The 113512-nt window shown below is 71.3% G+C and carries 111 protein-coding genes and 1 tRNA gene (2 of these 112 running past the window's edge); 44 read left to right on the plus strand and 68 right to left on the minus strand.

Annotated elements, in window-relative coordinates; genetic code table 11:
* The 4 genes in view from B7K22_RS01125 to B7K22_RS01140 are tightly spaced (each overlapping or abutting the next) and all read left to right on the plus strand, a layout consistent with a single transcriptional unit that may run on beyond the window.
* Nucleotides 1-50: the final stretch of a metal ABC transporter ATP-binding protein gene (locus B7K22_RS01125; protein WP_234983252.1), read on the plus strand. Its footprint begins 763 nt before the window's first position; 50 of the gene's 813 nt are visible here — the last part of the coding sequence; the start codon falls outside the window, past its left edge; its stop codon occupies nt 48-50.
* Nucleotides 47-949 carry a metal ABC transporter permease gene (locus B7K22_RS01130; RefSeq protein WP_084037967.1) on the plus strand — a complete coding sequence of 301 codons (903 nt, stop codon included), beginning with the start codon at nt 47-49 and terminating at the stop codon, nt 947-949. The genes B7K22_RS01125 and B7K22_RS01130 overlap by 4 nt, the downstream gene beginning before the upstream one ends.
* Nucleotides 946-1365 carry a Fur family transcriptional regulator gene (locus B7K22_RS01135; RefSeq protein WP_084037968.1) on the plus strand — a complete coding sequence of 140 codons (420 nt, stop codon included), beginning with the start codon at nt 946-948 and terminating at the stop codon, nt 1363-1365. Before B7K22_RS01130 ends, B7K22_RS01135 begins: the two co-directional genes overlap by 4 nt.
* Nucleotides 1365-1901 carry a DedA family protein gene (locus tag B7K22_RS01140; RefSeq protein ID WP_084037969.1) on the plus strand — a complete coding sequence of 179 codons (537 nt, stop codon included), beginning with the start codon at nt 1365-1367 and terminating at the stop codon, nt 1899-1901. The genes B7K22_RS01135 and B7K22_RS01140 overlap by 1 nt, the downstream gene beginning before the upstream one ends.
* On the opposite strand, the gene B7K22_RS01145 is transcribed toward B7K22_RS01140, so the two are convergent.
* The 4 genes from B7K22_RS01145 to B7K22_RS01160 form a co-directional block, all read right to left on the minus strand.
* Nucleotides 1898-2656 (minus strand): isoprenyl transferase, encoded by a 759-nt coding sequence (locus B7K22_RS01145; RefSeq protein ID WP_371327637.1) that lies wholly within the window; start codon nt 2654-2656, stop codon nt 1898-1900. The two genes, B7K22_RS01140 and B7K22_RS01145, sit on opposite strands and share 4 nt — an antisense overlap.
* A gap of 61 nt (nt 2657-2717) precedes the next feature.
* Entirely contained in the window at nt 2718-3449 is a 732-nt protein-coding gene (gene recO / locus B7K22_RS01150) for a DNA repair protein RecO (RefSeq protein WP_084037971.1), read from the minus strand.
* 239 nt (nt 3450-3688) lie between these two features.
* A complete protein-coding gene (locus B7K22_RS01155; protein WP_084037972.1) occupies nt 3689-4144 on the minus strand; it encodes a GNAT family acetyltransferase in 456 nt (151 codons plus the stop codon).
* On the minus strand, nt 4141-4584 hold the full coding sequence (locus B7K22_RS01160; RefSeq protein ID WP_084037973.1) for a MarR family winged helix-turn-helix transcriptional regulator: 444 nt from the start codon (nt 4582-4584) through the stop codon (nt 4141-4143). The genes B7K22_RS01155 and B7K22_RS01160 overlap by 4 nt, the downstream gene beginning before the upstream one ends.
* Here B7K22_RS01160 and B7K22_RS01165 point away from each other — a divergent pair.
* Nucleotides 4568-5317: an NADPH-dependent F420 reductase gene (locus tag B7K22_RS01165; protein WP_255372160.1), complete on the plus strand. Its 750-nt coding sequence runs from the start codon at nt 4568-4570 to the stop codon at nt 5315-5317. The genes B7K22_RS01160 and B7K22_RS01165 overlap by 17 nt on opposite strands.
* A gap of 49 nt (nt 5318-5366) precedes the next feature.
* On the opposite strand, the gene leuA is transcribed toward B7K22_RS01165, so the two are convergent.
* The 9 genes from leuA to hrcA all read right to left on the minus strand — a co-directional run bounded on the left by leuA (nt 5367) and on the right by hrcA (nt 14406).
* Nucleotides 5367-7109 (minus strand): 2-isopropylmalate synthase, encoded by a 1743-nt coding sequence (gene leuA, locus B7K22_RS01170; RefSeq protein ID WP_084037975.1) that lies wholly within the window; start codon nt 7107-7109, stop codon nt 5367-5369.
* Nucleotides 7110-7409: 300 nt separating this feature from the next.
* Nucleotides 7410-8312 (minus strand): GTPase Era, encoded by a 903-nt coding sequence (era, locus tag B7K22_RS01175; protein WP_084039613.1) that lies wholly within the window; start codon nt 8310-8312, stop codon nt 7410-7412.
* Nucleotides 8305-9561, minus strand: a complete 1257-nt coding sequence (locus B7K22_RS01180) for a hemolysin family protein (protein WP_084037976.1) — start codon at nt 9559-9561, stop codon at nt 8305-8307. Before B7K22_RS01180 ends, era begins: the two co-directional genes overlap by 8 nt.
* 7 nt (nt 9562-9568) lie before the next feature.
* A complete protein-coding gene (ybeY, locus tag B7K22_RS01185; RefSeq protein ID WP_084037977.1) occupies nt 9569-10021 on the minus strand; it encodes an rRNA maturation RNase YbeY in 453 nt (150 codons plus the stop codon).
* A complete protein-coding gene (locus B7K22_RS01190; RefSeq protein WP_200807338.1) occupies nt 10018-11121 on the minus strand; it encodes a PhoH family protein in 1104 nt (367 codons plus the stop codon). The genes ybeY and B7K22_RS01190 overlap by 4 nt, the downstream gene beginning before the upstream one ends.
* Entirely contained in the window at nt 11118-11456 is a 339-nt protein-coding gene (locus B7K22_RS01195; protein ID WP_084037978.1) for an HIT domain-containing protein, read from the minus strand. Before B7K22_RS01195 ends, B7K22_RS01190 begins: the two co-directional genes overlap by 4 nt.
* Before the next feature lie 4 nt (nt 11457-11460).
* A complete protein-coding gene (locus B7K22_RS01200; protein WP_084037979.1) occupies nt 11461-12252 on the minus strand; it encodes a 16S rRNA (uracil(1498)-N(3))-methyltransferase in 792 nt (263 codons plus the stop codon).
* A 4-nt stretch (nt 12253-12256) separates the two neighbouring features.
* Nucleotides 12257-13393: a molecular chaperone DnaJ gene (gene dnaJ / locus B7K22_RS01205; protein WP_084037980.1), complete on the minus strand. Its 1137-nt coding sequence runs from the start codon at nt 13391-13393 to the stop codon at nt 12257-12259.
* A complete protein-coding gene (hrcA, locus tag B7K22_RS01210; RefSeq protein ID WP_084037981.1) occupies nt 13390-14406 on the minus strand; it encodes a heat-inducible transcriptional repressor HrcA in 1017 nt (338 codons plus the stop codon). Before hrcA ends, dnaJ begins: the two co-directional genes overlap by 4 nt.
* 89 nt (nt 14407-14495) lie before the next feature.
* On the opposite strand from hrcA, the gene B7K22_RS01215 reads away from it, so the two are divergent.
* The 3 genes from B7K22_RS01215 to B7K22_RS01225 all read left to right on the plus strand — a co-directional run bounded on the left by B7K22_RS01215 (nt 14496) and on the right by B7K22_RS01225 (nt 15842).
* Nucleotides 14496-14876, plus strand: a complete 381-nt coding sequence (locus B7K22_RS01215; protein ID WP_159448710.1) for a DUF4870 domain-containing protein — start codon at nt 14496-14498, stop codon at nt 14874-14876.
* Nucleotides 14869-15273 (plus strand): DUF4870 domain-containing protein, encoded by a 405-nt coding sequence (locus tag B7K22_RS01220; protein WP_084037982.1) that lies wholly within the window; start codon nt 14869-14871, stop codon nt 15271-15273. Before B7K22_RS01215 ends, B7K22_RS01220 begins: the two co-directional genes overlap by 8 nt.
* 92 nt (nt 15274-15365) lie before the next feature.
* Entirely contained in the window at nt 15366-15842 is a 477-nt protein-coding gene (locus tag B7K22_RS01225; RefSeq protein ID WP_084037983.1) for a DUF4870 domain-containing protein, read from the plus strand.
* A gap of 58 nt (nt 15843-15900) precedes the next feature.
* On the opposite strand, the gene hemW is transcribed toward B7K22_RS01225, so the two are convergent.
* The gene (gene hemW / locus B7K22_RS01230; RefSeq protein ID WP_084039616.1) at nt 15901-17067 is read right to left on the minus strand and encodes a radical SAM family heme chaperone HemW; all 1167 of its coding nucleotides are present in this window, start codon (nt 17065-17067) and stop codon (nt 15901-15903) included.
* Between the two features lie 32 nt (nt 17068-17099).
* Nucleotides 17100-18953: a translation elongation factor 4 gene (gene lepA / locus B7K22_RS01235; RefSeq protein ID WP_084037984.1), complete on the minus strand. Its 1854-nt coding sequence runs from the start codon at nt 18951-18953 to the stop codon at nt 17100-17102.
* 148 nt (nt 18954-19101) lie between these two features.
* Here lepA and B7K22_RS01240 point away from each other — a divergent pair, with 148 nt between their 5' ends.
* From B7K22_RS01240 to rpsT, 3 genes are all read left to right on the plus strand, one after another.
* The gene (locus B7K22_RS01240; protein WP_159448711.1) at nt 19102-20805 is read left to right on the plus strand and encodes a bifunctional diguanylate cyclase/phosphodiesterase; all 1704 of its coding nucleotides are present in this window, start codon (nt 19102-19104) and stop codon (nt 20803-20805) included.
* Between the two features lie 57 nt (nt 20806-20862).
* Nucleotides 20863-21381 (plus strand): type II toxin-antitoxin system PemK/MazF family toxin, encoded by a 519-nt coding sequence (locus B7K22_RS01245; protein ID WP_234983254.1) that lies wholly within the window; start codon nt 20863-20865, stop codon nt 21379-21381.
* Nucleotides 21382-21453: 72 nt separating this feature from the next.
* Nucleotides 21454-21714 (plus strand): 30S ribosomal protein S20, encoded by a 261-nt coding sequence (gene rpsT, locus B7K22_RS01250; protein ID WP_084037986.1) that lies wholly within the window; start codon nt 21454-21456, stop codon nt 21712-21714.
* Nucleotides 21715-21854: 140 nt separating this feature from the next.
* On the opposite strand, the gene holA is transcribed toward rpsT, so the two are convergent.
* The 5 genes from holA to leuS form a co-directional block, all read right to left on the minus strand.
* A complete protein-coding gene (holA, locus tag B7K22_RS01255) occupies nt 21855-22838 on the minus strand; it encodes a DNA polymerase III subunit delta (protein ID WP_084037987.1) in 984 nt (327 codons plus the stop codon).
* Nucleotides 22839-22842: 4 nt separating this feature from the next.
* A complete protein-coding gene (locus tag B7K22_RS01260) occupies nt 22843-25194 on the minus strand; it encodes a ComEC/Rec2 family competence protein (RefSeq protein ID WP_084037988.1) in 2352 nt (783 codons plus the stop codon).
* Nucleotides 25191-25970, minus strand: coding sequence for a ComEA family DNA-binding protein (locus tag B7K22_RS01265; RefSeq protein ID WP_159448712.1), 780 nt, complete (start codon nt 25968-25970; stop codon nt 25191-25193). Before B7K22_RS01265 ends, B7K22_RS01260 begins: the two co-directional genes overlap by 4 nt.
* Before the next feature lie 103 nt (nt 25971-26073).
* Nucleotides 26074-26937, minus strand: a complete 864-nt coding sequence (locus tag B7K22_RS01270) for a DegV family protein (RefSeq protein WP_084037990.1) — start codon at nt 26935-26937, stop codon at nt 26074-26076.
* Between the two features lie 38 nt (nt 26938-26975).
* On the minus strand, nt 26976-29480 hold the full coding sequence (gene leuS / locus B7K22_RS01275) for a leucine--tRNA ligase (protein ID WP_234983255.1): 2505 nt from the start codon (nt 29478-29480) through the stop codon (nt 26976-26978).
* Nucleotides 29481-29769: 289 nt separating this feature from the next.
* Here leuS and B7K22_RS01280 point away from each other — a divergent pair, with 289 nt between their 5' ends.
* Nucleotides 29770-31272, plus strand: a complete 1503-nt coding sequence (locus tag B7K22_RS01280; protein ID WP_144276187.1) for a M15 family metallopeptidase — start codon at nt 29770-29772, stop codon at nt 31270-31272.
* A 162-nt stretch (nt 31273-31434) separates the two neighbouring features.
* Entirely contained in the window at nt 31435-33192 is a 1758-nt protein-coding gene (locus tag B7K22_RS01285; RefSeq protein WP_084037993.1) for an S-layer homology domain-containing protein, read from the plus strand.
* A gap of 25 nt (nt 33193-33217) precedes the next feature.
* Here B7K22_RS01285 and B7K22_RS01290 read toward each other — a convergent pair whose 3' ends face one another.
* From B7K22_RS01290 to B7K22_RS01305, 4 genes are read right to left on the minus strand one after another with little or no spacing between them, the layout of a single operon-like run.
* Nucleotides 33218-36610, minus strand: coding sequence for a glycosyltransferase (locus B7K22_RS01290; protein ID WP_144276188.1), 3393 nt, complete (start codon nt 36608-36610; stop codon nt 33218-33220).
* Nucleotides 36611-36646: 36 nt separating this feature from the next.
* Nucleotides 36647-37483, minus strand: a complete 837-nt coding sequence (locus B7K22_RS01295) for a transglutaminase family protein (protein WP_084037995.1) — start codon at nt 37481-37483, stop codon at nt 36647-36649.
* On the minus strand, nt 37480-38403 hold the full coding sequence (locus B7K22_RS01300; RefSeq protein WP_084037996.1) for an alpha-E domain-containing protein: 924 nt from the start codon (nt 38401-38403) through the stop codon (nt 37480-37482). Before B7K22_RS01300 ends, B7K22_RS01295 begins: the two co-directional genes overlap by 4 nt.
* A complete protein-coding gene (locus B7K22_RS01305) occupies nt 38397-40022 on the minus strand; it encodes a circularly permuted type 2 ATP-grasp protein (RefSeq protein ID WP_084037997.1) in 1626 nt (541 codons plus the stop codon). The genes B7K22_RS01300 and B7K22_RS01305 overlap by 7 nt, the downstream gene beginning before the upstream one ends.
* Before the next feature lie 110 nt (nt 40023-40132).
* On the opposite strand from B7K22_RS01305, the gene B7K22_RS01310 reads away from it, so the two are divergent.
* The 8 genes from B7K22_RS01310 (at nt 40133) to B7K22_RS01345 (ending at nt 45714) form a co-directional block, all read left to right on the plus strand.
* The gene (locus B7K22_RS01310; RefSeq protein WP_084037998.1) at nt 40133-40639 is read left to right on the plus strand and encodes a PH domain-containing protein; all 507 of its coding nucleotides are present in this window, start codon (nt 40133-40135) and stop codon (nt 40637-40639) included.
* A 109-nt stretch (nt 40640-40748) separates the two neighbouring features.
* Complete coding sequence (locus tag B7K22_RS01315; RefSeq protein WP_371327638.1) at nt 40749-41246, plus strand: molybdenum cofactor biosynthesis protein B; 498 nt, start codon at nt 40749-40751, stop codon at nt 41244-41246.
* Entirely contained in the window at nt 41243-41671 is a 429-nt protein-coding gene (locus B7K22_RS01320; protein ID WP_084037999.1) for a molybdenum cofactor biosynthesis protein MoaE, read from the plus strand. The genes B7K22_RS01315 and B7K22_RS01320 overlap by 4 nt, the downstream gene beginning before the upstream one ends.
* Nucleotides 41668-42678: a GTP 3',8-cyclase MoaA gene (gene moaA, locus B7K22_RS01325; RefSeq protein WP_084039618.1), complete on the plus strand. Its 1011-nt coding sequence runs from the start codon at nt 41668-41670 to the stop codon at nt 42676-42678. The genes B7K22_RS01320 and moaA overlap by 4 nt, the downstream gene beginning before the upstream one ends.
* 39 nt (nt 42679-42717) lie before the next feature.
* A complete protein-coding gene (locus B7K22_RS01330; protein WP_084038000.1) occupies nt 42718-43155 on the plus strand; it encodes a molybdopterin-binding protein in 438 nt (145 codons plus the stop codon).
* A complete protein-coding gene (modA, locus tag B7K22_RS01335) occupies nt 43152-43898 on the plus strand; it encodes a molybdate ABC transporter substrate-binding protein (protein ID WP_084038001.1) in 747 nt (248 codons plus the stop codon). Before B7K22_RS01330 ends, modA begins: the two co-directional genes overlap by 4 nt.
* A gap of 20 nt (nt 43899-43918) precedes the next feature.
* Nucleotides 43919-44692, plus strand: coding sequence for an ABC transporter permease (locus tag B7K22_RS01340; RefSeq protein ID WP_234983256.1), 774 nt, complete (start codon nt 43919-43921; stop codon nt 44690-44692).
* 35 nt (nt 44693-44727) lie between these two features.
* On the plus strand, nt 44728-45714 hold the full coding sequence (locus tag B7K22_RS01345) for a sulfate/molybdate ABC transporter ATP-binding protein (RefSeq protein WP_234983257.1): 987 nt from the start codon (nt 44728-44730) through the stop codon (nt 45712-45714).
* Between the two features lie 24 nt (nt 45715-45738).
* Here B7K22_RS01345 and B7K22_RS01350 read toward each other — a convergent pair whose 3' ends face one another.
* From B7K22_RS01350 to B7K22_RS01435, 19 genes are all read right to left on the minus strand, one after another.
* Complete coding sequence (locus tag B7K22_RS01350; protein ID WP_084038004.1) at nt 45739-45972, minus strand: MoaD/ThiS family protein; 234 nt, start codon at nt 45970-45972, stop codon at nt 45739-45741.
* Entirely contained in the window at nt 45972-46223 is a 252-nt protein-coding gene (locus tag B7K22_RS12170) for a DUF6457 domain-containing protein (protein ID WP_200807339.1), read from the minus strand. The genes B7K22_RS01350 and B7K22_RS12170 overlap by 1 nt, the downstream gene beginning before the upstream one ends.
* A gap of 72 nt (nt 46224-46295) precedes the next feature.
* Nucleotides 46296-46859, minus strand: coding sequence for a molybdenum cofactor guanylyltransferase (locus B7K22_RS12175; protein WP_200807340.1), 564 nt, complete (start codon nt 46857-46859; stop codon nt 46296-46298).
* Nucleotides 46856-47332: a cyclic pyranopterin monophosphate synthase MoaC gene (gene moaC / locus B7K22_RS01360; RefSeq protein WP_084039621.1), complete on the minus strand. Its 477-nt coding sequence runs from the start codon at nt 47330-47332 to the stop codon at nt 46856-46858. The genes B7K22_RS12175 and moaC overlap by 4 nt, the downstream gene beginning before the upstream one ends.
* On the minus strand, nt 47329-48519 hold the full coding sequence (gene glp / locus B7K22_RS01365; protein ID WP_084038005.1) for a gephyrin-like molybdotransferase Glp: 1191 nt from the start codon (nt 48517-48519) through the stop codon (nt 47329-47331). The genes moaC and glp overlap by 4 nt, the downstream gene beginning before the upstream one ends.
* On the minus strand, nt 48512-49273 hold the full coding sequence (locus B7K22_RS01370; RefSeq protein ID WP_159448713.1) for a HesA/MoeB/ThiF family protein: 762 nt from the start codon (nt 49271-49273) through the stop codon (nt 48512-48514). The genes glp and B7K22_RS01370 overlap by 8 nt, the downstream gene beginning before the upstream one ends.
* Nucleotides 49263-49952 (minus strand): sirohydrochlorin chelatase, encoded by a 690-nt coding sequence (locus tag B7K22_RS01375; protein WP_084038007.1) that lies wholly within the window; start codon nt 49950-49952, stop codon nt 49263-49265. The genes B7K22_RS01370 and B7K22_RS01375 overlap by 11 nt, the downstream gene beginning before the upstream one ends.
* Complete coding sequence (locus tag B7K22_RS01380; RefSeq protein WP_255372161.1) at nt 49949-51064, minus strand: uroporphyrinogen-III synthase; 1116 nt, start codon at nt 51062-51064, stop codon at nt 49949-49951. Before B7K22_RS01380 ends, B7K22_RS01375 begins: the two co-directional genes overlap by 4 nt.
* Before the next feature lie 10 nt (nt 51065-51074).
* The gene (gene cobA / locus B7K22_RS01385; RefSeq protein ID WP_084038008.1) at nt 51075-52295 is read right to left on the minus strand and encodes a uroporphyrinogen-III C-methyltransferase; all 1221 of its coding nucleotides are present in this window, start codon (nt 52293-52295) and stop codon (nt 51075-51077) included.
* A 152-nt stretch (nt 52296-52447) separates the two neighbouring features.
* Entirely contained in the window at nt 52448-52837 is a 390-nt protein-coding gene (gene nirD, locus B7K22_RS01390; RefSeq protein WP_084038009.1) for a nitrite reductase small subunit NirD, read from the minus strand.
* On the minus strand, nt 52834-55407 hold the full coding sequence (gene nirB, locus B7K22_RS01395) for a nitrite reductase large subunit NirB (protein ID WP_084038010.1): 2574 nt from the start codon (nt 55405-55407) through the stop codon (nt 52834-52836). The genes nirD and nirB overlap by 4 nt, the downstream gene beginning before the upstream one ends.
* Before the next feature lie 11 nt (nt 55408-55418).
* Nucleotides 55419-56927, minus strand: coding sequence for an FAD-dependent oxidoreductase (locus B7K22_RS01400; protein ID WP_084038011.1), 1509 nt, complete (start codon nt 56925-56927; stop codon nt 55419-55421).
* Nucleotides 56924-59065, minus strand: coding sequence for a molybdopterin oxidoreductase family protein (locus B7K22_RS01405; RefSeq protein WP_084038012.1), 2142 nt, complete (start codon nt 59063-59065; stop codon nt 56924-56926). Before B7K22_RS01405 ends, B7K22_RS01400 begins: the two co-directional genes overlap by 4 nt.
* Before the next feature lie 101 nt (nt 59066-59166).
* Nucleotides 59167-60567, minus strand: coding sequence for an MFS transporter (locus B7K22_RS01410; RefSeq protein WP_084038013.1), 1401 nt, complete (start codon nt 60565-60567; stop codon nt 59167-59169).
* 494 nt (nt 60568-61061) lie between these two features.
* Entirely contained in the window at nt 61062-62372 is a 1311-nt protein-coding gene (locus B7K22_RS01415) for a glutamate-1-semialdehyde 2,1-aminomutase (RefSeq protein ID WP_084038014.1), read from the minus strand.
* Nucleotides 62373-62429: 57 nt separating this feature from the next.
* Complete coding sequence (hemB, locus tag B7K22_RS01420; RefSeq protein WP_084038015.1) at nt 62430-63413, minus strand: porphobilinogen synthase; 984 nt, start codon at nt 63411-63413, stop codon at nt 62430-62432.
* The gene (locus B7K22_RS01425) at nt 63410-64582 is read right to left on the minus strand and encodes a uroporphyrinogen-III synthase (RefSeq protein WP_084038016.1); all 1173 of its coding nucleotides are present in this window, start codon (nt 64580-64582) and stop codon (nt 63410-63412) included. Before B7K22_RS01425 ends, hemB begins: the two co-directional genes overlap by 4 nt.
* 1 nt (nt 64583) lies before the next feature.
* On the minus strand, nt 64584-65501 hold the full coding sequence (gene hemC, locus B7K22_RS01430) for a hydroxymethylbilane synthase (protein WP_084039624.1): 918 nt from the start codon (nt 65499-65501) through the stop codon (nt 64584-64586).
* A 31-nt stretch (nt 65502-65532) separates the two neighbouring features.
* On the minus strand, nt 65533-66177 hold the full coding sequence (locus B7K22_RS01435) for a copper resistance protein CopC (RefSeq protein ID WP_084038017.1): 645 nt from the start codon (nt 66175-66177) through the stop codon (nt 65533-65535).
* 168 nt (nt 66178-66345) lie between these two features.
* Between B7K22_RS01435 and B7K22_RS01440 the strand changes: the two genes are divergently transcribed.
* The 3 genes from B7K22_RS01440 to B7K22_RS01450 are packed head-to-tail and all read left to right on the plus strand — an operon-like array spanning nt 66346 to nt 69455.
* A complete protein-coding gene (locus tag B7K22_RS01440) occupies nt 66346-67515 on the plus strand; it encodes a glycosyltransferase family 1 protein (RefSeq protein WP_084038018.1) in 1170 nt (389 codons plus the stop codon).
* Complete coding sequence (locus B7K22_RS01445) at nt 67512-68669, plus strand: glycosyltransferase (protein ID WP_084038019.1); 1158 nt, start codon at nt 67512-67514, stop codon at nt 68667-68669. The genes B7K22_RS01440 and B7K22_RS01445 overlap by 4 nt, the downstream gene beginning before the upstream one ends.
* Nucleotides 68670-68675: 6 nt before the next feature.
* Nucleotides 68676-69455 (plus strand): GDSL-type esterase/lipase family protein, encoded by a 780-nt coding sequence (locus tag B7K22_RS01450; protein ID WP_084038020.1) that lies wholly within the window; start codon nt 68676-68678, stop codon nt 69453-69455.
* Nucleotides 69456-69476: 21 nt separating this feature from the next.
* Here the strand turns inward: B7K22_RS01450 and B7K22_RS01455 are convergent, their stop codons facing one another.
* Nucleotides 69477-70061 (minus strand): DoxX family membrane protein, encoded by a 585-nt coding sequence (locus B7K22_RS01455; RefSeq protein ID WP_200807341.1) that lies wholly within the window; start codon nt 70059-70061, stop codon nt 69477-69479.
* A 148-nt stretch (nt 70062-70209) separates the two neighbouring features.
* On the opposite strand from B7K22_RS01455, the gene B7K22_RS01460 reads away from it, so the two are divergent.
* Nucleotides 70210-72168 carry a M3 family metallopeptidase gene (locus B7K22_RS01460; protein WP_084038021.1) on the plus strand — a complete coding sequence of 653 codons (1959 nt, stop codon included), beginning with the start codon at nt 70210-70212 and terminating at the stop codon, nt 72166-72168.
* Between the two features lie 7 nt (nt 72169-72175).
* Here B7K22_RS01460 and B7K22_RS01465 read toward each other — a convergent pair whose 3' ends face one another.
* Nucleotides 72176-72790 (minus strand): TetR/AcrR family transcriptional regulator, encoded by a 615-nt coding sequence (locus tag B7K22_RS01465; RefSeq protein WP_084038022.1) that lies wholly within the window; start codon nt 72788-72790, stop codon nt 72176-72178.
* Between the two features lie 84 nt (nt 72791-72874).
* Here B7K22_RS01465 and B7K22_RS01470 point away from each other — a divergent pair, with 84 nt between their 5' ends.
* From B7K22_RS01470 to B7K22_RS01505, 8 genes are all read left to right on the plus strand, one after another.
* A complete protein-coding gene (locus B7K22_RS01470; protein WP_084038023.1) occupies nt 72875-75118 on the plus strand; it encodes a glycoside hydrolase family 3 N-terminal domain-containing protein in 2244 nt (747 codons plus the stop codon).
* A gap of 3 nt (nt 75119-75121) precedes the next feature.
* Nucleotides 75122-76378 carry an MFS transporter gene (locus tag B7K22_RS01475; RefSeq protein WP_234983258.1) on the plus strand — a complete coding sequence of 419 codons (1257 nt, stop codon included), beginning with the start codon at nt 75122-75124 and terminating at the stop codon, nt 76376-76378.
* A 38-nt stretch (nt 76379-76416) separates the two neighbouring features.
* Entirely contained in the window at nt 76417-77208 is a 792-nt protein-coding gene (locus tag B7K22_RS01480) for a fructosamine kinase family protein (protein ID WP_234983259.1), read from the plus strand.
* Nucleotides 77209-77329: 121 nt separating this feature from the next.
* Nucleotides 77330-78514, plus strand: coding sequence for a CE1758 family FMN-dependent luciferase-like monooxygenase (locus B7K22_RS01485; RefSeq protein WP_084038024.1), 1185 nt, complete (start codon nt 77330-77332; stop codon nt 78512-78514).
* An 8-nt stretch (nt 78515-78522) separates the two neighbouring features.
* Nucleotides 78523-78987, plus strand: coding sequence for a MarR family winged helix-turn-helix transcriptional regulator (locus B7K22_RS01490; RefSeq protein ID WP_084039632.1), 465 nt, complete (start codon nt 78523-78525; stop codon nt 78985-78987).
* Nucleotides 78984-79691, plus strand: coding sequence for a CE1759 family FMN reductase (locus tag B7K22_RS01495; protein ID WP_084038025.1), 708 nt, complete (start codon nt 78984-78986; stop codon nt 79689-79691). The genes B7K22_RS01490 and B7K22_RS01495 overlap by 4 nt, the downstream gene beginning before the upstream one ends.
* A gap of 64 nt (nt 79692-79755) precedes the next feature.
* The gene (locus B7K22_RS01500) at nt 79756-80043 is read left to right on the plus strand and encodes a GNAT family N-acetyltransferase (RefSeq protein ID WP_084038026.1); all 288 of its coding nucleotides are present in this window, start codon (nt 79756-79758) and stop codon (nt 80041-80043) included.
* Nucleotides 80040-81032 carry a pirin family protein gene (locus B7K22_RS01505; RefSeq protein ID WP_371327639.1) on the plus strand — a complete coding sequence of 331 codons (993 nt, stop codon included), beginning with the start codon at nt 80040-80042 and terminating at the stop codon, nt 81030-81032. Before B7K22_RS01500 ends, B7K22_RS01505 begins: the two co-directional genes overlap by 4 nt.
* Here the strand turns inward: B7K22_RS01505 and B7K22_RS01510 are convergent.
* The 3 genes from B7K22_RS01510 to B7K22_RS01520 all read right to left on the minus strand — a co-directional run bounded on the left by B7K22_RS01510 (nt 81029) and on the right by B7K22_RS01520 (nt 83602).
* Nucleotides 81029-81736, minus strand: a complete 708-nt coding sequence (locus tag B7K22_RS01510; protein WP_200807342.1) for an NADPH-dependent F420 reductase — start codon at nt 81734-81736, stop codon at nt 81029-81031. The two genes, B7K22_RS01505 and B7K22_RS01510, sit on opposite strands and share 4 nt — an antisense overlap.
* Before the next feature lie 70 nt (nt 81737-81806).
* A complete protein-coding gene (locus B7K22_RS01515; RefSeq protein WP_084038027.1) occupies nt 81807-82592 on the minus strand; it encodes an ABC transporter permease in 786 nt (261 codons plus the stop codon).
* A complete protein-coding gene (locus tag B7K22_RS01520; protein ID WP_200807343.1) occupies nt 82589-83602 on the minus strand; it encodes an ABC transporter ATP-binding protein in 1014 nt (337 codons plus the stop codon). Before B7K22_RS01520 ends, B7K22_RS01515 begins: the two co-directional genes overlap by 4 nt.
* Nucleotides 83603-83664: 62 nt before the next feature.
* On the opposite strand from B7K22_RS01520, the gene B7K22_RS01525 reads away from it, so the two are divergent.
* The 3 genes from B7K22_RS01525 (at nt 83665) to B7K22_RS01535 (ending at nt 87181) form a co-directional block, all read left to right on the plus strand.
* Entirely contained in the window at nt 83665-84666 is a 1002-nt protein-coding gene (locus B7K22_RS01525) for a YafY family protein (RefSeq protein WP_084038028.1), read from the plus strand.
* A 10-nt stretch (nt 84667-84676) separates the two neighbouring features.
* On the plus strand, nt 84677-85498 hold the full coding sequence (locus B7K22_RS01530) for an HAD-IIB family hydrolase (protein WP_084038029.1): 822 nt from the start codon (nt 84677-84679) through the stop codon (nt 85496-85498).
* A gap of 162 nt (nt 85499-85660) precedes the next feature.
* Entirely contained in the window at nt 85661-87181 is a 1521-nt protein-coding gene (locus B7K22_RS01535) for an MDR family MFS transporter (RefSeq protein WP_084038030.1), read from the plus strand.
* Between the two features lie 92 nt (nt 87182-87273).
* Here B7K22_RS01535 and B7K22_RS01540 read toward each other — a convergent pair whose 3' ends face one another.
* Genes B7K22_RS01540 through B7K22_RS01550 form a run of 3 tightly spaced genes read right to left on the minus strand, consistent with a single transcriptional unit; the run spans nt 87274 to nt 89342 of the window.
* Nucleotides 87274-87753 (minus strand): NUDIX domain-containing protein, encoded by a 480-nt coding sequence (locus tag B7K22_RS01540; protein ID WP_084038031.1) that lies wholly within the window; start codon nt 87751-87753, stop codon nt 87274-87276.
* Entirely contained in the window at nt 87740-88549 is an 810-nt protein-coding gene (locus B7K22_RS01545) for an SGNH/GDSL hydrolase family protein (protein ID WP_084038032.1), read from the minus strand. Before B7K22_RS01545 ends, B7K22_RS01540 begins: the two co-directional genes overlap by 14 nt.
* A 37-nt stretch (nt 88550-88586) precedes the next feature.
* Nucleotides 88587-89342 carry an SDR family oxidoreductase gene (locus B7K22_RS01550; protein ID WP_200807344.1) on the minus strand — a complete coding sequence of 252 codons (756 nt, stop codon included), beginning with the start codon at nt 89340-89342 and terminating at the stop codon, nt 88587-88589.
* Between the two features lie 43 nt (nt 89343-89385).
* Here B7K22_RS01550 and B7K22_RS01555 point away from each other — a divergent pair, with 43 nt between their 5' ends.
* From B7K22_RS01555 to B7K22_RS01565, 3 genes are all read left to right on the plus strand, one after another.
* Nucleotides 89386-89865: a glutathione peroxidase gene (locus tag B7K22_RS01555; RefSeq protein ID WP_084038033.1), complete on the plus strand. Its 480-nt coding sequence runs from the start codon at nt 89386-89388 to the stop codon at nt 89863-89865.
* 86 nt (nt 89866-89951) lie between these two features.
* Complete coding sequence (locus B7K22_RS01560; protein ID WP_084038034.1) at nt 89952-90998, plus strand: Atu2307/SP_0267 family LLM class monooxygenase; 1047 nt, start codon at nt 89952-89954, stop codon at nt 90996-90998.
* Nucleotides 90995-91663, plus strand: a complete 669-nt coding sequence (locus B7K22_RS01565) for an NADPH-dependent F420 reductase (RefSeq protein ID WP_084038035.1) — start codon at nt 90995-90997, stop codon at nt 91661-91663. Before B7K22_RS01560 ends, B7K22_RS01565 begins: the two co-directional genes overlap by 4 nt.
* A 17-nt stretch (nt 91664-91680) precedes the next feature.
* Here the strand turns inward: B7K22_RS01565 and B7K22_RS01570 are convergent, their stop codons facing one another.
* The 17 genes from B7K22_RS01570 to B7K22_RS01645 all read right to left on the minus strand — a co-directional run bounded on the left by B7K22_RS01570 (nt 91681) and on the right by B7K22_RS01645 (nt 107236).
* Entirely contained in the window at nt 91681-91893 is a 213-nt protein-coding gene (locus B7K22_RS01570; RefSeq protein WP_084038036.1) for a hypothetical protein, read from the minus strand.
* 85 nt (nt 91894-91978) lie between these two features.
* Nucleotides 91979-92051, minus strand: a tRNA-Ala gene (locus B7K22_RS01575).
* Between the two features lie 66 nt (nt 92052-92117).
* Complete coding sequence (locus B7K22_RS01580; protein WP_084038037.1) at nt 92118-92717, minus strand: histidine phosphatase family protein; 600 nt, start codon at nt 92715-92717, stop codon at nt 92118-92120.
* Complete coding sequence (locus tag B7K22_RS01585) at nt 92714-93331, minus strand: histidine phosphatase family protein (RefSeq protein ID WP_084038038.1); 618 nt, start codon at nt 93329-93331, stop codon at nt 92714-92716. The genes B7K22_RS01580 and B7K22_RS01585 overlap by 4 nt, the downstream gene beginning before the upstream one ends.
* Before the next feature lie 9 nt (nt 93332-93340).
* Nucleotides 93341-93694, minus strand: a complete 354-nt coding sequence (rsfS, locus tag B7K22_RS01590; protein ID WP_084038039.1) for a ribosome silencing factor — start codon at nt 93692-93694, stop codon at nt 93341-93343.
* Nucleotides 93694-95625, minus strand: a complete 1932-nt coding sequence (locus tag B7K22_RS01595) for a hypothetical protein (RefSeq protein WP_084038040.1) — start codon at nt 95623-95625, stop codon at nt 93694-93696. The genes rsfS and B7K22_RS01595 overlap by 1 nt, the downstream gene beginning before the upstream one ends.
* On the minus strand, nt 95618-96214 hold the full coding sequence (nadD, locus tag B7K22_RS01600; protein ID WP_084038041.1) for a nicotinate-nucleotide adenylyltransferase: 597 nt from the start codon (nt 96212-96214) through the stop codon (nt 95618-95620). The genes B7K22_RS01595 and nadD overlap by 8 nt, the downstream gene beginning before the upstream one ends.
* Before the next feature lies 1 nt (nt 96215).
* Nucleotides 96216-96362, minus strand: coding sequence for a hypothetical protein (locus B7K22_RS12180; RefSeq protein ID WP_200807345.1), 147 nt, complete (start codon nt 96360-96362; stop codon nt 96216-96218).
* Between the two features lie 54 nt (nt 96363-96416).
* Complete coding sequence (locus B7K22_RS01605; RefSeq protein WP_084038042.1) at nt 96417-97697, minus strand: glutamate-5-semialdehyde dehydrogenase; 1281 nt, start codon at nt 97695-97697, stop codon at nt 96417-96419.
* A gap of 64 nt (nt 97698-97761) precedes the next feature.
* Nucleotides 97762-99054, minus strand: coding sequence for a sugar ABC transporter permease (locus tag B7K22_RS01610; protein ID WP_084038043.1), 1293 nt, complete (start codon nt 99052-99054; stop codon nt 97762-97764).
* Nucleotides 99051-99800, minus strand: a complete 750-nt coding sequence (locus B7K22_RS01615; RefSeq protein ID WP_084038044.1) for an ATP-binding cassette domain-containing protein — start codon at nt 99798-99800, stop codon at nt 99051-99053. Before B7K22_RS01615 ends, B7K22_RS01610 begins: the two co-directional genes overlap by 4 nt.
* A 96-nt stretch (nt 99801-99896) precedes the next feature.
* Nucleotides 99897-100994 carry a sugar ABC transporter substrate-binding protein gene (locus B7K22_RS01620; RefSeq protein ID WP_084038045.1) on the minus strand — a complete coding sequence of 366 codons (1098 nt, stop codon included), beginning with the start codon at nt 100992-100994 and terminating at the stop codon, nt 99897-99899.
* 187 nt (nt 100995-101181) lie between these two features.
* A complete protein-coding gene (gene proB / locus B7K22_RS01625) occupies nt 101182-102297 on the minus strand; it encodes a glutamate 5-kinase (protein WP_234983260.1) in 1116 nt (371 codons plus the stop codon).
* Between the two features lie 46 nt (nt 102298-102343).
* Nucleotides 102344-103867: a GTPase ObgE gene (gene obgE, locus B7K22_RS01630; protein ID WP_084039641.1), complete on the minus strand. Its 1524-nt coding sequence runs from the start codon at nt 103865-103867 to the stop codon at nt 102344-102346.
* Between the two features lie 92 nt (nt 103868-103959).
* Nucleotides 103960-104214, minus strand: coding sequence for a 50S ribosomal protein L27 (rpmA, locus tag B7K22_RS01635; protein WP_084038047.1), 255 nt, complete (start codon nt 104212-104214; stop codon nt 103960-103962).
* 13 nt (nt 104215-104227) lie between these two features.
* Nucleotides 104228-104536, minus strand: coding sequence for a 50S ribosomal protein L21 (gene rplU / locus B7K22_RS01640; RefSeq protein ID WP_084038048.1), 309 nt, complete (start codon nt 104534-104536; stop codon nt 104228-104230).
* 135 nt (nt 104537-104671) lie between these two features.
* The gene (locus B7K22_RS01645; RefSeq protein ID WP_234983261.1) at nt 104672-107236 is read right to left on the minus strand and encodes an Rne/Rng family ribonuclease; all 2565 of its coding nucleotides are present in this window, start codon (nt 107234-107236) and stop codon (nt 104672-104674) included.
* Nucleotides 107237-107654: 418 nt separating this feature from the next.
* On the opposite strand from B7K22_RS01645, the gene B7K22_RS01650 reads away from it, so the two are divergent.
* The 5 genes in view from B7K22_RS01650 to B7K22_RS01670 are tightly spaced (at most 11 nt apart) and all read left to right on the plus strand, a layout consistent with a single transcriptional unit that may run on beyond the window.
* Nucleotides 107655-109130, plus strand: a complete 1476-nt coding sequence (locus B7K22_RS01650; protein WP_084038050.1) for a cytochrome ubiquinol oxidase subunit I — start codon at nt 107655-107657, stop codon at nt 109128-109130.
* A gap of 11 nt (nt 109131-109141) precedes the next feature.
* Nucleotides 109142-110197, plus strand: coding sequence for a cytochrome d ubiquinol oxidase subunit II (gene cydB / locus B7K22_RS01655; protein WP_084038051.1), 1056 nt, complete (start codon nt 109142-109144; stop codon nt 110195-110197).
* Nucleotides 110198-110200: 3 nt separating this feature from the next.
* Nucleotides 110201-111787: an ABC transporter ATP-binding protein/permease gene (locus tag B7K22_RS01660; protein ID WP_084038052.1), complete on the plus strand. Its 1587-nt coding sequence runs from the start codon at nt 110201-110203 to the stop codon at nt 111785-111787.
* Nucleotides 111784-113481: a thiol reductant ABC exporter subunit CydC gene (gene cydC, locus B7K22_RS01665; RefSeq protein ID WP_084038053.1), complete on the plus strand. Its 1698-nt coding sequence runs from the start codon at nt 111784-111786 to the stop codon at nt 113479-113481. The genes B7K22_RS01660 and cydC overlap by 4 nt, the downstream gene beginning before the upstream one ends.
* Nucleotides 113474-113512: the 5' portion of a GAF domain-containing protein gene (locus tag B7K22_RS01670; protein ID WP_084038054.1), read on the plus strand. It continues 1572 nt past the right edge of the window; the window shows 39 of its 1611 coding nt (coding positions 1-39); it begins with the start codon at nt 113474-113476; its stop codon lies beyond the right edge, outside the window. The genes cydC and B7K22_RS01670 overlap by 8 nt, the downstream gene beginning before the upstream one ends.

Below are 113512 nucleotides of genomic sequence, written 5' to 3' on the forward strand. Positions count from 1 at the left end.
ACGCCGCCGAGCCCGATGGATCCACCTTCGCCTGGGAGGTGCGGCCATGATGGACCTCATCACGGACCCGATCGTCCAACGCATGATGATCGTCGCGGTGCTCGTCGGACTCTCCGCGCCCGTGGTCGGGACCTACCTGGTCCAGCGCCGCATGGCGCTGCTCGGCGACGGCATCGGGCACGTCGCCCTCGCCGGCGTCGCCGCCGGCTGGCTGGCCGGATCGTGGGCCGGCCTGGCCGAGCAGGATGCGCTGGCGATCCCCGGCGCGGTGATCTTCGCCGTGGCGGGCGCGGTCGTGATCGAGCGACTGCGCTCACGCGGCATCGCCGCCGCGGACGTGATCATGGCGATCCTCTTCTACGGTGGCATCGCGACCGGAGTGCTGCTGATCTCGGCCGCCGGTGGCTCCAACGCCAACCTCATGGGCTATCTCTTCGGGTCGATCTCGACCGTGAGCTGGGCGGACGTGTGGGTCACCGTCGGCCTCTCGCTCGCGATCCTCGTCATCGGCATCGGCCTGCGGTCGGCGCTGTTCGCGGTGACGCACGACCAGGAGTTCGCGCAGTCGACCGGGCTTCCGGTCGCGGCGCTGAACCTCGTGGTCGCGGTGCTCGCGGCCGTCACCATCACCGCGTCAATGCGGGTGGTCGGCGTGCTGCTCGTGAGCGGGCTGATGATCCTTCCGGTCGCGATCAGCCAGCTCGTGACCCGCTCCTTCACGCGGACCATGACCGCCGCGATGGTGATCGGCGTCGCCATGTGCGTCACCGGCGTGGGCATCACGCTGTTCCACGATCTTCAGCCAGGCGCGCTCATCGTCGTGCTCGGAGTGGTCCTGTACACCGTGGTAGCGTCCAGTGCCGGGCTGGTGAGGCACCGCAGGCGCCAGCGCGACCACGCCGCGATCTCCCACGAGGCTCGGCCGCACACGGAAGGAGCCGCCGCATGACCGATGCGAAGGCATCCCCCGCCCCGCGCATGACCAAGCAGCGCGCGGCCATCCTCGATGTGCTCGACGGCACCGACGAGTTCCGGTCCGCCCAGGCCTGGCACGACCTGCTGCGTCACGACGGCTCCTCCGTGGGACTCGCGACCGTGTACCGCTCGCTCCAGGCCCTAGCCGAGACCGGCGAGGTCGATGCGATCGTGACATCGTCCGGCGAGACGCTCTACCGCCGCTGCGGCGCGGTCAACGAGCATCACCATCACCTCCGCTGTCGCGTGTGCGGCACCGCGGACGACATCGAGGTGCCCGAGTTCGAGGAATGGGCGGCGCGCATCGCCTCCGAGCGCGGCTTCGCCCGCATGGATCACACCGTCGAGATCACGGGAGTGTGCGCGGACTGCACCGCGAAGGGCCACTGATGCCCGGCGTTCCGGCCTTCATCTTCGACGGCCCATGGTGGGGGCTGTTCGCGTTCCTCTTCTGCGTGGTCCTGCTGCGGACGCAGGCGACGTACTGGCTGGCGCGCTGGGCGCGCACGGGAGCCGATGCGGTGGCCGACCGTGCGGAGGACCGCGACAGCCGTCGGGCCGGCTTCGCGCGCCGGCTCTCGGGGCCCGGCATGGAGCGTGCGCGCGCGTTCATCGAGCGTCGCGGCTTCCTTGCGATACCGCTGTCCTTCTTCACGGTCGGCTTCCAGACGATGGTCAATGCGGCTGCAGGCTACGCGCGCATGCGCTTCGACCTGTACACGCTCGCGATGATCCCCGGCTGCCTCGCCTGGGCCACCATCTACACGGCGATCGCGCTGTCCCTCTGGGAGGTGTGGCTGCGGTCACCGTGGCTGCTGGCCGCGGCCGTGCTCGTGCTCGCAGCGGCTGTCGTGGGCCTCAACCTCTGGCGCCGCAGGGCAGTCCCGGCAGCTCCGGCCGACCCCACCTCGCCCTACGCGTCCTAGGCGGCGCCGAATCGGCGGTTGCGCCGCGCGAACTCCTCGATCGCGGCCCACAGGTGGGTGCGGTCGACATCGGGCCACAGCACATCCGAGAAGACGTACTCCGCGTATGCGGCCTGCCACGGGAGGAAGTTCGAGCTGCGCTGCTCCCCACTCGAACGCCAGAACAGGTCCACGTCGGGCATGTCGGGCTCGTCGAGGTGCGCTGCGAGCGTCCTCTCTGACACGCGCGAAGGATCCAACTCCCCCGCCGCCACCTTCATGGCGATGGCTCGCGCCGCATCGGCGATCTCCGCCCGACCGCCGTAGTTGACGCACATGGTCAGGGTGAGCACGTCGTTGCTCGCGGTCATCTCCTCGGCGCGCTCGAGCTCGTCGATGACCGACTTCCACAGCTTGGGCCGGCGGCCGGCCCACCGGACCCTGACGCCCCACTCGCCCATCTGATCGCGACGGCGGCGGATCACGTCGCGGTTGAAGCCCATGAGGAACCGCACCTCGTCGGGGCTGCGCTTCCAGTTCTCGGTGCTGAACGCGTACGCGCTGACGTGCCGCACGCCGATCTCGACCGCGCCCGCCACCACGTCGAGCAGAGCCGCCTCTCCCCTGGAATGGCCCTCCGTGCGAGGAAGCCCCCGCTGCTTGGCCCACCGCCCGTTGCCGTCCATCACGACGGCCACATGCGCCGGCACCGCGTCGCGCGGGAGGTCGGGGGGCGTCGCACCGCCAGCGTGCGGGAAGGGTCGGGCATGACTCACGCTGGTCACCCTATCCCCGCGCGGCGCGGCGCCTCGCCCGACCGGTGCCTCACGAGGCGCGTCACCCTCGGTCGACGTGCGTGAGCGACCTGACCTTGCGCTCGAGGTGGAACTGCGCATACGCGGCGATGAGTCCTGCGGCGTCGCGGCGGTGCCGGGCCTCCGACGCGTCGGCCGCCTGCCAGTCCCCCGACAGCAGGGCCTCGAGCAGCGAGAAGGTCTCCGGAGCTGGCGCGGCCGAGCCGGGGGGACGGCACGCCTCGCACACGGCCCCTCCGCTGGCGACCACGAACGCCCGGTGCGGCCCCTCGCGCCCGCAGCTCGCGCACGCGTCGAAGCTCGGCTCGTACCCGGCGAGCGCGAGCGAGCGCAGCAGGAAGCTGTCGAGGACCATGCCAGGGTCGTGCTCGCGCCGGCTCAGCGCCCCGAGCCCGCCGTGGAGCAGCCGGAACTGGTCCCACGCGGGCTCCCTCTCGTGGTCGACGAGCTTGTCCGCGGTCTCCACCATGGCGGTCGCGGCGGTGTAGAGCGCGTAGTCCTCCGCTATCCGGCGCGCGTAGGGCTCCTTGGTCTCCACCTGGCTCACGATGTCGAGGTTGCGCCCCTCATAGAGCTGCACGTCGACGAGCATGAAGGGCTCGACGCGCGAGCCGATGCGGCTCGCGGTCCTGCGCACGCCCTTCGCGACAGCCCGCACCTTGCCGTGGCGCTTGGTGAGCATCGTGACGATGCGGTCAGCCTCACCCAACTTGTGGGTGCGCAGCACGATCGCGTCGTCTCGGTACAGGGGCACGCCCCATTGTCCCCCGCCGGCGCACCTGCATGGGGAGGCACGCAAACGTTCATCTCGACCCCCCACAAATGGGGATACCGCGCGCCGGTCGCCCGGATTACCTTCAGAGGTGCGACGGCGTCACCGTCGCGCCGCTCGGCACGCGGGGGATGCCGAGCAGGCGCGACAGTGGCGCCACGAGCATGTCTGGGGCACGACGCACCTTCGCGATCCTGCGCGCACCCTGGCTCACCCCCGGTTCACGTGTCAGACAGCACCCGGCCGAGCGAGATCGTGCGGTCCTCGACCCATCCGAGCGACGCGTACAGCGCGACCACCGCGGCGTTCGACTCCCTCACCTGCAGGTTCACCTTGCGGCACCCCAATCCGTGGAGCTCGACCACCGCATGCTCGACCAGCGCACGCCCGATCCCCTCACGCCGGCGATCGGGCGCCACCGCGAGGTGATAGAGCCACCCCCGCACCCCGTCGTACCCTGCGAGCACCGCGCCCACGACCTCGCCAGAGCCAGCGGGCGCATCGGCCCCGGCGACCGCCACCCAGAACAGCTCCGGATCGCGCGCGAGCTTGCGCTCGATCATGGCGCGAGGCTCATTGCGCGGCGGATCGTCCGGGAAGCACGTGCGCCACAACGCGGCTACGGCCCCCGCGTCGTCGGGCTTGAAGCAGCGCACGAGGACCGTCGAGCCGCTCATGCGTCCGCCGCCTTGAGGTGAGCGTTGATGGCCGCGAGCGCCCGAGCGATGGCCGCCACGTCCGAGTCCATGGCCGGACCGATGAAGTGCTCTCGCACCAGCGCGAGGTGACCCTCCCTGACGTCGTCGAGCGCCTCGATACCTGCACGCGTGAGCCTCACCACGCGACGGCGCTCGTCATCCGGATCCACCGCACGCGTGCATCGTCCGGAATCGACGAGTCGGTCCACCTGGTACGTGAGGCCCGACTTGGACACGACCATGGTGCGGGCGATCTCCGTCATGGTCAGCCCGTGCGGCTCGCCCTGCAACGCGAGCAGCACTCCGTATTGGGCGTGCGTGAGGTCGCCGTCGAGATGCAATTGCTGCTCGATCAATGGCATGAGCCGCGCGTGCACCTCAAGAAAGGCACGCCACGCACCCATGGCGTCCCGGGTCATCGGCGCGACGTTCCACTTCACTGCCCACCTCCGGAATAAGTTCGAATACGAACTAGTTTACCGGTTCGCTTTAGTTCAAACTCGAATCAATCAGGAGGTCTCCATGTCCACCCTTGGCATCATCGGCGCTGGCAACGTCGGCGCGGGGCTCGCGACCGCGGCGTCGCGAGCGGGTCACAACGTGCTCATCACCAACACGGCCCCTCAGAGCGAAAGACTCGCGGCGGTGGCCGCGGCAGCCGGCGCCACCGCCGCGTCGGCGCGAGTCGCCCTCGGCGCGGACCTCGTGGTGCTCGCACTGCCCTATCGCGCGGCCGTCGACTTCGCCACCGCGCATGCTCCCGACCTCGCTGACCACATCGTCATCGACGCGACCAACCCCCTGACGGAGGACTTCTCGTCCCTCGAGACCTTCACAGGATCACCCGCCGCGGTCGAGATCGCCTCGGCTGCTCCGCAGGCTCGCGTGGTCAAGGCGTTCAACACGGTGTTCGCCTCGACGTACACCCACGAGCAGCTCGCCGCGGCAGGCGTGTACGTGCCCGTCGCGAGCGACGACTTGGCAGCGGCAGACGCGGTCATCGACTTCGCGCGCTCCCTGGGCTTCGACGCCGTGCACGTGGGAGACCTGTCCACCGCAGGGTTCCTCGAGGCCACAGTCATGACACTGATCCACCTCGGCTTCTTCCAGGGTCACGGCGCCGACCTCGGCCTGAGACTGGTGCGCGGCTGACGGGCGCGTCAGGGCGCGGGCCACGGCTTGACAGGCCCGCGCCCTCGCGTCACCGGCCCGCGCGATTGACCGCCGAGATGATCGCCTTGAGCGTCGCCGTGGTGATCGAGGGGTCGATGCCGACGCCCCAGTAGATCTCGTCGGCGATCGCGCACTCGACGTAAGCGGCCGCCTGGGCGTCGCCGCCTCCCGTCATCGCATGCTCGTGATAGTCGAGCACCTCGACCTTGACGCCGCGCGTGCCGAGTGCGGCCACGAAGGCGTCCACCGGCCCGTTGCCCGAGCCTTCGACGGTGATCGCCTGGTCGCCATCACGGATGTCGGCGGAGAGCGTGTCAGGGCCGTCGTCCGAGCTGGTGGCGCGGGTGCCGTGCAGAGCGAACCTGCCCCACACTCGGTCGGGGTCGTCGGCCGGCAGGTACTCGTCGTGGAAGATCTGCCAGATGTCCTCCGCGGTCTGCTCGGCTCCTGTCGAGTCGGCAGCGGCCTGGACTACGCGCGAGAACTCGATCTGGAGACGGCGCGGCAGGTCGAGATTGCGCTCCGTCTTGAGCAGGTACGCGACGCCGCCCTTGCCCGACTGGCTGTTGACGCGGATCACCGCCTCGTAGGAGCGTCCCACGTCCTTGGGGTCGATCGGCAGGTACGGCACGCCCCACACGAGATCGTCGATGCTCACGCCGTCGCGCTCCGCGCGCGCCCGCATGTGGTCGAAGCCCTTGTTGATCGCATCCTGATGGGAGCCGGAGAAGGCCGTGAAGACGAGGTCGCCGCCCCACGGGTGTCGTGGGTGCACGTCGAGCTGGTTGCAGTACTCGACCGTGCGCCGAATCCCGTCGATGTCGGAGAAGTCGATCTGCGGGTCAATGCCCTGGCTGAACAGGTTCATGCCCAGCGTCACGAGGTCCACGTTGCCGGTGCGCTCGCCGTTGCCGAACAGGCATCCCTCGATGCGGTCGGCGCCGGCCATGTACCCCAGCTCCGCTGCCGCGACGGCGGTGCCGCGATCGTTGTGCGGGTGCAGGCTCAGCACCACGGACTCGCGGTAGTCCAGGTTGCGACTCATCCATTCGATGGAGTCCGCGTAGACGTTGGGCGTGGCCATCTCCACGGTCGCCGGCAGGTTGATGATGACCTTGCGCTCGGGGGTCGGCTTCCACACGTCGAGCACGGCGTTGCACACCTCGACGGCGTACTCGAGCTCGGTCCCCGTGTACGACTCGGGGCTGTACTCGTAGAACACCTGGGTGTCGGGGATGGTCTCCTCGAACTTCTGGCACAGCATCGCGCCGTGCGTGGCGATGTCCTTGATCTCGTCCTTGTCCGCGCGGAACACGACCTCGCGCTGCAGCACCGACGTCGAGTTGTACAGGTGCACGATCGCGTTCTTCGCGCCTCTGATGGACTCGTAGGTGCGCTCGATGAGGTGCTCGCGGGCCTGCGTCAGCACCTGGATGATGACGTCGTCGGGGATGCGATCCTCATCGATGAGGGTGCGCACGAAGTCGAAGTCCGTCTGGCTCGCGCTCGGGAAGCCCACCTCGATCTCCTTGTAGCCCATCCGGACCAGGAGGTCGAACATGCGCAGCTTGCGCTCGACGTTCATGGGCTCGATGAGGGCCTGGTTGCCGTCGCGCAGGTCGACCGCGCACCAGCGCGGGGCCCTATCGATGCGCTTGCCAGGCCAGGTGCGGTCCGGCAGGTCCACGTGGATCTGCTCGTGGAACGGGCGGTACTTGTGGATGGGCATCGGCGACGCGGTCTGGTCGCCGGAGGTGTAGTAGTCGCTCATGTCTGAAGGTCCTTCGTCGGGGTCGGGGCTGATGTCAGCCGGCGCGACAGCCTCCGCGACGAGGAGCCGGCCTGGTACTAGGCCTCGTCGCGGCGACGAAGGAGCAGCGAGCGTGCACGCATGCGTTCACCATAGCGGACGCCCGATGCGCGGGTCACCTCGCGCACCGGGGCGCGCCTTCGGAGCATGCGCGATGGCGACTCTCGAGGACGCGCCCGTGACCCGTGTCCGATGGCACTCGGCGAGGGCTCATCGTGAGATGTCGCCCGCGAACCCGTCCGGAACGGTCCGGCCGGCTCGCTAGAAACCCAACCGCCCCAGCTGCTTGGGATCGCGCTGCCAGTCCTTCGCGACCTTCACGTGGAGGTCGAGGTAGACGCGGCGGCCCAGGAGTCGCTCGATCCCTTCGCGCGCCGTCGCTCCCACGTCCTTGAGTCGCGACCCGGCCTTGCCGATGATGATCCCCTTCTGCGACTCGCGCTCGACGAACAGCTGCGCGCGGATCTCCAGCACGTCGCGTGAGGCCATCTCGTCCTCCGGCTCGACCATCTCCTCGATCACGACGGCGATGGAGTGCGGGAGCTCGTCGCGCACGCCCTCGAGCGCGGCCTCCCGGATGAGCTCCGCAACGCGCACGTCCTCGGGCTCGTCGGTGACCGCTCCCTCCGGGTACAGCGGCGGTCCCGCGGGAAGGTGCTTGACCAGCACGTCGACGAGCGTATCGATCTGGATGTCCTTGACCGAGCTCACGGGCACGATGTCCGCCCACTCGCCAAGCTGAGACACCGCGAGGAGGTGCTCGGCGACCTTGTCGCGCGCCACCTTGTCCACCTTGGTGACGATCGCGACCACGGGCGCGCGCGCCTCCGCAAGCTCCCGCGCGATCCACTGGTCGCCGGGACCTACCTTCTGGTCGGCCGGCAGGCAGAAGCCGATGACGTCGACCTCGGAGAACGTCTCGCGCACGAGGTCGTTGAGGCGCTCGCCCAACAGCGTGCGCGGGCGGTGCAGGCCCGGCGTGTCGACGATCACGAGCTGCGCATCGGCCCTGTTCAGCACCCCGCGGATGGCTCGGCGCGTGGTCTGCGGCCGCGAGGACATGATGGCGACCTTCTCTCCCACGAGAGCGTTCATCAGCGTGGACTTGCCCACGTTGGGTCGCCCGACGAAGCACGCGAAGCCGCTGCGGTGGGTCTCAGTCATCGTCATGCTCCTCATTCTCGCGCGCCACGATCACGGCGGTGAGCCGGCGTCGGCGCCCCTCGACTCGGTCGGCGGTCAGGTCGAGACCGTGAGCCGTCGCGCTCGCTCCCGGGATGGGCACCTTGCCCAGCGCCTTCGCCAGCAGTCCGGCGGCGGTCTCCACGTCCTCGTCGTCGATCTCGATGCCGAACAGCTCGCCCAGCTCGTCGAGCGGGTACCGGGCCGGCACGCGGTAGCGACCGCCGCCCAGCTCCTCGACATCTGGCGCCGAGCGATCGTGCTCGTCGACCACCTCGCCCACGATCTCCTCGAGCGCGTCCTCGATGGTCACGAGGCCGGCGACGCCGCCGTACTCGTCGACCACGATAGCCATGTGGAACACCTCGTCCTGCATGCGGCGCAGCAGGTCGTCGACCGGGACCGACTCGGGAACGAACTCGGGCTCGCGCATGAAGTGGTCGACGGGATGCTCGAGCGCGGCGCCGTCGTCCCACGTCTGCTTCACGACATCCTTGAGATAGACCACGCCAACGGTGTCGTCGACGCCGTCGCCGATGACGGGCACGCGCGAGAATCCCGATCGCATGAACAGCACCATCGCCTTGCGGGCCGGCGTCCCCGACGCGATCGTGATCATGTCCGTGCGCGGCACCATGACCTCGCGCGTGAGGGTGTCGCCGAGGCTCACGACCGAGCGCAGCAGCAGCGCGTCCTCCTCCTCGAGAGCGTCCTGCGCCTGCTCGACCAGGTCCTCGGGCTCCGCGAGGGGCGGCATCTGCAGCGCAGGCACCACGGCGCGGATGGGGGTCGTGAGGCGAATGAGCAGCCACGCGACAGGCGAGACGAGGCCGAGCGTGTTGAGCGGGTGCGCTCGCGCGAGCTGGCGGGGAAACGCGCGGACCAGCAGGAGCGAGACCGCGACGGCGACGGCCGCGGCGAGCAGCACGACCGCGAGCAACGGCCACTCGAGCGCCATCGCGAGGTCCGCGACGATGAACGTCAGGCTCACGACGCCCACGGCCTCGAGCGTCGCATAGGCGACCGATGCCGCGTCGTCGGTCTGCGAGGGGATCGCAGCGATGCGGGCGGCGGCGGTGGGCCTGCCGTCGGGCCTGCGACGAGCAGCGACCTCGCGCTCCTCCGCGTGCGGAAGCTGCTCGAGGGCCGCGACCACGGCGTGAAGCACCGCCGCTCCGAGCACGCTGAACGCGCCGATCAGCGCGAGGGCGAGCTGCGTCGAAGCCGTCACGTGCCCTCTAGGCGCGGTCGGCGAGGAAGGTCAGCAGCAGGCGTCGCTGCAGTGCGAACATCTCCTTCTCCTCCTCGGGCTCGGCGTGGTCATAGCCCAGCAGGTGGAGAATCCCATGCGTGGTGAGGAGCAGCATCTCCTCCTCGGCCGTGTGGCCGGCGGTCTCGGCCTGGCGGGCAGCGACGGACGGGCACACGACGATGTCGCCGAGCAGGCCTGCGGGCGTGGGCTCATCGGCGGTGCCGGGCCGCAGCTCGTCCATGGGGAAGCTCAGCACGTCCGTCGGGCCGGGCTCGTCCATCCACTGAATGTGCAGCTGCTCCATCGCTGCCTCGTCGACGAAGAGGATCGCGAGCTCCGCGCCGTCGGCGACGTGCATCTCCTTCAGCACGTAGGCGGCGAGCTCGGCGAACTCGACCTCGTCGACCTGCGCGTCGGTCTCGTTGTTGACGTCGATCACTCGGCGCTCTCCTCACGTGACCGCCTGTCGCGGCGCTCGCGACCGTGGCTGTCGTGCTGGTCACGACGATCGAAGCGGCGCTGCTGACCCGCGGGTGCCTCGCGCGTCGCGTCCGCACGCTCGTAAGCGGTGATGATGTCGCTCACCAGGCGGTGTCGCACGACGTCCTGGGCGCTCAGGCGGCAGAACGCGATGTCATCGACCCCGTCGAGGATGGACGAGGCAGCCCGCAGCCCCGAAGGCGTGACGCCCGGCAGGTCGACCTGGGTGACGTCACCGGTGACCACCATGGTCGAGCCGAAGCCCAGCCGGGTGAGGAACATCTTCATCTGCTCGCGCGTGGTGTTCTGCGCCTCGTCGAGGATCACGAACGCGTCGTTGAGGGTGCGGCCTCGCATGTACGCCAGCGGAGCGACCTCGATGGTGCCGGCCTCCATGAGGCGCGGGATCGACTCGGGGTCGACCATGTCGTGCAGCGCGTCGTAGAGGGGGCGCAGGTAGGGATCGATCTTCTCGTTGAGGCTGCCGGGGAGGAACCCCAGGCGCTCGCCTGCCTCGACGGCCGGGCGCGTGAGGACGATGCGGTTGACCTTCTTGGCCTGCAGCGCCGCCACCGCCTGCGCCATCGCAAGATAGGTCTTGCCGGTTCCGGCCGGGCCGATGCCGAAGGTCACGGTGTGACGCTCGATCGCCGCGACGTAGTCAGCCTGGCCCTGGGTCTTGGGTCGGATGGTGCGGCCACGGCTCGACAGGATGGAGCGGGACAGCACCTGAACCGGGCGTGACGCCGCACCATTCTCCCCCGCCTCGGCGGCCGCGGCGGCCACGCCCCGAGCGGCCCCCAGCATGCGCACCGACTCGCGCGCCACGTCGGGCGTGAGGGGCACGCCCGCGGCCATGACCGAGCGCAGCTCCTCGATCGCCGTCGCGGCGGCCGCGACGTCTGCCTCGTCTCCGCTGAGGGAGATGCGGTTGCCGCGCACATGCACGTCGACCGCCGGGAAGGCGCGCTCGATCTCCTTCATCACGGTGTCGCCGGAGCCCATCAGCTCCGGCATGCGGGCGGCATCCTCGATGACGACCACGCGGTTCGCGCTCATACGATGCTCTCCTCCAGCTCTCCCCCGAGCACGTGTCCGTGCGCGTGGAACACCGTCTGCCCGACGCTCGCGCCGGTGTTGAAGACCCACTTGTACTCGCCGCCGCACTGGTCGTCCGCGATCTGCTGCGCCGCGACGGCCATCGCCGCGAGCTCGTGCGGCGCCGATGCGGCGACGGCCGCGACGTTGGCGGCGTGCGTGCGCGGCACGACGAGCACGTGGGTGGGCGCCTTGGGCGAGATGTCGCGGAACGCGACCACGTGGTCGTTCTCCAGCACCATGTCGGCCGGGATCTCCCCGGCCACGATCTTGCAGAACAGGCAGTCGTCACTCATACGGCTAGCGTAGGCCCCCGGCGGATGGCGTGTCCGTACCGTCCTGGCGTGACCAGGTGCCGCGCGTCGCGGCCAACGCCGCCATCGCGGCCGGGCCCGCGCTCGACGCCCGCAGCACATGCTGACCGAGCACCACCGGCTCCGCTCCGGCCCGAGCGAGCTGAGCGAGCTCGTCGTCGGAGATGCCGCCCTCGGGCCCGACGACGACCCACACCCGCTGGCGCGGATCCTCCCACCGCAACGAGGTGAGGGGCCGCGTCTCGGACTCGTGGAGCACGAGCACCCTGTGTCCCGCTGCGACGGCATCGCTCACCATGCCGGCGAGCTGGGGCGTCGTCACGAGCTCACCCACCTCGGCGAGCCGCGCCCGGCGCGACTGCTTGGTCGCGGCGATGACGAGCGACACCCACTTGTCCCTTGCCTTCGCGGCCTTCGGTCCTCGCCACTGGACGATCGACCGCGCCGCCTGCCACGGGACGATGCGCGTGGCGCCCAGCTCGACGGCCGCCTCGACGGCCTGCTCGTCGCGCCCGCCCTTCGCGAGCGCCTGCACGAGCACCACCTCGGGCTCGCTGTCGCGACTCACGGCGTCGACGCGCACCCGCATGCGGCCGTCGCGTGCCTCGACGATCTCGCCGGTGGCTCGCGCGCCTGCGCCGTCGATCAGGTCCACCAGGTCGCCCACACCGCGGCGCTGGACGGTCACGGCGTGGCGACCCTCGTCGCCCGCGACGTCGACGACGTCGCCGACCCGCGCATCGGCCGCCTCGGGGCTGAGGAAGACGGGAGCGCTCACGTGACTAGCGCGCCTTGAACGCGTCGCGCAGGCGGGAGAAGACCCCCCCGCCGATGGGCGCGAGGCTCGCGGCCGGCATCTCCTCGCCGCGCAGTTCCGCGAGCCTGCGCAGCAGCTCCTCCTGCTCCGAGTCGAGCTCGGTCGGGGTGTGCACGTCGAGGTGGACCAGCAGGTCGCCGCGGCCTGAGCGCTGCAGCCTCCCCACGCCCAGACCCTTCAGCTTCACGGTGGTGCCGGCGTGAGTGCCGGGGCGGATGTCGACGCTCTGCTCCCCGTCAAAGGTCTCCACGGCCATCACCGCACCAAGAGCGGCAGCGGTCATCGGCACCTCGAGCGTGCAGTGCAGGTCATCGCCGCGGCGCTCGAAGGTCGGGTGCGCCTTCTCGCGGATCTCGACATACAGGTCGCCCTTGGGTCCGCCGCCGGTGCCTGCGTCGCCGGCGTTCGCCAGGCGGATGCGGGTACCAGTCTCGACCCCTGCGGGGATGTCCACGGTGATCGTGTGGCGCGAGTGCGTGCGGCCCTGGCCCGAGCAGTCGGGGCACGGGCTCGCGATGATGGTGCCGTAGCCGCCGCACCCCGGGCACGGGGACTGGGTCATGACGGGGCCGAGCAGCGAGCGAGCGGTGCGCTGGATGACTCCGCTGCCGTTGCACTGGCGGCACTGCTGCGGCGAGGTTCCCGGCGCACAGCACGTGCCGGAGCAGGTCGAGCACACGTCCGCGAGGTCGACCTGCACCTCGCGGCTCACGCCGAACACGGCCTCCTCGAGGCTCACGGCGGTCTGCACGAGAGTGTCACCGCCGCGCTGCGTGCGCGACGCAGGTCCACGCTGGGCAGCGCCGCCGAACGGCGACGCGCCGCCCCCGAAGAACTGCTCGAAGATGTCCTCGAAGCCGAAGCCCTGGGCCCCCTGCTGCGCTCCCGAGCGGCTGCGGGGGTCGTGCCCGCGGTCATACTGCGAGCGCTTCTCGGCGTTTCCCAGCACCTCGTAGGCGGCCGCGACCTCCTTGAAGCGATCGGCGGACTCCGGGCCGGCGACATCGGGGTGCAACTCGCGGGCGAGCCTGCGGTAGGCCTTCTTGATGTCCGCCTCGGAGGCATTGCGGTCGACGCCAAGGGCGGCGTAGTAGTCCTTCACTCGTTCTCCACGACTCTCGACAGGTAGCGGGCGACGGCACGCACGGCGGCCATCGTCCCTGGATAGTCCATGCGGGTGGGGCCCAAGGTTCCGAGCAGGGACGCGGCGTCCCCACTCGGGCCGTAGCCCGCCGCGATCACGGACGTGCGCGCGAGCGCATCGGTGCGGGTCTCCGCGCCGATGCGCACGGCGATGTCCTGGCCCTCGGCGGCCATCTCATGCAACAGCCGGAGCAGCACCACTTGTTCCTCCAGGGCATCGAGCACCGAGCCGATCGCGTCGGACTCGAAGTCCGCGCCCGCGCGAGCGAGGTTGGCCGCCCCGGCGAAGACGACGCGCTCGACGGTGCCGCCGCGAGCGGCGGCGACCACCGCGTCGGCTATCGAGGTCGCCCACGAGACCTGGCCGGGGCGCGACGCCCAGCTCGTGAGCGAGGTGAGCAGTGCCGCGGGTGTGTGCCCCACCGAGGCCTCGTTGAGCTCGCGCGCCACTCGCTCGAACTCCTCGTCGCCCACGGCCTCGCCGAGCGCGACGGTCGACTGCTCGACGCGCGCATCCGCCGACACCACGACCACGAGGGCGCGGTCGGCGCCGATGCGCACGAGCTCCACCCGCCGCACCGCGGACTCACGCAGGCTCGGGTACTGCACCACGGCGACCTGCCGCGTCAGCTGGCTGAGGAGCCTGACCGAGCGCTCGACCACGTCGTTGAGGTCGACGGCGTCCGACAGGAAGGTCTGGATGGCGCGCTTGTGAGGGTCGTGCAGCGCGGTCGCGGCGAGGTTGTCGACGAACGAGCGGTAGCCGGCGTCCGTGGGGATGCGGCCCGCGCTCGTGTGCGGCTGGGCGATGAGCCCTTCCTCCTCGAGAGCCGCCATGTCGTTGCGGATGGTCGCCGAGGACACGCCGAGCGACGACGCGTCCGCGAGTGCCTTCGATCCGACCGGCTCCGAGGTCGCGACGTAGCCCTCGACGATCGCGCGCAGGACGGCGCGGCGACGGTCTTCGCTCACTGCCTCTCCTCTCGCTGCCGCTCGTCCACTGGTCGACCTGGCACTCGTGTGGCCCGAGTGCTAATTCTAACGCGAGCGGTGGGGGTACCGTGGGCGACCAGGAGGTGGCGGAGGTGACGTTCGCATCGCACGACGACACGGACTCGCGGGCGGCGGGCATCGCCCACCTGGGAGCCGTCGTCGGCCCCGTGATCCCGTGGGTGGTGTGGCTCGCGCGGCGCGGCGACGACCCGAGGGCGGCTCGAGAGGCGGCCAAGGCGACCAACTTCGGGGTCCTCGTCCTGGCCCTGATGGCGGTGGCGACCGTGGTGCGAATGTTCGTGCCACTGGTGGGCTTTGTCGGTACATTGGCACAGTTGGCAGTCCTCGTCGTCGCGGTTGTCCTGTGCTACCAGGCCTTCCGTACGGTGCGACGGGGCCTTCCAGCGTCCTATCCCTACGACATCAAAGTGGTGAGAGACCATGACTGACGACAGCACGATGCCCCCGCCACCCCCGCCCGAGCAGCCCAGCCAGCCGCAGGGCCAGCAGCCGTCGGGCTCGAACGACAACACGATGGCGACGGTCGCGCACGCGACGGTGGTGACGGGCTTCCTCATCCCGCTGATCGTGTGGCTCATCGGCAAGGACCAGAACCCGTTCGTGGACGCGGAGGGCAAGAAGGCGCTGAACTTCTCGATCCTGATCACGATCGCGTACGTGGTGTCCGCGGTGCTCGGCGTGATCCCGTTCATCGGCTGGCTCCTCGGCACGCTGATCTGGCTCGCGGCCGTGGCGGTGGGACTGATCTTCGGCATCCAGGGCGCCGTTGCCGCGAACAAGGGTCAGCCCTACAAGTACCCCTTCACGATCGACCTGGTGAAGTGACCCCCTGAGCCACTTCCCTGACGCACATCAGGGCCCGTCATCGGCCTGCTGGCCGATGACGGGCCCCCGTCGTCTCTGCGACTCTGGGGACCATGAGCGAGAACCAGTCCGTGCCCCAGCCTGACCAGCCAGCGCCGGCGCAGCCCCGCGCCGGACAGCCGTCGCCGACACCAGCGAGCGCAGCGCAGTACGTTCCGCAGCCCATGCTCGAGTCGGAGGCCCGCACGTGGTCCATGCTGATCCACATCATCGCGGCAGCCGCCATGGTGCTGAGCCTCGGCTTCCTCGGCTTCGTCGTCCCCCTCATCCTGTGGCTCATCTACCGCGAGCGCAGCGCCCTGGTCGACTTCCACGGCAAGCAGAACCTCAACCTTCAGCTCACGGTGCTCGTGTCGGGTGTCGCAGCGTTCGTCATCGGCGCCCTGTTCTTCGGCGTCGGGCTGATCGTGACGGTGCCCCTGTGGGGCCTGTACTGCGTGTACGCCCTGATCATCTCGATCGTCGCCGGTGTCAGGGCGCATCGCGGTGAGTACTACCGCGTGCCTGCGATCATCCCGTTCGTGAAGTAGCGGACACCGGCCCGTCGCCGCGCGCCGCGACGAGGGCCGCGCGTCAGTCCAGCCGTCGTCAGGTCAGCGCGCGGATGGCCGCGTCCGCGAGCAGGCGACCCCGCAGGGTGAGCACCAGACGTCCAGCGAGCGCCGCGCGACCGTCCAGCACGCCGTCGGCGACGAGCGCTGCGATCGCATCTGGGCGCCGCGCGGGCAGGTCCGCCACAGCCATGCCCTCGGCCAGCCGCAGCCGCAGCATCACGGCCTCAAGGGCGAGATCGTCGTCGGTGAGCGGCTCGACCTCTGCGGCAGGGCTGTCGCCCGCCGCGAGTCGTGCGGCGTAGGCGCGGGGCAGCTTCACGTTCCACCACCGCATCGCATCGACGGCCTCGCCGCTGTCGCCGATGCGCGGGCCCAGGTAGCTGTGTGCGCCGGGCCCGATGCCCCACCAGTCCTGGCTGGTCCAGTAGGCGACGTTGTGCCGGCAGGCCTGGTCGGGCGACCGCGCCCAGTTGGAGACCTCGTACCACGCGTAGCCCGCGTGCCGGAGCCGCGCGTCGGCAGCCTCGTACATGTCGGCCTGGGTGTCGAGGTCCACGGGCTCGATCTCGCCCGCGCGCAGCTGACGGCCCATGCGGGTCGCCGGCTCGATCACCAGCGCGTAGGCACTCACGTGGTCCGGCTCGAGCGCGATGGCCGCGTCGAGGCTCGCCTGCCAGTCGGCGAGCGACTCTCCCGGCGTGCCGTAGATGAGGTCGAGGCTCACGGCGAGCCCCGCCTCCCGCGCCCACGCCACGGCCTTGGCGACGTTCTCGGGCCGGTGCGTGCGCTCGAGGGTAGCCAGCACGTGCGGGACGGCCGACTGCATCCCGAAGCTGACCCTGGTGAATCCGGCCGATGCGAGGGTCGCCAGTGACGCGGGCGTCACCGAGTCGGGGTTGGCCTCGGTGGTCACCTCGGCATCGGCGGCGAGCCCCCAGGACTCGCGTATGCCGCCGAGCATCGCCGCGAGGGCGCCAGCGTCGAGCATGGTGGGGGTGCCGCCGCCGAAGAACACCGTGCTCGCAGGGCGAGAATCGTCACCCATCGCCTCGCGAGCCAGCGCCATCTCGGCCAGCGCCGCGCCCACATAGTCGCCACGCGAGGAGAACTCGCCCTCGCCTGGCGCGTACGTGTTGAAGTCGCAGTAGCCGCACCTGACCGCGCAGAAGGGGACGTGGACGTAGACGCCGAAGTCGCGCATCGGCGCCGTGACCGCCTGTGCGGGGGGCACCGCTACTTCTTCTTGCCCTTGTCCGAGCCGTCGTCGGACGTGGACAGGGCGGCGATGAAGGCCTCTGGCGGAACCTCGACCGAGCCGATGTTCTTCATGCGCTTCTTGCCGGCCTTCTGCTTCTCGAGCAGCTTGCGCTTGCGCGAGATGTCACCGCCGTAGCACTTGGCGAGCACGTCCTTGCGGATCGCGCGGATGGTCTCGCGCGCGATGACGCGGGCGCCGATGGCCGCCTGGATGGGCACCTCGAACTGCTGGCGATCGATGAGGTCCTTGAGCTTCGTCACCATCGACAGGCCGTACTGGTAGGCCGCGTCCTTGTGGACCACGGCGCTGAAGGCGTCGACCGGCTCTCCCTGGAGCAGGATGTCGACCTTGACGAGGTCGGCGACCTGCTCGCCGGCGGGCTCGTAGTCGAGCGAGCCGTAGCCGCGCGTGCGGGACTTGAGCTGATCGAAGAAGTCGAACACGACCTCGGCGAGGGGGAGCGTGTAGTGCATCTCGACGCGCGACTCGGACAGGTAGTTCATGGTGCCCATCTGGCCACGGCGCTCCTGGCACAGCTCCATGACCGTGCCGATGAACTCGCTCGGGACCAGGATCGACGCCTTCACCACCGGCTCGCGCACCTGGGCGATCTTGCCGCCGGGGAACTCCGACGGGTTGGTGACGGTGACGACCTTGCCGTCCTCCATCTCGACCTCGTAGACCACGTTGGGCGCAGTCGAGATCAGCTCGATGCCGAACTCGCGCTCGAGGCGGTCGCGGACGATCTCGAGGTGCAGCAGCCCCAGGTAGCCGCAGCGGAAGCCGAATCCCAGCGCGACCGAGCTCTCCGGCTCGTAGACCAGGGAGGCGTCGTTGAGCTGGAGCTTGTCGAGCGCGTCGCGCAGCACCGGGAAGTCCGAGCCGTCGAGCGGGAACAGGCCGGAGTAGACCATGGGCTTGGGGTCGCGGTAGCCCCCCAGCGAGGTCTCCGCGCGGCGCGCCGCCGTGGTGACGGTGTCGCCCACCTTGGACAGTCGCACGTCTTTCACGCCCGTGATGAGGTAGCCGACCTCGCCCACGCCCAGGCCCTTGGTGGGCTTGGGCTCGGGGCTGATGACGCCGATCTCGAGCAGGTCGTGCGTCGCGAGCGTCGACATCATGGCGATCTTCTCGCGGGGCTTGAGGGATCCGTCGACCACGCGCACGTAGGTCACGACGCCACGATAGGTGTCATAGACGGAGTCGAAGATCATCGCGCGGGTGGGCGCGGTCGCGTCGCCCACTGGGGCCGGGATGTCGCGCACCACGCGATCGAGCAGCGCCTCGACGCCCTCGCCCGTCTTGCCGGACACGCGCATCACGTCCTCCGGCTCGCAGCCGATCAGCTGGGCGAGCTCGGCAGCGTATCGGTCGGGGTCGGCCGACGGCAGGTCGATCTTGTTGAGCACCGGGATGATGACCAGGTCGTTCTCCATGGCCAGGTACAGGTTCGCGAGGGTCTGCGCCTCGATCCCCTGCGCGGCGTCCACGAGCAGGATCGCGCCTTCGCAGGCGGCCAGTGAGCGCGACACCTCGTAGGTGAAGTCCACGTGACCAGGAGTGTCGATCATGTTGAGCGCGTGCGGGGTGCCACCCACCTCCCACGGCATGCGCACCGCCTGCGACTTGATGGTGATGCCGCGCTCGCGCTCGATGTCCATGCGGTCCAGGTACTGCGCCTTCTGCAGGCGCGCCTCGAGCACGCCCGTGATGCCGAGCATGCGGTCGGCGAGCGTGGACTTGCCGTGATCGATATGCGCGATGATGCAGAAGTTGCGGATCAGCTCCGGCGCCGTCGCGGCAGGCTCGATGCGGGGGTCGGAAGACACAGGCGGAGTTCCCTAGCGGTCAGGTGACAAGGCAGACTCCATCATCCCACGTCCCCATCCACCCTCATGCGACAGCCGAACATGCCGATAGACCCTGGTGACGGCGGAGATGGCCCGCCGCGAGGACGGTCCCCCAGGAGGCGGGCACGTGAGGCACGACGACGAGCTTTTCCGACAGACGTTCAGCAGCTCACCCATCGGCATGGCGCTCGTGGACGAGCGCGGGCTCATCGACGAGGCGAACGCCTCCTTCGCCGCGATCCTCGGCTACGTGCCGGAGGAGATGGCCGGTGTCTCCATGGGCGCGCTCACCCACCCTGACGACGCCGACCGCGACGCCGACCTGCGTGAGGGCCTCGCCGCGGGTGAGCTTCCCTACTTCCAGCTTCAGGCGCGGCTGGTCCACAGGTCGGGTGACATCGTGTGGACCCGCTCGACGGTCACGCGCATCGGTGACGCCACTGCGCCGCTGCGCTGCCTCGTCCAGGTCGAGGACGTCTCCGAGGTGCGCAAGGCCAAGGATCTCCTCGAGCGCCGCGCCCAGTTCGATCACCTGACGGGCATGCCCAACCGGTCGCTCCTGCTCGAGCGCACTCAGCACGCGCTCACCCGCCACGCGCACGCCGACTCCACGGTCGCGTGCCTGTTCCTCGACCTCGACCACTTCAAGCTCGTCAACGACTCCCTGGGCCACCACGCGGGCGACCGCATGCTTGTAGCCCTCGCGCGGCGCATGCGCGACGCGGTGCGTCCCGTCGACACCGTGTCGCGACTCGGTGGCGATGAGTTCGTCATCGTGCTCGAGAACATCGCCGGCCAGAGCGCCGCGGAGGGCCTGCTCGCGGTGGTGATGGCGGCCATCCAGGCTCCGCTGACGATCGACGGCCATCAGATGGTGCCCACCGTGAGCGCCGGCCTCGCGATGGCAGAGCCCGACATGACGGCGGAGACCCTGGTGCGCAACGCCGACCTCGCCATGTCGAGCGCCAAGCGCGCCGGACGCAACCGGGTGGCGCTGTTCCACTCGGGCATGCGCGACAGCGCGATCGTCCGCCTGTCGATCGAGACCGAGCTGCGCACGGCCATCCATGAAGGCGAGCTGGTGGTCCATTACCAGCCGGTCGTGGACATGCGCACCCGCCAGACCGTCGCGTTCGAGGCGCTCGTCCGGTGGCAGCATCCCCATCGGGGGCTGCTGCTGCCCCAGGACTTCATCGAGATCTGCGAGGACGCGAACCTCGTGGTGCCGCTCGGTGCGTACGTGATCCACGAGGCCTGCCGCTTCATCGCGGCGCACCCGGAGTTCGACGGCAAGGTGCTGGTCAACGTGTCGACCCGGCAGATCGGCGGCGCCGACCTGACCCGAGTGGTGCGCACGGCGCTCGAGGACACCGGCGTCGACCCTTCGCGACTCGGACTCGAGATCACCGAGTCGGGCATGCTGCTCGCGACGCAGGCGGCCAACAGCGACCTCGCCGCGCTCGCATCGATGGGCGTCGACCTGATCCTCGACGACTTCGGCACCGGTTACTCGGCGCTGTCCTCCATCCTCCAGAACCCCGTCGCGGGGCTCAAGCTCGCGCGGGAGTTCACCCTGAGGCTGGGCGACCGCGCGACCGGCGACCGGATCAGCACGGCGATCGCGAGCCTGTCCGACGGCCTCGGGATGTACGGGATCATCGAGGGCGTCGAGACGGAGGCGCAGTTCCGCCGAGCTCGTGAGCACGGCTGGGCCCTCGGGCAGGGCTTCCTGTTCGGACATCCCGTGCCGGCGCAGGACGTGTCCTTCGACGGCCCTGGCATCGCTCACCTGGGCTCGCTGCTGCACCGCGATCCGGCCGCCGCGTCCTGAGCTCGGCTGCGCCGTGCGACCGGCGTCATGGCGGGGTGCTCGCGCTAAGGTCAGCGCGTGGAGCCGTTGATCCTCGCCGTAGCCGCAGCCATCGCCGTCGGCCTGGCGGCGGCGCGTGCGACGCGGCGCGCCAAGCGGCGCCGCCCGCGGCCGAGGGCGGCCTCACATTCCTACCCCGGTGACTTCTCGGGCCGCGTCGATGTTCGCTACTCGCCGCGCCCCGACGGCAGTCCCGACCCGGGCGAGATCGTGTGGACCTGGGTCCCGTTCGAAGAGGACCACTCGCGCGGGAAGGATCGCCCCGTGCTGCTCATCGGCACGGACGGGCCCTGGCTGCTCGGCCTGCAGCTCACCAGCAAGGATCACGATCTGGACGCCGCTCGCGAGGCCCGCTGGGGGCGCCACTGGCAGGACATCGGCACCGGAGCGTGGGACAGCAGGCGTCGTCCCTCGGAGGTGCGGCTCGATAGGATCGTGCGCGTCGACCCCTCGGCGATCCGTCGCGAGGGAGCGGTGCTGCCACGCGCTCGCTTCGATTCGGTAGCACATTCGCTCACACGGCTCCATCACTGGTAGGATGGGAAGCCGTGTGTGAGCGCGCGCTCGCGCCGCACTGACCGAACTTTCACCACTGAAGAAGGATTCCACGTGGCCAACATCAAGTCCAAGATCAAGCGCATCGGCACCAACGAGAAGGCTCGCCAGCGCAACGTCGCCGTCAAGTCGGAGCTCAAGACCAACGTCCGCAAGGTGCGCGAGGCCGTCGCCGCGGGCGACAAGTCGGCCGCCGAGGCGGCTCTCAAGACCGCGACCGTCAAGCTCGACAAGGCCGTCTCCAAGGGTGTCATCCACGAGAACCAGGCCGCGAACCGCAAGTCCGCGCTCGCCAAGCAGGTCGCCGCTCTCTGAGCCGCTTCCCCCAGCACTAGCCCCGACATCGCCCCGGCGCCCACCGCGCCGAGCGAGGCTCGGGGCTTCTGCATATGCGGACGCGCCAGCGCCGGCCTCGGGGATGTCTCGGTGCCGCGAGCGCGGCTCCGAGCAGCGCGTCAGCCGCCAGCCAGCTGCGCCACGGTCCGCACCGCGCGTTCGAGGGCGAACGCAGGCGCGCGCCCGGCGCCCTTGATCTCCGCATCGGCCTGAGCCACGACCTCGATGGCCTCGCCCAGCGTCTCGGCGTTCCAGCGGCGCAGCTCCCTGCGCGCTCGGTCGACCTGCCACGGCGGGAGGTTGAGATCGCGAGTCGGGTCCAGGCCTCGGCCGCGCGAGGCGCCCACCTTGGCGAGCACGCGCAGCTTGGCGGCGAGCGCGGCGTTGAGGGGAACGGGATCCACCCCTGCGGCCAGCGCGTGCCTCACGAGCGTCACCGCTTCGCGCGCATCGCCTGCGATGGCGGCGTCCGCGACGGAGAACGCCGTCGCATTCACGCGGGTGCCGTAGTAGCGCGCGACCGCCTCCTCCGTGATGGTCCCGTCGACGTCGCCGATGAGCTGTTGGCACGCTGCAGCGAGCTCCGGCAGGTCCTGGCCGACGGCGTCGACGAGCCTGCGCACCACACCCGCCTGAACGGGCCGCTTGGCGCGCTCGAACTCGGCCGCCACGAAGTCCGCGAACTCGGTCTCGCGCTTGACCGCGGGACACGTGTACTCGGGCACGGACGCCTTGCGAAGCGTGTCCAGGAGGCGCTTGCCGCGGACTCCCCCACCGTGTCGAATCACGACCACCACATCGGACTCCGGCGCGGCGGCGTACGCCAGCGCGTCCGTGAGGAACGCGTCGTTCATGGCCTCGCCGCCCTCGACCACGACCAGCCCGGGCTCGTCGAAGAGCGATGGGCTGGCAGCGGCGAGGAGCGCGCCGGAGGTGTAGGCGCCTGCGTCCAGCGTGGTGACCGCGATGCCCGACCCCATCGCATGGTGGATGCGCTCGACGGCGCGCGCCGCGAGCAGCGTCTCCGGTCCGCTGACCAGCACCAGTGGTGCGGGGCTGGCGCGATGCCAGGTGGGTTCGGGGGCACGAGAGCGCGGCGGCATGGCACTAGCGTCCCACGCCCGACGGACACGGCGTCCACGTGAGGGTGTCGCCCTCGCGTGCGAGAGCGACCGGAGAGCACGTGTCCGTCCTCAGCATGCGCGCCCCCGCGCCGTAGAGCGCGAGGGCATGCTGCGTGGGATGGCCGTGCCGGTTGCCCTCCCCCACGGTGACGAGCGCGAGCTCGGCATCGATGAGAGCGGCGAGCCCCGGATCCTGATCCGCCGACCCGTGGTGGGCGACCTTCACCGCGTCGACGGTGACCCCTGACGGCAGCGCGGAGGCCAGCGCGGCCTGCCCAGGCGACTCGAGGTCGCCGAGCGCGAGCACCGTGGCCTGGTCGGCCTGCGCGAGCACGACGATGCTCGCGTCGTTGGCGCCCGCGTCGGACTCTGCATGGAGCGTCGAGAGGACGGCGAGCGTCACGGTGCCGACAGTGAGGTGGGCGCCGGGCGCGGGGACCGAGGCCGTCACCGCTTCGCTCTGGAGCATCCGCGTCGCGGCGCTGTGCACGCTGCCCGCTCCCACCCATGCCTGGTCGACGCGCGCGGCGCCGAGCACGCCCGCGACTCCGCCGTCGTGGTCAGCGTGCGAGTGCGTCACGATCAGCAGCGGGACCCGGTAGATGCCGTGCTGCTCGAGGCATGCCCGTGCGGCGCCGGGCCTCGGTCCCGTGTCGATCACGACGGCCTGCTTCGGACCCGCCCGCAGCAGCAGCATGTCGCCCTGGCCAACGTCGCACGCGACGATGTCCCAGTTCTTGAGCGGCACGCCGTTGCCGCGCATCCAGGGCCAGCTGAGCGCGCCGAGGCCGCCCGCGAGGAGAGCGACGGCGAGGATGCCGGCTGCCAGTCGAACGCGGCGGGCTGCTCCAGTCCCCTCGACGCCGGTCGCCACCGCCGCAGCGAGGACCGCGCCAGCCGCGAGCGCGGCGCCTCCCAAGCCGGGCGGCCAGGCCAGCCGCGAGCCCGGCGCCTCAGCTGCCGCCGTCGCCAGCGCATCGATCGCACCGAGGGGCACCGCGGCGACATGGGCGAGCCCCGCGGCCACCTCGACGCTCGCGGGCGCGACCGCGAGCGCGGCGATGCCCATCACCATGACCGGCAGCACGGCCGCCCCGGCAAGGACGTTCGTCGGCACGGCGTATGGCGTGATCGCGGGGTCGATGATGACGAGCACGGGCAGCACCGCCGCGTACGCGGCCACGGGCACCGACGTGACCCGAGCGAGCCGCGGAGGGAGACAGCGTGCGAGGCGCCGCGCGATCACCGGCGCCCACAGCACGATCGAGGCGACCGCGGCGACCGACATGGCGAAGCCGAACGACGCGGCGAGCGACGGATCGAGCACGACCAGGCATGCCACCGACGCCGCGAGAGCCGCCGCGCCTCGCGCGGGTCTCCCCCAGGCCAGGCCGAGGGCGACGGCGACCGCCATCGCCAGCGCGCGCACCACCGACGGATCGCCGCCCACGATCGCGGCGAGCCACACGGCCACGCCGAGCACCACGCATGCCCGCGTTCTGCGGCCCGCCGCGAGTGAGCCGAGCGCCCACGTGACGACGCCGAGGACCGCAGCGAAGTGCGCTCCCGACACCGCCGTCAGATGCGCGAGGCCGGCCGTCCGCATCGCCGCCACCTGGGACGGCGGCATCGCGCTGGTGTCGCCGATGACCATCCCGCGCAGCAGTCCCCTGTCGCTGACGTCGAGGCCAGCCGTGGCGTCCGCGAACGCGCGCCTCCATCGCGTCAGGGCGTCGGGGGGCTCGCGCGCGACCGTCTCCGGACGCCACATGACGGGTTCGTGCCCCTCCTTCGCATCGACGACGCCGCGGACGACGACGCGCTCGCCACGCCCCGCCGGCTCGGCCAGCACCACGGTGAGCTCCCCGCCGGCTCCCGCGGCGCACGGCTCGCGGGAACAGGTGGCGCGCCACCCGGTGACGATGGTGGGCACCATCCAACCGCCGTCGCCTCCCTGCGGTCGCGGATCGCCGGCGACGCGGACCGTCGCCTCGACCTCTCGAGCAGAGGCCATCGCCGATGCGCTCGCCGCCTCCGCAAGCGCGTCAGCGGAGGCGACGGCGCAGGAGGCGGCGGCCGACACGGCGACGACGACGGCCTGGTTCAGCACGCCGCCCCAGCGGCGGCGCACGCCCGCCGCGCGGGGGCTTGCGCGGCGCGATCGCCCACCGCGCATGCGCTCCCTCGCGAGGACGATCGCGGCCAGGACTCCGACCAGGAGCGGCGCTCCGACGACGACCGTGGCCGCAACACTGTGTCCCGTGGCGACCGCGGCGGCGCAGCCCCACGCCGCCGCGGCAGCCAGGAACAGCCGGGCGTCGTGGGTGGTGCTCACAGCTCCGCGACGCCCTCCCAGCCCGCAACGAGCGCAGGTCCCACGCCGCTGACACGCTGGACGTCGTCGAGGGACGCGAACGGACCGTTCGCGTCCCGGTCGGCCGCGATCCGCTGGGCGAGCACCGGCCCGACGCCGGGCAGCGCCTCGAGCTCCGATGGGCCCGCGCTGTTGAGCCGCACGAGTCCGTCGGCCTCGCTCGCCTCTCCCATCGCCAGCACCCGTACGTGCTCCCCGTCGACGGCCTCTCTCGCGAGGTTCACGGCGCCCAGGTCGGCATCGGCCGTGAGTCCGCCCGCGGCCTCGACGGCATCGGCGACGCGTGAGCCCGCCGCGACCTCCACCAGCCCTGGAGCGGCCACCGCCCCGCTCACCTGGAGCACGAGCACGGCGTCGGGCGCCTCTGCCCCTCCGCCGACGACCGAGGCGAGGCCCTCGACCGGCGACGCCGACGACGCGGCGGTCGCGAGAACACTCGCCTCGATCTGGCTCTCGGTACCCTGAGGCACCTCGGCCCAGACGCGCTGCGTGAGCCACCAGCCGACGATGCCGGCGACCAGGATCGCGAGGCACGCGGCGGCGGTGGCGCGACCTCCCAGGCGCCAGCGCACGCCCTGGGCCTCATCGGGGATCTCCCTGCCATAGGCGGCCTCGTAGGCTCGGGTGGCGGCGCGCGCGGCGCTCTCACGCCAGTGAGCGAGGCCTTCGTCGCGCTCACCGTCCGACGTGGCGCCGGGGTGCGAGGAGGCCGCGTCGCGGTGCGGCGATGTGTCCATGCCCGTCACCGTAGGGCCCCGCCTCCCGTCGCGAGGAGGCATGCCTCGGCGTCTGTGGAGAGCATCCCGCGGGAGAAGGCTGGGGACTCCCTCGTGACCTCGCCTAGGCGACGTCCTCCGGGAGATCGACGACCACGGCCGCGAGCGTGCCAGGACCCGTGTGGGACGCGAGCACCGCGCTGACGGGAGTCCGCACCAGCATCGCCAGGTGCGGGAATCGGGACTCGAGCGCGCGTGCGGCCTCGTCCCCGAACTCACCCTCGCCCAGGACCATCACGGCGGCGGCCGGCCTCGCCATGCGCCCGACCGCGGACTCGGCGCGCGCGAGCACGGCGGCGCGAGCCCGTTGAGTCGATCGGACCCGCTCCACCATGGCGACCTCTCCGTCCTGCAGCGCGAGGACGGGACGCACGCCCAGCACCTTGCCGACCGCGGCGATCGCGGGCGAGACCCGGCCGCCGCGGCGCATGTACTCCAGGGTGTCGACGGTGAAGATGCACGCCGAGGTGCGCGCGACCGCCCGAGCCGCGTCCGCCACCTCGGCGGCGCCGGCACCGCGTCGGGCGGCGGCAGCGGCGGCAAGTGCCGCGAACCCGGTGGCCATCGCCAAGGTCGCGCTGTCCACGATCGTCACGTCGATGCCCGCCCGGTGGGCGGCGGCCTGTGCGCCCCCGACAGTGCCGGACATCTTCGCGGAGATCAGAACGGCGACCACGTGGGAGGCGCCGTCGCGCGCGGCCTGGGCGAAGGCCTCGTCGAACTGACCGATCGACGGCTGCGAGGTCGACACGTCTCCGCCCGACGACAGGACCTCCAGCACCTCGTCCGAGGAGATCTGCTCACCCTCGAGCCGCGTCTCACCGTCGATGATCACGTGCAGCGGCACCACGCGCACACCCCACTTCGCTGCCAGGGCTGGCGGAAGCGAGGCCGCCGAGTCGGTGACGACGGCGACTGGACCGGTCATGGCTCCGACACTACTCACGCGCTGGGGTGCGCGGCGGCTCAGGCGGTGACGATGTTGACGAGCTTGGGCGCTCGCACGATCACCATCCGGACCTCTGCCCCGTCGATCGCGCGCACCGCCCCGGGGGCGGAGAGCGCAAGCTCCCGAAGCTCATCCTCGGCGATCCCTGGCGGGACCTCGAGACGATCGCGAACCTTGCCCTTCACCTGCACCACGCACGTGACGGTCTCCTCGACCAGGAGAGAGTCGTCGACGGTGGGCCACGGCGCGCGCGCGACGTTCTGGTGCCCGAGCATCGCCCACATGTCCTCGGCGGCGTACGGCGCGAACATGCTGAGCAGTATCGCCACGGCCTCTGCGGCCTCGCGGACGGCGGGGTCCTGAGCGCCGGCTCCGGAGTCGATGGTCTTGCGCGTGGCGTTGACGAGCTCCATGACTCGGGCGACCACGACGTTGAAGCGGAAGCCCTCGACCAGTCCGGCGCAGTCGTGGACCGTGTGGTGCGTCACGGACCGCAGCGCCGCGTCTCCCGTGCTCGGGTCCGTCCCCGGAGCCGAGTCCACGTCGCGCGCCAGCCGCCACGCACGCGCCAGGAACTTCGCGCTGCCAGCAGGCGAGACATCCGCCCAGTCGATGTCGTCCTCAGGCGGTCCGGCGAAGGACATGGTCAGGCGCACCGCGTCGACGCCGAACTCGTCGAGCTGCTCCGACAGACGCACGAGGTTGCCCCGCGACTTCGACATCGCGGAGCCGTCCATCTGCACCATGCCCTGATTGAGCAGGGCGCTGAAGGGCTCCTCGAAGTCGATCATCCCCATGTCATGCAGCGCCTTGGTGAAGAAGCGCGCGTAGAGCAGGTGCAGGATCGCGTGGGTCACTCCACCCACGTACTGGTCGACGGGCGCCCAGCGCTTGGCGTCCTGCGGGTCGAACGGCCCGTCCGTCTTGCCTGGTGACAGGTAGCGCAGGAAGTACCAGGACGAGTCCACGAAGGTGTCCATGGTGTCGGTGTCTCGCGTGGCAGGGCCACCGCAGCTCGGGCAGGTGGTGTTGACCCACGCGGTCGCGGCGCCGAGCGGCGACGTCCCCTTGGGCTTGAGATCGAGCCCCTCGGCCGGCGGCAGCTCGACCGGCAGCTGGTCGTCCGGCACCCGCACTTCGCCGCAGGCGTCGCAGTGCACGATCGGGATGGGCGTGCCCCAGTAGCGCTGGCGCGAGATGAGCCAGTCGCGGAGGCGGTAGTTGGTCGCCGCCTCGCCCACGCCGTCAGCGGCCAGGCGCTCGACGACAGCAGCGATCGCATCGGACTTCGACAGCCCGTCCAGATAGCCGGAGTTGACGAGCCTGCCGTCGCCTGCGGTCGCGACCCCGGACTCGGCAGGGTCAGGTAGCGAGGTGCCGTCCTCGCCAGGGACGTCGAGGACCACGCGTACCGGAAGCCCCATCGCGCGAGCGAAGTCGAGGTCGCGCTGGTCGTGGGCCGGCACGGCCATGACGGCGCCGTGGCCGTAGTCGGCGAGCACATAGTCAGAGGCCCAGATGGGGATCCGCTCGCCGTTGACGGGGTTGATCGCGTAGCGCTCGAGGAACACGCCGGTCTTGGGCCGCTCGGTGCTGAGACGGTCGATCTCCGAAGCCGCCTTGACCTGCTCGACATACGTCGAGAACTCGGACGCGACCCGCGCATCGGCGCCTTCGACCAGCTCGGCCGCCAGGTCGGAGTCGGCCGCGACCACCATGAACGTCGCTCCGAACAGGGTGTCGGGGCGCGTGGTGTACACATGCACGGGCTCGTCCCGGCCCTCGATCGCGAACTGGACGTCCGCGCCCGTCGAGCGCCCGATCCAGTTGCGCTGCATCGCGATCACCTTCGACGGCCAAGTCTCCTGGAGCGTGTCCAGGTCATCGAGCAGCCGGTCGGCGTAGTCGGTCACCTTGAAGTACCACTGGTTCAGCTTCTTCTTGGTCACGGGCGTGTCGCAGCGCTCGCACAGCCCCGCCACCACCTGCTCGTTCGCAAGCACCGTCTGGTCCTTGGGGCACCAGTTCACATTGCTGTGCTTGCGGTACGCGAGCCCGCGTTCGTGGAGCCGCGTGAAGAGCCACTGATTCCAGCGGTAGTAGTCGGGCCGGTGCGTGGCGAGCACCCGGTCCCAGTCGAACGAGCATGCGTAGCGCTCCATCGACGCGCGCTGCTGAGCGATGTTGTCCTCGGTCCAGCCCCGTGGATCGAGGCCGCGCTGGATCGCGGCGTTCTCCGCGGGGAGTCCGAACGAGTCCCACCCGATCGGGTGCAGCACGTTGAAGCCGCGCAGTCCCCAGTACCGGGCGATGACGTCGCCCAACGCATAGGCCTCGGCGTGGCCCATGTGCAGGTCGCCGGAGGGGTACGGGAACATGTCGAGCACGTACTTGGTCGGACGGCCATCCGTGCCGTCGCCGCTGCGGAACGGCTGGGAGGCTCGCCACTCGGGCAGCCAGCGCTCCTCGATCGCTCGGAAGTCGTAGCGGGTCGCGTCGGTCTCGGGGCTCGCGGAAGTCACCAGAGGATTCTATCGGCGCACGCACGCGCGTGAATCCGGCGGCCCGGCCGGCCAGAGGGCTGCCACGCCACCCGCTCTGGGCGCATCAGCGGCGGCCCCTCACAGCGACAACCTGCACCTCTCGTGTGATGCTGGACGGGTGGCACCACGCGAGTGCCCGATCGCACCCGCGTGCAGGCGGCGGCGCGATGCGTCGCCGGGATGGGAACGGCCGATGCGGTTGTCGAGATCGACGATGGGAGCGCGTGAGCGCGGTCCGGCGCGCCCCGCGGCATCGAGGCTGATCGCGGTGCTCAGCCTCGCCGCCGTCGCGGTCGTCGGGGCGGGCACCACCTCACACTCCCAGGTCGAGGAGCCGCCGGCGCCCGAGTCTGCGGCATCGGCGCCAGCGACCACGCCGACGCCCGATCGCGAGCCGGCGGCCGCCGCATCGCCCAGCCCGACCCCGGCGCCTGCGACCTCGCCGCCCCCGCCGACGACGACGCCACCCGTCGCCACGCCATCACCGGACGCGCCATCGGACCCCACGCCGGCCGGCCCGCGAGCCACCCCCTCTCCCTCCACCACGACGGAACCGCCTGACACGCCCCCGCCCGGAGGCGCCGCAAGCCCCGCGCCCCAGCCGCAGCCGCAGCCGCAGCCGCAGCCATCCACGGGCGCCGCCCGCGGAGGCGACAGCGCATCGGCCCCCCGCGGCGTCCCTCGACCGCCGCGCACCACCTTCGAGGACGTCTCGACGGACCCCACCGACCCCGCGTTCTCCGCGCATGCGCGAGCCATCGAGTGGCTCGCGGCACACGGCGCCGGACTCGGATGGGGGCTCGCCGAGGAGTCGGTCACGTTCGACCCGGACCGGGAAGCGACGCGGGCCGACCTCGCCGCCTTCCTCTACCGTGCCGCCGGCCTGCCGCTGCACCACCGCACCGAGGAGACGTCGTTCGACGATGTGGAGCCGCGCGACGAGCGCTTCGCAGAGATCACCTGGCTCACGCTGCGCGGGGTAGCCCTCGGCGACGACGACGGCGCTTTCGGCCCGGACGTGGTCGTCTCGACGGGCGAGGCCGCCAACGCGGTCCATCACCTTGCCGACGGGCCCGTCGTCGTGCTCGCGCGAGGACTGAGCTTCGATCCCGTCACCGCCCGCTCCGAGTTCGCAGACGCGGCCGAGTGGCTCACCTCCGTCGGCGTGGACGTGCCCATGCCCGATGCCGCCGGGGACGCCGAGCTGCGCAAGCCGATCAGTCGCGGCGCGCTCGCCTCCCTCCTGATGGCGGCGCACGAGTCAGGCGTCACGCTCGCGCGCGGACCGTCGCTCGTGGATGCGCTCGGCAAACGCAGTGCTGCGTTCTCACCGGACGGACTCCTCAACGGGCGTCTCCCCGCATCGACGCTGTGCGACGTGGCGTGGGAGCCCGGCACGTCACTCGCGTGCCACGCCGCCGCCGACCTCGCCCTTCTCAACGAGGCGTTCGCGGCGCGGTTCGGCGTCGACGTGCCGATCACCGATGGGTATCGCGATCTCGCCGGGCAGTGGCTCGCGAAGGCGCGCCACGGGCACTTGGCAGCGACGCCAGGCACGTCGATGCACGGGTGGGGCGCGGCCATCGACCTCGACGGGAGCCGCATCCCCGGAGGCTTCGCCGGACAGGCCTACTCGTGGCTCGTCGCGAATGCACCCAGCTTCGGATGGGCGCTCCCCCGGTGGGCGTCCCCGGTGGGGTCCAAGCCGGAACCCTGGCATCTCGAGCACCTGATCGAGGCTCCTGCGGCGACGACCACGTCAGCCGAGTGACCGGCGCGACGGACCGCACGCTCGCGCCCGCCCGGCCACCGCCGGCGCAACCCGCCGCCGTGAGATGTGTCACAGGCCATGTTCTCCGATCACGTCCGTCGGCGATCGTGTCGATGAACATCGGGCGGGATCGATCAGCGCCCGCATCCCAGGAGGAAGCGCATGGCAGGACCGGAGAGCACGCTGCTCCCGAGGCACCCAGGCAAGGGTCTGGCGTGGCGAGCCGCAGCCGTTGGCGCCTTCGTCGCGACCATGACGCTGACGGCGGCTCCCGCCCTGGCCGACGAGGCCGATGGCTCACCGGCTCCGACCGCGAGCGCGCCGCCGAGCGCCTCCCCGAACCCGACCGCTGACGAGCGCGAGGATGCGGCGCCCACAGCGGCGCCCGCGCCGTCGGCCTCGCCCACGCCGTCCACCCAGCCCAGCACCGCGCCCTCCGAGCGGCCGGCCCCGGTCCCCTCGCCAACGCCCGAGGTGGAACCCGGCGGCGATCCCGACGCCGCGGCTCCCCCGCGGCCCTCCCCCTCGCCCTCCGCCCAGCCCAGCCAGACCGCATCCGCGCCGCCCACCGCCGAGCGCGCGCCGTCCGCCCCTGCCGACCCTGAGGGCCCTGCACCGACGGCGGCCCTGGCGACGGGGGCATCGGCTCGTGCGATCGTCACGCCCTCGTTCGAAGACGTCTCCGCGAACCCTGACAGCCCCGAGCACTCGGAGTTCGCCGCCGAGATCGCGTGGTTGGCCACCCAGGGCATCACCAACGGATGGACCACAGCGAGCGGGGCGCGCGAGTACCGCCCGGGCCAGGCCGTCACGCGTGACGCGATGGCGGCATTCCTGTTCCGCTTCGTCGGCTCCTTCGCCTTCACCGGACCACGCGTGTCGCCCTTCACCGATGTGACCGCGCGCAGCAGCGAGTTCTACGACGAGATCGCGTGGCTCGAGGATCACGGCATCGCCACCGGATGGCGTGTCGACGGCGGGCGCGAGTACCGCCCCCTGGCGCCCATCACCCGCGAGGCGATGGCGGCGTTCCTGCATCGGTGGGCCGGCTCGCCCGCCGTCAAGACGCCCGCCACCTCTCCCTTCGCCGACGTCAGCACCGGGTCCGCGTTCTACGAGGCGATCGTGTGGCTGGAGTCCACGGGGATCGCCCTCGGCTGGGACGCGAACGACGGGCACGAGTTCCGACCCCGCGCACCCATCACTCGCGACGCGATGGCCGCATTCCTGTTCCGCATGAGCGACGCGCAGATCGGCTTTGGCGCCGGCCCGTCGAGCGGTGCGCTCGTGCGCCACGCGACGCTGTACGTCTACGGCGCGGACACCCTCAACATCCGCACCGGCCCGTCCACCTCGTTCCCGGTGTCGCGCCAGCTGTCCCGTGGCGCCGCCGTCATCCCGACCGGCGTGGTCTCACCCACCGGCTGGATCGAGCTCAGCTTCAGCGGCACCAGGCTGTGGGCCTCCGGCTACTACCTGTCCGGCCGCAACGGGACGGCCGTGACCTCGGTCAGGCGCCTGTACGACAACGGTCGCATTCCGCTCGCAGACCTGTGCCCGCTGTCCTGGGACCGGGCCGAGCGCCTGCTGTGCCAGGCCGCCGACGATCTCGAGCGCCTCAACCGAGCCTTCCGTGCCCGCTACGGGATCAACATTCCGGTCAACGACTCCTACCGCGACTACGCGGGGCAGGTGCGAGCGAAGGAGCTGTACGGCAACCTCGCCGCCACGCCAGGGACGTCCAACCATGGGTGGGCGGCGGCGATCGACATCGCGGGTGCCTCCCTCCCCGGCGGCTACCAAGGAGCGGCCTACCTGTGGCTGCGCGACAGCCTCACGGGTTACAACTGGGTCCTGCCGACGTGGGCGCGCCCCTCGGGCAGCAAGCCGGAGGCATGGCACTTCGAGTACACGGGCTGACTCGGGCGTCTCCGGCGCCCGGCGCTCAGTCCTCCAGAGCCTCCGGCAGAGTCCCGAGCTGTCGCAGCCACGCGGAGCGTGCCTCGACCTCCTCGGGGATGTCGAGGATGGAGTCCTGCGGACGGTCGAGGAACTCCGCGAGCGCGGGCAGGCGGAACAGCTGCGCCTTCTGCTGGAAGTAGGAGGACACCCCCATGAGGTATGCCGGCTTGCGGAGGAACGCGCCCAGCAGCGCCGTGTGATACGACGAGGACAGCACCATGTCCACGTCGAGCAACGGCTCCAGGGCGGGTGGCAGGCCGTCGCCGGAGCGATACTCCAGAGAGGCCTTCGCGATGTCGACCACTCCGAAGCTCGAGAAGGGCATGTCCTCCGCCAGCGCGCACACGGTGTCGAGCGCGTCGCGCACCTGCGTGCGCCCGTCGGCGTAGGCGTGCAGCACCAGCAGCTCGGCGCCGGGGTGCGCCTCGTGCACGGTGGCGAGCACGCCGCGCCAGTGATCGAGCGCCCCGTCGCCGCCCGCGTAGTCAGACGTGTTCATGTGGATCGCCACGCGCATGGGTCCCGGGGCTCGAGGGCGGTCGACGGCGGCTCGCGCCCAGTCCTGCAGGACCTCGGTGAGGTCGTCGAACGTGAAGGTGACGGGAAGGTCCGGCAGCGCGTCGCGAGCAAGGTCGAACGAGGCGTGGTCGCGCAGGCCGAGGCACACGATGCGGTGGTGCCTGGCGATCCGCTCGAAGCCCGGCATTGCGGCGCGGTCGACCTGCAGGCCGGAGAACAGGACCGGCGCCTGGGCCCACGTCGCGACCGCGTCGATGACCGGGAAGTGCAGGTGGCCCCACAGTCCGTTGAGGTACCCGCCGCCGACCACATGCACCAGACTGCCATCGGAGGGCGGGTCCACCTCGACCAGTCCCGCGCCCCGTGCGAGGACGGCGTCCTCAGAGAAGAACACGATGCGGTCCGCCGGGTACCACTGCGCCAGCCGCTCGGCCCTCCCCCCCGGGTGCGCGGCGTGCAGTGGCATCAGGAGCGTGGTCGTCCGCCCCTCGCGGCCATCCCAGTACGCGAGCACGTTCTTGTTCTGCAGGACGTCCCCGAAGTTCGAGAAGCCTGCGGAGCCCGTGTACACCAGCACGTCGGCGCCCTGCTCCTCGAGGGCGCGCGCCGTGTCGGGGGTGGCCCAGAACCGCAGCGGGGGGAGACGGTCCCCGCCGCGGCGCGGGAGGTAGCCGGTGAGACGGGCGAGCCTGCGATCGAGTGCGTCGCGCGAGTGCTCGGCGTCCACCAGGGCACGCGCCCGCCCGGCGCGCTCGCGCGCCTGGACGTCGTCGGCGCCGAGCTCGCGGATCGCCTCGACGTAGGCGGCGACGCCGCCCTCGGGGTCGACGGGGTATCCGGTATCGGAGCTCAGGACGGTGCCGATGTCGCCCACGGTGGGTGCGACCACCGGCAGCCCGGCGGCGAGCGCCTCGAGCAGCACGCTCGGCACGCCCTCCCAGTCCGACGTCATGAGAAGGGCGTCGTACTGCTCGATCCGGGCCTGCGCGAGGCCGCCCACGTACGCCGCGCCTCGCCGACCGCCGGCGCTGAGCACTCGGTCCAGGTGCACGCGCCACTCATCGCCGCGATCGATGAGCGGCTCGCCGATCACCGTGACCTCGACGTCCTGACCGTCGTTGACGAGTGCCTCGCACACGTCGGCGAGCCGATCGAGCCGCTTCTGCCGGTCGAACCTGCCCACCCACAGCAGGCGCAGCGGCCCGGGGCTCGGCCGCTCGGGCCGCGTGATGAGATCCCCTGGAGCGACCAGCGACACGGCGAACAGCTCGCGTGGCACGCCCTGCTCCTCGACCACGCGGTCGACGAAGGCGTGGTTGTCCGTGAGGATGCGGGCGAACCGACCGAGCGTGTCCCGCGAACGGTTGTGGAGGAACGACCACGTCGCACCGTCGGCGAGCACGTCGACCACGAAGGTGGATGCGAAGAGGGTGCTGTGCGCGCCCACGGCCGCGCCGAACCGCTCGACCATGTCCCACCCGGCCACGGAGTTCACGATGTGGATGGTCTGCGGGCGCAGCTGCACGCACGCCTTGGCGAGCACCGCCGCCGCGAACTCCGGCCACAGGGCGAAGGCGCCGAGGTCGACGACGGTGACGCCGTCGGGCACGTCGGCGAGACGGTTCGACGTCACCGGCTCGGTGGTGACGAGGCCGATGGCCGCGTCTGGGCGCAGGCGGCGCACCGCCCGAACGTGCTCCAGCAGCACGGTGTCCGCGCCTCCGGTCATCACCCATGGGGCGATGAACAGCATGTCGAGGTCCTGCGGCAGCGTCGCGATGAGCGTCCAGAACGCCCGGCGGTCGGGCACGTTGATCGAGTCCCAGGCATCACCCCAGACCTGGTAGCGCGCGAGGTTGTCGGGAACGGGCGCATGCAGCAAGGTCTGAAGCCGTTGGGCCTCCCACCAGTCGTCCACCATCTCCGGGGTGTCGTCACGGAACGGCCAGGGAATGTCGGGCGCCGGGGGCGCCTCGTCGCCACGGCCGCGTGCGAGCAGCTCGCCAGCGGCCGCTCGTCCCGCCCTCACCACGCGACCAGCGGCGCGACGCGCGGCAGAGGAGCGCGGCGCCGGGTCCTCCGGGGCATCAGGAGCTGAGAGGAATGCGAGCTCGTCACGCGCCACGTCCTGATCGCTTGCCACCGCGTTCCGAGGGAGCAGCGACCCCCGGTGAGCCGCCGCGAGCGAGCCGTGACCCTTGGCGTGGTAGTAGAGCGTGGTCTCCGCGACGACCAGGTGCGGGATGCCCGCCCCCACGGTGTCACAGTTCCACGCCCAGTCCTCCGGCCCGAAGCCCGACCCGGGGCGCAGCTCGCGGTAGGGGTGAGCCTCGAACACGGCTCGGTGAGCCATGCAGAAGGCGTCCCACGGGTTGAACCAGCCCAGCACGCCTGGACGGAAGCCAGCGGCGTCGCTGGGCTCGTACGGGCACACGTCGAGACGGTCTCCGAACGTCACGAGGCGCTGAGGATGCACGATGCTCGGCTCGGCGGCGCCCTGGAGCGCATGGGCAGCCTGCAGCAGCCAGTTGGCGGACGGCAGGTTATCCGCGTCCAGGACGCAGACCAGCGGAGCCGTCGTGGCCGCGATGCCCGCGTTGCGCGCGAGGCCGAGGTCACCGTGGTCGACGTCGAGGACCGTCACCTCGACGGCGGAGCCCACCGTCCCGAATCCCACGAGCCGATCGACCTCGTCGACGGTCTCCCGATCGGCGCGGTCCCGCACCACCATGACGTGCGTCGACACTCCCGCGCTCGCCGCGTGCGCGATGGCGCGTTCGAGCCCCCGCATCGTGGGGACCATGAGGCGGCCCTCACGATGGGTGGTGACGACGACGGCGAGATCTGGGCTGGGCACGCGAGCAGGCTACCCCGAGTGGCGGGTTCGGGACCCTCAGGACACCTGAGTGACGGACACGGTGACGTCGAGGTGCTCGGTCGCGCCGGCGACCACGCCGGACAGCGGTGGGATGTCGGAGTACTCGCGCGCACGACCCACGATGACGTGGTGGTCTCCCACCTCCCGGTCATTGGTGGGGTCGAAGCCCGTCCACTCCCCCGTCCACCACTCGACCCATGCGTGCGACTCTCCCTGGACGGTCTCGCCCATGGCCGCGTCGCGCTTGGGGTGGAGATAGCCCGACACGTATCTCGCGGGGATGCCGATGCGGCGCAGGGTTCCCGCAGCAAGCTGGGCGAAGTCCTGGCATACGCCGGAGCGCGCGTCCCAGGCCTCGCGAGCGATGGTGTGCACGGTGGTGGCTCCTGGCACGTACCTCATCTGGTCATGGAGGTGCTCGCACAGCGCGCGTGCCGTGGCGTCGGGCGACAGCTTCGCGGCGGCCTCACGGGCGTACTCCTCCAGTTCCGCCGGGGGCTCTGTCATGGCCGAGTTGTCGAGGTACTCGCACAGCAGGTCCTGGAACTTGGGGCCACCCAGCGTGTCCCAGGACGCGCGCTCCGCGCGGGCCGGCTGCGGAAGGATCTCCACCAGGGAGGAGCCGGTGACGGTGAGCGAGCGATGCGGCTGCAGCACCTCGAAGGCCATCACGTCGCACTCCCAGTAATCCCGGTACGTGGTCGACCACGTCATAGGGCTCACGTCGACGCGTGAGTCGAGCACCCGCTGTCGCGGCAGCCATGCCGGCAGCAGCCGCGCCTCGTTGTAGGACGACACCACCTCCGTGTCGTACCGAAAATGCGACCGGTGCTCGATCCTCAGCGTGGTCATAGCGCCTCCTGGTTCCACGTGATGGTCGCGGACGGCAAGAAGTAGCGGTCACGAATCATGTCGGACGCGGTCGCGCAGGCCCGCTGCACCTCGTGCATCTGCGTGACGAGGTCGTCGAGGATGTCCCTCACGGGGCTGTACTCGAGGTTGGTCCGCGCTCGCCCGAGCGCGAGACGGGCGCGGCCCGCGAGCGCGCGGTTGGACTCGGAGCCCTCGATCTGGCTGAGGATCGACTCGGCGCGGTCGAGGTTGTAGGCGATGGAGCGCGGGAAGAGCCTGTCGATGAGCAGGAACTCTGCGGCGCGCTCCTCGGTGACCAGCGCCCTGACCGTGCGCAGGTACGCCTCGTGCGCTGAGCACGTGCGCAGCAGCGTGGTCCAGTTGGGTCCCGTCGTTCCCTCGAGGCTGCGGGTCATCAGCAGGCGAGCGATCATGTCCGCTCGCTCGAGCGATCGCCCCAGCTCCATGAAGTGCCACGCGTCGTCCCGCGACGTGGTCGCGCTCGACAGTCCCCACACCACGGCCGCGCGCTCACGAACCCACACGAAGTACTCGTGGGGCCGCGACGCGCGGCTCCACCGGCGCAGGTCCATGCGAGTGGTGTTGAGCGACTCCCACACCTCGGTCGAGATCACCTCGCGCGCGCGCCTGGCGTTCTCGCGCGCCGCCGCCAGGGTGCCGGCGATCGACGTCGCCGAGTCCTCCTCGAACGCGAGCTGGCGCAGCACGTCGCCGCGCGACACCGGGCCGTCGAGCGGACAGCTCATGACGGACAGCAGGGAGGCGTTCGCGCTCGGCTCGTCGACCCACGGGTCCTCGAGCAGCACGTTGAGGTGAACGTCGAGCAGCCGCGCGGTGTTGTCCGCGCGCTCGACGTAGCGGCCGATCCAGAACAGCGACTCGGCGATGCGGCTCAGCATGACGCCTCCTCGCCAGCCAGGTCTTGCTGCTGTTGCTGCTGTTGCTGCTGTTGCTGCTGTTGCTGCTGCTGGCCCGCCACGTAGTCCTCAGGGTGGGCGGTCTGCGGCACGGAGGCCAGCCCGCCGAACTCGACACGCGCCTCGGGCGGCGGCTGGCTCGACGCGCGGTGGCGCACGCCGCCCAGCACCCAGGTGTCCTTGGAGCCGCCGCCCTGCGAGGAGTTGACGATCAGCTGGCCTCGCTGGAGCGCGACGCGCGTCAGTCCGCCGGGCAGCACCCATACGTCGTCGCCGTCGTTGATGGCGAACGGCCGCAGGTCCACGTGGCGCGGCTCGAGGCCCTCGTCCGTGAGCGTGGGGACCGTCGACAGCTGGATGACCGGCTGCGCGATCCAGCCGCGCGGATCGGACGTGATCTGCGCCTTGACCTGGTCGAGCTCCTCGCGGGAGGCCTTCGGTCCGATGGTGACGCCCTTGCCGCCAGCGCCGTCGACGGGCTTCACCACGAGCTCGTCGAGCCGGTCGAGCACCTCCTCCCGCGCATCGGCCTCCTCCAGTCGCCAGGTGTCGACGTTCGGCAGGATCGGCTCCTCGTTCAGGTAGTACCTGATGAGGTCCGGCATATACGTGTACATGAGCTTGTCGTCCGCGACGCCGTTGCCCACGGCGTTGGCGATCGTCACGTTGCCCAGCCGCGCGGCGTTGATCAACCCGGGCGCTCCGAGCGAGCTGTCGGGCCGGAAGACCACGGGGTCGAGGTAGTCGTCGTCGACGCGTCGGTAGATGACGTCCACGCGTCGGCGTCCGGCGGTGGTGCGCATGTAGACGCGGCCGTTGACGGTCTCGAGGTCGCGGCCCTCGACGAGCTCGACGCCCATGGTGCGCGCGAGCAGGGAGTGCTCGTAGTAGGCGGAGTTGTAGACGCCGGGCGTGAGCACCACGATCGTGGGGTCGTCGACCCCCTCGGGCGCGCACCTGGCCAGCGAGGCGCGCAGGCGGCGCGAGTACTCGAGCACGGGACGGATCCCCATCGCGCCGAACATCTCGGGGAACATCTGCGACATCGCGCGCCGGTTCGACAGGACGTAGCTCACTCCAGAGGGCACGCGGACGTTGTCCTCGAGCACCCGCCAGATGCCGTGCTGGTCGCGCACGAGGTCGATGCCGGACACGTGCACGCGCACGCCGTTCGCAGGCTCCACGCCTGCGACGGAGCGGTAGAAGTACTGCGACGTGGCGATGAGCCGGCGCGGCACCACGCCGTCCTGGACGCAGTGCTGGGAGCCGTACACGTCCGCCAGGAAGGCCTCGAGCGCCTGCACGCGCTGCGAGACCCCGGGCGAGATGATGTCCCATTCGTCCGAGCCGATCACGCGCGGCACGATGTCGAGCGGGAACGGCCTCTCCTCACCCGCATGGTCGAAGGTCACGCCCTGGGCGAGGTACGTGTTCGCGAGCGCCTCGGCCCGCGAGTACAGGTCGTCTCCCGACATCCTGTCGATCTCCGCGTACACCCGCGCGTACGGGTCGCGCACGCTGCCCTCGACGTCCATCGCCTCGTCCCACGCGGCGACAGGCGTGTACCCGGTCCAAGGAGTCGGATCATCCGTCGATGCCATGGCCCCACGTTAACGGGGGTTCTTTGCGGATGCGTTTCGTTCGCGTGTCGCCACCGCCATCTCCTGCTCGAGCCGGGCGCGATGCGCGGTCGTGGCGCTAGAGTCTGGCCATGGGATACCCCGAGGACCTGCTGTCCCCGCATGAGAGGCTGCTGCTGCACCGTCGCCAGCACTGGAAGGTGCTGATCGGCGCTGGTGCATGGCTCGCCGTGATCGCGGTCGCGTCCGTCCTCGGCCTGATGTGGGCCTCGAGCCTGAGCGGGCTCGGGGCAACGGTCGCGACCGCCGCCATCGCCGTGGCCGCGCTCGCGCTGCTGGGATGGCTGGTCGTCGCCCCGTTGATCCGGTGGGCGACCACGCACTTCGTCATCACCTCGCGCCGGCTCCTGTTCCGGACAGGCGTCTTCACCCGCACCGGCATCGACATCCCCGTGGCCCGGATCGCCTCGGTGCAGTTCCGTCACGGTGTGATCGACCGCATGTTCCGCACCGGGACGCTGATCATCGAGTCAGCCTCCGACGACCCGCTCGAGTTCGACAACATTCCCGAGGTCGAGAAGGTCCACCAGATGCTCTACCACGAGCTCTACGACGAGCTCAGCGACGACGGTCGCTGACCCTCACGCCGTCGAACGCCGGCGCGAGCGCGCCGCGCAACACCGCTGAAACGTGTTCCTTCCTACACTGGCCTTTCACCACCGCGGCGTGCGCCCGGAAGGAGGGACCGTGGGACTGCTCGGAGATGTCACGTGTGCCGTGATCACGGTGTCCGACCGCCGGGCAGCAGGCGCGGCGAAGGACACCGCGGGTCCGGCGATCTCGCAGGCGCTCGAGCGGGAGGGCGCGGTGGTCGTGACCTCGATCGTGCCGGACGGGATCCGCTCGGTGCGCGAGGCTCTCGACGCAGCGCTGGCGAGCGGCGCCACGCTCGCGATCACGACGGGGGGCACGGGCGTGAGCCCGCGCGACGTCACTCCCGAGGCCACCGCGCCGTTCATCGCGGTCGACCTCCCTGGCGTCGCGGAGCTGCTCCGTCGGGAGGGCGCCGCGACCACGCCCATGGCCGCCCTGAGCCGCGGCCGCGCCGGCATCACCGCGTCCCCGCACCGCGCGATCATCGTCAACCTGCCCGGGTCCGAGCGCGCTGCACGAGCAGGCGTCGCATCGCTGCTGACGCTCCTCCCCCACGCTCTCGATCAGCTCGAAGGGGGCGACCACCCATGACCGTCGCCTTCGCCCGGATAGCCGATGCGCCCATCGGCCTGGACACGCACGTCGCCGCGGTCTCGGGGTCGGGCGATGGCGCGGTGGTCACCTTCTTCGGTCAGGTGAGGGACCACGACCCCTCGGTCGAGGGCGAGGTCACGCACCTCGACTACTCGGCCCACCCCGACGCCACCGCCGCCCTCGCACGCATCGCGACCGAGGTGACCGCCGCATCGGCCGCGGAGGTGACGGTCGCCGTCACGCATCGCGTGGGCCTGCTGGCCGTGGGCGACGCCGCCATCGTCGTCGCCGTCGCGAGCGCGCACCGCGGCGAGGCGTTCGCGGTGTGCCGGGACCTGGTCGAGCGTGTCAAGGCCGAGGTGCCGATCTGGAAGCGCGAGATCCTGGGCGATGGCACGCACACATGGGTGGGCATCTCATGACCGCCGTGCGCCATCCCGGCCTCGCGGACCGGTTCGGTCGCGTCCACCGCGACCTGCGCATCTCGCTCACGGACCGCTGCTCGCTGCGCTGCACCTACTGCATGCCGGCCGAGGGCGTGCCGTGGCTCCAACGCGACACCATGCTGTCGACGGACGAGATCGTGCGCATCGCGCGCGTCGCGGTCGCGATGGGCATCGACGAGATCAGGCTCACTGGCGGCGAGCCGCTGCTGCGCGCGGACGTCGTGGACGTGGTCGCCAGGCTCGCGCAGCTCGAGGGCCCCGGCGGAAGGCCGGAGCTGTCGCTCACCACGAATGCCCTGCGGCTGCCGGCGCTCGCCGACCAGCTGCATGACGCCGGACTGGCCCGCGTCAACATCTCCCTCGACACGCTGCGCCGCGACCGCTTCCACGAGCTCACCCGCCGCGACAAGCTCACCGAGACGCTCGCGGGGATCGCCGCCGCCGAGGCTTCCGGCATGACCCCGATCAAGATCAACGCCGTCGCGATGCGGGGCGTCAACGATGACGAGATCGTGGACCTCACCCAGTTCTGCGTGGACCACGGCTACCAGATGCGCTTCATCGAGCAGATGCCCCTCGATGCCGGGCACACCTGGGACCGCAAGGAGATGGTCACCGGCGCGGAGATCCTCGCGGCGCTGCGCGAGCGGTGGACCCTGGTCGAGCGCGGCGATCGCGGCGCGGCCCCCGCACAGGTATGGGACATCGCGGGCACCGCGGCCTCCGTGGGCGTCATCGCGTCGGTCACCGCGCCGTTCTGCGGCACGTGCGACCGCGTGCGCCTCACGGCCGACGGCCAGCTGCGCGCGTGCCTGTTCGCCCGCGAGGAGTCCGACCTGCGAGGGCTCATGCGCGACGCCGCGAGCGACGAGCAGCTCGCCGACGCGGTGGCCGCCTGCCTGCGCCTCAAGCGGCCGGGTCATGACATCGACGACCCGAGCTTCCTGCAGCCCGACCGTCCCATGAGCGCCATCGGAGGCTGACCGTACTTTCGCCGCAGGTGCGGCGCTAGAGTGAGCGTCATGCCGCATCTGCGCATCTCTGAGGCAGCCGCCCTCGCCGGCGTGTCCGATGACACCCTCCGCCGCTGGATCGAGGCCGAGGGGATCGCCACTGCCAGGGACGCCGCGGGCCGCGCGCTCGTCGCCGGTCAGGACGTCGCGCGGCTCGCGCGCGAGCGGTCGCGCCTCGCGCACGACGCGAGCGGCGTGGCCCGGTCAGCGCGCAATCAGTTCGTCGGCATCGTCACGGCGGTGACGTCCGACGCCGTGATGAGCCAGGTCGAGCTGCAGTGCGGCCCGAACCGCGTGGTCTCCCTCATGAGCACCGAGGCCGCGCGCGAGCTCGGCCTGGAGCCCGGCACGGTGGCCACCGCCATCGTGAAGGCGACCACCGTGATCGTCGAACGCACGGAACCCACGGAACGCACGGAACCCACGAAACGCACGGAGCGCACGTGAGCCGCCCATCGGCGCTTCTCGGTGTGACGACGGCGCTGCTGCTCCTGCCAGGGTGCTCGAGCGCGACGGCGGACGGCGATCGCCAGCTCACGGTCTACGCAGCGGCATCCCTCACCCACGTGTTCGGGGAGCTCGAGCAGACCTACGAGGCCGCCCATCCCGGCGTCGACGTCGTGATGGTCCATGGCGGATCGTCCGAGCTGGCCGCCACCATCCTCGAAGGTGCGCCAGCAGACGTCTTCGCGTCCGCGAACGAGGCGCAGATGGACGCGGTGCGCACGGAGATCGCGACGAGCCCGCAGGTGTTCGCGACCAACACCCTGACCATGATCGTCGAGCCCGGCAACCCCCTGGGCCTCAGCGGTCTGGACGACCTCGCGCGCGAGGACGTCGCCTCGGTGGTGTGCGCGCCGCAGGTGCCGTGCGGCGCCGCGACGCTCGACCTCGCGTCCCTGATCGGCGTCGAGCTCGCCCCTTCCTCACAGGAGAACTCGGTGACCGACGTGGTCGGCAAGGTGGCGTCCGGCCAGGCCGACGCTGGGGTGGTCTACGTGACCGAGGCGCAGCCGTCCAGCGGTGTGCAGGAGGTCCCCCTCGCCGGCGCCGCAGAGGTCGTGAGCGCCTACCCGATCGCCGCGATGGCAGGCGGCCACTCCCCCGACCTCGGCCCGTCGTTCGTGGAACTCGTGCTGAGCGCTGACGGGCGCGCGGTGCTCGAGCGCGCGGGGTTCGGAGCGCCATGACCGGGACGATGCCGCGATGGATGGGCCCGCTCGCAATGATCGCGGCGGCGGTGGTGGTGCTGCCCATCGCCGCGACCGTCGCGCGGCTGGACTGGTCTCGCGCGCCGGAGCTGCTGACGACGCCCGCGGCCATCGGCGCGCTGACCTTGAGCCTCGCGACAGCCGCGATGTCGACGGGCCTGTGCCTGCTGCTCGGGCTCCCGCTCGGCTACGCTCTCGCGACCTGGCGTTCGCGCCTCAAGCCCGCCGTCCGCGCGCTGATCCTCGCCCCCCTCGTGCTCCCCCCTGTCGTCGGCGGCCTCGCCCTGCTCTACGCGTTCGGCCGGCGCGGACTCGTGGGCGAGGCGCTCGAGGATGCAGGCATCTCGCTCGCGTTCACCACGGCCGCCGTGGTTCTCGCGCAGACCTTCGTGGCGATGCCGTTCATGGTGCTCGCCACGGAGTCCGCCCTCGGCGCCCGTGCGGGGCACCACGAGGCCCTCGCGGGGACATTGGGCGGTTCTCGTACGCGCACCCTCTGGCAGATCACCGTTCCCGCGCTGCGCCCGGCGCTCATCACGGGCACGGTGCTTGCGTTCGCCCGCGCCCTCGGGGAGTTCGGCGCGACGCTGACCTTCGCCGGCTCGATGCCGGGGGTCACGCGCACCCTGCCGCTCGAGATCTACCTCCAGCGCGAGACGGACGCGGACGCCGCCGTGGCGCTGGCGGTGCTCCTGGTCGCCGTCGCCGTCACCGTGGTCGCACTCGCGTACCGACCGCTCGCCGCGCGCCCGACGGACGGAGCCGGACGGTGAGCCTCGAGGCGCGGGTCACGATGGGGTCGCGCGGGGTGGACGCACGCCTCGGGGTGGAGGACGGCTCGACGCTCGCGGTCCTGGGTCCGAATGGATCGGGAAAGTCGACCGTGCTGGCCGCCATCGCCGGGACCGTGCGGCCGGCGGGCGGCAGCGTGCGGCTCGGCGCCGAGGTGCTGCATGACCTCGATGCGCGCCGCGCGACGTGGACGCACCCGCGCCGGCGGAGGGTGGCCCTGGTCACGCAGGGCGACGACCTCTTCCCTGCACTCACCGTGCTCGACAACGTGGCCTTCGGTCTTCGCTCGCGCGGCTGGGGAAAGGCCGATGCGCGGGCCCAGTCACGTTCATGGCTGGCGCGTGCGGGGCTCGCCGATGTCGCTGACAGGCCCGCGCGGGAGCTCTCGGGCGGTCAGGCGAGGCGGGTCGCCATCGTCCGGGCCCTCGCCTCGAGGCCGAGGGTGCTGCTGCTCGACGAGCCATTCGCCGGCGTGGATGTCGAGGCCGCGGCCGAGCTGCGCGCGCTCATCGCACGGGAGACACGCGACGTCACCACGGTGCTCACCACGCATGACCCCCTCGACGCGCGCCTGCTCGCCGACCGCGTGAGCGTGCTCGACGCCGGGACGGTCGCGGAGTCCGGCAGCGTCGACGCCGTGCTCTCCACGCCGCGCACCCCGTTTGCCGCCGCCATGGCCGGGCGCGTGCTGGTGCGCGGGGCTGCCGATGGCGACGCCGTCGTGACACACGAGGGGGCACGCATTCCGGCGGACGCCTCGGCGCTCGCGCACGGCGCGCCAGCGGCCGTCGCGGTCACGCCGATCGGCGTGACGCTCGGGGCGTCACCAGGGGATCCTCGCTCCGTCACAGACGTGGTGGTCGGCATCGAGGGCCGCGGCGATGCGGTCCGCGTTCGCGGCGCGGTCCTGGCCGCCGACGTCGACGTCGCGGCGCTCGACGTGACCGTGGGCGACACCGTGGTGTTCATCGTGCCGGAAGGGCTGACCGCGTACTCGGCCTGAGCGCCGAGTGCGAGGCCGGGACGGTCAGCCGCCCGCGAAGGGCGGCAGGACGTCCACGACGTCATCGCCGATCGGGTGGTCGTCGCTCACTCGCCGACCGCCGACCACCACGGCGCACTGCCGCAGCACCCGCTCGAGCTCGGGCCCGTGGAGCGCCCCGAGCAGCGCGCGCAGGTCACCGACGGTGCCCGCCTCCACGGTGGTCTGCTCCGTGCCGGCCGCCTCCGCGGCGGCCGCGAACAGGCGCACGGTCGCCATCAGCCGGGCATCTCCTCGACCCACCGCCGCGCGAGCTCGCGCACCGAGTCGCTCACGTCCTCGAGGCTGGAGCCCTGCGCGACCGCGTAGCCCACCAGGAAGGTCGTGATCGGAGCCGCGGGCCTCACGAGCGAGTGGGCGGCATCGCGCGCGATGTCGAGCAGCGCCTCGACGTCGACCTCTGCCGTGTCGATGCCCAGCTCCCCCGCGAGCGCCTCGACCCAGGCCTCCAGCTGCGTGGTGTCACTCATCTCGCCTCCCGTTCCAGCTTCCGTCCATCGTCGTCGCTCGGCGCGTGACGTGCATCCCGAGGCCCGGCGCCCTCAGTCCCACGTGTCGCGCAGCGCACGAACATCATCCCAGGTGTCGGCGTCGAGGGTGACGCCGGGCGCGGTGCTGACCCGCGCGATCCGCAGCCGCCTGAGCAGCACCCGCATCGAGGCGCCATCGGGCGAGCTCAGGCGCGCGATCGCGGACTCGAGCGCCGAGCGGCGATACACCGCGAGCAGGGGCTGGTCGCGGCCGTTCTCGTCGACGGCGACCGCCGCCTCCGCGGTCTCCACGGCTCCGAGCAGGTCGGGGATCGCCGCCGCGCCCCGAGGAGTGTCGACGGCGAGCACCAGCACCAGGTTGACGCCGCCGGCGAGGGCGGTGAGGCCAGCGGCGATGCCGGCGACGGGTCCGCCCCCCGGCGGCTCCTCCCTGGTCGAGATCACTCCGAAACGCTCGACTGGCGGCCCAACCACGGCGACGGCGCGCGCATCCGAGGCCGCTGCCAGAGCGTGCGACAGGAGCGTGCGCCCGCCCACGTCGATCCCGCCCTTGTCGACGCCGCCCAGGCGCTCCGCGCGGCCGCCGCTGAGGATGATCGCGTCGTAGGCGCTCATGGCGCTGGCCGTGTCCAGGTGCCGGACTTGCCGCCCTCCTTCGACAGCAGCCGCACGTGACGAATCTCGGTGGACTTGTCCAGCCCCTTCACCATGTCGACCACGTTGAGAGCGGCGATGGACGCCGCGGTGAGGGCCTCCATCTCGACACCCGTGCGGTCAGCCGTCGAGACCCTCACGGTGATCCGCACGCCATCGTCCTCGACGACGGCGTCGACGGCGACGCCATGCACGCCGATGACGTGCGCGAGCGGCAACAGGTCGGGCGTGCGCTTGGCTGCGGCGATGCCGGCCACTCGCGCGACCGCCAGCACATCGCCCTTGGGCACGGAGCCGTCGCGCAGCGCGGCGACCACGGGCGGGGCGCATGCCACGAGGGCCTCGGCCGCGGCGGCGCGCACCGTCGGCTCCTTCCGCGTGACGTCCACCATCCGCGCATGGCCAGCCTCGTTCAGATGCGTGAACTCGCTCATGGGCTCCACCTCACGATCCTCACGGTATCGCCAGCCACCACCTCGGAGACAGCGGCCGGGATGTCGGCGAGAGCGTCGGCCACGGCGAGGCTCGCGACCAGGTGCGAGCCCGAGCCGCCGGCCGTGGCGGGCGCGACCTCGCCGCCGCTCACGAATCGCACGGGCATGAACTGACGACGTCCAGGCGGCGTGCGCCAGCCCTCGGCGACCACCGACGCCTGTGCCGGCGAGCCGCGGTCGACACCCCGCAACCGGCGAATCATGGGCGCCACGATGGTCGCGAAGCTCACGAGCACGCTCACCGGGTTGCCGGGCAGGCACGCGATGGGCGTGCCGTCCACGGAGCCGAGCCCCTGGGGCTTTCCCGGCTGCATCGCCACGGTCACGAAGTCCACGCCCCTGTCAGCCAGCGCCGCCTTCACGACGTCGTACGCACCCACCGAGACGCCGCCCGTCGTGACGATCAGATCGACGTGGACGTCGTCGAGCCGCGCGAGCAGCGCGGAAGGCTCGTCGCGCACCCGCTCGAGCACGACCGCATCGGCTCCGGCCTCGGCCACCAGGCCGGCGAGCAGGGTGGCGTTCGAGTCGTGGATCTGCCCTGGTCCCAGCGCCTCGCCGGGCGCGACCAGCTCATCCCCCGTCGCGAGCACGGCGACGCGCGGACGAGGCGCGACGGACACCTCGGCCACGCCCGCGGCGGCGAGGGCCGCGAGCCGCACCGCCGTAAGGCGGGCTCCGGCGGGAACCACCAGGTCGCCCTCGCGGCAGTCCTCACCCGCGAGCCGGACGTGGCGGCCGGCCTCGACCGGGCTCCTGACCGCCACCGCGTCCACGCCGCCATCGGTCGCCTCGACCTGCACCACCGCATCGGCGCCAGCGGGCAGCGGTGCGCCGGTCATGATGCGCCATGCCGTCCCCGGCGGCACGCGGCCGTGCGCCGCCCCCGCCGCGGTCTCCCCCGCGACCGGGAGCGTCACCGGCGCGCCCTCGGACGCGCCCGCGACGTCCGCCGCGCGCAGGGCGTAGCCGTCCATCGCCGAGTTGTCGAAGGGAGGGCTCGCGGTGCGGGCGAGGCAGTCATCGGCCACGAGCGCTCCCAGGGCAGCGCTGATCGGCACCGTGACGGGAGCGAGCGGCGACACCAGGGTCAGGGCATGCGCCGCATGGTCGTCCAGCTCACGCACGGGCGGCCCTCGCCGATGCTGGCGCGAGCGCGATCTCCCTCCAGCGACCGGACCGCGCGTCCACGACGGCGAGCGTCCCCGCGAGAGCGCTGCCGGTGCCCGAGGCGATCTTGAGCGCCTCGGTCGCCATCGCGGCGCCTACCTGCCCGCAGAGTGTCCCCAGCACCGCGCCGCCCTCGCACGTGTCGAGCTCGGGTCCCGGCTCGGCAGGAAACAGGTCCCGCATCCGCGCCTCGCCGGCGAACACCGTCACCTGGCCGTGCCAGCCGCTCACCGCACCCCAGGCGACAGGGATCCCCAAGTGCTCGGCCGCATCGGCGATGACGTGCCTCGCGACGAAGGTGTCGGTGCCGTCGATGATGACGTCGTGCCCCGCGAGCAGCTGCGTGGCGTTGGCGGCGTCGACCCGCGCCAGCACGGGACGGACGTCGACTCCGGGGGCGATGAGCCGGAGCGCGCGCACGGCGGCGTGGACCTTGGGCCGGCCCACGGCGTCGGGCCCGAAGAGGATCTGACGGTGGAGATTCGTGACGGAGACGTGGTCGGAGTCGATCAGCGTCAGGCGACCGACGCCTGCGGCGGCGAGGTACTGCGCTGCAGGACATCCCAGACCACCCACGCCGACGAGCGCGACGGAGGCCTCCGCGAGCGCCTGCTGACCGCGCGCGCCGAAGCCCGTGAGGGCACGCTGTCGCACGAACGGGTCGAGCCCCCGGGCGTGGGGCTCTCGCGAGCGTTCTGGGTCAGAGGGCAAGGGCGTCATGGAAGCGGTCCGAGACGATCTCGAGAAGGGTGGGGTGGGGCGCCAGCGGAGCGGTCACGAAGTCAGCCCCGGCCTCATGCAGGCGCTTCTGGAACAGCCCGGGGGCGAGAAGGTAGGAGGCGACGGCCACCACCCCATCCTCGCCGTTCGCGCGGGCCTCTGCCACCGCGTCCGCGACGGACGGCTTGGGTCCGGCAGCGAAGCCGACGCGGACGGGGCCGCCCCACTGCGACCGCAGGAAGTCGGCCGCCTTGTCGGTGTCCGCCTGCGAGCGGGGATCCGACGACCCGGCGGCGGCCAGGATCAGCGTCGCGTCGCTCGGGACTCCCGCCTCAGTCACGCGCTCGAGGACGATGTCGATCAGGCGCGGATCCGGACCGAGCGCAGGTGCCGAAGGAATGTCCACGCGGTCCTTGACCGCGCGCGCGATGTCGACGTGCACGTGGTAGCCGCCCGCGAGAAGCAGGGGCACCACGACGGCCGCCGGCCCGCCGTCCCCCACCGGCACGCCGTCGACGATCTCGTCGATCGTGGGCTCCTGCACGTCGACGTACGCCTCGCGCACCTCGATGTCCATGACCTCGCGCACCTGCTGGAGCAGCGCGCGGATGGTCGCCTGACCCTCGGGGCTCCTGGTGCCGTGCGCGCAGCCGACGAGGATCGCGCTCATGACACGCTCACCGCGAGCGCGTAGCCGCGCTTGACGACCGTCCGCACGAGCGTGCGGGATCCCGAGTTCTCGCGCAGCCTGTTGATGGCCGCCTCGACCGCGTGCGGTCCCGCCTGCGCACCGGGGAGCAGCTCGCTCAGCTGCTCCCTGGTCAGGACATTGCCGCCGGCCTTGGCGAGAGCGCGGAGGATCTCCAGCCCCGTAGGGGTCAGCGGAAGGACCCTGCCGTCGAGCACGGCGGCCGATGCGCGCATCACCAGCGGCCCGTCCGTGGTCTGGATGCCGGTGTGGTTCTCGCTGTAGTGCTTCACGAGCTCGCGCACCAGGGCGCCGAGCCGCCACCTGTCCGGCCACGATGTGCGCAGGTCCGCCGTGAGCAGCGGTCCGGCCGTGACGGGACCCACCGACGCCAGCATGAGCTCTCCCGAGGCGGCGCGGCGCCGCACCGCATCGAGCAGCCCGGCCTCGCTCACTCCGTCGATCCACGCCTCGGCGCCGGGAGCCGACGTGAACAGCACGGCGTCGACCTCGCCGCACGCCGTCCTGTCGATCCACTCGCGATGCGGCGCGGGGTCGATCGGGGGACCCCATCCGTAGATCACCAGGCTCTGGACGAACGCACCGGCGTCCATGAACGCCTCGTCGAGGCCATCGGAGCCGTTGCCGTGGTGCTGGACCGCGATCCGCAGGCCCTCGACGCCTTCCGCGAGCAGGTAGTCGCGCAGCTCCGCGGCTGTCTCCGACTCGGCCACCCAGTCCGCCTCCAAGCCGTTCTGCTGGATCGCTCCGCGCGCCTTGGGACCGCGCGCGATGAGCCGCGCTCCGCGCATCGCCGCGAGCAGTTCGTCCGCGAGGCCTGCGGCATCCGCTGCCTCGACCCAGCCGCGGAACCCGATCCCGGTGGTGGCCACCACGATGTCGGGCGGGTGCGCGATCAGCGCGCGCGTGTCCGCGATCAGCTGCTCGTCATCCAGGTGCGGCACCGTCGACAGTGCGGGAGCGAAGCGCACCTCGGCCCCGCGCCGCTCGAGCGCTGACGCGAGCTCGCGCTTGCGGCGGTCGGCTGTGATCACCATCACGCAGCCCGCCAGCGGCTCCCCCACATGGCTCACGTTCGTCCTCCTACGGCTCCGGGGTCGCCGCCAGGTCTCCAGCCAGCAGACCGGGCCGCGCCACCTCACCGATGACGATAATGGCTGGAGGTTTCACTCCTGTTTCGCCGCAGATACGAACGATGTCCGAGAGCGCACCCGTCGTGATGCGCTCGCGTGAGGTGGTGCCGTTCTCGACGATCGCCACCGGCGTGTCGGGGTCGCATCCGCCGGCCACTGCCGCCTCCACGATCTCCGGCAGGGCCGCCACGCCCATGAGCACCACGACAGTCGCGCCCGCAGCCATAGCGGCGACGGATGCGGCGTCCGCACCCGCGTGGCCGGTCGTCACCAGCAGGGATGTCGCGACGCCGCGCTGCGTGACGGGGATGCCCGCGCTGGCGGGCACGGCGAGCGCCGATGTGATGCCAGGCACGACCTCGACGTCGATCCCAGCCGCCACGCACGCGTGGACCTCCTCCCCACCGCGGCCGAAGACGTACGGGTCCCCTCCCTTGAGCCGCACCACCGTCTTGCCCTCACGCGCGCGCTCGACGAGGAGTCGGTTGATCTCGTGCTGCGGCACCGGGTGGTGGTCAGGCGACTTGCCGACGTTCACCACCTCGACGTCGTAGGGCACCGTGACCAGCAGCTCGGTCGCACCCAGACGATCCGTGACCACGACGTCGGCCTCCGACAGCGCCTGGCGCCCGCGCACGGTGATGAGACCGGGATCGCCAGGCCCGGACCCCACCAGGATGACCCGACCCGATCCTGGGCGCCGACGTCGCATGTCCACCTCGCCGGCATCGAGATGCCTGGCGATCGCATCGCGCACGGTGCGGATCCTGCCGGGATCGGGGCTGTCGAGCGACAGCACGCCGATCGCCAGGTCGCCGTGCTTGGACATCGCGGCCTGGCGCGCGGAGCCCTTCGACGCGTCGGACGCGTCGATGCACCACACCTGACGCTCGTGCGCCCACCGTGCGATGGCGTCGTTGAGCTCGCTGTCGTCCGTCGCCGCCAGCACGAACCACGCCCCGTCCAAGTCCTGGGGCGTGATGCCGCGCCGGAGGACAGTCACGTCACCGTGGAGCGCGTGTCGCTCGAGATCCTCGTGGATCTCCGGCGCCACGACGGTCACGACGGCTCCCTCGCTGACGAACCGCCGCACGCGCCGCGACGCGACGGCACCGCCTCCCGCGACCACGACGGCCCTGCCGCGCAGGTCGAGTCCGAACAGCGCCGTCACGAGTCACCAGTCACTCTCACGCCCATGCCGCCATTGTCGAGGGTGACGCGGCTGACGACCAACTCGCGACCGCATCGGCCCTGCCCCTCTCTCACCGCGAGATGGATCCATCTCGCTGATCAGAGCTCGTACATCGACGACAGGGATCCATCTCACGCTGGGGGCGGAGGGGTGATGTGGACCACGCCGTCCTCGACGTCGACCGCGAACACCTCGAGCGTTGTCGACAGCCCGGGCTTGGGCTCCTTGTCCATGGTGACCAGGCACTCGCCTGTCAGCAGCGAGAACACCTGCTTGTAGATGGGCGACGCGATGGTGGGAACGTCGCCCTTCGAGCCGGTGATGCCGCGCGACAGCACGTACGCGCCCGAGAATGGGCACAGGTTCTGCACGGCGTGCACGGTTCCGTCGGCGAGCCGGAAGATCGCCACCTGCGTGTCGCCGACGAGCGCCGCCACCCCGAGGTCGGGCGTGAGGCGGTCGTAGGCGCACACGGCCACGCGGGTCGTGTGGTCGTGGGGAGCCGATGCGGTGGTCGTCACGAGCGGACCTCCAGGGTCGAGGGAGCGATGAGGACGGCGCCGGACTCCCGCTCGGAGGGCGTCGCCGGGCGGCGCTGGCCGCGCTGCTCGACGTAGGCGAGCGACGGGTCGGGCTGGTCGGGAGCATTGACGAAGCTCGTGAACTGGGCGAGCCGCTCGGGGTCGTTCAGGACGGCCTTCCACTCGTCCTCGTACGAGTCGATGTGGCGGGCCATGTGCGCGTCGAGGTCGGCGCAGATGCCCAGCGAGTCCTCCATGATGACCTGACGGATCGCCTCGAGCCCACCCTCGTGCTCCTCCTGCCACGGAGCGGTGCGCTCCAGGCGATCGGCGGTGCGGATGTAGTACATGAGGTAGCGGTCGATCACCTGGAAGACCGTCTCGTCGTCCACGTCCTCGACCAGGAGCTGCGCATGCTTGGGCGTGAAGCCACCGTTGCCGCCCACGTAGACGTTCCAGCCGTTGTCGGTCGCGATCACGCCTACGTCCTTGCCGCGCGCCTCGGCGCACTCGCGCGCGCAGCCCGAGACGCCCAGCTTCAGCTTGTGAGGGCTGCGCAGTCCGCGGTACCTGAGCTCGAGCGCGATGGCCATGCCGACCGAGTCCTGGACGCCGTAGCGGCACCACGTCGAGCCCACGCAGGACTTCACGGTGCGCAGGCTCTTGCCGTAGGCGTGACCTGACTCCATGCCGGCGTCGACAAGGCGCTTCCAGATGCTCGGCAGCTGCTCGAGGCGAGCGCCGAACATGTCGATGCGCTGGCCGCCGGTGATCTTCGTGTAGAGCCCGAAGTCCTGGGCGATCTTCCCGATGAGGATCAGGTGCTCGGGCAGGATCTCGCCGCCGGGCACGCGGGGCACCACCGAGTAGGTGCCGTCCTTCTGCATGTTAGCCATCACGCGGTCGTTGGTGTCCTGGAGGGCGGCGCGGTCCTGCGCGAGGACGTGCTCGTTGTAGAGGCTCGCGAGGATCGATCCGATCGCCGGCTTGCATAGGTCGCAGCCACGGCCGGCGCCGAACCGCTCGATGATCTCGGAGAAGGTGCGCAGCTCGGACACCTGGATCGCACTGAACAGCTGGGCACGGCTCATGTCGAAGTGCTCGCACAGCGCGTTCGACACCTCGATGCCCGACTTCTCGAGCTCGGCGCCCATGATCTTCTTGACGAGCGGCAGGCACGAGCCGCAACTGGTGCCAGCCTTCGTGCATGCCTTGACGCCCGCGAGGTCGGTGCAGCCCTCGTCGTTCACGGCGCAGCGGATCGCGCCGGCGGAGACGTTGTTGCACGAGCACACGGCGGCCTCGTCTGGCAGCTCGACGCTCGGGCGCTCGCCGGAGCCCTCAGGCAGCAGCCACGCCGCGGGGTCCGCGCCCAGGTCCGAGCCGACCATGGGCCGCAGCGAGGCGTAGGCGCTCGCGTCGCCCACGAGGATGCCGCCCAGCAGGGTCCGCGCGTCATCGGTGAGGACCAGCTTCTTGTAGACGCCGGCCACCGGGTCCGCGTAGACCAGCTCGAGCGCGCCTGGCGTCTGCGCGAAGGCATCCCCGAAGCTCGCGACGTCGACGCCCAGCAGCTTGAGCTTCGCTGAGGTGTCCGCGCCGGGGAACGTCGATGTACCGCCCAGCAGCCGGTCGACGGCGATCTCCGCCATCGTGTTGCCCGGGGCGATGAGGCCGATGCAGGCGCCCTGGATGCACGCGACCTCGCCGATCGCGGAGATGTCGGGGTCGTCCGTCAAGCAGGTGTCGTCGACCACGATGCCGCCGCGCTCGCCAATCGTGAGCCCAGCCTCGCGGCCCAGCTCGTCGCGTGGTCGCACGCCCGTCGCGAAGACGACCACGTCGACCAGCTGCTCGCCGCCGTCGGCGAAGGTCAGGCGGCCGGCGCGACCGTTCCTGTCGGGCTTGATCGCCTGCGTCGCGGTGTTGCATCGCACGGTGACGCCCAGGTTCTCGATGAGTCGGCTCAGGGCGTGGCCGCCGCCCTCATCGACCTGCAGGTTCATCAGCCGGTCGGCGAACTGGATCACGGTGCTGGTGGCACCGAGCTCCTGGAGCGCACCCGCGGCCTCGAGGCCCAGCAGGCCGCCGCCGATGACGGCACCGCGCACGACGCGGCCGAGCGCCTTGGAGCGCTCCTCGACGAAGATGCGCAGCGCGGCGACGTCGTCGATGGTGCGGTAGACGAACACGCCCGGCAGGTCGGCGCCGTCCATGGGCGGGGCCCAGGCGTACGAGCCGGTCGCCATCACGAGGTGGTCGTACGGGTAGGTCTTGCCGCGCTTGTCGGTGACCGTGCGCGCTTCGCGGTCGATGGTCGCGACGCGGGCGTCGCGCTCGAGGCGGACGAGCGGGTCCTGCCACAGGTCGGGCGTGCCGAGCGCGAGGTCGTCGGGGTCCTTGCCGGTGAAGTAGCTCGTGAGCGCCACGCGGTCATACGGCGCGCGCGGCTCCTCCGCCAGCACGGTGACGTGGTAACGCCCCTCGGTGTCGCGGTCGCGCATCGCCTCGGTGAACCGATGCGCGACCATGCCGCCACCGACCACCACGATCCTCTGCGTCTCGGTCATGGCCTCTCCCTTCACTTCCCCGCCAGCGCGGGAACCTTGCTGTCCTCGGCCGCCTCGGGCACGCCGCAGGTACGGATGATGTCGCCCACGAGCGAGCGGCAGTCGCCGCACCCGGTGCTCGCGCGCGTTGCCTTCGCGACCTCGTCGACGCTGGTGCAGCCGTCGTCGATGGCCGCGATGATGCGGCCCTTGGGCACGGAGTTGCACTGGCACACGGTGTGGTCGTCGGTCATGTCCTCGGCGGAGACCGGTGCGGGGCGTCCGGCCCCCGCGAGCGGGCGAATGATGAGGTGGGCCGGGTCGCTCGGGACGGGCACCATGCGGGTGTACATGGCCGACAGCTCGCTCGCGCACTGCTTGTCGCCCACGACGGTGGCTCCCACGAGCAGCCCGTGGCTCACGACCACCTCGACGAACCTGCCGATCGCGGGGTCCGACATGCGCACGGCGCGCAGCTCCCGCTCGCCGTGATCGAACTTGCCGGACAGCCCCATGGTGACCACCTCGAGTCCGAGTGCCTTGACCCTGACCACGTTGGTGGGGTCGAGCTCGTCGTCAGCACCGTCCTCGGCGACCTCCGCTGCCGAGCCGACGGGCGCATCGGCGTTGCTCCAACGAGACACCAGGCGAGATGCCTGATCCCAGCCCTGCGCGACCAGACCGGAGCCGCCCTCGGGGGGCTGCGCGCAGTCGCCGATGGCGAACACACGGGGATCCGCGGGCGACGCGAGGTCCGCGCCAACGAGGATGCCGCGCTCGCAGGGCAGGCCCGCCCGGCGCGCGAGCGCCGCCTCGGGGATGGTGCCCGCGCACATCACCAGCATGTCGGTGAGCACCTCGCTGCCGTCGGTGAGGGTCACGGCCGACAGCACGCCGCGGCGGTCGAGCACGCGAGCGACCGATGTCTCGGTGATGACCTTGACGCCCAGGCGCTCGAGCGAGCCCGCCGCGATCTGGGACGCCGCAGATCCCAGCTGGCGCTCCATGAGCCGGTCCGCGTGGTGCACGAGGGTAACCGAGAGCCCGCGCGCAGCGAGTCCGGTTGCGACCTCGAGCCCCAGCACGCCTGCCCCCAGCACGACGGCACGGCGCGCCTTGGGCAGCGCGGCGACGATTCCCTGAGCGTCGTCGAGGTCCTTGAGAACGCTGGCGCCGGGCAGCAGGCCGCGATCGGTCGCGACTCCCTGGATGCTCGGGATGCGCGCCTGCGAGCCGGTCGCGAACACCAGCCGGTCGTACGGGTGCACCTCGCCCGCACCGTCCGTCACGGTCCGCGCGGCCCGGTCCACGTCGATCGCCGGCACTCCGGTGAGCACGCGCACGCGGTCGGACGTGGCTGTCGCCATCGCGAGCGACTCGGGCGCGGTCTTGCCTGCGACCACGCTCGACAGCAGGACCCGGTTGTACGGCAGGTGGCCCTCCTTGCCGAGAACCGTGACGTGGACCTCGGGGTCGCGCGCGACGAGGTCGTCGACGAACCTCGATCCGACCATGCCGTTTCCGATGACGACCACATTCACGAGACGCTCACCCCCAGGGAGACGGTGGGATCGAAGACTGCTGCGGGCGCGATGGCGACCGCGGTGACCTTGAACTCGGGCATGCCGCTGATGGGGTCGGTGACGTCGTTGGTCAGCCGGTTGGCGCTGCCAGCGCCCGCCCAGTGGAACGGCATGAAGACGGTGTCCGGGCGGATCGCCTCGGTGATCCTCACCGTGGCGACGGCCTCGCCGCGGGAGGTCGACAGGATCGCCTCCTCGCCCTCGTCCAGGCCGATGCGCTCGGCCAGGAGCGGGTGCATCTCCACGAACGGCTCAGGCTGCGCGGCGTCGAGCTCGGCGACCCTGCGGGTCTGTGCGCCCGACTGGTAGTGCTGCAGCACTCGGCCGGTGACGAGGTAGATCGGGGCACCCGCGCGGACGTCGTCCGCGGGCGCGTGGTGGTCCACCGGGATCATGCGTGCGCGGCCGTCAGGGGTGTTGAAGCGCTCGAGGAACACGCGCGGGGTGCCAGGGTGCGGAACCCCGTCGGTCGCGGGGCACGGCCACTGGATCTCCTCGCCGGCGTCCAGCCGCTCGTAGGTGATCCCCGAGTAGTCGGCTGCACCCCCGGCCGATGCGCGAGCCATCTCGTCGAACACCGTCGCCGGGTCGTCGGAGAAGCCGCGGTCGACGCCGAGCAGTCGCGCGAGCTCGCCGAGGATCCACAGCTCGGACCGGGCCTCGCCGGGCGGTTCGGCCGCCTTGCGGCGGCGGATGATGCGGGCCTCGAGGTTGGTCATCGTGCCCTCCTCCTCCGCCCACTGAGTGATCGGGAGGATCACGTCGGCGAGCATCGCCGTCTCGGAGGGCACCAGGTCGCTCACCACGAGCAGGTCGAGCCGCCGCAGCGACTCGACGACCGCCTCCGCGTTGGGCGCCGAGACCACCACGTTGGAGCCGTGGACGAACAGCGCCCGCGGGCCGCCCTCACGGCCGAGCGAGTCGAGCAGCTTCACGGCCGGAACGCCGGGCCCAGGGAGCGAGTCGGGCTCGACGCCCCAGACGCCGGCGACATGCGCCCGGGCGGCGGGGTCGGTGATCATCCGGTAGCCGGGCAGCTGGTCTGACTTCTGGCCGTGCTCGCGGCCGCCCTGGCCGTTGCCCTGGCCGGTGACGGGACCGAACCCAGAGCCCTCGCGGCCGACCAGACCCAGGCACAGCGCCAGGTTGATGGCCGCCGTGACGCACGCGGTGCCCTGGCTCATCTGCTCCATGCCTCGCCCCGTGAGGACGTAGGCGCCGCGGCCCCCATGGCGAGGAGAGGCCGCCGCGAGCAGCCGCGCCGTCCGGCGCAGCTCGTCGGCGGCGATGCCGCACACCGACTCGGCACGCTCGGGCCACCACGCGGCAACGGAGCGGCGGACGTCGTCGAGGCCGGTGGTGCGCTCCTCGAGGTAGTCGAGGTCGGCCAGGCCCTCGGCCAGCACGATGTGGGTGAGCGCGAGCAGCACCACCATGTCCGTGCCGGGCACCGGCGCGAGGTGCACGCCCTGGTCGCCGCCGGCCAGCTTCGCGGTGACGGTCTCGCGCGGGTCGACCACCACCAGACCGCCGCGCTCGCGCGCTCCGGCGAGATGCTGCACGAAGGGCGGCATGGTCACGCCCATGTTCGAGCCCAGGACCAGCACCGCATCGGCGCCGCCGAGGTCAGCCAGGGGGAAGCCGAGCCCGCGATCCATGCCGAACGCCCGGTTCGAGGCGGCCGCGGCCGAGGACATGCAGAACCGGCCGTTGTAGTCGATGAACGGGGTGCGCAGCACCACGCGCGCGAACTTGCCGAGCGCGTAGGCCTTCTCGTTGGTGAGCCCGCCGCCGCCGAACACCGCGATCGACTCCCGGCCCGACTCCGCCTGCAGCTCGCGGACGCGGCCAGCGACGAGGCCCAGGGCCTCGTCCCAGGTGGCCTCGCGGAAGCCGCCATCAGCGGTGCGGATCATCGGGCTCGTCACGCGGTCCTCGGCGCGCAGCACCTCCGCCGAGGTCCAGCCCTTCTGGCACAGCCCTCCCCTGTTGGTGGGGAAGTCGCGCCCCGAGACCTCAAGCGGCAGGCGCTCGCCAGGGGTGGGGGTCAGCGTCTGCGCGCACTGCAGGGCGCAGTACGGGCAGTGCGTGGCCACCGCGGCGGGCTGCCCGGCCGTCCCGGAAGGGTTCGAGGGCGCAGCCGCGCCGCCCGGGTGCTGAGTCCCGGGCGACGCGGCGCCGTGCTGTGCGGGCACGATCAGACGTTCGCCATCCGGGCGCCCTTGCGCAGGTAGAACACCCACGTCAGGACGGCCATGAGGAGGAACACGCCGATGTAGATCTGGAGGGCGGGGACGATCGAGCCGTCGAAGGTCTCGCGCGACCACAGGTAGACGAACGGGATCGCGAAGCCGCCGAAGGCCCCGATCGAGGAGATGATGCCCACCGCGCCGGCCGCCTGGCGCTTGAAGTCCAGGAACGCCTCCTCCGTGCCGTCGCCCTTGGCCTCGCGCAGCCGGTTGAAGATCGACGGGATCATCCGATAGGTGGACCCATTGCCGATCCCGGTGAGCGCGAAGAGGGCGATGAAGCTCACGAAGAACAGGCCCAGGTTCTCGCCCTGCACGCCCGTCACCGCCGCCCAGCCCGCGCCGGCCATCGCCACGAACGCGATCAGCGTGATGATCGAGCCCCCGAACCTGTCCGCGAGCCTGCCGCCATACGGCCGCGACAGCGACCCCACCAGCGCACCGAGGAAGCCCCACGTCAGCGCGATGTCGGCGCGGTCGAAGACCACCGTCAGCAGTGTCGGGAAGGCCGCCGAGTAACCGATGAAGGAGCCGAAGGTTCCGATGTACAGGAACGCCATCATCCAGGTATGGCCGTGCTTGAGGGACCGCGCGGTGGGCTTGGGATCCGCCTTGGCCTCACGCAGGTTGTCCATGAACAGGAACGCGAGGATGGCCGCAGCGAGCGCGAGCGGCACGTACACCAGACCGGCCATCGCGAGGCCGACGCCGCCGATGCCGACGACGATGGGCACGAGCTTCTGGGCCACCGCCACGCCGATGTTCCCGCCTGCCGCGTTGAGGCCGAGCGCCCAGCCCTTGGCCTTGTCTGGGTAGAAGAACGAGATGTTCGACATCGAGGAGGCGAAGTTGCCGCCGCCGAAGCCGGCGGTCGCGGCGATGAGCACGAGCACGGCGAAAGGCGTCTCGGGCCGGCCGACCACCCACGCGAGGCCCAGGGTGGGCACGAGGAGCAGGAGCGCGGAGATGACGGTCCAGTTGCGGCCTCCGAAGATCGGAACCGCGAACGTGTAGGGGATGCGAAGGAAGGCGCCCACGCCGGACGCGACGGCCAGCAGGGTCAGGCCCTGGCTCGCGGTGAGCGCCCAGCCGTTCGCGCCCGCGGCGACCAGAGCGCCGGACTCGTCGAAGGTGCCGTACATGCGGACCACGACGATGGACCACAGCAGCCATACGGAGAAGCCGATGTGCTCGGCGACGATGGAGAAGACGAGGTTGCGGAAGGCGATCTTCTTGCCGGTGGACTCCCAGAACAAGTCGTTCTCCGGGGTCCAGCGCTCGATCCACCGGCCCTTGCCGATGACGCCGGGCTCGACGTCGGTGACGCCGGTCTTGTCCTGCACGGTCATGAGACCCCTCCCCAGGGTTCATTGGATGGATGAAGTCCGGGCCGCCATCGGCCTGGGAGCCCCGCACAGCTCTCCATCGGACAGCACCCACGCTAAGGAGGGGATGTTTCGCCCGCCCGCGCTCCATGTGAAGCGTGCGCGAACTCTTCCTCACGCCTCGCCGAGACGTCGGGTGAGAAGTCCTGCGCCGGCGCAGGTGCGCGTGTGAGAAAGAACGGCATCGTGCGGGGCAGGGCGCGCAAGGCGGGCAGGTCTCACGGAGTGTCGCGAGCCGGTGTGATGTTTTTCGCGCCTCAGCGGGCACGAACCGCGATCGTGCGCCCCGTCGAGGCGCCGAGCTCGCAGACGAACTGACGCCCCTCGTGCGAGCGCCCGCGTGCGCACGACGGCCGACCGCAGTTCGCCTGTGACGTCCGCGCGCACCTCGATGTCGTGCATGCGAGCCGATGCGCGCGCTGGGCCGCGCGGCTGCGGCACGCGGCGGCGGGCGAGGATCAGGCGAGCGCGGCCTCCGCGCTCGCCCATGCTCCCACCGCGTCGAGCACGCGCGCGAGATCCTCCTCGCCGTGCGCCTGCGACACGAACCACGCCTCGTAGGCGCTGGGGGGCAGGTACACGCCGGCGCCGTGCAGCGCGTGGAACAGGCGACCGTAGGCCGCCATGTCCTGCTGTGCGACCGCGTCGAAGGTGACGGGCGCATCGGCCAGGCCGAGGAAGACCGAGAACAGGGTGCCGGCACGACCCACGGCGTGCGCGATGCCTGCCTCGGTGAGGATGGCCGACACTCCCCCGGCAAGCGCGTCGGCGCTGTCGCGCACGCGCGCGTAGACGTCCTCGGTGAGCAGCCGCATCGTCGCGAGCCCCGCGGCGGTGGCGACGGGGTTCCCCGACAGCGTGCCCGCCTGGTAGACCGGGCCCAACGGCGCGAGCTGCTCCATGATCTCGACGCGGCCGCCCAGCGCCGCGACGGGCATGCCGCCGCCGATGACCTTGCCGAACGTCACGAGGTCGGGCTGCCACGGCTCGACGCCGGCGGCCAGGTCCTCGTCGCGCTCGATGCCCCAGTACCCGGACGGGCCGGCACGGAAGCCGGTGAGCACCTCGTCGAGGATCATCACCGCGCCCTCGGCGGTGCACAGGTGCGAGATGAGGCGGTTGAAGCCCCGCGGCGGGGCGACCACGCCCATGTTGCACGGCGCCGCCTCGGTGATGACCGCGGCGATCGATGGGCCGTGCTCGGCGAAGGCGTCGGTGAGCGCCTCCTCGTCGCCGTAGGGCAGCACGATGGTGTCGACGGCGGTGCCCTTGGTGACCCCAGCGCTGTCGGGCACCCCCGCGGTCGCGAGCCCCGAGCCCGCCGCGACCAGCAGCGAGTCCGAGTGCCCGTGGTAGCAGCCGGCGAACTTCACGATCACGTCCCGCCCGGTCGCGCCGCGCGCGAGGCGGATGGCCGTCATGGTGGCCTCGGTCCCCGTGGAGACCAGGCGGACGCGCTCGGCCGGCGCGTAGCGGGCGCGGATCTCCTCGGCGAGCTCGACCTCCCGCGTGGTGGTGGCGCCGAACGACAGCCCGTCCGCGGCCGCCTCCTGCACCGCCTGCACGATCGTCGGGTGCGCGTGACCCAGGATGGCCGGCCCCCACGATCCGACGAGATCGACGTACTCCCTGCCGTCGGTGTCGGTCACCCGCGACCCCCGTGCGCTCGCGAGCGGGACGGGGTCGCCGCCCACCCCGTTCCACGCGCGGACGGGCGAGTTGACCCCACCAGGCAGGATGGCCGATGCGCGGTCGGTGAAGGTGGTCACGTGCGCCTCCTCGAGGTGGCTCAGGGGCGCGGCGCGCCCTCGTCGTTCGGTGTCGCGTCAGTCCTCGCGGAGCCAGGCGGCGAGGTCGAGCGCTGCGTACGTCAGCACGATCCCGGCGCCCGCCCGGACGATGCTGGTCACGGCCTCCAGGTGAGCGGCACGGCGGTCGACCCAGCCGTTGGCCGCGGCGGCCTCGATCTGGGAGTACTCCCCCGACACGTGATACGCGGCGACGGGGATGCCCGCCTCGGCGACGACGTCCGCGAGCACGTCGAGGTACGGAAGCGCCGGCTTGACCATGAGGATGTCCGCACCCTCCGCCTCGTCGAGCGCCGCCTCGAGGGACCCCTCGACGCGGTTCGCCGGATCCATCTGGTAGGTGCGCCGGTCGCCCTGAAGATCGGACTCGACGGCGTCGCGGAATGGCCCGTAAGCAGCGGATGCGTACTTGGCGGCGTAGGCGAGGATGCTCGTGCGCTGATGCCCGGCATCGTCCAACGCACCGCGCACGGCCGCGACCTGACCGTCCATCATCCCCGACAGCCCGAGGACCTGCGCCCCCGCGCGGGCCTGTGCGACCGCCATGCGGCCGTAGACCTCGAGCGTCGCGTCGTTGTCGACCGAGCCGTCAGCGGCGAGCACGCCACAGTGGCCGTGGTCGGTGAACTCGTCCAGGCACAGGTCGGCCATGACGACCAGCCGCCCTCGCGCCGCGCTGGCCGCGACCTCGATGGCGCGATTGAGGATGCCGTCAGCCTCGCAGGCGGCCGAGCCCGTGGCGTCCCGATAGGCGGGGATCGCGAACAGCATCACCCCGCCGATCCCGGCGTCGGCAGCGCCGTCGATCGCCCCGGCCAGCGCGCTCAGCGGGAGCTGCTCGACGCCAGGCATCGAGGGAATCTCGCGCGGCTCGGTCAGCGACTCGTGGACGAACAGCGGCAGGACGAGCTGGGCCGGGTGCACCCGGGTTTCGCGGACGAGCCGCCGCATCGCCGCCGAGGACCGCAGGCGGCGCGGGCGGCGGTGCGGGGTGAAGGTCATCCCTTGTCCCCCGGCCCTGACACGATGTCGTCAAAGCTCGAGTCCCCGTCGATGGCCGGTGGCGAGGACGCCTGCGGGGCGCCAGCGATGATGTCATCGAACGACTGGTCCGACGCGGCGGTGTCGGGATCGCCCTCGTCCTCGTGGGGCTGGCCCTCTTCGCCCGTCGGAGCCGACGCATCGCCGGCACCCGCCGACCCGTCGTCCGGCTCCTCAGCCCACGCAGGCTCCTCCGCAGCCCCCGCATCGGCCGCGACGTCCTCCGCGGACGCTTCGCTGCCGGCGACTGGCGCATCGGTGACATCGGCGCCCGCCTCGGCAGGCGCATCGGCGGCCTGGCCTGCATCGTCTTCTGCGCTGGTGTCCTCCGCGCCGTCGTTCGCGTCGTACTCCTCGAGCCGGTCGGGGTCGAGCGCCGCGAGCAGGCCCGCGACGATCCCGTCATAGGACGGCGCCGTCGCCACCGACGCGAGCTCGAGGCCCGCGGCGCGCGCTGTCGCGGCGGTCATGTCGCCGATCGCCACCACGAGAGTCTCCTCGGGAACCGCAGCCCCCGAGTCGGCGAGCCTCTGCGCGACCGAGCCGGAGGTCAGCAGCACGGCGTCGAACCGACCCGACTCGATCTCCTCCCGCAGCTGCTTGCCGACGCCCGAGCCGTCCACCGTGCGATACGCCTCGACCGTCGTGACGGTCCAGCCCTTGCGCTCCAGACCGCGAGCGAGCACCGGTGCCGCGAGATTGCCCAGCGGCGCGAGCACCTTGCCGGGGCCGCCCGCGAACTCCTCCACGATGCCGCGAGCGTTCTGGCGCGAGGAGGGCACCAGCTCGACGTCGAGGCCGAGGTCGGCGCACACGGCGCGCGTGGCCTCGCCCACGGTCGCGACCTTGGCCTGCGGCTGGGGTGCGGCCAGGCTCATCGAGTGCCGCCGGGCGATCGCGTCCATCGCCGACAGCGCATTGCGGCTCGTGACGGCGAGCCAGTCGAAGTCGCCCGCGCACCACGCGATGGTGGCCTCCTCGAGCGCCTCAGGCTCCGAGCTGGGCTCGATCGCGATGAACTCGACCTCCTCCACGACCGCTCCCGCCTGGGCGAGGCGCTCCGCGAGGTGGCGACGCTGCGCCGTGACGGGCACGAGGATGTGGCGCCCCTCGAGCAGGCTCAGATCCATGTCAGGTCCTTCCCATCAGGCGGCCGGCGCCGCGGCTCATGAGGGTCCAGCCCGTCGACCGGCCCAGGGAGGCCGGCTCGGAGGCGGGACCGGTGGAGTGCTCGTTGAGGGCGAGCCGTCCGGTGGCGTCGATGACGCGGGCCCGCAGGCTCAGCGTGCCGCGGTCTACGCTGCCATACGCGCCCACGGGGGCCGAGCATCCTGCGTCGAGCACTCCCAGCAGCGCGCGTTCGGCCGTCACGGCCGCGCGAGTGTCGGCATGGTCGAGCGCGCGAACGTGATCGGCCCACGCGGCATCCGCTCCCGGCACGATCTCGATAGCCAGCGCGCCCTGGCCGGGTGCGGGAAGCATGTCGGACGGGTCGAGGAGCTCGGTCGCCTCATCGAGGCGCCCCAGACGCTGCAGGCCGGCCGCAGCCAGCACCACGCCGTCGAGCTCGGTGCCCACCTTCCCCAGCCGGGTGTCCACGTTGCCGCGCAAGGGCTCGATCACGAGGTCTCGGCGCAGCGCGAGCACCTGCGCCGCGCGGCGAGGCGAGCCGGTGCCGATCCTCGCCCCCTCGGGAAGCTCCCGCAGCGGGGGCCCCATGGTGCACAGCGCGTCGCGGACATCGGCCCGCTCGGTGATGGCGGCCACCTCGAGGTCCGGGTGGGCCTGGGTGGGCATGTCCTTGAGCGAGTGGACGGCGAGGTCGCACTCGCCTCGCAGCAGGGACTCCCTCAGCGACGCGACGAACACGCCGACCTCGCTGAGGCCCACGAGCGACCCGCGAGACAAGTCGCCGTGCGTGGTGATCTCGACGAGCTCGACCTCGAGGCCCACGCCATGCGCGGCAGCCGCGGCCGTGATCTGATCCGCGACCATCCCCGACTGCGTGCGCGCGAGGGCGGAGCCGCGGGTGCCGAGCCGGATCTTCATGCGCTCCATCGTTTCACAGTCGAGGTGGGCGTCAGGGTGCCTCGTCGACTCCCCGCCTGCGCAGCACCAGGACGAGCGCGGTGGCGGCCGTGACGAGCGCCGCGACACCGATCACCGGCCACAGCCAGCCCGGCGTGGCGGGCTCGGGCTCCGCCACGACCGGCGAGTCCAGCACCACGGCGCTCGGGCTCGGGTCCGAGGAGGAAGTTGCCGATGCGCTCGGCGCGGCCGCGGTCGGGCTCGGCTCGGGCGCGGCGGGCGCGCTGTCGGGACTCGCCGTGGGCGAGGAACCGGAATCGGGGGCGTACGTGAAGGAGACCACTCCCTCGACAGGGTGCCCGTCCTCCCCGATGACTCGCCACGCCAGCGTCGCGTCGCCGACGGCGAGCTCGGCGTCGACCGGTGCAGTCAGGGTGTTCTGCTCGGAGAAGTCCGGGGCGAGCTCGTGGCGCTCACCCGCGGCATCCTCGATGGCGAGCTCCGCACCGATGTCCAGGATGGCGGTGCCGAACTCGAGCCGCACCTCGGTGAGCTCCTGGACCGTCGACCCCTGCTCGGGGCTCGAGGCGCGCAGCTCCGAGTGAGCGTGGGCCTGCGGGGCGGGGAGCAGCAGGGACAGCACGAGGGCGACGAGGACGAGGGACACGCGAGCGGGCCGCGCGAGCGAAGCGGTCATGCCTCCATTGTCTCAGCGCTCGACGGTGCTCCTGACCCGAGCCGCGCGGCTCCCGCCGGTCCCGCCCTCCCGGGCGCGCGCCGCTTCAGGCGTGCGTCATCGAACGTTCACGGGACATTCGTGCGCGCTCGCCCTGGCGCCATCGGCGCAGCCGGTCACAATGGAGCCGTGAAGGTCGCCCTGATCGCGGAGTCGTTCCTCCCGCACGCCAACGGCGTGACGCACTCGCTCCTGCGTGTGATCGAGCACCTGTCGGCACGCGGCGACGAGGCGCTCGTGATCGCGCCCGAGGCGAAGGGGTCGGCGGGACCGGTGAGGTACGGCGTCGCTCAGGTCAAGCGCCTCCCAGCGATGGGCTGGCCAGGGTACGACGACGTGCGGGTCTCCCTGTCGGGCTCGGCGCGCATCGCGCGGATCCTCGACGACTACGCACCGGATGTGGTCCACCTGGCATCCCCGTTCATGCTGGGATGGTCGGGGGTGCGCGCAGCAGAGGAGCTGTCGATCCCGTCCGTGGCCGTCTACCAGACCGAGGTGCCGAGCTACGCGGACCGCTATCGGGTGGGCTGGGGAGAGCCGATCCTGTGGGACCGGGTCCTCAACATCCACCGCCGCGCGGGGCTGACGCTCGCCCCGTCGACCTACGCGATGCGTCAGCTGGAGGGGCTGGGGGTCCCGCGCCTGCGCCTCTGGCCCCGCGGCGTCGACACTCGCCGCTTCCATCCCGCGAAGCGCACCGCCGGCCTCCGGCGCTCCTGGGCGCCCGGCGGAGAGGTGATCGTCGGCTATGCCGGGCGCCTCGCGGCCGAGAAGCGCGTGGAGGATCTCGCGCGCCTGAGCGACATCGGTGGCATTCGGGTCGTGATCATCGGCGACGGACCTGCGCGCTCGCGGCTCGAGACGCTGCTTCCCCATGCGACGTTCACGGGGCACCTGGGCGGCGAGGATCTGGCACGCGCCGTCGCGAGCCTCGACGTGTTCGTCCATTGCGGAGAGCTGGAGACCTTCTGCCAGGGCATCCAGGAGGCTCACGCCGCAGGGGTGCCGGTCGTGGCGCCGCGCCGGGGCGGCCCGATCGATCTCGTGGATCCCGACCACACCGGATATCTGTACGAGCCGGGCCGCCTGGATCAGATGGTCGCGGGGGTGCGGGCGCTCGTCGAGGAGCCCGAGCGGCGGGAGCGGTTCTCGGTGCAGGCACGGGCGAGTGTCGCCGGCCGCACCTGGACGAGCGTGTGCGACGCTCTCGTCGGTCACTACGCGGAGGCGATCAGCGCACACCACCGTGCCCCCGAGCGCCCGTGGGACGTTCTCGATCACGAGGCGATCCGCCCATGAGGATCGCGCACATCGCCAACTTCTACGGCCCGACGTCCGGCGGCCTGCGCACCGCGATGCACGAGTTGGGCCGCGGATACGCGGCCCGCGGGCACGAGTTCCTGATGGTGGTGCCGGGCGCCGAGGACGTCGATGAGGACACTCCGTTCGGACGGCGCGTGCAGATTGCGAGCGCGGTGCTGCCACTCTCGGGCGGCTATCGCATGATCACGCGCACGTCCCTCGTGCGCGAACTGCTCGACGGCTTCGAGCCGGACGTGATCGAGGTGTCCGACCGCACCTCCCTGCGCGGTCTGGGAGGCTGGGCGCGTGCGCGCGGGATCCCCAGCGCGTTCTTCGCTCACGAACGCGCGGACGGCGTCATCGCGGCCCATCTCCCGTCGTGGACCGGGCGCGCCCTCCCGGTGCGCGCTCTCGCGGACGCTCACAACCGCGGCACCCGGCGCCGCTTCACGAGCCTGATCGCGACCACGCCGTTCGCCGCCGAGGAGTTCGATCGCATCGGCGCCGTCACGCACACCGTGCCGTTGGGCGTGGATCTCGACGCGTTCCACCCGAGCAGACGCGATCAGAGCACCCGCGACGCGCACGCCGGCGCAGGTGAGGCGCTGCTGGTGATGGCGTCGCGGCTGTCGGCCGAGAAGTGCCCCGACCTCGCGATCGACGCCGTGCGCGAACTGGTCAGGCGGGGACGCCGGGTCCGGCTCGTGAGCGCTGGAACCGGCGCGCTCGAGGCGCGCATGCGCGAGCGCGCCCGAGGACTGCCCGTCACGTTCCTGGGTTTCATCGACGGTCGCGAGAGCTTCGCGCGGCTGCTGGCGAGCGCCGATGCGGTGGTCGCGCCAGGCCCGATCGAGACCTTCGGCCTCGCCGCCCTCGAGGCCCTGGCATCCGGCACCCCTGCGGTGGTCAACGAGCGCTCGGCCCTGCCGGGGGTGGTGGGCCGCGGTGGCGTGGCAGCGGTCAGCAGTCCGGAGGGCTTCGCCGATGCGATCGAGTCGGTGCTCGACGATGACCCCGCGGCGGCGAGCGCGAGGGCACGCAAGCGCGCCGAGACGATGCCGTGGTCGGCGACGGTCACCTCGATGCTCGGCATCCACGAGCGCGCGCTCGCTCGCGTGAGCGCAGCGACTGCACCAGCTTCTGCGAGGTGAGCGGTCATGGCACGAGGGCCGGTCGTGGCTGCGATCGGAGACTCGCTCACGCTGGGGGTGGGCGACGGCACGCAGCACCCGAGGGGCGACGTGGGCTGGGCGGCGCACACCGCACGGGCGGTGGGCGCCTCGCGCTTCGTGAACGTCGCCGCGAACGGCGTGCGCGCGCGTGACCTCTCGGCTTCCCAGCTTCAGCGAGCGCTCGCATGCGAGCCGGATATCGTCCTCATGAGCGCCGGCGGCAACGACGTGCTCCGCGGCGACTTCGACCCTGGGGAGGTGGAGCGCGAGCTCGAGGCCGCCCTCCACGCGGTGAGCGCGCCCGACAGGTGCGTGGTCGTGCTCGGCATCGATCGCATCGGCCTCTTCGACGCGCTGCCCCGCGCCGTGACCTCCGTCATGGCCAGGAGGGTGGCCGCGGTCAACGCCGCGATCGTCGCTGCGGCCTCGAGGACGACTGCGACGCTCGTCGATGGCGGTGCCGTGTTCCACGTGACCGGCCGTCGCGCATGGCACATCGACCGCATCCATCCATCGCCGCTGGGCCATCGCATGCTCGCCGCAGCAGCCGTCGCGGAGCTCGCGGCGCGTTGGCCGCAACGCGTCGCGATCTCTCCGGCTCCCGCTCCCCCCGGCCTCACTGATCGCGCGTGGTGGCTCGTGCGCAACGGCGCCCCGTGGACCCTGCGCCGCAGCCGCGACCTGCTGCCGCAGGTCACCCGGATGGTGACGCACGAGCTGCTCGAGGACCGGCGCTCCCGCCTGAGCAAGGCGGCGCGTGCGTGAGCGGAGGCAGGGAGGAAGCGGCTAGATGAGCCAGCGGTTCTTCTGGACGGCTCCGAGTCGCTTCCACCACTCGCCCAGGCCGATCGCTTGGTAGCGCACCTCGAGCAGCACCGCTGCGAACACGACCAGGATGTAGACGATGTGCTCGTCGACGAACGGGTTCTGCTGGGGGTAGACCGCTCCCGGCCACGCGTGGCTCGTGTACATCATCGCGAGCATGAGTGCCGCGGCCCACATCGCGACCCTGGTGCCGATGCCGAGCACGAGCGCGAGTCCGATGCCGAGCAGACCGATCATGTAGGGCCAGTCGGTCCACGCCTGCTCGCCCAGACCAGCGTAGAAGTCCGCGAGCGGCCCGCTCGACGACCCCAGATAGCCCTCGGTCATGCGCGCCCCGCTCGCCCACGTGGCGTCGCAGCCGACGTCGACGGCGCCGCTCTCGGTGTCACGGCACGTGGAGAACCCCAGACCGAAGGTCTTGTCGAGGAAGGTCCAGAGGAAGATCCAGCCCACGGCGATGCGCGCCAGGCTGAGGAGAATCCAGCCCGCGCGGGAGCCCGCCGGGCGTTCGACTGCGGTGGTCCTCGTAGGTTCGGTGGTCGCCATGGCGTTCCCCTCGCTCGAAGTGACGGCCGGGCCACGTCGCTCCGACCGCTTCGAGGCTACTCCTGGCGTGGCCGGCTCGCACGGTGAAGCCGCTGGTGCGCGCCCTGTCCAGGGCGTACGGGACGCCGGCGCGGCTTAGCATGGCGAGATGACCAGCACGGAGACTCTGCCACGATTTCCCCAACCCGAGGAGCAGTGGCGCGAGTTCGTCACGGCGTCGGTGCGCGCGAGCCTCGCTCGCGCCACGACTGCCCTCGGGAGCCTGCGGGCCGGTGCCGCGGACTGCGCTTGGGAGGCGTGGAACGATGCCGACATCGAGCTGTCGAACGCGCACCAGCTCGTCGAGTCCATCGCCGAGGTGCACCCCGATGCCGACGTGCGGCACTCCTGCACGGAGCTCGTGCTGGAGATCGCCGCCTTCCGCACCGCCAGGGACGGCGACCCTGAGCTGTACGCCGCGCTCACCGGTGCCCCCGCGCCCGAAGGAGCGGGGTACCTCCGCGACCTGGTGCTGCGAGACTTCCGCCTCCAAGGCGCCCACCTCGACGCACCCGACCGCGAGCGCCTCGCGCAGATTGATCAGGAGCTCGCGTCAGCCGAGACAGCGTTCTCCGAGAACATCCGGGAGGACGTGGGCCGCATCCGCGTGGCGCCGGGCGCGCTCGCCGGCCTGCCGGACGACTACGTCGCCGAGCATCCGCGCGGCGAGGACGGCTTGGTGGAGATCACGACGGACTACCCCGACATGGCGCCGTTCCTCGCCATGGCTCACGACCGGGCGGCACGTGAGGCGCTCGTGCGCGTCGACTACGACCGCGCGTACCCCGCGAACGACGAGGTGCTGGGCCGCATCCTGCGACTGCGGGACGAGAAGGCGAGACTGCTGGGCTTCTCGGGGTGGCCGGACTACGCGACCGCACGCATGATGATGCGAGACGGCGCCGGCATCGAGGCGTTCCTCGAGCAGGTCGACGCCGCCGCGCGCCCAGCAGGCACCGCGGACGCCGCGATGCTCCTCGAGCGTCTGCGCGACGACCACCCGGAGGCGGCGGGGATCACCGTCGCCGACTCGCGGTACTACATCGAGAGGATCAAGGCCGAGCGGTTCGGAGTCGACCCGCATGAGGTGCGTCGCTTCCTTGACTTCGGGCGGGTCAGGGACGGCATCCTCGAGCTGGCCGGCGAGCTGTTCGACCTCCGGTTCGATACCGTCGCCGATGCGCCCCGGTGGCACGCCGACGTCGAGGCGTACGACGTCGTCTCAGGTGACCAGCGCATCGGCCGCATCCTTCTGGACATGCATCCCCGCGCTGGCAAGTACGGACACATGGCGTGCTTCCCCATCGTGACCGGGATCGCGGGGCGCCAGCTGCCGGTGAGCGCGCTCGTGTGCAACTTCCCGCGCGGCTCCATGACGTTCGACGACCTCCAGACCTTCCTGCACGAGTTCGGACATCTCCTGCATGCCATCCTGTCCGGCGCCGGTCGCTGGATGAGGCTGGCTGGCCTGTCGGAGCGGGGCGAGTGGGACTTCGTGGAGGCGCCCTCCCAGCTGCTCGAGGAGTGGGCGTGGGACCACACCGTGCTCGCGCGATTCGCGGTCGATGGCGATGGCACCGCCATCCCCGCCTCGCTCGTCGAGAGCCTGCGCTCGAGCCGCCACCTCGCTCACGGGCTGCTGACCTGCCGCCAGCTCGTCTACGCACAGCTGTCGTACCGGCTCCACCGCGACGTGCCGCAGGATCGTGCCGCGTTCGCGACCGCGATCGAAGAGCGCTACGACGTGCGCGAGCTCCTCACCGGAACCCACCAGTACGCGAGCTTTGGCCACCTCACGACCTACTCGGCCTGCTACTACACGTATCAGTGGAGCCTCGCGATCGCGCGAGACCTCTTCACGGGGTTCGATCAGGACGACCTGCTGAACAAGGACAACGCGAGGCGATACCGCGATGCCGTGCTCGTTCCCGGCGGGGAGCGGCCCGCGAGCGCGCTGGTCGAGGAGTTCCTCGGGCGCCCCTTCAGCGCGGAGGCATACACGACGTGGCTGGCTCAGCTGGACACCACGGGCGCCGCGACTGAGTCGCGCGGCGCGCCGACGGCCTGAGCGTCGGCTACGGGAACTCCAGGGGCGCCCGCAGCTGTGCATGGAGATGCGCCGCCACCACTGCGGCCATGGAGGTCGGCAGGGTGCCCAGCAGCCACTGCACCTGGAGTCCGTCGAGCAGGGCGATGAGCTGCGCCCCGGCGATCTCAGGGTCGACGCCTTCGACCAGGTCGCCGGCCTCCCGCGCCACCGCATACGCGCCGACGAGGCTCGCGAGCAGCCGCTCGTAGCGCCCCCGGAAGTAGTCGTGCGCAGGGTGGTCAGCGCTCGTCGCCTCGGCGGACAGCGTGGTGAAGAGCTCGACGAGCGGACGCTGGGTCTCGTTCTTCTCGGCCGAGCCGACCATGGACCTCAGCGCCTCGCGGCCGAGCTCGCTGCGCACCGGGTTGTCGAGCGCCCCCTGCTGGTCGCGGTGCTCGAGCACCGCCATCAGGAGGGCCTCCTTGGTCGGGAAGTGGTAGAGCACGCCTGGGTGCGTCATCCCCGCTCGCGCCGCGATGTCGCGCAGGGATCCCGCCCGATAGCCCGACTCGCAGAACTGCTCCGTCGCGGCGGCGATGATGTGCGCGCGAGTGTCGCGACCGCGCTGCTGTCGACCATCGAGAGGCTCGGGCTCGGACATGAACGGCAACTTACCACGCGGTAAGGAACTTTGGTAGCATCGTCACGGCCTCGATGCAGACCGCCCCGCCGCGAAAGGACCCTCATGGACGCTCCCGCCTACCTCGACTCGTCGCTCACGACCGCGGACAGGGTCGCTGATCTCGTCTCGCGCATGACTCTGCCCGAGAAGGTGGGCCAGATGATGCAGCTCAACTCGAAGGACGGCGTGACGGGGCTCATCGAGGACTTCCACGTGGGCTCGATCCTCCACACCTCCCCCGCGGCCATGGTCGAGGCCGACACCGCGGTGCGCGGATCCCGCCTGCGCATCCCGCTGCTGGTGGGCGAGGACTGCATCCACGGCCACTCGTTCTTCGAGGGCGCCGAGATCTACCCCACGCAGCTCGGGCTCGCGGCGACATGGGATCGCGACCTCGTGCAGCGCATCGCGCGCGCTACAGCAGTCGAGGTCTCCGCCACCGGCATCCACTGGACCTTCTCTCCGGTGCTGTGCATCACGCGCGACCTCCGCTGGGGCCGGGTGTCCGAGACCTTCGGCGAGGACCCGTACCTGATCGGCGAGCTCGCCTCCGCGATGGTGGCCGGATACCAGGGAGACGGACTCGACGACCCGACGGCGATCCTCGCGACGGCCAAGCACTTCGCCGGATACTCCGAGACGCAGGGGGGCCGCGATGCCTCCGAGGCCGACCTGTCGCGGCGCAAGCTGCGCTCGTGGTTCCTGCCGCCCTTCGAACGCGTGGCCCGCGAGGGCTGCCGCACCTTCATGCTCGGCTACCAGGGCATCGACGGCACGCCCATCACCGTGAACGACTGGCTCCTGAACGACGTGCTGCGCGGAGAGTGGGGCTACGCCGGAACCCTCATCACCGACTGGGACAACGTCGGCAACCTCGTGCGCGAGCAGCGCATGTTCCCCGACTACGCGACCGCCGCCGCTGCCGCCGTGAACGCGGGCAACGACATGATCATGGCGACCCCGGCCTTCTTCGACGGCGCCCAGGAGGCCGTGGCGCGGGGCCTGCTGCCCGAGGAGCGCATCGACGAGGCCGTCGGTCGCATCCTCACGCTGAAGTTCGACCTGGGCCTGTTCGAGAACCCCCGCCTGCCGGACGCCGACCGCCAGCGGGAGGTCATCGGACAGGACGCCCATCGCGCGCTGGGCCTCGAGGCTTCCCGGCGCTCGCTCGTGCTGCTCGAGAACGACGGGCTGCTGCCGCTCGACACGGGCGAGGGCGCCCCTCCGCGCCGCATCGCCGTCGTGGGTCCCAACGCGCACGACGCCCAGACGCAGCTGGGCGACTGGGCCGGCAGCTCCGGCCAGGCCGATTGGCTGCCGCACGGCCAGCCCCGCGACATGATCCTGACCACCGTGGACGGCCTGCGTGAGCAGGTCCCCGACGGCTGGGAGGTGACGTACGAGCGCGGCGCAGAGATCGGCACCACGGGTCCCGACCCCGAGGGCGAGACCTTCGCGGACGGCCAGCCCCGGCCGCACATCATGAACGCGGCCGAGCCTGACGCGGATCAGATCGCCGCCGCCGTCGCCGCGTCCCAGGGCGCCGATGCCGTGGTCGCCGTGCTCGGCGACCGCATCGAGCTCATCGGCGAGGGCCGCTCCACCGCGACGCTCGAGCTGCTGGGCGGGCAGGTCGCCCTGCTCGATGCCCTCGTCGAGACCGCCACCCCGGTCATCCTCGTCGTGCTCGCCTCCAAGCCCCACGTGCTTCCCCCGTCGGCGGAACGCGCATCGGCGATCATCTGGGCTGCCAACCCTGGCATGCACGGCGGCCAGGCCATCGCGGAGCTGATCCTGGGAGCGATCGAGCCCAGCGGTCGCCTGCCGCTCTCGTGGCCGCGCCACGTGGGCCAGCAGCCCACGTACTACAACCAGATCGACGCCCAGCACGGGCACCGCTACGCCGATCTCACTCAGGAGCCGCGGTGGGTGTTCGGCGAGGGCCGGAGCTTCACCACGGTCGAGTACTCCGACCTGCAGCTGCTCGCGCCGGGCGACGACGATGTGGTCCGCGCGCACGTCACCCTCGCCAACACCGGCTCGCGCCCCGCGCTCGAGACGGTGCAGGTGTACGTGCGCGACGAGGTCACGTCGGCGACGTGGGCCGACCGCGAGCTCAAGGCGCACCGACAGGTGACCCTCGCGCCGGGCGAGACGCGCGCCGTCGAGCTCGAGCTTCCGCTCGCGGCATGCTCGATCGTCAATGCCGAGGGCGAGCGCGTCATCGAGCCGGGAACGTTCACCATGCTCGTGGGCCCATCGTCACGCCTGCGGGACCTGCTGTCCGTGCGGTTCAGGATCGGCTAGCCCATGTCGGACGCCACACGGCCCATGCGCACGGCGACCGTGACCCGCGACCTGCGCCGCGCCCGCCTGGGCGTCTCGCTGATCTTCGCGACCAACGGCATCCTGCTTGGGAGCCTCGCGCCGCGTCTGCCCGAGCTGCGCGACGGCCTGAGCCTGTCCTACGGCCAGCTGGGCGTCGCGATGGCGATGTGGCCGGTAGGCGCGCTGCTGCTGGGCCTCGCCTCCGGCACCCTCATCCGACGCTTCCGGTCGTCACGCGTCGCGGTCGCAGGCATGGTGCTGTGTGCGATCGCGCTGATGGGCGCCGGGCTCGCGAGCAACGTCTACCTGTTCGCGGCGGCGCTGTTCGTCGTGGGAGCGACGGACGCGTGGGTCGACGTCGCGCAGAACTCTCACGGCCTGCGGGTCCAGCGACTGTACCGGCGCTCGATCAACAATGGCTTCCACGCGATGTGGTCGCTGGGCGCCGTCACGGGCGGACTGCTGGGCGCAGCGGCCGCAGGCCTCGACGTCTCAGTGCGGTGGCAGTTCGCGGGCATGGTGGTGCTGGTGGTCGCGATCAACGTCGTGACCTACCCGCTGCTTCTCAAGGGGCCCGAGCCGCAGACCACCGCCGACGAGGGAGCCGATGAGGCCGCCATGCCTCACGAGGCGCCGCGCCGCGCCGGCTCACCTCGCCTGTGGCTGCTGCTGGGGGCGCTGTCCCTCATCTCGATCGCGGGAGCATGGGCGGAGGACGCGGCGGCGACCTGGGCGGCCAGCTACCTGCGCGACGAGCTCGCCGCGCCCGCCGCCATCGCGGCCTTCGGATTCGTGTCCCTGCAGGGCTGCCAGTTCGTCGGGAGGCTCACGGGCGACCGCATGATCGACCGGTTCGGTCAGCGCGCCGTCGCGCGCACCGGCGGGCTGCTGATGTTCGTCGGCATGGGTCTCGCTCTCGCGTTCCCGTCGGTGTGGGGCACGATCGTCGGGTTCGGCGCTGCCGGCCTGGGCATCGCCACCCTGATCCCCGGCGCGTTCCACGCAGCGGACGAGCTTCCAGGCCTCAAGTCCGGCAGCGGCCTCACGATCGTGGGCTGGACTCTGCGCCTGGCGTTCCTGCTGTCGCCGCCGATCGTGGGCGCGATCGCCGACGCCACGTCGCTGCGCGTCGGGCTCGCGATCATGCCGGTCATGGGCCTGCTGGTCGTGCTGCTCGCGGGAGTCATGGAACCGCGCCGCCTCCAGGCTTCGCCCTCTGCGTCGAACGGTCCCCTGTAAAACGGATCTCGGAGCACCGCGCGCTCGAGGCGCGCGCTATGGGATCGTGGTCGGTGATGCAGCCCTTCACCAAGACGCGTTCCGATGCTCCGGCAGGCTTCTTCGAGGCCGAGGCGGCCGGGCTGCGCTGGCTGGCCGCCGCGCGCGGGGCTCGCGTGGCAACCGTTCTCGAGGCAGAGCCTGGTCGCATCGTCCTCGAGCGCATCGTCCCGTCCCGCCCCACCCCCGAGGCGGCGCGTGCATTCGGGCGCGACCTGGCGAGCACGCACGGGGCCGGCGCCGACGCCTTCGGGTCGCCGCCCGCAGGCTGGGACGGCCCGCTGTACATCGGTTCCCGCGAGATGCCCTCCCACACCGCCGACGCGTGGGGCGCCTTCTACGCACAGGCTCGGGTCGAGCCATTCCTGGCGCCGGCGGTGGCGAACGGCCATCTCACCGCCGCCGAGGAGGAGCAGGTGCGTGAGGCCTGCGCGGTGGTCGCCAGCGGCACGTTCGACGATGCCACTGCGCCAGCACGCATCCACGGCGACCTCTGGGCGGGCAATCTACTGTTCGACGCCGACGGCGCCATCCTGATCGACCCCGCCGCGCACGGCGGGCACCCCGAGACCGACCTGGCGATGCTGGCGCTCTTCGGCGCGCCGCACCTCGACGAGATTCTCGCGGGCTACAAGGAGCGGTCGCGCCTCGCGACCGGCTGGCGGGAACGGGTGCCGGTGCACCAGCTGCACCCCCTCGCGGTGCACGCTGCCGGCCACGGGCGCTCCTACGGCGTCGAGCTCGCGCGGGCGGCTCGCGCGACGCTCCGACTCGCCGGTGCCGCCGCCTGACGGAACGAGCTCGAGCCGAGATGTGGAGCGCTGCGGGAATGAATCGGCGGCGGTCGCGTTGATAGATGCAAACGCATATAATTGCGGTCAAGGAACCGATGTGCACTCCAGGAGGCACCCCATGCAGTTCGGCATCATGTCCGTCTCGGACATCACTCGCGACCCGGTCACCGGCCACACGCCGTCGGAGGCCGAGCGCATCGACGCGATCAAGCAGATCGCCGTGAAGGCCGAGGAGGTGGGACTCGACGTCTTCGCGATCGGCGAGCACCACAACCCGCCGTTCTTCAGCTCCTCGCCCACGACGCTGCTCGCGCACATCGGGGCGCTGACCGAGCGTCTGATCCTCACCACGAGCACCACGCTCATCACCACCAACGACCCGGTGCGCATCGCCGAGGAGTACGCGATGCTGCAGCACCTCACCAAGGGCCGCATGGACCTGATGCTCGGCCGCGGCAACACCGCGCCGGTGTACCCGTGGTTCGGCCAGGACATCCGCCAGGGCCTCCCCCTCGCGCTCGAGAATTACAACCTGCTGCACCGCCTGTGGCGCGAGGACGTCGTGGACTGGGAGGGTAACTTCCGCGGCCCCCTGCAGGGCTTCACGTCCACGCCGCGACCGCTCGACGACGTCCCGCCGTTCGTGTGGCACGGGTCGATCCGCACGCCCGAGATCGCCGAGCAGGCCGCGTACTACGGCAACGGCTACTTCGCGAACAACATCTTCTGGCCCAAGGAGCACTACAAGCGCCTCATCGACTTCTACCGCCGCCGCTTCGAGGCGCACGGGCACGGCGCTCAGAAGGAGGCGATCGTCGGGCTGGGTGGCCAGGCCTTCATCGCGAAGAGCAGTCAGGCCGCGCGCGACCAGTTCCGCCCCTACTTCAACGAGGCCCCCGTCTACGGCAACGGACCGCGCATGGAGGACTTCGAGGAGATGACCCCGCTGTCGGTGGGCAGCCCGCAGGAGGTCATCGACAAGACGCTGACCTTCCGCGAGGCGTTCGGTGACTACCAGCGCCAGCTGTTCCTGATCGACCACGCCGGCCTGCCCCTGAGCATCGTCCTCGAGCAGCTCGAGCTGCTGGGCGGCGAGGTCGTACCGGTCCTGCGCAAGGAGCTCGACGCCAAGCGCGAGCCCGGCACGGCCGAGGCGCCCACGCACGCGGGCCTTGTCAAGGCCAAGTACGGCGATGCCGAGCCGCGCCAGCCCCGCCCGAACGCCAACCGCGGCGACAACGTCACGGGCGGCTCGCCCTACCAGGACTCCGAGTCCAGCGTCGCCGCGTACCCCTCGATGTGAGCACGGCGATGAGCACTGTGAGCGCCGATGCGCGGGCGAGGTCCCGCACGCACCTCGCCAACGACGCGTGGGAGGCATCGCTCGCCGCCCACGCGGCGCTGATGCGCCGCTTCAGCACCGAGGACGTGTGGCACGGGCTGTCGATGCGCGAGTACGACGTGCTCTACACCCTCTCCAAGTGCTCCGGCCCCCAGCGGCTGGGCGAGGTCGGCAGGCACGTGCTGCTGAGCCAGCCGGCGCTGTCACGGCTGGTCGACCGCCTGGTCGACAAGGGCTTGGTGGGCCGATGCGCCGACCCCGCCGATGCGCGCGCGGCTCACCTCTCGCTCACCGACGAGGGTCGGGCGCTCCAGCGGCGGGTCGGCCGCGCGCACGGTCGCGCCGTCGCGGCAGCCATGACTGCCGCACTGACCGATGAGGAGCTCGCGCTCCTCGAGACCCTCTCTCGCAAGCTCACGGAGGAGACCCCATGACCACCGAGACGTACAACCTCGTCACCGTCAGCGCCGGCGTGTCCGACCCGTCATCGACGCGGCTGCTCGCCGACCGGGCCACCCAGCGCGCCGTCGCGATCCTCGAGTCCCGCGGGCACAGCGTCACGGTCAGCTCGATCGACCTGCGCGAACTGCTCCCGGAGCTGCCCCAGGCCCTGTCGAGCCAGCTCATGGGACCCAGGTTCACCCAGGCGATCGAGCGCCTGCAGGCCGCCGACGGCATCATCGCCGCCGCGCCGGTGTACAAGGCCGCCGCCTCAGGGCTGCTGACGAGCTTCTTGCAGGTGCTCGACAACGACCTCCTCATCGGCAAGCCGGTGATCCTCGCCGCGACGGCGGGCACCGCCCGCCACGCGCTCGTCGTGGACGGGGAGATGCGCGCGCTCTTCGCCTACCTGCGCGCGCTGCCGGTGCCGACGGGCCTGTTCGCCTCCACCGAGGACTGGACCGACAAGGCGCTCGGCACCCGCATCGATCGCGCGGCCACGGAGCTGGCGATCCTCGTCGAGTCGGGCTTCGCGAGAAAGGTGCGCGACGACTCGTGGGCTCGCTATCAGCACGAGTACGGATCGGCAGGGGGCACGGAGCTCGGCATCGACCTCGACTCGGACATGATGCGGCTGGCCACGGGCGGCTCGCTCCGTGACGGCTCGCACGAGCCGTTCGACCTGCGGGACAGCTAGACGGAAGACCGCGTCGCGCGCGGGCGTTGCCCTAGGCGCCATCCACACCGACGAAGGGATCACGATGACCGACACGACCTGGAACGAGGACGCGCAACGCTACGAGCTGCGCGTCGATGGCGACCTCGCAGGCTTCATCGAGACGGAGCGCGATGGCGATGTCCTCGCCTTGACCCACACGGAGCTGCTCGAGTCGTATCAGGGCAAGGGGCTGTCCAAGCCTCTGATCTCCGCGGCGCTCGAGGACGCCATCGAGAAGAATCTGACGGTCGCGCCCATCTGCGGTGCTGTCGCGGCCTACGTCGAGCGCCACGACGTGCCGGGACTCCAGCTGGTGGACAAGCAGGGGTGACGCGGCTCGATGCGCCGTCCGACGTGACCGACGAGGTCGCGGAGGCGGGCATGGGCACGAGCGCGCGTCCCGGGCCGCGCGCGATCATGCTCGAGGCCCGCGACGTCCCGTTGGGCGGACTGCGGTCCATGACCGTCAGGCGCGCCCTGCCTCAACGAGAGCTGCCCACCATCGGCGCCTGGTGCTTCGTCGACCGGTTCGGGCCGCAGGTGACGACGATGACGGTCGACGCCCACCCGCACACGGGCCTGCAGACGGTGACGTGGCCGCTCACAGGCGAGGTGCGCCACCGGGACTCGCTCGCATCTCACGTGGTGCTGCGGCCGGGAGCCCTCAATCTCATGACGGCCGGCCGCGGCGTGGCCCACACGGAGCACTCCGTCGCTCCCGACACTGAGCTCGACGCGATCCAGTTCTGGGTGGCGCTGCCGGAGTCGACCCGGCACGCGGGCGCGGCCTTCGAGACTCATGCGACGCTCCCCGCGGTGGCGCTGTCCGGAGGCGCGACCGCGACCGTCGTGCTCGGCGAGCTCGCCGGGGCGCGCTCGCCCGCGAGCGTCCACACGCCCATTGTGGGCGCTCAGGTCGAGCTGCCGGCAGGCTCGACGGCGCGGGTGCCGCTCGACCGCGCCTGGGAGCACGGAATCCTCCACATCGACGGAGACATCGAGGTGATCGCGGACGGCGGCGTGGAGCTCGGTCGCCCGCAGGACAGCGCGATCCTGTACCTCGGCACCGATCGCACCTCGGTCACGCTCCGCACGCGGGAGGGCGCTCGCGCCTTCGTCCTCGGCGGCGAGCCCTTCGCCGACGACCTCGTGATGTGGTGGAACTTCGTGGGGCGCAGCCACGAGGAGATCGCCGACGCGCGCGAGGCCTGGGAGGCTCACGACGCGCGGTTCGGCGTGGTCCCCGAGGCGGACGGCGTACGAATTCCCGCTCCCCCGCTCCCCGCAGTGCGGCTGACGCCGCGGCGGCGCAGAATCTAGGGGCGCGGCACCTCGCGACGAGCCCGCGCGACCACGCGCCCGCGCTGCGAGTCCCAGAAGCGAGCGAGCATCTCGCGCGCCTCCGCGACGTCGGCATCGGCCCCGAAGAGCTCCGTGCCCGGCTCGAAGCGCATGCCCTCGGCCAGAGCGCCCGCCGCGACCGGCTCGAAGCCCAGCTGATCGACGAGCGAGCGGACCGCGCGCACATCCCCCTGATCGTCGCCCGCCACTGCCACGGCGATCCGGTCGGGCTCACCGCGCTCGCGAGCGAGCTCCTCGAGCGCGTAGGCGCTCAGGTGGTTCAGGGCCTTGACCACCCGGGCCCCCGGCAGCAGCCGCTGCACCTGCTCGGACGACGACGTGGTGAGGTCCTCGAACTGAGCGAGATGCCCGTCGAGCTCCCACCAGTAATTGGTGGCGTCGATGACCAGCGCGCCGTCGAACTGGCTCGGGTCGAGCGCACGCACCTTGCCGAGCGGGAGGGCGAGCACCACGACCTGCGCCCCCGCGGCCTGCTCGACCGTCGCCGCTCGGGCTCGCGGCGCTGCCGCCTCGACCTGCGCTTGGATCGCGTCCGGCCCTCGCGAAGCCGCGACGGCCACATCGATCTGCGCATGGTCGGCGAGCGCGGCGAGCGCCAGGCCCACTCGTCCGGCGCCGATGATGCCGAGGTCGCGAGGGAAGGGCGGTGCGATGGGGTCCACGCCCGTACCGTACGCCAGGCGACCGATCGCCGGGCGAGCGCACGGGCGTGACCCGGCGGGTGCATCGGCCCTAGTCGCTCACCTTCATCGCGCGGATCCCGACCGCGAGCCCCACTGCCGCGGTGGCAGCAGCGGCGAGCACGCCCCAGCCCACGGCCGCGTGTGCGAAGTCCCCCGCCATGAGATGGCGCTCGGCCTGGACCACCCAGTTGACGGGATTGAAGGTCGACACCACGGTCATCCAGCGGGGGCCGGCGTCGAGCGGGAGCAGCATCCCTGACAGGATCAGCAGCGGGAAGATCAGTGTCTGCTGCACGGCCCAGAACGCCCACTCTCGATCCTTGGTCTTGAGCGCGAGGGCGTAGGACAACGACCCGAGACCCACGCCGAACGCCGCGAGAATCACCAGGCCCACGAGCAGGCCGAGCGGGTTGGCGCGGAACCCGAACGGCCATGCGATCGCCACGATCACGAGCACCTGCACCACGATGGGCACGACCTCCTTGAGCGCGCGGCCGGCGAGCAGCGAGGCGCGCGACAGCGGAGCCACGAGGGTGCGCTCGTGCGAGCCGGTCATCATCTCGTACTGGAGGTTCGAGCCCGTCGCACCGGTGCCGAACAGGACGATCATCGCGAGCACGCCGGGCACGAACCACGCGAGCGTGTCCGCGGTGGACTCCCCTGAGGTGCCGATGAGCAGCGGGGTGAACAGCCCCAGGAAGACGAGCGGCTGGACGAGCGAGAAGATCACCGAGAACGGATCGCGGGCGACGGGGCGCAGCTCGCGGAGCATGACGTTGAAGGTGTCTCGCGCGCCGGACCGTCCGGCAGCACGGGTGATGTCGACAGCAGTCATGATGAGGCTCCTTCGGTGGCGGGGGTGGGGGTGGTCTCGTGCGCCGCGTCCGCTTCGCGCAGGGTCCGGCCCGTGAGGGCGAGAAAGACGTCGTCGAGGGTGGGCGGGACGCCCGTGGCGCGCTCGACGGCAAGTCCCTGGGCGTCGAGGTCGCGAATCAGGCGCGGCAGCAGGCGCTCCCCGTCGTCGACGTTGGCCGCGACCGTCGTGGCGTCGGGACGCGTGGTCGCGCGCTCGGCGAGCCTCCCGATGGTGGCCTCGGCTGCATCCGCATCGGCCGCGCTGGCGAACCCCAGCGTGATCGCGTCGCCCGCGAGGGTCGCCTTGAGCGCCGGGGCCGTGTCGTCCGCGATCACGCGGCCGGCGTCCATGACCATGACGCGCTCCGCGTAGCGGTCGGCCTCGTCGAGGTAGTGGGTCGTGAGGAAGACCGTCGTGCCATGCTGCTCGCGCAGGTCGAGGATGTGCTGCCAGAGGTTGGCCCGGCTCTGCGGGTCCAGGCCGGTGGAGGGCTCGTCGAGGAAGATCAGCGGCGGGGCGTGCATGAGCCCCAGTGCGATGTCGAGCCTGCGCTTCTGCCCGCCCGACAGCTGCTGGACGGTGCGCGTCGCGAAGCTCGCGAGGTCGAGCGACTCGATGAGCGCATCGGCCCGTGCCTTGGCCTGCTTCGCGGGCACGCCGTAGAAGGCGCCCTGGCTCAGCAGCTCGTCGCGGACGCGCTGCGCGAACGAGCCCGACGTGCCTTGGCCGACGTAGCCGATGCGCGCGCGGACCTGCTCGGGTGTGGTCGCGATGTCGTGGCCCACCACGCGGGCGCCCCCCGAGGTGGGCGGGATCAGCGTGGTGAGCATGCGGATGGTGGTGGACTTGCCCGCGCCGTTGGGGCCGAGGAAGGCGACGAGGCCTCCCGGCTCGACGGTGAAGGACACGTCGGTGACGGCGTCGACCGTGGTCTTGCCGCGACTGAACTGCTTGGTGAGGCCCTCGGCCTCGATGATGGAAGTGGTCATGCCGCCCACGGTAGGCGCCTATGCGGACAGTTCTCGTCCGCATTGCGTGAGATTCTGGTCGCATGGCCGACACCACCGCCCGATCGCTCGCCCTGCTCGACCTGCTGCAGCGCCATCGCCAGTGGACCGGCGCCGAGCTCGCCGCGCGGCTGCGCACCACCGAGCGCACCATCCGCCGCGACATCGAGCGCCTGCGAGAGCTGGGCTACCGCATCGGCTCGACCGCGGGCCGCGAGGGCGGCTACCGCCTCGAGTCGGGAGGCACCATGCCGCCATTGCTGCTGAGCGAGGAGGAGGCCGTCGCCATCGCCGTCGGGCTGCGCGTGGCGGCTGCTGAACAGCTGGTCGACGGCGCCGCGACCGCCCTGTCAGCGATCGCGAAGCTCGAGCAGGTGCTCGAGCCGCAGCTGCGCCGCAAGGTGACGGCGCTGTCGCAGGCCATGACGGCGCCCACCCGCGGGCCGGGTGCGGACGTGCTGCCCGCGCTGCTCGGGCAGGTGGCGCTCGCTTGCCGGGACCGCGAGCGCGTCAGGTTCGCCTACGAAGACGCCCAGGGCAGGACCTCGCGTCGGCGGGTCGATCCGCACGCGCTGGCGCCTGCACGAGGCCGGTGGTATCTGGTGGCGTGGGATCTCGAGCGCGAGGACTGGCGCACCTTCCGCCTCGACCGCATGGCGGGGCTCACAGGTACGGGGGCCCGCTTCACCCCGCACGCGCTGACCCGCGAGGAGATCGACGAGCGCGTCCTCGTCGCCAGCTCCGCCCAGCGTCAGCCGGTCGAGGCGTTCGCCGTGCTCGCGACGACGCTCGCCGACTTCGAGGCGCGCATGGGCGTGTGGGCGGACGGCGCCACCGCGCCCGCGCCCGGCACCACCAGGTGGGGCTTCGGCGGCTCGGACGTGCGCGACCTCATGTACGCCATGTCGTGGCTGCCGCAGGACGTCGACTGGACGGTCGAGATCGACCCGACGCACCGGAGCGCGCTCGCGCAGATGCTCACGACCATGCTGCGGGGGATCGAGAGAGCACCGGCGCCGTCCGCTGACCCGCCCGAGCCCTCCTAGGCTGGGCGGCATGCCCGCTACTCCCCGCGCAGTGTTCCTCGACGTCGACGGCACGTACGCCTCCCACGGCTCCGTGCCCGGAGAGCATGTGGAGGCGGTCCGCGCCGTGCGCGCGAGAGGGCACCGCGTGTTCCTGTGCACGGGACGGCCGCGCGCCCTGCTGTCCGAGGCGATCCTCGCGGCAGGGTTCGACGGCGCAGTGTGCGGCGCGGGCGCCTATGCGGAGCTCGACGGCCGGGTGCTGGCTGATGAGGCGTTCCCCGCCGATCTCGCCGCGCGCACTCTCGACACCTTCGCTCGCCACCACGCGAACATCACCGTGGAGGCGACGGAGGCGATGTACGTGCTGCCCAGCGGACGGGACGCCATGGACGCCAAGGCGCCGGCGGGCGGCGGCAGGCAGGCACAGGTGTGGCAGGACATCATCGCGGCGCGGCGCGTGGTGGACACGTTCGCCGGGGTGCGGTTCGCGAAGATCGTCTCCTTCGAGGCCGACGTCCCCCTGGCGCAGATCGCGCAGGAGATCGGGCGGGAGGTGGCCGCAGTGGAGACGTCCATCGAGGACCTCGGCCGCGGCTCGGGCGAGCTGTACCTGGCGCACATCACCAAGGAGGTCGGGATGCGCGCGGTGGTCGAGGCGCTCGGCCTCGACACCTCCCAGGTGGTCGCGGCGGGAGACGGCCCCAACGACATCGAGATGATGCGCTACGCAGGCACCGCGATCGGGATCGAGGGCGGGCACCCTGATGTGCTCGCTGCAGCGGACGTGGTCGTGCCGGGTCCCGACCGCGGTGGGCTCGTGGAGGGCTTCGCGCGCGTGGGTCTGGTCTGACGCAGCGCCACTGACCACGCGGTAGGGAATCTCACGCCGCGACCGGCGGTTGATCTTCCCGGACCCCGCCGCGAAGTGCGACAATGGTCCGTCCCCGCGTGTGCATCGCGCCGTCCCGCCGCGTGGATTCCGTACCTCTGACGCGCACACCCCGGAGGATCCATGTCCGACACCCCTGTGCCCGAGAGCACGGTGCGCGTCCCGGTCGACACGGCCGTCGACGCGACCCGCGACACCCGCGACACCGAGCGCGAGACCACGTCACGGCGAGACAACCTCGTGATCCTGGTCCTCATCGTCTCGGCGTTCACCGTGATCCTCAACGAGACGATCATGGGCGTCGCGATCCCCCACCTGATGGAGGACCTCGACATCACCGCGGTGGACGCGCAGTGGCTCACCGCGGCGTTCCTGCTCACGATGGCCATCGTGATCCCGATCACGGGATGGCTCCTGCAGCGCTTCCCGACTCGGCCGCTCTACCTGGGCGCGATGGGCACCTTCGTGGGCGGCACCGCGCTCGCCGCGCTGGCTCCCGGCTTCGAGGTGCTGCTGCTCGCCCGCGTGATCCAGGCCACCGGCACGGCGGTGATGCTGCCGCTGCTCATGACCACCGTGATCTCGCTCGTCCCCGAGCACGAACGCGGCAAGCGCATGGGCACCATCGGACTGGTGATCTCCGTCGCGCCCGCGCTGGGCCCGACCATCTCCGGGATCATCCTGCAGTTCCTGCCGTGGCGGTACCTGTTCGTCTTCGTCCTGCCGGTCGCGGTCACGGTGCTGGTGTTCGGCCTCCTCAAGATGCGCTCGACCAACGAGACTCGTCCGGCGCCGCTCGACGTCCTGTCCGTGCTGCTCGCTGCCGTGGGGTTCGGGTCGCTGGTGTTCGGCCTGTCGCAGATCGGCGAGTCGGCGGAGGGCAACCTCGCGGCCGCGCTCGGGTTCGTCGCGGTGGGCGTGATCGTGACGACCATCTTCGCCCTGCGTCAGATTGCGCTGCAGAAGCGCGACGCACCGCTGCTGGACCTGCGCGTGTTCCGTGAGAGGACGTTCTCCGTGGCGACCGCGATGTTCATCGTCGCCATGATGGCCCTGTTCGGCACCATCATCCTGGTGCCGCTGTTCACCCAGGGCGTGCTCGAGCTCAGCGTGCTGCAGACCGGCCTCATGCTGCTGCCAGGCGGCCTGCTGATGGGCCTGATGGCCAGGCCCGTCGGCCGTCTGTACGACCGCATCGGCCCCCGTCCGCTGCTCATCCCTGGCACCGCGCTCGTGGCGGCGGCCCTGTGGATCCTGGCGCTGAGCCTGTCCACGGCCACTCGACCGTGGATGATCGTGGCCTGCCACCTGACCCTCAGCGCCGGCCTCGCTCTGATCTTCACGCCGTTGTTCACCGCGAGCCTGGGATCACTGCCCCATCACCTCTACTCGCACGGATCGGCCACCATCTCGACGCTGCAGCAGGTCGCGGCCGCCGCCGGCACGGCCCTGTTCGTGTCGACCATGACGGCCGTCGCTGTCACGCAGGTGGACGCCGGCGCGGCGGAGGCGGCGGCGCAGGCCGCCGGCATCCGCACGGCCTTCTTGGTCGGAGCCGTGCTCGCAACGGTGGGGATCGGGCTCGCGACGCTGATCCGCCGCCCCCAGAAGGTCGACGGCCAGGCGCCGGTCGCGGCGCACTGACCCCCTCCCGCTGCCCGCGGAATGGATCCCTGTCGCTGATCGAGTGCCGTAGACCAGCGAAAGGGATCCACTTCGCTTGGAGGGGGAAGCGGTCAGGGCAGGAAGTCGACCCTGTCGTCGCCCCTCAGCGCAGCGCCGATGCGCTCGCTCATGTCCGCGGTCAGGTCCGGCAGCTCGGTGGTCAGGAACCAGCGCGCCTCAGCGTTCTCGCCGTCCGCCGGATAGGGCTCTCCGCTCACCCACCTGAAACGATAGGTGAGGTCGAGGTACTGGGCTCGGTCGCCGTTGGCATAGGTCATGGGCTCGAGCGCGCGCACCCGCACGAGGGCCTCGGGCACCGCGATGACGGCGGCCTCCTCGAGCGCCTCCCTGGCGCCGGCGCCTGCCGGCTGCTCGCCCGGGTCGATGATGCCGGTGACCGGCGTCCACGCACCGTTGTCTGCACGCTTGACGAGCAGCACCTCCGTGCCGAGCGCGGTCTCGCGCACGATGACGGCCGTCACGCCCGGAAGCCACAGGAGGTCGTGGCCGATGGCCTCGCGAAGACGCAGCACGAAGTTAGGGGTCGGCATGCTTCCCCGGCTCGTGTGGCGCGTCCGCAGCGCGGTGGACCGCCGTCGGATCGATGCGCACCCACTCGGGATGCTTCGCGGTGCGCCCGTCGCCGGAGGACCGGCGCGTGAGTCGCCGCCCGATCCACGGCAGCACGTAGCGCGCATAGTACTGCGCCTCGACCAGGGCGCGTCGCGACTCGGGCGCACTGTCCGTCGACGTCGGCAGGTCCGTCTCGACGCCGAGCGCGGTGAGGACGCGTGCCGCGACGCGCTCGTGTCCCAGCGGGCCCAGGTGAAGGCGGTCGGCCGACCAGTAGGGTGCGCGCCGCAGCTCCTGGTCCGACCAGTTGTCGACGAACAGCTGCTCGGGATGGCGCTCGAGGATGCCGTCGACGGCCTCCAGGTAGATGCGCCCGCGGTCGGACATCATCGCTCCGCGCGGGAGGCGCATGGTCGGGTCGCCGCCCGACAGCAGGAGCAGTCCCACGCCCTCCTGGGCGCAGCGGTCGATCGCGTGCTCGATCAGCCCCACGATCCTGTCGAGGTCGAATCCCGGGCGCATCATGTCGTTGCCGCCGCCGTTGAAACTGATGAGCGTGGGCTGCGGCTCCAGGGCCAGGGCGGCCTCGAGCTGGTCGCGCACGATCGGTTCGATGAGGCGTCCGCGGATCGCGAGGTTGACGTAGTCGACGGGCTCGTCGAGTCCCGCAGCCAGCCCGGCCGCGACGAGGTCCGCCCATCCCCGAACGGAACCGTCAGGGAGGTCGTCTCCCACACCTTCGGTGAAGCTGTCGCCGATCGCCGCAAAACGCATGAGAGCGAGCCTAGCCGCGCCAGGGGTGCGCCGGTACTCAGCCTCGGCGCAGGGCCGACAGGTCGCGGAGAAAGCGCTCCGGCTCGTCCTCCAGCCGTGGATCGCGCGGATCGCAGGCGCCGTCGAGCCGCCCCGGCTCGTCGTGCGCCAGCGCCTCGAAGCGTGCGCACCAGTCGCGCTCGGGTGCGCCTGCACTCGCGAACAGCTCGAACGTCACCCCGAGTGCGGCTGGACAGCTCAGCGAGGCGACCACCGCATCGGCGATCTGCGACCGCGCGACGGGACGGCGTGAGTCCACGTGCGTGGCGTCGCCCTGCTCGAGCGTGACGGCCTGGTGGCCCGCCGGCTCGAGGTCGAACCACCCGGGCCGGATGACCGTCGCGGGCAGGCCTGACGCACGCAGCAGCCGCTCTCCCCTGCGCTTCCAGTGCATGGCCTCGCGCCAGCTGCCGGTCGCATGGGTGACGGCCATCGATGTCATCAGCACGACGTGGGGTCGGGTGCCGCCGGTCGCACGCAGCACCGCCGGCACGGCCCCGTAGTCCACATCCTCCGGACGCGCCGAGCCGGATGCGCCGTGCACCATGACCACCGCATCGGCCCCGCGCAGTGCGGTCGCGAGCGCGACCGGGTCGTCGAGATCGCCTACCACGCGCTCGGCTTGCGGCGGCAGGGACGATGCACGCGCCGGGTCGCGCACGAACGCGACGGTGTCGTGCCGGGCCGCCACCAGGGCAGGCACCACCACTCTGCCGACGCTGCCCGTCGCACCGATCACCGCCACTCGTGCCACGCCTCCATCGTGCCGCATGCGGCCAGCGTGTGAGGATGGAGCCATGACGACGATCTCCGACTTCACGGCCACAGCCCTCGATGGCGAGGAGCGCGACCTCTCCGCCTATGCGGGACGGGTGGTGCTCGTCGTCAACACCGCGTCCAGGTGCGGCTTCACGCCGCAGTTCGAGGGACTCGAGGAGCTGTACGAGCAGTTCGGAGGCGACGGCTTCGTCGTGCTGGGCTTCCCGACCAATCAGTTCAAGCAGGAGCTCTCGGACGCCGCCGAGATCGGCGAGTTCTGTCAGCGCAACTACGGCGTCACGTTCCCCATGTTCGCGATGATCGATGTCAACGGCAAGGGCGAGCATGCGCTGTACACATGGCTCAAGTCGGAGGCCGGCGGCAGGCTCGGCTCGGCGATCAAGTGGAACTTCACGAAGTTCCTCGTGGGCAGGGACGGGCATGTGGTCAAGCGCTACGGATCCCAGACCGAGCCCGCCGACATCGCCGACGACATCCGCGCCGCCCTCGCCGCCTGAGCGGCCCGCGTGCGGGAATACACGGCCGCTCGCGTACGCTACTTACTTGACGCTTCAATCATGAGGAGCGCGAGAGGGAGCAGAACATGACTGACGTGACGTTCGGCATCGAGACGTTCGGCGACCTGCCGCTGCACGACTCGGGCGAGCCGATGAGCCACGCCGCATCGCTGCGCCAGGTGGTCGAGGAGGCCGCGCTCGCCGACCAGATCGGCATCGACGCCGTCGCGCTCGGCGAGCACCACCGCGCCGATTTCGCGATCTCCTCCCCCGAGATGGTGCTCGCCGCGATCGCCTCGCGCACCGAGCACGTCACGCTGGGCTCGGCGGTGACCGTCCTCAGCTCCGACGACCCGGTCCGCGTGTTCCAGCGCTTCTCGACCCTGGACGCGGTCAGCGGCGGGCGCGCCGAGGTGATCCTCGGCCGGGGCTCGTTCACCGAGTCCTTCCCGCTGTTCGGCTTCGACCTTGCTGACTACGAGGTGCTGTTCGAGGAGAAGATCGAACTCTTCTCGCGCCTGCTCACCGAGCGACCCGTGACGTGGGAGGGCACCACCCGAGCCGCACTCTTGAACGCCGACGTCTATCCCAAGACCGATTCAGGCTCCCTCACCACCTGGGTGGGCGTGGGCGGCTCGCCGCAGTCCGTGATCCGCACCGCCCACTACGGCTTCCGCCTCATGCTCGCGATCATCGGCGGCGCTCCCGAGAGGTTCGCTCCGTACGTCGACCTCTACCGGCGCGCGACCGAGCAGCTGGGCACGACCGCCCACCCCGTCGGCATGCACAGCCACGGGTTCATCGCCGCGACGGACGAGGAGGCACGGGAGGCGTACTTCCCTGGCTACAAGGCCATGCGCGACCGCATCGGCGCCGAACGCGGCTGGCCACCCATGTCCCGCGCCGACTACGACGGCGAGATCGACCACGGCTCGCTGTATGTGGGCGCCCCCGCCACCGTCGCCGCGAAGATGGCGGCGGCGATCACGGCTGTCGACGCGGGCCGCTTCGACCTCGTCTACACCGGCGGCGGAGCCATGCCCGCGAGCGCCCGCATGACCGCCGTCGAGCTGTTCGGCACCCAGGTGATCCCTCGCGTCAAGGAGTTGCTCGCGCAGGGTGGGACGCGATGACCGCGCTGGAGGTGCGCACCGTCGGCGTCCTGGGCGCGGGCAAGTTCGGCACGGTGGTCGCGCGCCTCGCCGTGGCAGCCGGCTACGACGTCCTCGTCGCAGGATCGGGCGACCCGGAGCGCATCGCGCTGACGCTCGAGGTCCTCGCTCCCGGTGCGGGCGCGGTGACGGCCGATGCGCTGGCCGAGCGGGCGGACGCGGTCGTGCTGGCGCTGCCGCTGGGGCGGCACGATCGGCTCGACGCCGATGCGCTGGCAGGCACCGTGGTCATCGACGCGATGAACTACTGGTGGGAGGTCGACGGGGTCCGCGACGACCTCACGGACCCGAGCACGACGTCCTCCGAGATCGTCGCCCGGCACCTCGCCGGCGCGCGCGTCGTGAAGGCGCTCAACCACATGGGCTATCACGACCTCGACGAGGGCGGCCGGCCGTTCGGCCACGTCGACCGCCGCGCCATCGCGATCGCCTCCGACGACGACAACGCCGCCGCGACCGTCGCGCGCGTCGTCGACGCCCTCGGTTTCGACCCCGTGCACATCGGAGCGCTGCGCGCTGGCCGTCATCTGCAGCCGGGCACCCCGGCCTTCGGCGCGAATGTGGCAGCACCCGAGCTCGTCGCGCTGGTGGCCCGTTCCAAGGCGGACAGGGAAGTCGCGGTGTAGCGGGAGCGCCCGTCGCATCACTCTGCGAACGCCAGGCCGCGCCGCTCGCACTCCTCCGCGAGGATGCGCACGGCCCGAGGTCCCACGCCATGCAGAGCGAGCAGGCGCGCCCTTCCGAGGGTCGCCACCTGCTCAAGCCGCGTGAGACCCTGAGCCACGAGCGCACTGTTGGCAGGGCGTCCGATGGGAGGAAGGTCGCCGATCTGCGCAGGGACGTCTCGGGTGCTCATATTGCCCACGCTAGCGCCGCGCCCGGGAAAGGCCGAAGGCCGCTCCCTGAGGGAACGGCCTTCGTGATGCTGTCTCAACACATCGTGGAGCTGAGGGGACTCGAACCCCTGACCCCCTGCATGCCATGCAGGTGCGCTACCAGCTGCGCCACAGCCCCGTGTCCTCGCGGACTCAGGTGCTCCGAAGAGCGACTGACAGCATAACGCACGGCGAGCCCAGGACGCTAATCCGCTCCGACCGCGAACGCGTCCACGTGCCACGCTCCCGATTCCACCTGGAGCACCTCATGCCACGCGGCGTGAGGGACGGAGCCGAACACGCGCGACAAGGGGTCGAGACCCACGAGGTCGAGCAGCCCGAGCTGAATGGCGCTGCCGTGGCTCACCACGACCGTGGTCCTCTCCTCGTCCCACTGTCGCCTGAGAGCGGCGCCCACGCGCGCGGCCACGTCCGAGGAGCGACCCCAGCCAGGGATGTCGGGGTCGAGGCCCCGCTGCCGCGCGGCGAGCTGCTCGGGCCAGCGCGCCTGAATGTCCGCCCAGGTGAGTCCCTCCCACGCTCCGTAAGGGCGCTGGGTGAGCCCGTCGTCGACCGCGACGTCGCCGGCGATGAGGGTCGCGAGCTCGTCCGCCGTGTCGAGGGCGCGGGCCAGCGGCGACGACACGATCCTCAGGTCCTCGCCATACCGGGCGACGATGCGCCGCGCGGCCCGGGCGGCCTGCGCCCTGCCCTCGTGCCCCAGCGGCACGTCGAGCGACCCCTGGAGCCTGCCGTCCGCGTTGTACCCGGTGGGCGCGTGGCGCCACAGCAGCATCAGGCTCATGCGGCGCTGCTCGCAGGCTCGGGCGAGATGTTGTGTCGCTCGAGGGTCCAGTCGCCGCGGCTGCGGCGCGCGAGCCGGGACCACGCCGCATTGCCGAGGTTGCCGAGCGTGCGGTGCTCGAGCGACAGCCCCAGGAGCCCCTGCATCCCCACGCGACCCGAGCTGCCGTGAGTGACGATCACCAGGGGGCCGGACGCGCGGTCGGCCCACTCCTCGATCGCCTCCACCATCCTGGCGCGCACGCTGTCGTGCTGCTCGAAGCCCTCGAGATGCGGGCTTCCGTGCTCGCGCCAGCTGCGCACCTCGTCGGGCCAACCGGCGAGCCGCTCCTCGGGCGTGATGCCCTCCCACGGCCCGTACGCACGCTCTCGCAGGCGCTCGTCGGAGACGGGTGCGACGCCCAGCTGCTCCCCGATGACCGTGGCCGTGTCCAGCGCGCGCGACAGGGGCGAGGAGGCGACGGTCGCTCCTGGGCCCACGATCCGACCGAGCACTCGTGCGGTCGCCACCGCCTGCGCCCGTCCCGCCTCCGTGAGGGGGACGTCCGAGGCCCCCTGCAGGAGGCCCTCGACGTTCCAGGTCGTCTGCCCATGACGAACGACGAACACCCGCATCGGCACCCCCTAGTCGAGCTCGACGACGGGACAATCCTTCCACAGGCGCTCGAGCTCGTAGTAGGCGCGATCCTCCTGATGCATGACGTGCACGATGACATCGTTGAAGTCCAGCAGAGCCCATCGGCCCTCGCGGACGCCTTCGCGCCGCAGCGCCTTCACGCCCTCAGCGTGGAGCGCCTCCTCCACAGCCTCCGCGATCGCGACCACCTGACGCTCGTTCGAGCCCGACAGGACCAGGAACACGTCGGCGAGCGGCATCCGCTCGCTCACGTCGAGCGCGACCGGCTCGGTGGCCTTCTTGTCGTCCGCGGTCGCCGCTGCGATGCGCGTGAGCTCGATGGATCGTTCAGATGCGCTCATCAACCCTGCCAGACGTTGTAGACGACCACGCCGATCAGCAGCGACACCGCGCCGATGACGAGCAGATGCGCCCAGCGAAAGTGCCTCGCTCCCCCCGCGGAGTCCAGCTCGGGTCGCTCGCGTGGCGGCACCTCGATCTGGCCCGTCGGCACGGGCTCCACCTGGTACGGAGGGAACCTGCGCTGCCCCACTGAGCTGAGATCCGGATGCTCGATGTCGGCGCGCGCAGCCACCTCGGGCAGCTCCTGCGCCTGGTGATCGACGCTGCTGAGCGGCAGCGCGCTCCAATCCGTGCCGGCATCCGCGGTGGCGGTCGACGCGGCGTCCGCCGCCGGCTCGGAGGGCGCCGGCGCGCTGTCGAAGTCCACAGCGTTGGCGTCGAGGGTGCCGAGCGCGACTGCATCGAGCCGCGCCGTCTGCTCGCGATCCGCGGTCCCGAGTATCGCCTCGAACGAGGGCTGCCCCTGGGCCGCCCGCTCCTTGAAGTCCTCCGCGTCGAGCTGGACAGGTCCGCTGAACGGGGCGGGATCGTCGCCGGCAGCAGCCTCGGACGGCGTCGCGGCACTCGGGTCGGATGGCGCTCGATCCCACGGCTGCGACTCCCACACGGACGGCCGCTCCACGGACGCGGCGGACGGTGGTTCATGGGAGGGGGTGGCGTACGCCTCGGGAACACCAGCGGACGGCGGCGACACGTGATCCCACGGCGATGCGGGAGCAGGCTCTTCCGGCGCCGCCGCCTCTGCGCGCTCGCCGGTGACCTCGTCGATTCCGGCGGCCGCCTCCTGGCTCAAGCGCCGGATCTCATCGGTGCCATCGTCGTCGGCCTCGACATCCGTCGAGGCCTCGACACCTGCGGTGCTCGCCTGCTCGGCAGCGCTCTGCTGCTCCATGAGGCGGCGCTGCAACGAGCCGGGCGGGAACAGTGCGGCGAACAGCTCCGGCGACATGCCTGCTGGCATCCCGGACGGCAGCGACGGCTCGCTCGGCTGAGAGTCGGACGATGCCTCTGGTGCGCTCGCCTCCTCCTGAGCAGGCCGGGCCGGGTCCGCGGGCGCCTCCTCGGCCGACACGGTCTCGTGCTCGGCGTCGACGGGCTGGCTCGCACTCTCCTGTGACGGCGCGGGCGCGGGCTCCGCCGGCTTCCTCTCGGCGGGCGACGACTGCCCTGGCGCGACGATCGGCGCCCACGAGGCCAACGCGGGCTCGTCGCGCTCGGCTCGCGCGTCCCCCCGCATCTCATCGTCGGTGTCGTCGTCGATGGCCACACGGCCGCTCGTCGTGTCCTCGACGGAGTCGTCGTCACCGGACTTGTCGTCACCGGGCTTGTCGTCACCGGGCTTGTCGTCACCGGGCCCATCGCTGTCGGGCTCGCTGCCGTCGGCCTCGGTGCCGTCGGCCTCGCCTCCATCCGGCTCCCCGTCGGCCAGGCCGAGATCGGCGTCGGCCACGGAGATCGTGTCCGAGTCCGTCTCCTCGTCCCCCTCAGTGGCGCCGGGGATCAGCGAGGTGCGCTGCGGGGGGTCGGGCTCGCCATCGACTGAGCCGGCGTCGGCAGCATCGGGGCCACGAGCATCGCTCGGCGCAGCGGGGATCTGCTCGCTGGCCGTGAGCGCCTCGCGCTGCGCCTCCTCCGCCTTCTCGCGGGCGATGCGCTCCTGCTCGGCGATCCTCTCCGGGGTCATCGCGGGGATCTGCCCGGTCGCGAGCATCTCCTCCTCGGCGGTCCACGTCTCCATAGGACGCTCCGCACGTTCGAGCCGCCTGCGGTCGCGGCGGCTCAGCACACGCCCATCGGCTCCGTGAGTGGGGATCGAGTCGGAGATGGGCTCCAGGTCGAGCGACGCCGTGTCCTCGGCCTGCCGACTGGCGGCGCGCTCGGCACGCGCGCGCCGCTCGCGGCGCGAGAGCTGCTGGCCCTCGTCAGTCATCCCATCCTCCGGCATACAGATCGTGCGTGGCGATGTAGTCGGCTACGGCGCGCGGGACCAGATAGCGGATAGGCGCTCCGGCCCTCACCCGGCGGCGAACATCGGTTGAGGATACCGCCATGGCAGGAACTTCCACCAACGTGTGTGCGGTATCCAACTGGGGTAACGGATGACCGGCCCGAGTCACTCCCACGAACCTCGCCAGCTCGCCGAGTCGCTCGGCCTCGCGCCACTCCGAGAGCCGTTCCAGCGCATCGGCTCCGGTGATGAAGTACAGCTGTGCTCCCGGGAGCTGGTCGCGCAGGTCGGTCAGGGTGTCCACGGTGTAGGTGATTCCACCGCGCTCGATGTCGACGGGCGTCACGGCAAGGCGGTCGTCCCCCAGGACGGCGAGCCTGCACATCTCGAGGCGGTCCTCGGCCGGTGCCGAGTCGAAGCCCTCCTTGAACGGCTGGCGGTTGGTGGGCGCGAGCAGCACCTGGTCGAGGCCCAAGGCCGCGCACACCTCCGACGCGGCCGCAAGGTGGCCGTGATGGATCGGGTCGAACGTGCCTCCGAGCACGCCGACCCGCGACAGCGGTGCGCTCACGTCAGTGACGGTCGCCGATGCTCCTGAACGCGTAGGTGATGAACAGCAGTGCCATGAGGCCGGTCAGGGCGAGCAGGCCGATGGCCTCGGCGGGGATGGGCAGCTCGTTGACCACGTGCGCGGTCGTCTCAGCGGCTTCGGTGATCACTCGGCGATCCTCTCCTCGGGACTATCGGTCGATTATTCCACGGCGGGTGGGGCGTCAGTCGCGCACGTGGCCGTCGCCGTAGACGATCCACTTGGTCGTCGTCAGCTCGCCCAGCCCCATCGGGCCGCGCGCGTGCAGCTTCTGCGTCGAGATGCCGATCTCGGCTCCCAGCCCGAACTGGGCGCCGTCGGTGAAGCGCGTCGACGCGTTCACGAGGACGGCTGCGGTGTCGAGGGCGGAGACGAACTGCTGGGCCGCGGCTAGCGACTCCGTCACGATCGCCTCGGTGTGGCCGGTGCTGTAGCGCTGGATGTGCTCGATCGCCTCGTCGAGCGAGTCGACCACGCGGACGGCGAGGTCGAGGCTCAGGTACTCGGTCGCCCAGTCCTCATCGGTCGCGGGCTGGGTGGGAACATCGGCGAGGGCCGATGCGCGGGCATCGGTGTGCAGCGTCACGCCGGCAGCCGACAGCGCGGCGAGGACCGCGGGAAGGACCGTCGGGGCGGCGTCCCGATGCACGAGGAGCGTCTCCGCCGCATTGCACACCCCCACGCGCTGGGTCTTGGAGTTCATGACGATCTCGACCGACCGCTCGAGCGGCGCCGAGGCATCGAGGTACACGTGGCAGTTGCCCTCGCCGGTCTCGATCGCCGGCACGGTCGAGTCGCGCACCACCGCCTGGATCAGCTCTCGTCCTCCACGAGGCACCAGCACGTCCACGAGGCCTCTGGCGTTCATGAGGACTCGTGCGCCCTCGCGGCCGTGGGCATCGATCGACTGGACGGCGTCGCGCGGCAGTCCGGCGCGCTCCAGGGCGTCCTGAAGCACCGCGACGATGACCTCGTTGGAGCTCGCCGCCGCGGAGCCGCCGCGCAGCACGGCGGCATTGCCCGACTTGAGGGCGAGGCCAGCGGCGTCGACGGTGACGTTGGGCCGCGCCTCGTAGATCATCCCGACCACGCCCATGGGCGTCGCCTGCTGCACCAGCCTCAGGCCGTTGGGAAGCGTGGAGCCGCGGCGCACCTCGCCCACGGGGTCGGGAAGCGTGGCAAGGAACCGCAAGGCGTCCGCGATGGCGCCCACGCGCTCGTGGGTCAGCTCGAGGCGGTCGAGCAGGCCGGCGGCCATGCCGTTCGCGCGGCCGCGCTCGAGGTCGGCGGCGTTCGCGGCGACGATGCGCTCGGACTGCGCGACGAGCGCGTCGGCCATGGCGTGCAGCGCCGCGTCCTTGGCGGCGCGGGTGGCCGTCGCCAGCGCGCGCGAGGCGAGCTTGGCCCTGCGGCAGGCTTCGAGGACGGCGGCTTCGACGTCGGTGGCGGGCACGGTGTCGGTCATGACAGACGAGTCTACGCGCGCACGCAAGGCCGGCCCCGCGCGAGCTGCGGGGCCGGGCCTTGCGTCAGGTGACTGCGCCGCTGCGCCTTCGCGCGAGCGCGTCGACGGTGGCGGCGAGGATGAGCACGCCACCGGAGACCGCGAGCGTGGCGCCCGCCGAGAAGCCCAGCAGTCCCAGGCCGTTCTCGATGGTCGCGATCACGAGGGCTCCGACCGCGGCGTGCATGAGCCGACCTCGGCCGCCGAAGAGGCTGACGCCGCCGACCACGGCAGCCGCGACGCCCGACAGCACGATCTCGCGACCCGTCGACGCGTCGGCGGAGCCCACCCGCGAGACGAAGAGGAGTCCGGCGACCACGGCGAGGCTCGAGCAGATCACGAACGCCGACCACTTGATGAGCGTCACGTTCACGCCCGAGCGTCGTGCCGCCTCGCGGTTGCCGCCGATCGCGTACATGTATCGGCCGAACCGGGTGCGGTCCAGCACGTAGGTGCCGACCATGCCGATCGCGAGCACGAAGGGCACGACGATCGGGACGCCCTGGATGGCGCGGTTGACGCCGCCGCGATCGATGTTGAGGAACAGCACGAACGCGACTCCGACCGCGGCGATGGCGATGAGCTTCACCATCGGGATCCAGATGGACGGGTTGGGAGCACCTGCCCTGGAGCGCCGCACTCGATCCCACATCGCGACGCCCACGAGGATGGCGAGCACGAGAGCGAGCAGCGCCCAGCCCTCCCATGGAGCGAGGTTCGAGTTCTGGATCGCCTTGATGGGCTCAGGGATCAGCCGGTAGGTGCCGCCGGCGCCGATGATCATGAGGATCACGCCCTGGAGTCCGAGGAACAGCCCCAGCGTCACGACGAAGGACGGAACGCCTATGCGAGCGACGAAGAAGCCGATCACGAACCCGATGGTGAAGCCGATGCCGAGCGACAGCAGGAGCGCCACCGGCCACGACAGGCCGTCCGGCTGCGTGTACTTGACGAACACCGCCATCGCGACGCCGAACGTCACCCCGGCGGACAGGTCGATCTCGCCCAGCAGCAGCACGAACACGAGCGCCATGCCCAGCACCACCAGCGGGGCGGCCTGCGTGATGAGGTTCGCCATGTTCCGGGGCGTGGTGAAGAGGTCGTTCGCGAAGTGGAAGATCACGAACAGCACCAGCAGGCCGCCGATGGCCGGGAGCGCGCCCATCTCTCCCCCGCGCAGCCGCTGGAGGTAGGCCCTGCCGTGCTCGAGCGGGCTGTTCTCGACGCCCTTGCCCAGCAGCGTGGGCGCGTCTGACTCGCGCGCCGCAGTGCGCGCCACGTCGCTCTGGGAGGTCACGTCTGCCGAGTCGCCGCTCATGCCATGGCCTCCATCGACTTGGTGCCGGTGATGTACCCGACCACGTCGTCCGCGTTCGTGTCCTCACGGCGCAGTCGCGCCGTCATCGAGCCGAGGTAGAGCACGGAGATGTCGTCGGCCACCTGGAAGACGTCCTGCAGGTTGTGGCTGATGATGACCACTGCCACGCCGTTGTCCGCGAGGCGCCGCACGAGGTTCAGCACCTGCTCGGTCTGCGCCACGCCGAGCGCCGCCGTCGGCTCGTCGAGGATCACCACGCGGGCCTGCTTCACCACGGCGCGCGCGATCGCGACCGTCTGGCGCTGGCCACCCGACAGCGAGGCGACCTTCTGCCGGAGGGAGCTCACGGTGCGGACGTTGAGGGACTGCAGCGCGGCGGCTGCCTCGACCTCCATGCGCCCCTCGTCGAAGGCGCCGGTCGCCATCTCCTCGCGACCGAGGAACATGTTCTGGACGATGTCGAGGTTGTCGCACAGGGCGAGGTCCTGATAGACGACCTCGATGCCGTGGCGCGAGGCGTCGCGCGGATGGTGGAGATGGACGGGCTCGCCCTCGAAGAGCACCTCACCGCCGTCGTACGGCTGCACGCCTGCAAGCCCCTTGATGAGAGTGGACTTGCCCGCACCGTTGTCGCCGACCAGCGCCGTCACGCGGCCCTCGTGCGCGGTGAAGTCGATGCCCTTGAGGACATTCACGGGTCCGAAGCTCTTGGTGACGCTCTTGAGTTCGATGATCGGCTGGTTCACGGGGGGGTCCTCTCCTTCGAGACCTGGATGAGCATGCGAGGTCAGGGAGGGCGGTGCGCACGTCGCACCGCCCTCCCTGCTGGGGTGTCGGACGGCCTACGCGGCCGGGGTCAGCCCCACCTCGTCACACTTGGCGGCGACCTCGCCGGTGCAGATCTCCTCGTAGGACGCGTTGCCGTCGTCGATCACCTGCTGGACCTCCTCGGGGCCCACGAGGATCGGGTCGACCGCGATGAACGGGGTGCCGTCCTCGAGCTGCATGTCAGCCTCCGGCGACTCGCCGTTGAGCAGCGCGATCGCGAGCTCGGAAGCCGCGTCCGCCTCGACCTGGAAGGGCTTGTAGACCGTCGCGGTCTGCTTGCCGAGCAGGACGTTCTGGAGTCCGGCGACCGAGGCGTCCTGACCCGACACGGGAACGGTCAGGCCGTTCTTGTCCAGGATGGTGATGACGCCCGCGGCGTTGGTGTCGTTGGCGGCCCACACGGCGTCGACCTCGCCGCCGAGCTCGGTGAGCGCCTGCTCGAACACGGTCGCGGAGTGCTCGCCGTCCCACAGGCCAGGGGGCTCGGCAGCCGGGGTGATGCCCGCGCCCTCCATCACCGAGGTGGCACCCTCGTAGAACATCGCGGCGTTGCCATCTGCCGGGTCTCCGCCGATGTAGACGACCACGGCCTCGGCCGGGTCGACGCCGTTGGCCTCGAGTCCGTCGAGCACCGCCTGGCCCTCGAGCTCGCCCACGCGGACGTTGTCGAAGGAGACGTAGTAGTCGGCGCCCGCGATCGGACGGTCATACGCGATGACCGGGATGCCCTCGGCCTGCGCGTTCTCCATGACGGACACCGCCGCGCCCTGGAGGTCGACCAGCAGCATCACGTCGCAGCCGCCCGTCATCTGCTGCTCGGCGATGGTGGCGTACTGCGCCGTGTCGCCCTGCGCGTTCTGGATGTCGACCTCGAAGCCGGCGTCGGTGATGGCGGCCTCGAGGGCCGGACGGTCACCGTTCTCCCAGCGCGGCGAGGACGCCGCATCGGGAAGGATCACGCACGCGCGACCGTCGGCCTGAGCCGCGGGCTCGCCCGACTCGGCACCGGGGTCGCTGGAATTGTCTGTGGGCTCCTCGCTCGAGCAGCCGACGAGCACCATCGCGGCGACGCCAGCCGTCGCGGCCATGCTGAGCCATGCGTTCTTCTTCACATCACACCTCTCTGTGTCACGGAGGAACTCCCCCAGGGGCCACTCAACAGTGAGTGGCCTTTGTCACAGTAGCGACGGTGAGCCCTCACATCCAGCGTTCTCGAGTCCAGTTCGCGAACGATTCGATCACGATTTGGTCAAGGCGCGATCGGCAGCGCGAGCACGTTGTGGGCGGTGAGGAGGCGCCCTACATCACGACCAGGTCGTCGATGTGGATCAGCTCGCGAGCGAAGGCGTCGCCAAGCCGATCTCCCAGAGCCTCGGTGCTGAGACCCTGCATCTGCCGCGCCTCGTCCGCTGAGAACCCCGCGAAGCCACGAGCGACCAGCGCGCCGTCTGGCCCGAGCAGGTCCACGGGCTCCCCCGACTCGAACGATCCGCGAACCTCGGTCACCCCAGCCGCGAGCAGGGACGCGCGCCTTCCGCGCAGCGCGCGCGCAGCGCCGTCGTCAACCACGATCGCGCCCCGGGTCCGAGCGGCATGGGCGAGCCACTGGAGGCGCGTGGTGTCGCGCTTGCCCGTCGGGTGGAACAGGGTGCCGACGGAGTCGCCCGCGACTGCGGACGCGGCGTCCGCGGTCGAGGCGAGCACCACGGAGATCCCGGAAGTGGTCGCGATCGATGCGGCCTCGAGCTTGGTGATCATGCCGCCCGTGCCCAGGTGGCTGCCGCGGCGGGAGACGTCGACGCCCACGAGATCCTCGGGGCCGTGCACCTCGTCGATGCGCCGTGCCCCTGCCGTGCCTGGCGCCGCGGTGTACAGCCCGTCGACGTCAGTCAGCAGCACCAGCGCATCGGCGTGCGCCACCGCGGCCACCAGCGCGGCGAGCCGGTCGTTGTCACCGAATCGGATCTCGTCGGTGGCGACGGCGTCGTTCTCGTTGACGATGGGCAGGATGCCCAGGTCGAGGAGGCGGTTGAAGGCGCGTTGGGCGTTGCCGTAGTGCGAGCGGCGCACCATGTCGTCGGCGGTGAGCAGGACCTGACCGACCGCGATCTCGTGGACGGCGAACGCCGCTGAGTAGGCGGCGACCAGCGCGCCCTGACCCACCGACGCGGCGGCCTGCGCGGTCGCCAGATCCTTGGGGCGCGCGGGCAGGCCCATGGGGCCGATCCCCGCCGCGATGGCTCCGGAGGTCACCAGGATCACCTGGCGGCCCGTATGACGCAGCCCCGCGAGGACGTCCGCGAGGCGCTCGACGGAGGCCAGGCTCAGTCGCCCATCGGCATCGGTCAGCGACGACGAGCCCACCTTCACCACGATGCGACGCGCAGATGCGATCGCCTCTCTCGTGCCGGTCACTGAGCCTCCTGCTCGGTCGTGCTGCTCGTGCGCCTCCAGCGGCGCGTCAGTCGTCCTCGTTGGGGTCGGTCCAGTGACCCGCCTGGCGTTCGGTCCACAGCTCCTCGCGGGCCGCGGACTTCGCATCCATGCGCTCCTTGTGCTCCGCGCGCTTCTCGGCACGCGTCGCGCGGGTGGACCTCTCGTGCTCCTCGACGCGCAGGTCGGAGCCGCGCGAGCCCAGCAGCTCGGCGCCCGTCGCCATCGTGGGCTCCCAGTCGAACACCACGCCGCCCTCGCGCGGGCCGATGACGACCTCGGAGCCCGGCACCGCGCCCGCGCGGAACAGCTGGTCCTCGACGCCGGCCTTCGCCAACCGATCCGCGAGGTAGCCGACGGCCTCGTCGTTCGCGAAGTTGGTCTGGCGCACCCACCGCTCGACCTTGACGCCGCGCACCTGGAAGTAGTCCTCGGCCCCATCGCGCACGTGGGTCACGGTGAATCCCGTGTCGTCGACGGACCTGGGGCGGATCACGACAGGCGCCTTCTCGAGCTCGGGCTCCGCAGCTCGGTGCTCGCCGACCATCGACGCGAGAGCGAAGGACAGCTCGCGCAGGCCCTCGTGGCTCACCGCGCTCACCTCGAAGATGGGCATCCCGGTCTCCGCGAGCTCGTCGCGCACCATCGCCGCGAGCTCGCGTCCGTCAGGCACGTCGACCTTGTTGAGGATGATGACCTGAGGGCGCTCCGCGAGAGGCACGCCGCTGATCGCCGCGTCGCCGGTGTAGGCGCGCAGCTCCCCTGCGATGACCTCGAGGTCGCGCAGTGGATCGCGGTCGGACTCGAGCGTCGCGGTGTCGAGCACGTGCGCGATGACCGAGCATCGCTCGATGTGGCGCAGGAAGTCGTGCCCCAGGCCCTTGCCCTCTGATGCTCCGGCGATGAGGCCGGGCACGTCCGCCATGGTGAAGCGCGAGCCGCCGGCCTCGACCACCCCGAGGTTGGGCACGAGCGTCGTGAAGGGGTAGTCGGCGATCTTGGGGCGCACCTTGCTCATCGCGGCGATGAGCGAGGACTTGCCCGCGCTCGGATAGCCCACGAGCGCGACGTCCGCGATGGACTTGAGCTCGAGGACGACCGTCGCCTCCTCGCCGGGCTCTCCCAGCAGCGCGAATCCAGGAGCCTTGCGCTTGGTCGTCGCGAGCGCCGCATTTCCCAGGCCACCACGCCCGCCTGCCGCGGCCACGAACTGGGCGCCATCGCCCACCAGGTCAGCGAGCACGTCCCCGTCCTTGGACTTGACGATGGTGCCGTTCGGGACTCCCAGGCGCAGATCCGCAGCATTTGCGCCGTGACGGTGATCACCAGCGCCCTGGCTGCCGTTCGCCGCGCGCCGGTGCGGGCTGTGGTGGTAGTCGAGCAGCGTGGTCACCTGCGGGTCGACCACCAGCACCACGGAGCCTCCGCGGCCGCCGTTGCCGCCGTCGGGTCCGCCGAGCGGCTTGAACTTCTCGCGATGCACCGACGCGACACCGTGGCCGCCGTTGCCACCCGTCACGTGCAGCGTGACGCGGTCGACGAACGTGGCCATCATGCCTCCTCGATGGGGACGTCCCCACGATAGACGTCAGGGGCGCCACCGCATCGGCGACGCCCCTGACGAGAGAACTCTGTATGCGGCTGCTAGCCCGCTGCCACCACGTCGACGACGTTGCGGCCACGGCGGCGGCCGAACTGCACCGTGCCGGCCTCGAGGGCGAACAGGGTGTCGTCCTTGCCGCGGCCCACGTTGTTGCCGGGGTGGTGGTGGGTGCCGCGCTGGCGAACGATGATCTCGCCCGCGGTGACGACCTCGCCGCCAAAGCGCTTCACGCCCAGGTACTGGGCGTTCGAGTCACGACCGTTGCGCGAGGAGCTCGCGCCCTTCTTGTGTGCCATGGGTAGTCCTCGCTTACTTGATGCCCGTGACCTTCAGGCGCGTGAGCTCCTGACGGTGGCCGATGCGCTTGCGGTAGCCGGTCTTGTTCTTGTACTTCAGGATGTCGATCTTGGGGCCGCGCTCGTCGCGGACGACCTCCGCGGTCACCGTGATCTTGGCGAGCGCCTTGGCGTCCGACGTGACCTTCTCGCCGTCCACCAGGAGCACGGGGGTCAGCTCGACGGAGTCACCCGCAGCTGCCTTAAGACGGTCGACGACGATGACATCGCCCTCGGAGACCTTCTCCTGGCGGCCACCGGCCTTCACAATCGCGTACACCATGAATCTGAATCCTCTACGTCTGGATGGTTTCCTGCCGCTGCCGCATGGGCGCAGGCAGGACCGTGGCGCTCTCGCGCCGACGTACAAATGTACCTGCTCGCCCCCACCCCGGTCAAACCGGGATGCGGCCTCGTTCTAGCTGTTCTGACTGTCCTCGACGGGCTCCGCTGACGCGTCGCCGTGGGGGCTCGTGTCCGGCGCCGATGCGGGCGCTGGGTCAGTCTCGACTCCCGGCTCCTGCGCTCGCTCGGCGGGAGCCTCGTCCTGGGTCGGCCGCTCGGGAGCGTCCTCCTGCGAGGACGTGTCCTGCGCCCCCTCCTGGGCAGGCTCGGGATCGGGCTGCGCGGCCCCCCGAGCATCCCCAGTGGAGGCCTCGGAACGCTCGGGCAGGCCGATGACGACCTCACGCGGGACGTCGCCGCCACCGGACTCCTCGTCGTGGTGATGAGCCTTCTCCGCGGCCGCTGCGATGGACGCGAGCGTGGCCTTCACCGCTGCGCGCGCCTCCTCGCGGTCGTCGAGCGCGTGCGTCTCGCCCTTGGGCTGGGTGTGCACGTGATCGTCGGCTGGCTTCTTGGCGCTGCCGCCACCCGAGCCGCCGTTGCCGCCGCCTCCGTTGCCACCGCCGTTGGAGCCGCCGCGGCCCCCACGACCGCCGCGACGACGTTCGGGCTGCTTCTCGCTCGCCTCCGCCACCGGCTCGCCGTGAACGAGGAAGCCGCGGCCCTTGCAGTGCTCGCATGTCTCGGAGAACGCCTCGACCAGGCCCTGGCCCACGCGCTTGCGCGTCATCTGGACCAGGCCGAGCGACGTGACCTCAGCCACCTGATGCTTGGTGCGGTCCCGGCCCAGGCACTCGATGAGCCGGCGCAGCACGCGGTCGCGGTTGGCCTCGAGCAGCATGTCGACGAAGTCGATGACGATGATGCCGCCGATGTCCCGCAGGCGCAGCTGCCGCACGATCTCCTCGGCCGCCTCGAGGTTGTTGAGCGTCATCGTCTCCTCGAGCGTGCCACCCTTGCCCACGAACTTGCCGGTGTTGACGTCGATGACCGTCATGGCCTCGGTGCGATCGATCACGAGCGAGCCACCGGACGGCAGCCAGACCTTGCGGTCCATGCCCTTGGTGAGCATCTCGTCCACCCGGTGCTCCGCGAACACATCGCCGTCACCCGTGAACTTGTGCAGGCGAGGCATGAGGTCAGGAGCGACCTGCCCCACGTAGGCGCTCAGGGAGTTCCAGGTGTCGTCGCCCTGGATGGTGAGCGATTCGAAGTCCTCGTTGAAGATGTCGCGCACCACGCGGATGGCCATGTCGGGCTCGCCGCGCAGCAGCGTGGGGGCCTTGGCGGTCTTGGCCTCGGCCTCGATGCCCTCCCACTGGCGCTTGAGGCGGTCGACGTCAGCGCGCAGCTCCTCCTCGGAGGCGCCCTCGGCTGCGGTCCGCACGATCACGCCGGCATCCGCGGGGATGACCTCGCGCAGCAGCTTCTTGAGGCGGGCGCGCTCGGTGTCGGGCAGCTTGCGGCTGATGCCGGTGACGCCCCCACCCGGCACGTAGACCAGGAAGCGCCCGGCGAGCGAGATCTGGCTGGTGACGCGGGCTCCCTTGTGCCCGATGGGGTCCTTGGTGACCTGCACCATGACCGTGTCGCCCGGCTTCAGGGCGAGCTCGATTCGACGCGGCTTGCCCTCGAGCCCGGCCGCGTCCCAGTTCACCTCGCCCGCGTACAGCACGGCATTGCGACCGCGGCCGACGTCGACGAACGCCGCTTCCATGCCGGGCAGCACGTTCTGCACGCGACCCAGGTAGACATTGCCTGCCATCGACTGCTGAGCCTGGTGCGAGACGTAGTGCTCGACCAGGACGTCGTCCTCGAGCACCGCGATCTGGACACGGTGGTCCTTCTCGCGCACCACCATGTCGCGCTTCACCGCCTCGCGGCGCGCGAGGAACTCGGCCTCGGAGATGACCGGGCGTCGGCGCTGACCGTCGCGGCTCTCGCGACGCCGCTGGCGCTTGGCCTGCAGGCGGGTCGAGCCCTGGAGCTGGTCGTCGCCGCCTCCGGATCCGGAACCTCCGCCGGATCCCGAGCCGGACCGCGAGCCGCGGCGGCGTCGCCGGCGGCGCGAGCCGCCTTCGCCGTCGCCCTCGTCGTCCCTTGCCGCGTCGCCGCCTTCACCATCGGGCGCATCGTCGCTCGCAGCGTTCTCGCCCTCGGACGAGCCCTCTCCCTCCGGCCTCTTCTTGCCGCGCCCTCGGCCGCCGCGCCGCCGGCGGCGCTTGGGGCCGTCGCCCGCGTCGGCGTCGTTGTCGCCGTCATCGGTGCCAGACGCCGATGCGTCCGCCGACTCATCATCCTTGCTGGGCTTCGCGTCCCCGTCGCTGGACGTGTCGGTGCCCTTGGCCCGCGCGCCGGCCTTCGCGCCCTTGCTCTTGCTCCCGCCGGGCTTGCGCTGCCCCTTCGGCTTGCCCGCACCCGCCTTGGCGTCGTCGCCCTTGCCCGAGTCCGCCTTCTCGGCCTTCGCCGTCGCGGAGTCGGCCGCGTCACGCTGGGACGTGTCGCCCGAGCCCTTCGCGGGCTTCGACGCCGCGGGCGGGCCGGCGGGGGCCGATGCCCGGCGCGGCTGAGCCGGCTCCGGCGCCTGGAAGATCACGGCGGTGGTCGGTGTCTCTGTGGTGGTCTTGTCCTCGCTCAACGCGGGTACCTCGGATCGACACGGCCCACACGCCGCCTCGATTCTCTCTCGTCGTTCGTGACTCACGATCTGTGGCCACGGAAGTCTTCAGGTCGCGGCGGACAGCGGCGCCTGCTGTCGAGCGCCTATCCCCGATGTCTCCGCCTTCTGGCTGTAGCCCGGCGGGACCAGGACGGGACTGGCTGCTGCGCAGTCGCTGCGTCTGTCGCGCGGTTGGCACCCGGTGTGGCTGGGTGCGACCTGCCCACCATTGTGACACATGAGCCAGAGAACGCAGGGGAGCTCCGAGCTCGGGCGATTCTCCGCGCCCCGCAGCCGCCGGGCACCGGGACCTTGGTCCCGGTGCACCACTACCCCCTCACCAGGTAGATTCTAGGTCAGGAAGTCGCCCCGCTTCCGCGCGCTGAAGGGAACCGGCATGGAAGTCCTCGACCTGGCTCGATGGCAGTTCGGCATCACGACGGTCTATCACTTCATCCTGGTGCCGCTGACGATCGGGCTGTCGACGCTGGTGGCGATCATGCAGACGGCGTGGGTGCGCACGGGCAACGACAAGTACCTGCGGCTCACCAAGTTCTACGGCAAGCTGCTGCTCATCAACTTCGCGCTCGGCATCGCCACGGGCATCGTGCAGGAGTTCCAGTTCGGCATGAACTGGTCGGAGTACTCGCGGTTCGTGGGCGACATCTTCGGAGCCCCGCTCGCGATCGAGGCGCTCGCGGCCTTCTTCCTCGAGTCGGTGTTCCTGGGCCTGTGGATCTTCGGCTGGGACCGGCTGCCGCAGAAGGTGCACCTCGCGACGGTGTGGGCGTTCGCCGCCGGATCGCTGCTGTCGGCGTACTTCATCATCGCCGCCAACTCGTGGATGCAGCACCCTGTGGGAGCGGAGTTCAACCCGGAGACGGGTCGCGCGGAGATGACCGACTTCTGGGCGGTGCTCACCAACAACACGACGCTCGTGGCATTCCCCCACGTCATCGCCACGGCATTCCTCGTGGCCGGCACCTTCGTCGCAGGGATCGCCGTGTACTGGATGGTCCGTCACGCACGGCAGGACAAGGCCCACCCCGATCTGCCGATGTACCGCACCGCGGCGCGGTTCGGCGCCTCCGTCATGCTGCTGGCCGGCATCGCGGTGATCGTCACCGGCGACATCCAGGCCAAGCTCATGTTCCAGCAGCAGCCCATCAAGATGGCGGCGGCCGAAGGGCTGATGGACACCGCCCAGCCGGCACCGTTCTCGCTGCTCACCATCGGCAACCTCGCGGGCAACGACCCCGAGTCGGTGCACCACGTCCTCGAGATCCCCGGGCTCACGTCCTACCTCGCGACCGGCGACTGGAACGGCGAGGTGCTGGGCATCAACGACCTGCAGGAGATCTACTCCGAGCGCTACGGCGCGGTCGACGAGAACGGCGAGGAGATCGAGTACCGGCCCAACCTCCTCGTCACCTACTGGTCCTTCCGGCTCATGATCGGGCTCGCAGCGTTCTCGGCAGCGCTGTGCGTGGCGATCTACTGGTTCACGCGGAGGGGACGCGTCATCGACCAGCCGTGGATGAGGAAGCTCGCGCTCATCTCGTTGCCCATGCCGTTCCTGGCCGCGAGCTTCGGATGGATCTTCACGGAGATGGGGCGCCAGCCGTTCGTCGTGGCGCCCAACCCCACCGGGTCCGATCAGGTCATGCTGATGACCATGCTCGGGGTGTCATCGTCGACGTCGATCGGCGAGGTCGCGCTGTCGCTGTCGGCCTTCACCGTGGTCTACGCGATCCTCGGGGTGTTCTGGTTCCGGCTGATCCAGCGGTATGCAGTCGAGGGGGCGCCCCTGGCGCACTACGAACCGCCGAGCGATGACGACAGCGCCGACAAGCCCATGTCGTTCGCGTACTAGGAGGCCAGACCATGGATCTCGATCTGCCGCTGGTGTGGTTCGTCCTCATCGCCATCCTCTGGACCGGCTACCTGGTGCTCGAGGGATTCGACTTCGGCGTGGGCATGCTGCTCGAGAAGGTCGGCAAGGGCGACCGCGGCCGGCGCGTGGCGCTCAACTCGATCGGACCCGTGTGGGACGGCAACGAGGTGTGGCTGCTCACGGCCGGCGGCGCGACGTTCGCGGCCTTCCCGCATTGGTACGCGACGCTGTTCTCGGGGTTCTACGTCCCGCTGCTGCTGATCCTGCTGTCGCTCATCGTGAGGGCGGTCGCCATCGAGTACCGCGGCAAGATCAACGACGACGCGTGGCGCCGCCGGTGGGACTGGGTGATCATGGGCTCCGCCTGGGCGCCGTCCATCCTGTGGGGCGTGGCCTTCGCGAACATCGTGCGCGGGGTGCCCATCGACGAGACCATGACGTACACGGGCGGCGTGCTCAACCTGCTGAACCCCTACGCCCTGCTCGGCGGTGCCACCACGCTCGTGCTGTTCCTGTCGCACGGCGCGATCTTCCTGTCGCTGAAGACGCACGGCGCGGTGCGCGAGCGCTCCGAGGCCGTGGCCCGCACCATGGCGCCCATCGCGCTCGTGGTGACGGCCATCTTCGCGATCTGGACCCAGGTGGCGTACTCCGTCACCTGGACCTGGGCCGTGGTCGCCGTCGCGGCGGCCGGACTCGTCGTCGCGCTCGTCGCCGGGCGGGCCGGACGCTTCGGGTGGGCGTTCGTGGGCAACGCCGTCGCCATCGCCTTCGCCGTGGTGCTGATCTTCGGCTCGCTGTACCCCGACGTCATGCCGTCGAGCACCGATCCGGCGTACTCGCTCACCGTCGAGAATGCCTCCTCGACGGACTACACGCTGACGGTCATGACCTGGGTCGCGGTGATCTTCACCCCCATCGTCCTGCTCTACCAGGGCTGGACCTACTGGGTGTTCCGCCGCCGCCTGTCCGAGGACAACATCCCCGAGCACAGCTCGCTCACGTTCCTGCCCAAGAAGGACAAGAAGACCAAGGTCGAGAAGTAGCGCGTGCGGCCCGTCGATCCACGGCTGCTCGCGCGCATCGGCCCCGCGCGCCGGTACGTGATCGTCACGGCCGCGCTCGGTCTCGCCACCGCGATCATCATCGGCCTGCAGGCGTTCGCGATCTCGCGAGCGCTTGCGCCTGTGCTCGCCCCCGCGCCGCTCACCGAGGACGGGCTCGGCTGGCTGGGGCTCGCCATGCCCGTGGCCGCTCGCGACCTCTCCGTCGCGCTGGCGTGGATCGGCGTGCTGGTGGCGCTCCGCGTGGCGATCACCTGGGTTCAGGAGCGACTCGCGCATCGGGCCGGTGTCGACGTCATCGCCGCGCTGCGAGCGCGGGTGGTCGCACACGCCGCACGACTAGGGCCGCGGTGGGTCGCCTCCGGTGACGGGGCGTCGATCACCACCACCGCGACTCGCGGCCTCGACGGCCTGCTGCCTTACTTCGTGCGCTATCTGCCGCAGCTGCTGCTCGCATGCACCGTCACCCCCCTCATGCTGCTGGTGGTGCTCGACCTGGACTGGATCTCCGCAGCGATCATCGGTCTCACCATTCCCCTGGTGCCGATCTTCATGGTCCTCATCGGACTGCTGACCCAGGCGCGATCCGCGAGGCACATCGAGGCCATGGAACGTCTCGCCGCTCGCACGCTCGACCTGATCTCCGGACTGCCGACCCTGCGAGCGCTCGGCCGCCACCTGGGTCCAGCGGCACGCGTCCGCGAGCTGGGCGACCGTCAGCGGCGAGCCACCATGGGCTCCCTGCGCATCGCGTTCCTGTCCGGCATGGTGCTCGAGCTGCTCACCACCCTGGCGGTGGCTCTGGTGGCCGTGACCCTCGGGTTCCGCCTGGTGTACGGCGAGGTCAGCATCGAGACCGCGCTGGCGGTGCTGGTGCTCGCCCCGGAGGTGTACCTTCCGCTGCGCAACGTCGGCACCCACTTTCACGCCTCCGCCGACGGTCTCGCAGCAGCCGATGCGGCGTTCGCCGTCCTCGACACCGACCCCTCGCGCGTGGGGGGCTCCGGCCCGGCGCCCGATCTCACCGGCGCGGCGATCGTGGCGACCGGCCTCACCGTCGCCACGCCCGACGCCGCGCGCCATGCCCCCCACCGGCTGTCGTTCGAGGCTCGGCCGGGCGAGGTGACGGCGCTGGTGGGCCCGAACGGCGATGGGAAGTCCACAGCGCTCCTCGCGCTCATGGGCCTGCTCGCCGGGGATGCCGGAGCCGTCGCCGCGCGCCTGAGCAATGGCGCGACGGTGCCGCTCGCTGAGGTGGACGCCGACGCTTGGGCGCGCCAATGCGCGTGGGTGCCGCAGCGGCCCGACCTCGGCGTCGAGGGCCGCACGATGAGCCTCGGTCAGCGCGAGCGGGCGGCGCTCGCTCGGGCGTTCGAGTCCGACCGCCCCGTGCTCGTGCTCGACGAGCCGACCGCGCACCTCGACAGCGCCGCGCGTGGCGACGTGGTCGTGCGCATCCGCGCCGCAGCCGCCGTCGGGCGGACCGTGATCGTCGCCAGCCACGAGCCCGCGCTGATCGGGGCCGCCGATCGCGTGGTCGAGGTGCTGTCGTCGAGGGCGGCGAGCGGATGACGGCGGGCGGCGTCTCGCCAGCGCGGGCACTGCGCCGGGCGCTGACGGACGCACAGGTGTCGCGAGCTCGGACGACGGGTGCGGTGCTGTGGGGCACCGCCGCGATCGGCTCCGCGGTGGGGCTCGCGGCGACCGCTGCATGGATGATCGCCAAGGCCGCCGGGATGCCCTCCCCCGCCGATCTCGCGATCGCGGCCGTCGTGGTGCGCTTCTTCGGCGTGGGCCGCGGCCTGTTCAGGTACCTCGAGCGCCTCGCCTCGCACGACGTCGCCCTGCGAGGGGTCGTCGCGCTGCGCGTGCGGGTCTACGAGCGACTCGCGAGCGCGCCTCCGTCCCGAGTCCTCCCGCTCAGCCGGGGTCAGGTGATGGCGCGCCTGGGAGCCGACATCGACGCCGTGGGCGACGCCGTCGTCCGCGGACTCATCCCGACCGCCGTCGCGGTGTCGGTCTCGGGCGTCGCCGTCACGATCGCCGCGATCACCGTTCCGGTCGCCGGCGCGGCACTCGCCGCATGGCTGCTGCTCGCTGGCCTCGGCACCGCGGCGCTCACGCGCCGATCGGCCAGGGTCGCCGCCTCCAAGGGCGTGACCGCCGATGCACTGGTCACCGAGCGCTCGCTCGCCGCCATCGAGGCGGCACCCGAGCACCTCGTGTGGGGAACCCAGGCAGACGCCATGGACGCGCTCGCCAACGCCGAGACGGACAGTCGGGCGGCACACGAGGCAGCGGCGCGGCCCGCCGCGCTCGCCGCGGCCGTGCAGGTGCTGGCCGCGGGTGGCGCGCTCATCACCTCGATCGCGATCGCGGTGTCGCAGGCGTTCGCTGGCACCATCGGCCCCACGACCGCGGCCGTGGTCGCGCTGCTTCCCCTCGCCGCCTTCGAGGCGGTGAACGCGATCCCCGCGGCAGTGCAGCAGCTCGAACGTTCAGCCGCGGCTGCGCGCCGCATCGAGGAGCTCGCGCCCTACGACGACGCGGGCCAGGTCCCTCCTCCCGCCGAGCAGAGGGGGAACCGGGGCCCAGCCAGCGCATCGGCCGTGCGCAGCGCCGTGACCATCGAGGCGCGCGAGCTGTCCGCTGCGTGGCCGCAGATGGCGCCCACTCGCCCGGTGTCGTTCGTCGTCGCTCCGGGCGAGGTGGTCGCGATCGTCGGGCCGAGCGGGATAGGCAAGACCACGCTCGTCGCCACGTTGGCGGGCGCGCTCGCGCCGCACGGTGGCGAGGCGCTCATCGACGGCGAGCGGGCGAGCGTCGCGCATCTCGGTGCGGCGATCGCGGTCACGGCCGAGGACGCCCATCTGTTCGGCACCACCGTGTTCGAGAACCTCAGAGCGGCGCGCGGCGACATCACAGAGGCTCAGGCGCGGGACGCGCTGGCGACCGTCGGCCTCGCCGCGTGGGTCGAGACGCTGCCCGATGGTCTCGACACGCTCGTCGGCTCAGGCGGCGGCACGGTGTCCGGCGGCGAGAGGCGACGCCTGCTGCTCGCCCGCGCGCTGCTGACGCGCCAGCCGGCGCACGTGATCGACGAGCCCGGCGAGCACCTCGACGCGGCGGGGCGTGAGGCGTTGCGCGCCGTCCTCGCACGCATGCGCGAGGAGGGCCGTACCGTGGTGATCGTGACGCACGACCTCGATCTTCTCGACGCCGCCGACCGTACGGTGAGCATCGGATCGGTGGGCTCCGATGCGTGACGCCGGTTCGAGGGAACGCGCGCTCGCGGAT

Origin of the sequence: Demequina sp. NBRC 110053 (assembly GCF_002090095.1) — a bacterium.
Taxonomy (GTDB): Bacteria; Actinomycetota; Actinomycetes; order Actinomycetales; family Demequinaceae; genus Demequina.

What these genes read in the sequence shown, in the direction of transcription:
- B7K22_RS01265 (WP_159448712.1), bottom strand. Translation starts at nt 25,970, where the DNA reads ATGGACACATCGCCGCACCGCGACGCGGCCTCCTCGCACCCCGGCGCC.
- B7K22_RS01270 (WP_084037990.1), bottom strand. Translation starts at nt 26,937, where the DNA reads ATGACCGGTCCAGTCGCCGTCGTCACCGACTCGGCGGCCTCGCTTCCG.
- B7K22_RS01310 (WP_084037998.1), top strand. Translation starts at nt 40,133, where the DNA reads ATGGGATACCCCGAGGACCTGCTGTCCCCGCATGAGAGGCTGCTGCTG.
- B7K22_RS01425 (WP_084038016.1), bottom strand. Translation starts at nt 64,582, where the DNA reads ATGGATCTGAGCCTGCTCGAGGGGCGCCACATCCTCGTGCCCGTCACG.
- B7K22_RS01595 (WP_084038040.1), bottom strand. Translation starts at nt 95,625, where the DNA reads ATGACTGACGAGGGCCAGCAGCTCTCGCGCCGCGAGCGGCGCGCGCGT.
- obgE (WP_084039641.1), bottom strand. Translation starts at nt 103,867, where the DNA reads ATGGCCACGTTCGTCGACCGCGTCACGCTGCACGTGACGGGTGGCAAC.
- B7K22_RS01530 (WP_084038029.1), top strand. Translation starts at nt 84,677, where the DNA reads ATGCCCGCTACTCCCCGCGCAGTGTTCCTCGACGTCGACGGCACGTAC.
- B7K22_RS01160 (WP_084037973.1), bottom strand. Translation starts at nt 4,584, where the DNA reads ATGACCCGGGACGCCATGGGTGCGTGGCGTGCCTTTCTTGAGGTGCAC.
- nirB (WP_084038010.1), bottom strand. Translation starts at nt 55,407, where the DNA reads ATGACCGAGACGCAGAGGATCGTGGTGGTCGGTGGCGGCATGGTCGCG.
- B7K22_RS01605 (WP_084038042.1), bottom strand. Translation starts at nt 97,697, where the DNA reads ATGACCGACACCGTGCCCGCCACCGACGTCGAAGCCGCCGTCCTCGAA.
- moaA (WP_084039618.1), top strand. Translation starts at nt 41,668, where the DNA reads ATGACCGCCGTGCGCCATCCCGGCCTCGCGGACCGGTTCGGTCGCGTC.
- hemB (WP_084038015.1), bottom strand. Translation starts at nt 63,413, where the DNA reads ATGACCTTCACCCCGCACCGCCGCCCGCGCCGCCTGCGGTCCTCGGCG.
- B7K22_RS01285 (WP_084037993.1), top strand. Translation starts at nt 31,435, where the DNA reads ATGGCAGGACCGGAGAGCACGCTGCTCCCGAGGCACCCAGGCAAGGGT.
- B7K22_RS01410 (WP_084038013.1), bottom strand. Translation starts at nt 60,567, where the DNA reads ATGACCGTGCAGGACAAGACCGGCGTCACCGACGTCGAGCCCGGCGTC.
- rsfS (WP_084038039.1), bottom strand. Translation starts at nt 93,694, where the DNA reads ATGAGCGCATCTGAACGATCCATCGAGCTCACGCGCATCGCAGCGGCG.
- B7K22_RS01330 (WP_084038000.1), top strand. Translation starts at nt 42,718, where the DNA reads ATGCCGCATCTGCGCATCTCTGAGGCAGCCGCCCTCGCCGGCGTGTCC.
- B7K22_RS01375 (WP_084038007.1), bottom strand. Translation starts at nt 49,952, where the DNA reads ATGAGCGCGATCCTCGTCGGCTGCGCGCACGGCACCAGGAGCCCCGAG.
- rpmA (WP_084038047.1), bottom strand. Translation starts at nt 104,214, where the DNA reads ATGGCACACAAGAAGGGCGCGAGCTCCTCGCGCAACGGTCGTGACTCG.
- B7K22_RS01165 (WP_255372160.1), top strand. Translation starts at nt 4,568, where the DNA reads ATGGCGTCCCGGGTCATCGGCGCGACGTTCCACTTCACTGCCCACCTC.
- B7K22_RS01650 (WP_084038050.1), top strand. Translation starts at nt 107,655, where the DNA reads ATGGAAGTCCTCGACCTGGCTCGATGGCAGTTCGGCATCACGACGGTC.
- B7K22_RS12175 (WP_200807340.1), bottom strand. Translation starts at nt 46,859, where the DNA reads ATGAGCGCCTACGACGCGATCATCCTCAGCGGCGGCCGCGCGGAGCGC.
- B7K22_RS01520 (WP_200807343.1), bottom strand. Translation starts at nt 83,602, where the DNA reads ATGACCACTTCCATCATCGAGGCCGAGGGCCTCACCAAGCAGTTCAGT.
- era (WP_084039613.1), bottom strand. Translation starts at nt 8,312, where the DNA reads ATGACTGAGACCCACCGCAGCGGCTTCGCGTGCTTCGTCGGGCGACCC.
- B7K22_RS01585 (WP_084038038.1), bottom strand. Translation starts at nt 93,331, where the DNA reads ATGCGGGTGTTCGTCGTTCGTCATGGGCAGACGACCTGGAACGTCGAG.
- rplU (WP_084038048.1), bottom strand. Translation starts at nt 104,536, where the DNA reads ATGGTGTACGCGATTGTGAAGGCCGGTGGCCGCCAGGAGAAGGTCTCC.
- B7K22_RS01225 (WP_084037983.1), top strand. Translation starts at nt 15,366, where the DNA reads ATGAGCGAGAACCAGTCCGTGCCCCAGCCTGACCAGCCAGCGCCGGCG.
- B7K22_RS01320 (WP_084037999.1), top strand. Translation starts at nt 41,243, where the DNA reads ATGACCGTCGCCTTCGCCCGGATAGCCGATGCGCCCATCGGCCTGGAC.
- cydB (WP_084038051.1), top strand. Translation starts at nt 109,142, where the DNA reads ATGGATCTCGATCTGCCGCTGGTGTGGTTCGTCCTCATCGCCATCCTC.
- B7K22_RS01305 (WP_084037997.1), bottom strand. Translation starts at nt 40,022, where the DNA reads ATGGCATCGACGGATGATCCGACTCCTTGGACCGGGTACACGCCTGTC.
- B7K22_RS01135 (WP_084037968.1), top strand. Translation starts at nt 946, where the DNA reads ATGACCGATGCGAAGGCATCCCCCGCCCCGCGCATGACCAAGCAGCGC.
- B7K22_RS01485 (WP_084038024.1), top strand. Translation starts at nt 77,330, where the DNA reads ATGCAGTTCGGCATCATGTCCGTCTCGGACATCACTCGCGACCCGGTC.
- B7K22_RS01155 (WP_084037972.1), bottom strand. Translation starts at nt 4,144, where the DNA reads ATGAGCGGCTCGACGGTCCTCGTGCGCTGCTTCAAGCCCGACGACGCG.
- B7K22_RS01610 (WP_084038043.1), bottom strand. Translation starts at nt 99,054, where the DNA reads ATGAGCGGCGACTCGGCAGACGTGACCTCCCAGAGCGACGTGGCGCGC.
- B7K22_RS01460 (WP_084038021.1), top strand. Translation starts at nt 70,210, where the DNA reads ATGACCAGCACGGAGACTCTGCCACGATTTCCCCAACCCGAGGAGCAG.
- B7K22_RS01295 (WP_084037995.1), bottom strand. Translation starts at nt 37,483, where the DNA reads ATGACCACGCTGAGGATCGAGCACCGGTCGCATTTTCGGTACGACACG.
- B7K22_RS01450 (WP_084038020.1), top strand. Translation starts at nt 68,676, where the DNA reads ATGGCACGAGGGCCGGTCGTGGCTGCGATCGGAGACTCGCTCACGCTG.
- B7K22_RS01480 (WP_234983259.1), top strand. Translation starts at nt 76,417, where the DNA reads ATGGGATCGTGGTCGGTGATGCAGCCCTTCACCAAGACGCGTTCCGAT.
- B7K22_RS01140 (WP_084037969.1), top strand. Translation starts at nt 1,365, where the DNA reads ATGCCCGGCGTTCCGGCCTTCATCTTCGACGGCCCATGGTGGGGGCTG.
- B7K22_RS01350 (WP_084038004.1), bottom strand. Translation starts at nt 45,972, where the DNA reads ATGGCGACCGTGCGCCTGTTCGCGGCCGCCGCGGAGGCGGCCGGCACG.
- B7K22_RS01195 (WP_084037978.1), bottom strand. Translation starts at nt 11,456, where the DNA reads ATGAGTGACGACTGCCTGTTCTGCAAGATCGTGGCCGGGGAGATCCCG.
- B7K22_RS01560 (WP_084038034.1), top strand. Translation starts at nt 89,952, where the DNA reads ATGACTGACGTGACGTTCGGCATCGAGACGTTCGGCGACCTGCCGCTG.
- B7K22_RS01535 (WP_084038030.1), top strand. Translation starts at nt 85,661, where the DNA reads ATGTCCGACACCCCTGTGCCCGAGAGCACGGTGCGCGTCCCGGTCGAC.
- B7K22_RS01455 (WP_200807341.1), bottom strand. Translation starts at nt 70,061, where the DNA reads ATGGCGACCACCGAACCTACGAGGACCACCGCAGTCGAACGCCCGGCG.
- B7K22_RS01545 (WP_084038032.1), bottom strand. Translation starts at nt 88,549, where the DNA reads ATGCGTTTTGCGGCGATCGGCGACAGCTTCACCGAAGGTGTGGGAGAC.
- cydC (WP_084038053.1), top strand. Translation starts at nt 111,784, where the DNA reads ATGACGGCGGGCGGCGTCTCGCCAGCGCGGGCACTGCGCCGGGCGCTG.
- B7K22_RS01300 (WP_084037996.1), bottom strand. Translation starts at nt 38,403, where the DNA reads ATGCTGAGCCGCATCGCCGAGTCGCTGTTCTGGATCGGCCGCTACGTC.
- B7K22_RS01495 (WP_084038025.1), top strand. Translation starts at nt 78,984, where the DNA reads ATGACCACCGAGACGTACAACCTCGTCACCGTCAGCGCCGGCGTGTCC.
- B7K22_RS01580 (WP_084038037.1), bottom strand. Translation starts at nt 92,717, where the DNA reads ATGAGCCTGATGCTGCTGTGGCGCCACGCGCCCACCGGGTACAACGCG.
- B7K22_RS01470 (WP_084038023.1), top strand. Translation starts at nt 72,875, where the DNA reads ATGGACGCTCCCGCCTACCTCGACTCGTCGCTCACGACCGCGGACAGG.
- B7K22_RS01500 (WP_084038026.1), top strand. Translation starts at nt 79,756, where the DNA reads ATGACCGACACGACCTGGAACGAGGACGCGCAACGCTACGAGCTGCGC.
- B7K22_RS01515 (WP_084038027.1), bottom strand. Translation starts at nt 82,592, where the DNA reads ATGACTGCTGTCGACATCACCCGTGCTGCCGGACGGTCCGGCGCGCGA.
- hemC (WP_084039624.1), bottom strand. Translation starts at nt 65,501, where the DNA reads ATGAAGATCCGGCTCGGCACCCGCGGCTCCGCCCTCGCGCGCACGCAG.
- B7K22_RS12170 (WP_200807339.1), bottom strand. Translation starts at nt 46,223, where the DNA reads ATGAGTGACACCACGCAGCTGGAGGCCTGGGTCGAGGCGCTCGCGGGG.
- B7K22_RS01435 (WP_084038017.1), bottom strand. Translation starts at nt 66,177, where the DNA reads ATGACCGCTTCGCTCGCGCGGCCCGCTCGCGTGTCCCTCGTCCTCGTC.
- B7K22_RS01465 (WP_084038022.1), bottom strand. Translation starts at nt 72,790, where the DNA reads ATGTCCGAGCCCGAGCCTCTCGATGGTCGACAGCAGCGCGGTCGCGAC.
- moaC (WP_084039621.1), bottom strand. Translation starts at nt 47,332, where the DNA reads ATGAGCGAGTTCACGCATCTGAACGAGGCTGGCCATGCGCGGATGGTG.
- hemW (WP_084039616.1), bottom strand. Translation starts at nt 17,067, where the DNA reads ATGCGCGACTTCGGCGTCTACGTCCACGTCCCCTTCTGCGCGGTCAGG.
- B7K22_RS01340 (WP_234983256.1), top strand. Translation starts at nt 43,919, where the DNA reads ATGGGCCCGCTCGCAATGATCGCGGCGGCGGTGGTGGTGCTGCCCATC.
- B7K22_RS01220 (WP_084037982.1), top strand. Translation starts at nt 14,869, where the DNA reads ATGACTGACGACAGCACGATGCCCCCGCCACCCCCGCCCGAGCAGCCC.
- B7K22_RS01490 (WP_084039632.1), top strand. Translation starts at nt 78,523, where the DNA reads ATGAGCACTGTGAGCGCCGATGCGCGGGCGAGGTCCCGCACGCACCTC.
- B7K22_RS01565 (WP_084038035.1), top strand. Translation starts at nt 90,995, where the DNA reads ATGACCGCGCTGGAGGTGCGCACCGTCGGCGTCCTGGGCGCGGGCAAG.
- B7K22_RS01445 (WP_084038019.1), top strand. Translation starts at nt 67,512, where the DNA reads ATGAGGATCGCGCACATCGCCAACTTCTACGGCCCGACGTCCGGCGGC.
- B7K22_RS01570 (WP_084038036.1), bottom strand. Translation starts at nt 91,893, where the DNA reads ATGAGCACCCGAGACGTCCCTGCGCAGATCGGCGACCTTCCTCCCATC.
- B7K22_RS01555 (WP_084038033.1), top strand. Translation starts at nt 89,386, where the DNA reads ATGACGACGATCTCCGACTTCACGGCCACAGCCCTCGATGGCGAGGAG.
- holA (WP_084037987.1), bottom strand. Translation starts at nt 22,838, where the DNA reads ATGCCGCCGCGCTCTCGTGCCCCCGAACCCACCTGGCATCGCGCCAGC.
- B7K22_RS01130 (WP_084037967.1), top strand. Translation starts at nt 47, where the DNA reads ATGATGGACCTCATCACGGACCCGATCGTCCAACGCATGATGATCGTC.
- B7K22_RS01190 (WP_200807338.1), bottom strand. Translation starts at nt 11,121, where the DNA reads ATGAGCGCGAACCGCGTGGTCGTCATCGAGGATGCCGCCCGCATGCCG.
- B7K22_RS01540 (WP_084038031.1), bottom strand. Translation starts at nt 87,753, where the DNA reads ATGCCGACCCCTAACTTCGTGCTGCGTCTTCGCGAGGCCATCGGCCAC.
- B7K22_RS01475 (WP_234983258.1), top strand. Translation starts at nt 75,122, where the DNA reads ATGTCGGACGCCACACGGCCCATGCGCACGGCGACCGTGACCCGCGAC.
- B7K22_RS01525 (WP_084038028.1), top strand. Translation starts at nt 83,665, where the DNA reads ATGGCCGACACCACCGCCCGATCGCTCGCCCTGCTCGACCTGCTGCAG.
- leuA (WP_084037975.1), bottom strand. Translation starts at nt 7,109, where the DNA reads ATGAGCGACTACTACACCTCCGGCGACCAGACCGCGTCGCCGATGCCC.